This is a genomic window from Paractinoplanes polyasparticus, from assembly GCF_019710575.1.
In the GTDB taxonomy this organism is placed as follows: Bacteria; Actinomycetota; Actinomycetes; order Mycobacteriales; family Micromonosporaceae; genus Actinoplanes; species Actinoplanes polyasparticus.
The window spans coordinates 57,672-168,694 of record NZ_JAHWFK010000025.1 but is presented as its reverse complement, the minus strand read 5'-3'; the positions used below and the strand labels follow the sequence as shown (position 1 = coordinate 168,694).

Annotated in this window: 120 protein-coding genes and 2 pseudogenes (2 of these 122 cut by a window edge); 45 read left to right on the top strand and 77 right to left on the bottom strand. The window is 70.0% G+C overall.

Annotated elements, in window-relative coordinates; translation table 11 throughout:
• From KXC43_RS24745 to KXC43_RS24735, 3 genes and pseudogenes are all read left to right on the top strand, one after another.
• Positions 1-522, top strand: partial view of a lytic transglycosylase domain-containing protein gene (locus KXC43_RS24745; RefSeq protein WP_221378516.1) — the 3' portion only. Its footprint begins 432 nt before the window's first position; only the last 522 of its 954 coding nucleotides appear in the window; its start codon lies beyond the left edge, outside the window; it ends in the stop codon at positions 520-522.
• Between the two features lie 88 nt (positions 523-610).
• On the top strand, positions 611-1,630 hold the full coding sequence (locus KXC43_RS24740; RefSeq protein WP_221378515.1) for a GNAT family N-acetyltransferase: 1,020 nt from the start codon (positions 611-613) through the stop codon (positions 1,628-1,630).
• 206 nt (positions 1,631-1,836) lie between these two features.
• Positions 1,837-4,128 (top strand): annotated as a pseudogene (locus KXC43_RS24735) (DUF8508 domain-containing protein); the annotation flags it as partial.
• Positions 4,129-4,146: 18 nt separating this feature from the next.
• On the opposite strand, the gene hemB reads toward KXC43_RS24735, so the two are convergent.
• The 8 genes from hemB to KXC43_RS24695 all read right to left on the bottom strand — a co-directional run bounded on the left by hemB (position 4,147) and on the right by KXC43_RS24695 (position 12,338).
• Positions 4,147-5,133: a porphobilinogen synthase gene (gene hemB, locus KXC43_RS24730; RefSeq protein WP_221378513.1), complete on the bottom strand. Its 987-nt coding sequence runs from the start codon at positions 5,131-5,133 to the stop codon at positions 4,147-4,149.
• 24 nt (positions 5,134-5,157) lie between these two features.
• A complete protein-coding gene (locus tag KXC43_RS24725) occupies positions 5,158-6,744 on the bottom strand; it encodes a bifunctional uroporphyrinogen-III C-methyltransferase/uroporphyrinogen-III synthase (protein WP_221378512.1) in 1,587 nt (528 codons plus the stop codon).
• The gene (gene hemC / locus KXC43_RS24720) at positions 6,741-7,670 is read right to left on the bottom strand and encodes a hydroxymethylbilane synthase (protein WP_221378511.1); all 930 of its coding nucleotides are present in this window, start codon (positions 7,668-7,670) and stop codon (positions 6,741-6,743) included. Before hemC ends, KXC43_RS24725 begins: the two co-directional genes overlap by 4 nt.
• Entirely contained in the window at positions 7,667-8,956 is a 1,290-nt protein-coding gene (locus KXC43_RS24715; protein WP_221378510.1) for a glutamyl-tRNA reductase, read from the bottom strand. Before KXC43_RS24715 ends, hemC begins: the two co-directional genes overlap by 4 nt.
• Positions 8,953-9,711, bottom strand: a complete 759-nt coding sequence (locus tag KXC43_RS24710) for a redox-sensing transcriptional repressor Rex (RefSeq protein WP_221378509.1) — start codon at positions 9,709-9,711, stop codon at positions 8,953-8,955. The genes KXC43_RS24715 and KXC43_RS24710 overlap by 4 nt, the downstream gene beginning before the upstream one ends.
• Positions 9,712-9,925: 214 nt before the next feature.
• On the bottom strand, positions 9,926-10,567 hold the full coding sequence (locus tag KXC43_RS24705) for an HAD family hydrolase (protein ID WP_221378508.1): 642 nt from the start codon (positions 10,565-10,567) through the stop codon (positions 9,926-9,928).
• A gap of 11 nt (positions 10,568-10,578) precedes the next feature.
• Positions 10,579-10,827, bottom strand: a complete 249-nt coding sequence (locus tag KXC43_RS24700) for a glutaredoxin family protein (RefSeq protein ID WP_221378507.1) — start codon at positions 10,825-10,827, stop codon at positions 10,579-10,581.
• Positions 10,824-12,338, bottom strand: coding sequence for an AMP-binding protein (locus KXC43_RS24695; RefSeq protein WP_221378506.1), 1,515 nt, complete (start codon positions 12,336-12,338; stop codon positions 10,824-10,826). The genes KXC43_RS24700 and KXC43_RS24695 overlap by 4 nt, the downstream gene beginning before the upstream one ends.
• A gap of 435 nt (positions 12,339-12,773) precedes the next feature.
• Between KXC43_RS24695 and KXC43_RS24690 the strand changes: the two genes are divergently transcribed.
• Both KXC43_RS24690 and KXC43_RS24685 read left to right on the top strand, forming a co-directional pair.
• Positions 12,774-13,640: an ECF subfamily RNA polymerase sigma factor, BldN family gene (locus tag KXC43_RS24690; RefSeq protein WP_221378567.1), complete on the top strand. Its 867-nt coding sequence runs from the start codon at positions 12,774-12,776 to the stop codon at positions 13,638-13,640.
• A 169-nt stretch (positions 13,641-13,809) separates the two neighbouring features.
• Positions 13,810-15,015 (top strand): DUF5667 domain-containing protein, encoded by a 1,206-nt coding sequence (locus tag KXC43_RS24685; RefSeq protein ID WP_221378505.1) that lies wholly within the window; start codon positions 13,810-13,812, stop codon positions 15,013-15,015.
• 110 nt (positions 15,016-15,125) lie between these two features.
• On the opposite strand, the gene KXC43_RS24680 is transcribed toward KXC43_RS24685, so the two are convergent.
• From KXC43_RS24680 to KXC43_RS24660, 5 genes are all read right to left on the bottom strand, one after another.
• Positions 15,126-16,130 carry a lysophospholipid acyltransferase family protein gene (locus KXC43_RS24680; RefSeq protein ID WP_221378504.1) on the bottom strand — a complete coding sequence of 335 codons (1,005 nt, stop codon included), beginning with the start codon at positions 16,128-16,130 and terminating at the stop codon, positions 15,126-15,128.
• Positions 16,127-17,191, bottom strand: a complete 1,065-nt coding sequence (locus KXC43_RS24675; protein WP_221378503.1) for an NAD-dependent epimerase/dehydratase family protein — start codon at positions 17,189-17,191, stop codon at positions 16,127-16,129. Before KXC43_RS24675 ends, KXC43_RS24680 begins: the two co-directional genes overlap by 4 nt.
• A 90-nt stretch (positions 17,192-17,281) precedes the next feature.
• Positions 17,282-17,383 carry a 30S ribosomal protein bS22 gene (locus KXC43_RS24670; protein WP_020520584.1) on the bottom strand — a complete coding sequence of 34 codons (102 nt, stop codon included), beginning with the start codon at positions 17,381-17,383 and terminating at the stop codon, positions 17,282-17,284.
• Between the two features lie 185 nt (positions 17,384-17,568).
• Positions 17,569-17,781 carry a helix-turn-helix domain-containing protein gene (locus KXC43_RS24665; protein WP_203784881.1) on the bottom strand — a complete coding sequence of 71 codons (213 nt, stop codon included), beginning with the start codon at positions 17,779-17,781 and terminating at the stop codon, positions 17,569-17,571.
• 201 nt (positions 17,782-17,982) lie between these two features.
• A complete protein-coding gene (locus KXC43_RS24660; RefSeq protein ID WP_221378502.1) occupies positions 17,983-18,900 on the bottom strand; it encodes a proline dehydrogenase family protein in 918 nt (305 codons plus the stop codon).
• A 105-nt stretch (positions 18,901-19,005) separates the two neighbouring features.
• Here KXC43_RS24660 and KXC43_RS24655 point away from each other — a divergent pair, with 105 nt between their 5' ends.
• On the top strand, positions 19,006-19,542 hold the full coding sequence (locus tag KXC43_RS24655; protein WP_221378501.1) for a CGNR zinc finger domain-containing protein: 537 nt from the start codon (positions 19,006-19,008) through the stop codon (positions 19,540-19,542).
• On the opposite strand, the gene KXC43_RS24650 is transcribed toward KXC43_RS24655, so the two are convergent.
• Complete coding sequence (locus KXC43_RS24650) at positions 19,529-20,350, bottom strand: sugar phosphate isomerase/epimerase family protein (RefSeq protein ID WP_221378500.1); 822 nt, start codon at positions 20,348-20,350, stop codon at positions 19,529-19,531. The two genes, KXC43_RS24655 and KXC43_RS24650, sit on opposite strands and share 14 nt — an antisense overlap.
• Positions 20,351-20,461: 111 nt before the next feature.
• On the opposite strand from KXC43_RS24650, the gene KXC43_RS24645 reads away from it, so the two are divergent.
• A complete protein-coding gene (locus KXC43_RS24645; RefSeq protein WP_308129236.1) occupies positions 20,462-21,334 on the top strand; it encodes a DUF3109 family protein in 873 nt (290 codons plus the stop codon).
• 18 nt (positions 21,335-21,352) lie between these two features.
• Here the strand turns inward: KXC43_RS24645 and KXC43_RS24640 are convergent, their stop codons facing one another.
• Positions 21,353-22,036 carry a response regulator gene (locus tag KXC43_RS24640; RefSeq protein WP_020512993.1) on the bottom strand — a complete coding sequence of 228 codons (684 nt, stop codon included), beginning with the start codon at positions 22,034-22,036 and terminating at the stop codon, positions 21,353-21,355.
• 31 nt (positions 22,037-22,067) lie between these two features.
• Positions 22,068-23,276, bottom strand: coding sequence for a sensor histidine kinase (locus tag KXC43_RS24635; protein ID WP_221378565.1), 1,209 nt, complete (start codon positions 23,274-23,276; stop codon positions 22,068-22,070).
• A gap of 273 nt (positions 23,277-23,549) precedes the next feature.
• Here KXC43_RS24635 and phoU point away from each other — a divergent pair, with 273 nt between their 5' ends.
• Positions 23,550-24,203, top strand: a complete 654-nt coding sequence (phoU, locus tag KXC43_RS24630) for a phosphate signaling complex protein PhoU (protein WP_221378499.1) — start codon at positions 23,550-23,552, stop codon at positions 24,201-24,203.
• A 77-nt stretch (positions 24,204-24,280) separates the two neighbouring features.
• Here phoU and KXC43_RS24625 read toward each other — a convergent pair whose 3' ends face one another.
• Complete coding sequence (locus tag KXC43_RS24625; protein WP_221378498.1) at positions 24,281-25,027, bottom strand: phosphoglyceromutase; 747 nt, start codon at positions 25,025-25,027, stop codon at positions 24,281-24,283.
• Between the two features lie 116 nt (positions 25,028-25,143).
• Between KXC43_RS24625 and KXC43_RS24620 the strand changes: the two genes are divergently transcribed.
• Positions 25,144-26,439 carry an MDR family MFS transporter gene (locus KXC43_RS24620; protein WP_221378497.1) on the top strand — a complete coding sequence of 432 codons (1,296 nt, stop codon included), beginning with the start codon at positions 25,144-25,146 and terminating at the stop codon, positions 26,437-26,439.
• Positions 26,440-26,480: 41 nt separating this feature from the next.
• On the top strand, positions 26,481-27,767 hold the full coding sequence (locus KXC43_RS24615) for an MFS transporter (RefSeq protein WP_438870912.1): 1,287 nt from the start codon (positions 26,481-26,483) through the stop codon (positions 27,765-27,767).
• 773 nt (positions 27,768-28,540) lie between these two features.
• On the opposite strand, the gene KXC43_RS24610 is transcribed toward KXC43_RS24615, so the two are convergent.
• From KXC43_RS24610 to mshA, 3 genes are all read right to left on the bottom strand, one after another.
• On the bottom strand, positions 28,541-29,497 hold the full coding sequence (locus tag KXC43_RS24610; RefSeq protein ID WP_308129234.1) for a hypothetical protein: 957 nt from the start codon (positions 29,495-29,497) through the stop codon (positions 28,541-28,543).
• Positions 29,498-29,571: 74 nt separating this feature from the next.
• Positions 29,572-30,063, bottom strand: coding sequence for a type III secretion system chaperone family protein (locus KXC43_RS24605; protein WP_221378495.1), 492 nt, complete (start codon positions 30,061-30,063; stop codon positions 29,572-29,574).
• A complete protein-coding gene (mshA, locus tag KXC43_RS24600; RefSeq protein WP_221378494.1) occupies positions 30,057-31,337 on the bottom strand; it encodes a D-inositol-3-phosphate glycosyltransferase in 1,281 nt (426 codons plus the stop codon). The genes KXC43_RS24605 and mshA overlap by 7 nt, the downstream gene beginning before the upstream one ends.
• 124 nt (positions 31,338-31,461) lie before the next feature.
• Here mshA and KXC43_RS24595 point away from each other — a divergent pair, with 124 nt between their 5' ends.
• The gene (locus tag KXC43_RS24595; RefSeq protein WP_221378493.1) at positions 31,462-32,217 is read left to right on the top strand and encodes an SDR family oxidoreductase; all 756 of its coding nucleotides are present in this window, start codon (positions 31,462-31,464) and stop codon (positions 32,215-32,217) included.
• Positions 32,218-32,219: 2 nt separating this feature from the next.
• Entirely contained in the window at positions 32,220-33,053 is an 834-nt protein-coding gene (locus tag KXC43_RS24590; RefSeq protein WP_308129233.1) for a class I SAM-dependent methyltransferase, read from the top strand.
• Between the two features lie 59 nt (positions 33,054-33,112).
• On the opposite strand, the gene KXC43_RS24585 is transcribed toward KXC43_RS24590, so the two are convergent.
• A complete protein-coding gene (locus KXC43_RS24585; protein ID WP_221378492.1) occupies positions 33,113-33,505 on the bottom strand; it encodes a response regulator in 393 nt (130 codons plus the stop codon).
• A 315-nt stretch (positions 33,506-33,820) separates the two neighbouring features.
• Between KXC43_RS24585 and KXC43_RS24580 the strand changes: the two genes are divergently transcribed.
• The gene (locus tag KXC43_RS24580) at positions 33,821-34,033 is read left to right on the top strand and encodes a DUF7455 domain-containing protein (RefSeq protein WP_221378491.1); all 213 of its coding nucleotides are present in this window, start codon (positions 33,821-33,823) and stop codon (positions 34,031-34,033) included.
• A gap of 57 nt (positions 34,034-34,090) precedes the next feature.
• Entirely contained in the window at positions 34,091-35,113 is a 1,023-nt protein-coding gene (locus tag KXC43_RS24575) for a sensor histidine kinase (protein WP_221378490.1), read from the top strand.
• Positions 35,114-35,116: 3 nt separating this feature from the next.
• Here KXC43_RS24575 and KXC43_RS24570 read toward each other — a convergent pair whose 3' ends face one another.
• From KXC43_RS24570 to KXC43_RS24535, 8 genes are all read right to left on the bottom strand, one after another.
• Complete coding sequence (locus KXC43_RS24570) at positions 35,117-35,887, bottom strand: SRPBCC family protein (RefSeq protein ID WP_255644716.1); 771 nt, start codon at positions 35,885-35,887, stop codon at positions 35,117-35,119.
• 81 nt (positions 35,888-35,968) lie between these two features.
• On the bottom strand, positions 35,969-36,712 hold the full coding sequence (locus KXC43_RS24565; protein ID WP_221378489.1) for a hydrolase: 744 nt from the start codon (positions 36,710-36,712) through the stop codon (positions 35,969-35,971).
• 109 nt (positions 36,713-36,821) lie between these two features.
• Entirely contained in the window at positions 36,822-38,381 is a 1,560-nt protein-coding gene (locus KXC43_RS24560; protein WP_221378488.1) for a methyl-accepting chemotaxis protein, read from the bottom strand.
• Between the two features lie 142 nt (positions 38,382-38,523).
• Positions 38,524-38,766 carry a carbon storage regulator CsrA gene (gene csrA, locus KXC43_RS24555; protein ID WP_221378487.1) on the bottom strand — a complete coding sequence of 81 codons (243 nt, stop codon included), beginning with the start codon at positions 38,764-38,766 and terminating at the stop codon, positions 38,524-38,526.
• A gap of 82 nt (positions 38,767-38,848) precedes the next feature.
• Positions 38,849-39,286 carry a flagellar assembly protein FliW gene (fliW, locus tag KXC43_RS24550; RefSeq protein WP_221378486.1) on the bottom strand — a complete coding sequence of 146 codons (438 nt, stop codon included), beginning with the start codon at positions 39,284-39,286 and terminating at the stop codon, positions 38,849-38,851.
• 2 nt (positions 39,287-39,288) lie between these two features.
• Positions 39,289-40,185, bottom strand: a complete 897-nt coding sequence (gene flgL / locus KXC43_RS24545) for a flagellar hook-associated protein FlgL (RefSeq protein WP_221378485.1) — start codon at positions 40,183-40,185, stop codon at positions 39,289-39,291.
• A gap of 25 nt (positions 40,186-40,210) precedes the next feature.
• Entirely contained in the window at positions 40,211-41,632 is a 1,422-nt protein-coding gene (gene flgK, locus KXC43_RS24540) for a flagellar hook-associated protein FlgK (protein ID WP_221378484.1), read from the bottom strand.
• Between the two features lies 1 nt (position 41,633).
• Positions 41,634-42,119 (bottom strand): flagellar protein FlgN, encoded by a 486-nt coding sequence (locus KXC43_RS24535; RefSeq protein ID WP_221378483.1) that lies wholly within the window; start codon positions 42,117-42,119, stop codon positions 41,634-41,636.
• A gap of 280 nt (positions 42,120-42,399) precedes the next feature.
• Between KXC43_RS24535 and KXC43_RS52400 the strand changes: the two genes are divergently transcribed.
• The 14 genes from KXC43_RS52400 to KXC43_RS52395 all read left to right on the top strand — a co-directional run bounded on the left by KXC43_RS52400 (position 42,400) and on the right by KXC43_RS52395 (position 55,422).
• Positions 42,400-43,662, top strand: a complete 1,263-nt coding sequence (locus tag KXC43_RS52400; protein ID WP_221378482.1) for a flagellin N-terminal helical domain-containing protein — start codon at positions 42,400-42,402, stop codon at positions 43,660-43,662.
• A gap of 105 nt (positions 43,663-43,767) precedes the next feature.
• Positions 43,768-45,159, top strand: coding sequence for a flagellar filament capping protein FliD (gene fliD / locus KXC43_RS24525; RefSeq protein WP_221378481.1), 1,392 nt, complete (start codon positions 43,768-43,770; stop codon positions 45,157-45,159).
• Between the two features lie 46 nt (positions 45,160-45,205).
• Positions 45,206-45,592, top strand: a complete 387-nt coding sequence (fliS, locus tag KXC43_RS24520; RefSeq protein WP_255644715.1) for a flagellar export chaperone FliS — start codon at positions 45,206-45,208, stop codon at positions 45,590-45,592.
• Between the two features lie 16 nt (positions 45,593-45,608).
• A complete protein-coding gene (locus tag KXC43_RS24515; protein WP_221378480.1) occupies positions 45,609-45,932 on the top strand; it encodes a hypothetical protein in 324 nt (107 codons plus the stop codon).
• A 179-nt stretch (positions 45,933-46,111) separates the two neighbouring features.
• A complete protein-coding gene (gene flgB, locus KXC43_RS24510; RefSeq protein WP_221378479.1) occupies positions 46,112-46,459 on the top strand; it encodes a flagellar basal body rod protein FlgB in 348 nt (115 codons plus the stop codon).
• 2 nt (positions 46,460-46,461) lie between these two features.
• The gene (locus KXC43_RS24505) at positions 46,462-46,854 is read left to right on the top strand and encodes a flagellar basal body rod protein FlgC (RefSeq protein ID WP_221378478.1); all 393 of its coding nucleotides are present in this window, start codon (positions 46,462-46,464) and stop codon (positions 46,852-46,854) included.
• Between the two features lie 8 nt (positions 46,855-46,862).
• Entirely contained in the window at positions 46,863-47,207 is a 345-nt protein-coding gene (gene fliE / locus KXC43_RS24500; RefSeq protein ID WP_221378477.1) for a flagellar hook-basal body complex protein FliE, read from the top strand.
• Between the two features lies 1 nt (position 47,208).
• Positions 47,209-48,819 (top strand): flagellar basal-body MS-ring/collar protein FliF, encoded by a 1,611-nt coding sequence (gene fliF / locus KXC43_RS24495; RefSeq protein ID WP_221378476.1) that lies wholly within the window; start codon positions 47,209-47,211, stop codon positions 48,817-48,819.
• A gap of 73 nt (positions 48,820-48,892) precedes the next feature.
• Positions 48,893-49,918: a flagellar motor switch protein FliG gene (gene fliG, locus KXC43_RS24490; RefSeq protein WP_221378475.1), complete on the top strand. Its 1,026-nt coding sequence runs from the start codon at positions 48,893-48,895 to the stop codon at positions 49,916-49,918.
• Positions 49,902-50,582, top strand: coding sequence for a FliH/SctL family protein (locus KXC43_RS24485; RefSeq protein WP_255644714.1), 681 nt, complete (start codon positions 49,902-49,904; stop codon positions 50,580-50,582). The genes fliG and KXC43_RS24485 overlap by 17 nt, the downstream gene beginning before the upstream one ends.
• Positions 50,583-50,607: 25 nt before the next feature.
• Positions 50,608-51,915, top strand: a complete 1,308-nt coding sequence (locus KXC43_RS24480) for a FliI/YscN family ATPase (protein WP_221378474.1) — start codon at positions 50,608-50,610, stop codon at positions 51,913-51,915.
• Positions 51,916-52,186: 271 nt separating this feature from the next.
• On the top strand, positions 52,187-52,600 hold the full coding sequence (locus tag KXC43_RS24475) for a cell envelope biogenesis protein TolA (protein WP_251797116.1): 414 nt from the start codon (positions 52,187-52,189) through the stop codon (positions 52,598-52,600).
• The gene (locus tag KXC43_RS24470; protein ID WP_221378472.1) at positions 52,597-53,604 is read left to right on the top strand and encodes a transglycosylase SLT domain-containing protein; all 1,008 of its coding nucleotides are present in this window, start codon (positions 52,597-52,599) and stop codon (positions 53,602-53,604) included. Before KXC43_RS24475 ends, KXC43_RS24470 begins: the two co-directional genes overlap by 4 nt.
• A 36-nt stretch (positions 53,605-53,640) precedes the next feature.
• Positions 53,641-55,422 (top strand): flagellar hook-length control protein FliK, encoded by a 1,782-nt coding sequence (locus KXC43_RS52395; protein ID WP_221378471.1) that lies wholly within the window; start codon positions 53,641-53,643, stop codon positions 55,420-55,422.
• Positions 55,423-55,497: 75 nt separating this feature from the next.
• Here the strand turns inward: KXC43_RS52395 and KXC43_RS24460 are convergent, their stop codons facing one another.
• The 25 genes from KXC43_RS24460 to KXC43_RS24340 all read right to left on the bottom strand — a co-directional run bounded on the left by KXC43_RS24460 (position 55,498) and on the right by KXC43_RS24340 (position 77,498).
• Positions 55,498-55,740 (bottom strand): hypothetical protein, encoded by a 243-nt coding sequence (locus tag KXC43_RS24460; protein ID WP_221378470.1) that lies wholly within the window; start codon positions 55,738-55,740, stop codon positions 55,498-55,500.
• A complete protein-coding gene (locus tag KXC43_RS24455) occupies positions 55,737-57,449 on the bottom strand; it encodes a hypothetical protein (protein ID WP_308129232.1) in 1,713 nt (570 codons plus the stop codon). Before KXC43_RS24455 ends, KXC43_RS24460 begins: the two co-directional genes overlap by 4 nt.
• Positions 57,427-59,481 (bottom strand): flagellar biosynthesis protein FlhA, encoded by a 2,055-nt coding sequence (gene flhA, locus KXC43_RS24450; RefSeq protein ID WP_221378469.1) that lies wholly within the window; start codon positions 59,479-59,481, stop codon positions 57,427-57,429. The genes KXC43_RS24455 and flhA overlap by 23 nt, the downstream gene beginning before the upstream one ends.
• 166 nt (positions 59,482-59,647) lie before the next feature.
• A complete protein-coding gene (locus KXC43_RS24445; RefSeq protein WP_221378468.1) occupies positions 59,648-60,739 on the bottom strand; it encodes an EscU/YscU/HrcU family type III secretion system export apparatus switch protein in 1,092 nt (363 codons plus the stop codon).
• 6 nt (positions 60,740-60,745) lie between these two features.
• Positions 60,746-61,510 (bottom strand): flagellar biosynthetic protein FliR, encoded by a 765-nt coding sequence (gene fliR, locus KXC43_RS24440; RefSeq protein WP_221378467.1) that lies wholly within the window; start codon positions 61,508-61,510, stop codon positions 60,746-60,748.
• Entirely contained in the window at positions 61,507-62,364 is an 858-nt protein-coding gene (fliP, locus tag KXC43_RS24435; RefSeq protein WP_221378466.1) for a flagellar type III secretion system pore protein FliP, read from the bottom strand. The genes fliR and fliP overlap by 4 nt, the downstream gene beginning before the upstream one ends.
• Positions 62,361-62,804 (bottom strand): FliO/MopB family protein, encoded by a 444-nt coding sequence (locus KXC43_RS24430; protein WP_221378465.1) that lies wholly within the window; start codon positions 62,802-62,804, stop codon positions 62,361-62,363. The genes fliP and KXC43_RS24430 overlap by 4 nt, the downstream gene beginning before the upstream one ends.
• Before the next feature lie 5 nt (positions 62,805-62,809).
• Positions 62,810-63,571: a flagellar motor switch protein FliN gene (fliN, locus tag KXC43_RS24425; RefSeq protein WP_221378464.1), complete on the bottom strand. Its 762-nt coding sequence runs from the start codon at positions 63,569-63,571 to the stop codon at positions 62,810-62,812.
• Entirely contained in the window at positions 63,568-64,518 is a 951-nt protein-coding gene (locus tag KXC43_RS52805; protein WP_221378463.1) for a flagellar motor switch protein FliM, read from the bottom strand. Before KXC43_RS52805 ends, fliN begins: the two co-directional genes overlap by 4 nt.
• A 121-nt stretch (positions 64,519-64,639) precedes the next feature.
• A complete protein-coding gene (locus KXC43_RS24415) occupies positions 64,640-65,098 on the bottom strand; it encodes a flagellar basal body-associated FliL family protein (RefSeq protein ID WP_221378462.1) in 459 nt (152 codons plus the stop codon).
• 13 nt (positions 65,099-65,111) lie between these two features.
• Positions 65,112-66,137 carry a flagellar motor protein MotB gene (locus tag KXC43_RS24410; RefSeq protein ID WP_221378461.1) on the bottom strand — a complete coding sequence of 342 codons (1,026 nt, stop codon included), beginning with the start codon at positions 66,135-66,137 and terminating at the stop codon, positions 65,112-65,114.
• Positions 66,138-66,140: 3 nt separating this feature from the next.
• Entirely contained in the window at positions 66,141-66,932 is a 792-nt protein-coding gene (locus KXC43_RS24405) for a flagellar motor protein (RefSeq protein ID WP_221378460.1), read from the bottom strand.
• Positions 66,932-67,225 (bottom strand): flagellar FlbD family protein, encoded by a 294-nt coding sequence (locus KXC43_RS24400; protein WP_221378459.1) that lies wholly within the window; start codon positions 67,223-67,225, stop codon positions 66,932-66,934. Before KXC43_RS24400 ends, KXC43_RS24405 begins: the two co-directional genes overlap by 1 nt.
• 196 nt (positions 67,226-67,421) lie before the next feature.
• Positions 67,422-68,705 carry a flagellar hook protein FlgE gene (locus KXC43_RS24395; RefSeq protein WP_221378458.1) on the bottom strand — a complete coding sequence of 428 codons (1,284 nt, stop codon included), beginning with the start codon at positions 68,703-68,705 and terminating at the stop codon, positions 67,422-67,424.
• 40 nt (positions 68,706-68,745) lie between these two features.
• Positions 68,746-69,201 (bottom strand): flagellar hook assembly protein FlgD, encoded by a 456-nt coding sequence (locus tag KXC43_RS24390; protein ID WP_221378457.1) that lies wholly within the window; start codon positions 69,199-69,201, stop codon positions 68,746-68,748.
• Positions 69,202-69,318: 117 nt separating this feature from the next.
• The gene (locus KXC43_RS24385) at positions 69,319-69,807 is read right to left on the bottom strand and encodes a hypothetical protein (protein WP_221378456.1); all 489 of its coding nucleotides are present in this window, start codon (positions 69,805-69,807) and stop codon (positions 69,319-69,321) included.
• A 7-nt stretch (positions 69,808-69,814) separates the two neighbouring features.
• Positions 69,815-70,177 (bottom strand): response regulator, encoded by a 363-nt coding sequence (locus tag KXC43_RS24380; protein ID WP_221378455.1) that lies wholly within the window; start codon positions 70,175-70,177, stop codon positions 69,815-69,817.
• Positions 70,174-70,659 carry a chemotaxis protein CheX gene (locus KXC43_RS24375; protein WP_221378454.1) on the bottom strand — a complete coding sequence of 162 codons (486 nt, stop codon included), beginning with the start codon at positions 70,657-70,659 and terminating at the stop codon, positions 70,174-70,176. The genes KXC43_RS24380 and KXC43_RS24375 overlap by 4 nt, the downstream gene beginning before the upstream one ends.
• A complete protein-coding gene (locus KXC43_RS24370; RefSeq protein WP_251797137.1) occupies positions 70,656-71,042 on the bottom strand; it encodes a response regulator in 387 nt (128 codons plus the stop codon). The genes KXC43_RS24375 and KXC43_RS24370 overlap by 4 nt, the downstream gene beginning before the upstream one ends.
• A 5-nt stretch (positions 71,043-71,047) precedes the next feature.
• Positions 71,048-71,893 (bottom strand): CheR family methyltransferase, encoded by an 846-nt coding sequence (locus KXC43_RS24365; RefSeq protein ID WP_221378452.1) that lies wholly within the window; start codon positions 71,891-71,893, stop codon positions 71,048-71,050.
• On the bottom strand, positions 71,890-73,041 hold the full coding sequence (locus KXC43_RS24360) for a protein-glutamate methylesterase/protein-glutamine glutaminase (protein ID WP_221378451.1): 1,152 nt from the start codon (positions 73,039-73,041) through the stop codon (positions 71,890-71,892). Before KXC43_RS24360 ends, KXC43_RS24365 begins: the two co-directional genes overlap by 4 nt.
• Positions 73,042-73,054: 13 nt before the next feature.
• Entirely contained in the window at positions 73,055-73,927 is an 873-nt protein-coding gene (locus tag KXC43_RS24355; RefSeq protein ID WP_221378450.1) for a hypothetical protein, read from the bottom strand.
• A complete protein-coding gene (locus KXC43_RS24350; RefSeq protein WP_221378449.1) occupies positions 73,927-74,364 on the bottom strand; it encodes a chemotaxis protein CheW in 438 nt (145 codons plus the stop codon). The genes KXC43_RS24355 and KXC43_RS24350 overlap by 1 nt, the downstream gene beginning before the upstream one ends.
• 1 nt (position 74,365) lies before the next feature.
• Complete coding sequence (locus KXC43_RS24345; RefSeq protein WP_221378448.1) at positions 74,366-76,711, bottom strand: chemotaxis protein CheA; 2,346 nt, start codon at positions 76,709-76,711, stop codon at positions 74,366-74,368.
• 88 nt (positions 76,712-76,799) lie between these two features.
• The gene (locus tag KXC43_RS24340; protein ID WP_221378447.1) at positions 76,800-77,498 is read right to left on the bottom strand and encodes a response regulator transcription factor; all 699 of its coding nucleotides are present in this window, start codon (positions 77,496-77,498) and stop codon (positions 76,800-76,802) included.
• Between the two features lie 364 nt (positions 77,499-77,862).
• Between KXC43_RS24340 and KXC43_RS24335 the strand changes: the two genes are divergently transcribed.
• Positions 77,863-78,360 carry a CAP domain-containing protein gene (locus tag KXC43_RS24335; protein ID WP_221378446.1) on the top strand — a complete coding sequence of 166 codons (498 nt, stop codon included), beginning with the start codon at positions 77,863-77,865 and terminating at the stop codon, positions 78,358-78,360.
• Here KXC43_RS24335 and KXC43_RS24330 read toward each other — a convergent pair.
• Positions 78,357-79,391, bottom strand: coding sequence for a UDP-N-acetylmuramate dehydrogenase (locus KXC43_RS24330; protein ID WP_308129231.1), 1,035 nt, complete (start codon positions 79,389-79,391; stop codon positions 78,357-78,359). The genes KXC43_RS24335 and KXC43_RS24330 overlap by 4 nt on opposite strands.
• Positions 79,392-79,459: 68 nt before the next feature.
• On the opposite strand from KXC43_RS24330, the gene KXC43_RS24325 reads away from it, so the two are divergent.
• From KXC43_RS24325 to KXC43_RS24315, 3 genes are all read left to right on the top strand, one after another.
• Positions 79,460-80,218 carry a maleylpyruvate isomerase family mycothiol-dependent enzyme gene (locus KXC43_RS24325; RefSeq protein ID WP_221378445.1) on the top strand — a complete coding sequence of 253 codons (759 nt, stop codon included), beginning with the start codon at positions 79,460-79,462 and terminating at the stop codon, positions 80,216-80,218.
• A gap of 99 nt (positions 80,219-80,317) precedes the next feature.
• Positions 80,318-81,742, top strand: a complete 1,425-nt coding sequence (locus KXC43_RS24320) for a GH1 family beta-glucosidase (protein WP_221378444.1) — start codon at positions 80,318-80,320, stop codon at positions 81,740-81,742.
• A 5-nt stretch (positions 81,743-81,747) separates the two neighbouring features.
• Positions 81,748-82,758 (top strand): LacI family DNA-binding transcriptional regulator, encoded by a 1,011-nt coding sequence (locus KXC43_RS24315; protein WP_221378443.1) that lies wholly within the window; start codon positions 81,748-81,750, stop codon positions 82,756-82,758.
• Here KXC43_RS24315 and KXC43_RS24310 read toward each other — a convergent pair.
• Positions 82,723-83,550 carry an EI24 domain-containing protein gene (locus KXC43_RS24310; RefSeq protein WP_255644742.1) on the bottom strand — a complete coding sequence of 276 codons (828 nt, stop codon included), beginning with the start codon at positions 83,548-83,550 and terminating at the stop codon, positions 82,723-82,725. The genes KXC43_RS24315 and KXC43_RS24310 overlap by 36 nt on opposite strands.
• A gap of 46 nt (positions 83,551-83,596) precedes the next feature.
• On the opposite strand from KXC43_RS24310, the gene KXC43_RS24305 reads away from it, so the two are divergent.
• On the top strand, positions 83,597-83,866 hold the full coding sequence (locus KXC43_RS24305; RefSeq protein ID WP_221378441.1) for a hypothetical protein: 270 nt from the start codon (positions 83,597-83,599) through the stop codon (positions 83,864-83,866).
• Positions 83,867-84,181: 315 nt separating this feature from the next.
• On the opposite strand, the gene KXC43_RS24300 is transcribed toward KXC43_RS24305, so the two are convergent.
• The 10 genes and pseudogenes from KXC43_RS24300 to mtfM form a co-directional block, all read right to left on the bottom strand.
• Positions 84,182-85,066: an alpha/beta fold hydrolase gene (locus KXC43_RS24300; RefSeq protein ID WP_221378440.1), complete on the bottom strand. Its 885-nt coding sequence runs from the start codon at positions 85,064-85,066 to the stop codon at positions 84,182-84,184.
• A complete protein-coding gene (locus tag KXC43_RS24295; protein ID WP_221378439.1) occupies positions 85,063-85,377 on the bottom strand; it encodes a DUF2516 family protein in 315 nt (104 codons plus the stop codon). Before KXC43_RS24295 ends, KXC43_RS24300 begins: the two co-directional genes overlap by 4 nt.
• 66 nt (positions 85,378-85,443) lie before the next feature.
• A complete protein-coding gene (locus tag KXC43_RS24290) occupies positions 85,444-85,902 on the bottom strand; it encodes a hypothetical protein (RefSeq protein ID WP_221378438.1) in 459 nt (152 codons plus the stop codon).
• A gap of 17 nt (positions 85,903-85,919) precedes the next feature.
• Positions 85,920-86,300, bottom strand: a pseudogene (locus tag KXC43_RS24285) (helix-turn-helix domain-containing protein); the annotation flags it as partial.
• A gap of 215 nt (positions 86,301-86,515) precedes the next feature.
• A complete protein-coding gene (locus KXC43_RS24280) occupies positions 86,516-87,421 on the bottom strand; it encodes an asparaginase (protein ID WP_221378436.1) in 906 nt (301 codons plus the stop codon).
• A 6-nt stretch (positions 87,422-87,427) separates the two neighbouring features.
• The gene (locus tag KXC43_RS24275) at positions 87,428-88,297 is read right to left on the bottom strand and encodes a beta-keto acid cleavage family enzyme (protein ID WP_221378435.1); all 870 of its coding nucleotides are present in this window, start codon (positions 88,295-88,297) and stop codon (positions 87,428-87,430) included.
• A 10-nt stretch (positions 88,298-88,307) separates the two neighbouring features.
• Positions 88,308-89,342, bottom strand: a complete 1,035-nt coding sequence (ygfZ, locus tag KXC43_RS24270) for a CAF17-like 4Fe-4S cluster assembly/insertion protein YgfZ (RefSeq protein WP_221378434.1) — start codon at positions 89,340-89,342, stop codon at positions 88,308-88,310.
• Position 89,343: 1 nt separating this feature from the next.
• A complete protein-coding gene (locus KXC43_RS24265; RefSeq protein ID WP_221378558.1) occupies positions 89,344-89,739 on the bottom strand; it encodes a Fur family transcriptional regulator in 396 nt (131 codons plus the stop codon).
• Between the two features lie 50 nt (positions 89,740-89,789).
• On the bottom strand, positions 89,790-90,395 hold the full coding sequence (locus tag KXC43_RS24260; protein WP_255644710.1) for a heme-binding beta-barrel domain-containing protein: 606 nt from the start codon (positions 90,393-90,395) through the stop codon (positions 89,790-89,792).
• On the bottom strand, positions 90,389-90,493 hold the full coding sequence (gene mtfM, locus KXC43_RS52390; RefSeq protein WP_285904601.1) for a small membrane protein MtfM: 105 nt from the start codon (positions 90,491-90,493) through the stop codon (positions 90,389-90,391). The genes KXC43_RS24260 and mtfM overlap by 7 nt, the downstream gene beginning before the upstream one ends.
• Before the next feature lie 14 nt (positions 90,494-90,507).
• On the opposite strand from mtfM, the gene KXC43_RS24255 reads away from it, so the two are divergent.
• The gene (locus tag KXC43_RS24255; protein ID WP_221378432.1) at positions 90,508-90,882 is read left to right on the top strand and encodes a DsrE family protein; all 375 of its coding nucleotides are present in this window, start codon (positions 90,508-90,510) and stop codon (positions 90,880-90,882) included.
• Here the strand turns inward: KXC43_RS24255 and KXC43_RS24250 are convergent.
• Together KXC43_RS24250 and KXC43_RS24245 are read right to left on the bottom strand one after the other, a co-directional pair.
• Positions 90,879-91,676, bottom strand: a complete 798-nt coding sequence (locus KXC43_RS24250) for a hypothetical protein (RefSeq protein WP_221378431.1) — start codon at positions 91,674-91,676, stop codon at positions 90,879-90,881. The genes KXC43_RS24255 and KXC43_RS24250 overlap by 4 nt on opposite strands.
• A 5-nt stretch (positions 91,677-91,681) precedes the next feature.
• A complete protein-coding gene (locus tag KXC43_RS24245; RefSeq protein WP_221378430.1) occupies positions 91,682-93,679 on the bottom strand; it encodes an ATP-dependent DNA helicase in 1,998 nt (665 codons plus the stop codon).
• A 55-nt stretch (positions 93,680-93,734) separates the two neighbouring features.
• Between KXC43_RS24245 and KXC43_RS24240 the strand changes: the two genes are divergently transcribed.
• Positions 93,735-94,241 (top strand): DUF402 domain-containing protein, encoded by a 507-nt coding sequence (locus KXC43_RS24240; protein WP_221378429.1) that lies wholly within the window; start codon positions 93,735-93,737, stop codon positions 94,239-94,241.
• On the opposite strand, the gene sigJ is transcribed toward KXC43_RS24240, so the two are convergent.
• Positions 94,221-95,087 (bottom strand): RNA polymerase sigma factor SigJ, encoded by an 867-nt coding sequence (sigJ, locus tag KXC43_RS24235; RefSeq protein WP_221378428.1) that lies wholly within the window; start codon positions 95,085-95,087, stop codon positions 94,221-94,223. The genes KXC43_RS24240 and sigJ overlap by 21 nt on opposite strands.
• A gap of 88 nt (positions 95,088-95,175) precedes the next feature.
• Here sigJ and KXC43_RS24230 point away from each other — a divergent pair, with 88 nt between their 5' ends.
• The 3 genes from KXC43_RS24230 (at position 95,176) to KXC43_RS24220 (ending at position 97,861) form a co-directional block, all read left to right on the top strand.
• Positions 95,176-96,138, top strand: a complete 963-nt coding sequence (locus tag KXC43_RS24230) for a PI-PLC domain-containing protein (RefSeq protein WP_221378427.1) — start codon at positions 95,176-95,178, stop codon at positions 96,136-96,138.
• A 79-nt stretch (positions 96,139-96,217) separates the two neighbouring features.
• Positions 96,218-96,844, top strand: coding sequence for a DUF47 domain-containing protein (locus KXC43_RS24225; RefSeq protein ID WP_221378426.1), 627 nt, complete (start codon positions 96,218-96,220; stop codon positions 96,842-96,844).
• Positions 96,845-96,847: 3 nt separating this feature from the next.
• Positions 96,848-97,861, top strand: coding sequence for an inorganic phosphate transporter (locus KXC43_RS24220; protein WP_221378425.1), 1,014 nt, complete (start codon positions 96,848-96,850; stop codon positions 97,859-97,861).
• A 35-nt stretch (positions 97,862-97,896) separates the two neighbouring features.
• Here the strand turns inward: KXC43_RS24220 and KXC43_RS24215 are convergent, their stop codons facing one another.
• Positions 97,897-98,874, bottom strand: coding sequence for a Gfo/Idh/MocA family protein (locus KXC43_RS24215; RefSeq protein WP_221378424.1), 978 nt, complete (start codon positions 98,872-98,874; stop codon positions 97,897-97,899).
• A 67-nt stretch (positions 98,875-98,941) separates the two neighbouring features.
• Between KXC43_RS24215 and KXC43_RS24210 the strand changes: the two genes are divergently transcribed.
• Positions 98,942-99,733, top strand: a complete 792-nt coding sequence (locus KXC43_RS24210; RefSeq protein ID WP_308129230.1) for an NUDIX hydrolase — start codon at positions 98,942-98,944, stop codon at positions 99,731-99,733.
• Between the two features lie 113 nt (positions 99,734-99,846).
• On the opposite strand, the gene pstB is transcribed toward KXC43_RS24210, so the two are convergent.
• From pstB to KXC43_RS24180, 6 genes are all read right to left on the bottom strand, one after another.
• Positions 99,847-100,623 (bottom strand): phosphate ABC transporter ATP-binding protein PstB, encoded by a 777-nt coding sequence (gene pstB / locus KXC43_RS24205; protein ID WP_221378422.1) that lies wholly within the window; start codon positions 100,621-100,623, stop codon positions 99,847-99,849.
• A gap of 11 nt (positions 100,624-100,634) precedes the next feature.
• Positions 100,635-101,720: a phosphate ABC transporter permease PstA gene (gene pstA, locus KXC43_RS24200; protein WP_221378421.1), complete on the bottom strand. Its 1,086-nt coding sequence runs from the start codon at positions 101,718-101,720 to the stop codon at positions 100,635-100,637.
• 84 nt (positions 101,721-101,804) lie between these two features.
• Positions 101,805-102,875 carry a phosphate ABC transporter permease subunit PstC gene (pstC, locus tag KXC43_RS24195; RefSeq protein ID WP_221378420.1) on the bottom strand — a complete coding sequence of 357 codons (1,071 nt, stop codon included), beginning with the start codon at positions 102,873-102,875 and terminating at the stop codon, positions 101,805-101,807.
• 38 nt (positions 102,876-102,913) lie between these two features.
• Positions 102,914-104,011, bottom strand: a complete 1,098-nt coding sequence (gene pstS, locus KXC43_RS24190) for a phosphate ABC transporter substrate-binding protein PstS (RefSeq protein WP_221378419.1) — start codon at positions 104,009-104,011, stop codon at positions 102,914-102,916.
• 280 nt (positions 104,012-104,291) lie between these two features.
• Positions 104,292-105,173: a mycothiol synthase gene (gene mshD, locus KXC43_RS24185; protein ID WP_221378418.1), complete on the bottom strand. Its 882-nt coding sequence runs from the start codon at positions 105,171-105,173 to the stop codon at positions 104,292-104,294.
• Positions 105,174-105,183: 10 nt separating this feature from the next.
• Complete coding sequence (locus KXC43_RS24180; protein ID WP_221378417.1) at positions 105,184-105,906, bottom strand: winged helix-turn-helix transcriptional regulator; 723 nt, start codon at positions 105,904-105,906, stop codon at positions 105,184-105,186.
• Between the two features lie 255 nt (positions 105,907-106,161).
• Here KXC43_RS24180 and KXC43_RS24175 point away from each other — a divergent pair, with 255 nt between their 5' ends.
• The 5 genes from KXC43_RS24175 (at position 106,162) to KXC43_RS24160 (ending at position 109,601) form a co-directional block, all read left to right on the top strand.
• Positions 106,162-107,163 (top strand): hypothetical protein, encoded by a 1,002-nt coding sequence (locus tag KXC43_RS24175; RefSeq protein ID WP_308129229.1) that lies wholly within the window; start codon positions 106,162-106,164, stop codon positions 107,161-107,163.
• An 88-nt stretch (positions 107,164-107,251) separates the two neighbouring features.
• Entirely contained in the window at positions 107,252-108,046 is a 795-nt protein-coding gene (locus KXC43_RS24170; RefSeq protein WP_308129228.1) for an LmeA family phospholipid-binding protein, read from the top strand.
• A 40-nt stretch (positions 108,047-108,086) separates the two neighbouring features.
• The gene (locus KXC43_RS53240; protein WP_369076957.1) at positions 108,087-108,239 is read left to right on the top strand and encodes an Ms5788A family Cys-rich leader peptide; all 153 of its coding nucleotides are present in this window, start codon (positions 108,087-108,089) and stop codon (positions 108,237-108,239) included.
• Between the two features lie 181 nt (positions 108,240-108,420).
• The gene (locus KXC43_RS24165) at positions 108,421-109,269 is read left to right on the top strand and encodes a sulfurtransferase (RefSeq protein WP_221378416.1); all 849 of its coding nucleotides are present in this window, start codon (positions 108,421-108,423) and stop codon (positions 109,267-109,269) included.
• A 2-nt stretch (positions 109,270-109,271) separates the two neighbouring features.
• Positions 109,272-109,601, top strand: coding sequence for a DUF1416 domain-containing protein (locus KXC43_RS24160; RefSeq protein WP_221378415.1), 330 nt, complete (start codon positions 109,272-109,274; stop codon positions 109,599-109,601).
• A gap of 9 nt (positions 109,602-109,610) precedes the next feature.
• Here the strand turns inward: KXC43_RS24160 and KXC43_RS24155 are convergent, their stop codons facing one another.
• A complete protein-coding gene (locus tag KXC43_RS24155) occupies positions 109,611-110,864 on the bottom strand; it encodes an AI-2E family transporter (protein WP_255644708.1) in 1,254 nt (417 codons plus the stop codon).
• 142 nt (positions 110,865-111,006) lie between these two features.
• On the opposite strand from KXC43_RS24155, the gene KXC43_RS24150 reads away from it, so the two are divergent.
• Positions 111,007-111,023, top strand: the start of a protein-coding gene (locus tag KXC43_RS24150) for a GroES family chaperonin (protein WP_249999670.1). Its footprint extends 280 nt past the window's final position; 17 of the gene's 297 nt are visible here — the first part of the coding sequence; the start codon lies at positions 111,007-111,009; its stop codon lies off the right edge, out of view.

The window sequence follows — 111,023 nt, the reverse complement described above, 5'->3', positions numbered from 1 at the left end:
GGGATCCCGGTTGTGGCGGTGCAGGCTTACGGCTACGCCGAGCTGGTGCTTCAGCGCACCACACCTGCCTGCCGGTTGAGCTGGACCACGCTGGCCGCACTGGGCAAGATCGAGTCTTCGCACGGGGCGGCCAACGGGGCTGTGCTCTCCACCGATGGCACCGCGATGCCGCCGATCTTCGGGCTTCCGCTCGACGGCAAGGGTGGGCGGCAGCTGATCCCGGACACCGACCGGGGCGCGCTCGACCAGGACACCACCTACGACCGGGCCGTCGGGCCCCTGCAGTTCATCCCGGCCACCTGGAACTCCTACAAGGTGGACGCCGACAACAACGGCGTGGCCGACCCCAACGACATCGACGATGCGTCATTGACCGCCGCCACCTACCTCTGCCAGGGCGGACGTGACCTCACCAAGCCCGAGGCGTGGTGGGACTCGATTCTCTCGTACAACGCCGTCCGCCCGTACGCGCAGAAGGTCTTCGACGCGGCGAACGACTACGGACGCCGGTCGCGCGGCTGATGCGGAATCATGCACGCAGAGTGACAGTACCTACACATTTACGGTCGGAGCACTTCCCAGACGGTGCGCTTACCGGCAAGCTGTACGGGTGAGGGTGCGTGAGTGGGATCCCCGGGCCGCTTCGGCGGAGGAGATCCGGTCGCTCGTGGAGACGGTGAACACGGTGCTCGCCACCGATCTCCCCGACGACCCGCCGTGGATCGACGGACAGGTCCGTGACTATCTGGCCGAGACCATGCCCGGCGAGCGGCGGATCAGCTGGGTGGCCGAGGACGACCGGCTGCCCGAGGGCGAGAGTGAGATCTTCGCCCACATCAGCATGCTGTTGCTCGGCGACATCGGCGTGCTCGAGGTGATCGTGCAGCCCCGCCTGCGCCGGCGCGGCCTGGGCCGCCAGCTGGTGGCGGTCGCCGTGCGCCGGGCCTACCTCGAGGGTTTCTCCAGCATCGGGGTCGAAGCCATCGGCGGCACTCCGGCCATCGCGTTCTACGAGGCGCTGGGCTTCGAGAAGGAGTACGTCGAGACGCGCAGCGTGCTTTCGCTGTCCAGCGTGGACTGGCCCGCTTTGACCGTCATGTCCAACAGCATCGGCGCCGGCTACCGGGTCGAGTTCCACCCCGGCGGTCCGCCCGACCATCTGCTCGAGGCGTACGCGCAGGCCAAGCTCGAGGCGCCCGACGACGATGACGACCTCGACCTGGCGCCCCGCTCCTCCGACCCGCAGCGGCTGCGCGACTCGCTCGACACGCTGCACAAGCGCGGCCTGAAGCCGTACATCGTGCTCGCCCTGCACGACGAGAGCCAGGTCGTCGCCGGGCTGACCGAGGTCGTGGTCCCGGCCCACCACCCCGAGCGGGCCGACCAGTACGACACGATTGTCGTGCGCGACCACCGCGGCTACGGCATCGACCGGGCGATCAAGGCGCGCATGCTGTTCGAACTGCGGTCGGCCGAGCCCGAGCTGCGCGAGGTGCAGACCTGGAACGCGCAGCACAACGAGTCGATGCTCAAGGTCAACGCTGAGCTGGGCTACCAGGCCGACCGCGACTGGTACGAGTACGGCGCCGACGTCGCGCAACTGGTTCAAAGCCTGGAGTCCATCGACTAAGCTCAACTTCTGCGACCGGACGCCGAAACGCCGGTCCACGAGTTCGGGGTGTGGTCTCTCTCCGCGGAGAGCGCGGACCGGGCCGCCTCGTTCCTTATGCGCGACTTCGTCGCGGTGGAGGCGCCGTGCTGGGTCACCGATTGTTGCCACTGGTTGCGTTGGTCGGCCTGCTGATCCCGGGCACAGCCCACGCCGCCGAGAGAACCGCCGACGAGCCCCTGACCGTCGGCGCCGTCCAGGGCACCGCGGCCCGGTCCACGCTGGCCCCGGCTTCGGGCAACGGCTCGAGTGCGGCCAAGGTGCCCGTACGCGGCGTGGTCACCCAGCTCACCCTGTCGCACACCAGCGCCGGCGTCGCGCAGCACGGCTTCTTCCTGCAGAGCCGCAAGAGCAACACCGACGGCGATCCGGCCAGCTCCGACGGCGTCTTCGTCTTCCTCGGCGCCTTCACCACGCTGATCGGCGACTACGCCCCCAGGGCCGGGGACGAGATCATCGTCAACGCGCGGGTCGCCGAGTTCTTCAACCTCACCCAGCTCACCAGCGCCGAGTGGGTCACCACCCTGGCCACCGGGCTCGACGTCGCGACGGAGGCGCAGGTCGACGACGCCGTCCCACCCGCGCAGAAACCGGCCGCCGACCTGTTCTGGGAACAGCACGAGGGCATGCAACTGCGGGTGCGCGCCGGCGCCGGCGCCGTGTCGAACACCAAGACGTTCGCGTCCACCCAGGACGCCGAGGTTTGGCTCGTCGATCGCGACGACCCCCTGCTCAGGCGGGCCGACCCGTACGCGCGCAGGGTCTTTCGCGACGCCCATCCGCTGGACGACACCAAGGGCGACGGCAACGGCAACCGGATCATGATCGGGCCGATGGGTGTCAAGGCCACCGGTAGGACGCTGCCGCCGGCCCGCACCTTCGACACGACCACCGGCGACGCGGTCGGCGGTGTCTACTACGCCTTCAACAAGTACGGCATCCAGGTCGCGGGGGTCGGCTTCCGGGCCGGCGCCGACCCGGCCGCCAACCACCCGCCGCAGCCCGCCGACCGGCAGCGCGAACTGGCCGTCTCGACGTTCAACGTCGAGAACCTGTACGACTTCCGCGACGACCCGAACGACGGCTGCGACTTCACCGGCAACGCCGGCTGCCCGGGCGTCAACCCGCCGTTCGACTACGTGCCCGGCAGCCAGGCCGCCTACGACACGCGGCTGACGCGGCTGGCCCGCCAGGTGACCGCCGACCTGCACAGCCCCGACCTGATCCTGGTGCAGGAGGCCGAGGACCAGGACGTCTGCCGCGTCGCCGGCAGGGCGCTGAGCTGCGGCCCGGCCGACAACGCCGACGGCAAGCCGGACACGCTGCAGGAGCTGGCGCTGACGATCACCCGCAACGGCGGACCGGCGTACGACGCGGCGTCCGACCGCAGCGGCGCCGACGCCCGCGGCATCGTGTCAGGGTTCCTCTACCGCACCGACCGGGTGTCCCTCGGCACGGCCACCGGCGCCGACCCGGTGCTCGGCTCTGCGCCGCAGATCGTCTATCGCGGCGCTGCGCTGCCGGCCAACGCCGAGGTGTCCAACCCGAAGACGGTCAACGCGGTGCTGCCGGCCGACGTCGACCGGACGACCGGGGTGGACGGCAGCAACGTCTTCACCCGAGCCCCGCAGGTCGGTCTGTTCGAGGTGCGCGCGGCGCCGGGCTCGGCCGACCGCTACCAACTCTGGGCGATCAGCAACCACTTCTCGTCGGGCCCGGAGACCCGGGTCGGACAGCGGCGCGAGCAGGCGGCGTACGGGGCGGCGATCACCGACGCCATCGAGGTGGCCCACCCGAACGCGCGGGTAGTGCTGGGCGGCGATCTGAACGTCTTCCCCCGGCCCGACGACCCGACGCCGGCCGCACCCGGCGACCAACTGGGCCCGCTCTACGCCACCGGCCTGCACAACCTCTGGGACGATCTGGTCGCCGACGCGCCGTCGTCCGCCTACTCGTACGTCTTCGACGGGCAGGCCCAGACGCTCGACCAGCTCTTCGTCAACGACGGCCTGTACGGCGACCTGATCGACATGCGGGCGGCCCACGTCAACGCCGACCATCCGGAAAGCGCCACGCGCGGGCTGAGCGACCACGACCCGCAGGTGGCGCGGTTCGAGGCACGAGCCGGGCTGTCGGTGGGTGACGCCAGTGTGATCGAGGGCCACGCCGGCCGTACGCCCATGATTTTCCCGGTGACGCTGAGCCGGCCGCTGACCCGGGATCTCACGGTCTGCGCGGCGACGGTTCCGGGCACGACGACCCTGCCGTACGCCGACTTCGACCCCTACCTGGGCTGCCGCACGATCCCGGCCGGCGCGACCGGCGTCGACTTCCCGATCCAGGTACGCGGCGACCGCCTGCGCGAGCACGACGAGCAACTCACGCTCGAGGCGGCCGCGCTTTATCCCGTACGCACTCTGGACGGCACCGGCACGGGCACCATCCGCAACGACGACTAGAAGCTGACGACGACTGAGTCAGTAGCGGTTGCGCAGCATCTGGGCGACCTCGGTGGCCCAGTAGGTCAGCGTGATCTGGGCGCCGGCCCGCTTGATCGAGGTGAGCGACTCGAGCATGACCCGCTCACGGTCGATCCAGCCGTTGCGGGCGGCCGCCTCGACCATCGCGTACTCGCCGCTGACCTGGTAGGCCGCGACCGGCACGGTGACCCGTCCGCGGATCGCCGCGATCACGTCCAGATAGGGCAGCGCCGGCTTCACCATGACGATGTCGGCGCCCTCGGCCACGTCCAGGTCGACCTCGCGCAGCGCCTCCCGCAGGTTGGGCGGGTCCTGCTGGTATTGCCGGCGGTCGCCCTGCAGCGTCGACTCGACGGCCTCGCGGAACGGGCCGTAGAAAGCGCCCGCGTACTTCGCCGAGTAGGCCAGCACCGAAACGTCCTGGTAGCCCGCTTTGTCCAGAGCGCGCCGGACAACGCCGATCTGGCCGTCCATCATCCCCGACGGCCCGACCATGTGGACGCCCGCCTGGGCCTGGGCGACGGCCATCTCGGCGTAGATCTCCAGAGTGGCGTCGTTGTCCACCGAGCCGTCGGCGGCGAGCACCCCACAGTGTCCGTGCGACGTGAATTCGTCCAGGCACAGATCGCCCATGACGACCGTGGAGTCGCCGACCTCGGAGATCAGGTCCCGGATGCCGACGTTCAGGATCCCATCCGGGTCGAGCCCGGCCGAGCCCGACGCGTCCTTGTGCTCGCTGGTCGGCACGCCGAACAGCATCAGCCCGCCGACACCCGCCGTGACCGCCTCGTGGGCGGCCTTACGCAGCGACTCGCGCGAGTGCTGCAGCACGCCGGGAAGCGAACTGATCTCGCGCGGTTCGGTCAGCCCCTCCTTCAGGAAGAGGGGCAGGATCAGCTCGGCCGGCGCCAGCCTGGTCTCTTCGACCAGGCGGCGCATGGCCGGGCTGCGGCGGAGGCGGCGCGGACGGACATCCGGAAACATGACGCTCCTTGGCGGAAGCTCGATCTAGCGGAAACGCAGCGCGGTGGGTCCCTGGACCTTGGAGCCCCGGCGCTGCTTGGCCGGCATGGCCGCCAGCTTCTCGCGCAGTTCCACCGCGTACGAAGCCAGCGCCTCGACCAGATCCGGCACGGACGCGTGCTGGGGCTGGACGTCGACGCGCAGGCCGAACTCGGTGGCCGTCTCGGCGGTCTTCGGGCCGATCACCGCGACCACCGTGCGGGCGTGCGGCTTGCCGGCGATGCCGACCAGGTTGCGTACGGTGCTGGACGAGGTGAAGAGCACCGCGTCGAAGCCACCCGACTTGATCGCGTCGCGGATCTCGGCCGGCGGCGGCGCCGCGCGGACGGTCCGGTAGGCGGTCACGTCGTCGACCTCCCAGCCGCGCTCGATGAGCCCGGCGGCGAGCGTCTCGGTGGCGATGTCGGCCCGGGGCAGCAGCACCCGGCCGACCGGGTCGAGGATCTCGTCGTGCGGCGAGAACTCGGCCAGCAGGCCCTCGCTCGACTGCTCGCCCTTGGGGAGCAGCTCGGGCTGGATGCCGAAGGCGCGTACGGCCTCGGCCGTGGCCTCGCCGATACAGGCGATCTTCACGCCGCCGAAGTGGCGGGCGTCGAGACCGTGCTCGTCGAACTTCTCCCAGACCGCGCGGACGGCGTTGACCGAGGTGAAGACGACCCAGGCGTACCGGCCGTCGACCAGCCCCTTGACCGCCCGCTCCATCTGGGCCGGGGTGCGCGGGGGCTCGACCGCGATGGTCGGCACCTCGCACGGGATCGCGCCGTAGGCCCGCAGCCGCGCGCTCATCGCGCCCGCCTGCTCCTTGGTGCGCGGCACCAGCACCTTCCAGCCGTACAGGGGCCGGTTCTCCCACCAGCTCATGGTGTCGCGCTCGGAGACCTCGGAGCCGACCGTCAGCACGACGCGGCCGGTGAAACCGAGCGCGGCGGCGACGAAGCTGTCGACCGTGGACGTCGTCGTGTACTGCGTCTCGCCGGTGCCGTCGCCGGTCACCGCGACCGCGGTGCCAGGCTCGACGCCCGAGGCGAGCAGACCGTCGCGGACGGCGGCCAGGTCACCCGCGTCGACGGCGACCGCGAACGAGCCCTTGAGGGCCGCGGCGGCGAGCGCGTCGAAGTCGAGAGCGGCCACGTCGCCGACGTCGGCCGTCACCCGGACGCCGGGCAGCGGCACACCGGCGTAGGTGGCGACACCCTCGGCCTGGCCGAGGCCGGGCACGACCTCGAAGTGCACCGCGGTGCGGGCGATCGCCTGCACCTCCTTGACCACGGACTCGTGGCCGAAGGGGTCACCGGCCACGAGGTGCACGGCCGAGAGACCGGACTTGGCCGCGGAGAGCAGCACCTTGGCGACGTCGCCGGGCGCGCCCTCGGCCGGGCTGAACTGAGCGTCCTGCTTGGCCTCGGACCGGATGGCGGCCAGGAGGGAATCGGGCACACCGCGGTCGTAGACCACCTGGTCGGCGTCGGTGAGCGCGGCGTGCGCGCGGCGGGTCAGCAGCTCGGGGTCGCCGGGGCCGGCGCCGACGAACGCAATGCGTCCTGCTGGCTTACGGGCGGTGCGGGTGGTCATTCTGTGCTCCCGATCAGGGTGTCGGCGCCGGCGTCGAGGAGATCGGCGGCGAGCGCCTTGCCGATCTCCGCCGCGTCGGCGGGCGTTCCGGTACGCGACAGCCGGATGGCTCGAACCCCATCCGGGCTGATCACCGCACCGCGCAGGTAAATCTCGTCACCGTCCTCGCCTTCGGCGAGCTCGGCGTGTGCCGCAACCGGGGCGGAGCACCCGGCCTCGAGCGTGGCAAGCATCGCCCGTTCCGCCAGGACGGCGGCCCGGGACGGTGCGTGGTCGAGCGCGGCCAGCAGTTCGACCAGGTCGGAGTCGTCGGCCCGGCACTCCACGGCCAGCGCACCCTGAGCCGGGGCGGGCAGCATGAGCATCGGGTCGAGCGTTTCAGCGATGTCGGCGGCCCTGCCGATTCGCACCACACCGGCCCGGGCGAGAACAACTGCGTCCAGATCGGCCTCGGGTCCGCGAACCCGGGCGATCCGGCTGTCGATGTTCCCGCGGATCGGCGTGACCTGCAACTCTAGGCCCAAAGCATGCAGTTGCGCGATTCGGCGCACCGCTCCGGTTCCGATCACGGAGCCGGGCGGGAGCTCGGCCAGGGTCTGGCCGCCCTTGGCGATCAGCGCGTCACGCGGGTCCTCACGCGGCGGGACGGCCGCGATGTGCAGTCCCGGGTGCGCGGCTGTGGGCAGGTCTTTGTAGGAGTGGACGGCGAAGTCGATCTCACGGGCGAGCAGCGCGTCGCGCAGCGCCGAGACGAAGACACCCACGCCGAGCTGGGCGACCGGGGCCGAGGAGCGGTCGCCCGGAGTGACGATGCGCACCAGCTCGACCGGACGGCCGGTGGCCGCGGTCAGCGCGTCGGCCGTCAGCTGCGACTGGGCCAGCGCCAACGTGCTGCCGCGCGTGCCAAGGCGCAAGGGGCTGGTCACGCCGGTCCTCCGATCTCAGGAACCGCATCGGCCGGGGTGGCATGCGGCACGTCCAGGTCGAATAGCTCGCGCAGCAGGGTGGCGTACTGATCACCACCGGGCTCGGCGGCGAGCTGGCGCACCCGCACGGTCGGTGAGTGCAGCAGTTGCTGAACGACGCGATGCAGCGTACGGGAAACGTCGGCCCGTTGCTCCTCGCTGAATTCCGACCGGCGCGAGTAGAGCTTGCGCAGCTCGGCGGCGACCACGTCCTCGGCCCGGGTGCGCAGCGCGGCCACGGTCGGCGCGATGTCGGCGCCCCGCAGCCAGGCCAGGAAGTGGTCGACCTCGCTGGTGACGATCTGCTCGACGGCGGCGGTCTCGGCCGCGGCCGGCAGCGAGCGGCGGGTGGCGGCCAGGCTGTCGATGTCGATCACCGTCACGCCCGGGATGCCGGTCGCGTCGGGGGCCACGTCGCGCGGGACGGCCAGGTCGAGCACGACCAGCGGGGCCGCCGCCTCGAGGCGCTCGCGGGTGAGCACCGGCTGGGTCGACGCGGTGGCCGAGACGACGAGGTCGGCCTCGCGCAGGGCAGCGTCCAGATCGTCGTACGGCACCGCGACCGCGCCGTACGCCTCGGCGAGCCGATCGGCCCGGGCGGCGCTGCGGTTGGTGATGCGGAGCGGACCGACGCCGGCCCGGGTCAGGGTGGCCACCGACAGCGCGCCCATCGCGCCCGCGCCGATCACCAGAGGGCGCTTGCCGTCCAGGTCGCCCAGCGTGGCCTCGGCGACGTCGAGGGCCGCGGTCACCACGCTCTGCCCGGCCCGGTCGATGCCGGTCTCGGCGTGCGCCCGCTTGCCGACCCGCAGCGCCTGCTGCATCAGCTCGTGGAGCAGGCGGCCGGCGGTGTCGGCCTCGCTCGCCACGTGATAGGCGTCGCGCAGCTGGCCCAGGATCTGGGACTCACCCACGACCATCGAGTCGAGGCCGCTGGAGACCTTGAACGAGTGCAGCACCGCCGCCTCGTCGTAGTGCACGTAGAGGTGACCGGCCAGCTCGGTGGCGGGGATGCCGGAGAACTCCGCGAGCACGTTGCAGATGTCGCCGAGGCCGCCGTGGAATGTGTTGACCGCCGCGTAGATCTCCATCCGGTTGCAGGTGGAGAGGACGACGGCCTCGCCGACGAACGGCTGGGCGACGAGTTTGTCCAGCAGTCCGGGCAGCGCGTGATCGGCGATCACCAGCCGTTCGAGCGTGGCGACATCGGCGGTGCGGTAGGACGCACCGACGCTGAGGAGATTCACGACCCGACCGCCTCCTGGTTGCCCGCCGCCGTGGCGGACCGGCCGCCCGGCAACGCGGTCAGCGATGCCTTGCGGTGTTCATGGAAAGAAAGAATCTGCAGCTCGATGGCCAGGTCGACCTTGCGCACGTCGACGTTGGCCGGCACCGAGAGCACGCACGGAGCGAAGTTCAGGATGCTGGTGACGCCCGCGTCGACCAGCACGTCGGCGACCGCCTGGGCGGCGCCGGCCGGGGTGGCGATCACGCCGATCGCGATGTTCTCTTCCACCGCGACGCGGCCCAGCTCTTCGATGTGACGCACGGTCAGGCCCTGGATCTCTTCGCCGACCTTGGACGCGTCGGCGTCGAAGAGCGCGACGATCTTGAAGCCGCGGCTGGCGAAGCCGTCGTAGCCGGCCAGCGCGTGACCGAGGTTACCGAGGCCGACCAGGCAGACCGCCCGGCGCTGGTCGAGGCCGAGCACGTACTCGATCTGCTCGATCAGCAGGGTGACGTCGTAGCCGACACCCCGCGTGCCGTACGACCCCAGGTGCGAGAGATCCTTGCGAAGCTTGGCCGAGTTGACCCCGGCCGCGGCGGACAGACCCTCGCTGGAGACGGTGTCCGCACCGGCCTCGCCCAAATTGTGCAGGGCGCGAAGATATTCGGGCAGTCGTGCGATCGTCGCCTCCGGCAGATCCGGGAAGGCTGTGACGGCACCGGTGCGCTCGCCGGGGGCATTGCCGGGCGTGCTTCCGTGACGCTGCTGGCTCATCTGACTCCGTGCCGACGAGGTGGCGAACCTGCGAGCCCTCGGGCGCCTGGTTGAACCGGCTGTGCTACCGGGGCTCTCCGGAATCAAAGAGTAGGCGCTTGTGAAGGTGTGCACAAATCGCGATCTTGGTGGTGCAGGTGGACAAAGATCATCCGGCGTGTTAAAGACCGCAAGATTCGAGTATGCCCGGCTCGGCCCGGCACCGACCACCCTGCTACAGCGTACGGGCGATCGCGACCGCTTCGACCAGAGTGTCCGCGACCGGACGACCCGAGGCACGCAGCCGCGAGGGGTCGGTGAATCCGCCCGTGTAGAGGACGATCTTTCCCCCCACCGCGTCGGCCGCGGCCGCGTCGTCGAGAGAGTCCCCGATCAGCACGACCTGTTCGCCGTCGAGTTCCAGCCCGGCCAGGTGCTCGGCCAGGTGGCCCGCCTTGAGGTGCCCGCCCAGCTCGGCCCGTAGCCCGTCGACCCGGGCGAAGATCCCGGCCAGGCCGTACGTCTCGACCGCCGGCACCAGCTCGCTGTGGAACCACATGGAGAGCAGGGACTGCGTACCCGGCCACTCCTTCAGCGCGGCCGAGGCGTCCGCCGCCAGCGTCATGTTCGTCAGCCCGAGCCGGTACGCGTCATGAAAGATCCGGTCGAGCCGGCCGAATTCCTCGTCGTCGACCGCCCGCTCGAGCACCTCGGCGTAGAACTCGGCCACCGGGCGGCGGAACCGGCGGCGATGCTCGTCGGCGTCGACCGCCCGCCCGCCGAACGCCGCGAAGGCCTCGTTGGTCGACGAGACCACCAGACTGAGGTCGTCGAGAAGGGTGCCGTTCCAGTCCCAAACCAGGTGAGTACGCGCCACGGCGTAAGAACCTACAGCCGGGGCTCCCCCGGCTGTCGAGCCAAATCGCGCAACAAGCGGGACTCTTCCACCCGCCAGTAGCCGTGCTCGGCCCCGTCGAGCAGCACCACCGGCACCCGGTCGCCGTAGTCGCGCTCGAGCTCGATCGACGTCGCGATGTCGACCCGTACCCACTGGCCAGGAATGATCCGGTCGAGGACGGCCTCGGCTTCCTCACACAGATGGCAGCCGTCCCGGCTGATCAAAGTCACTCGGCTCATGCCAACAACTCTCTCTTGCGGACCTTGCCGGTAGCCGAGTGGGGAAGCTCACGCACCAGCTCGACCGTGGGCAGCTTGAACCGGGCCAGCTGGGCGGCGCAGTAGACCTGCAGCTCGGCCGGGGTCGGCGGCGGGTCGATGGCGGCCACCACGAACGCGTGCGGCCGCTGCCCGGACTCGTCGTCGGGCACCCCGAGCACGGCCGACTCCGCCACGCCGGGGTGCGAGGCCAGCACCCGCTCGATCTCGGCCGGATACACATTGAAGCCGTGCACCAGGATCAGGTCGTCGACCCGGTCGACCAGATGCAGGTCGCCGTCGGCGTCGGCGTAGGCGACGTCCCCGGTGGCCCACCAGCCATCGGGTCCGGGGCCGCCGCGCCCGTCGGGCCAGTAGCCGGAGAAGAGGTTGGCCCCGCGCACCACGATCTCCCCCGGGTCGGTGCCGGCCACGTCCTCGACCGAGAGGTCGAGCTCGGCCAGGTCCTCCTCGGGCGACGCGGTGCCGTCCTCCCAGAGCACCTGACCGGCCGGGGAGCGCAGCCGCAGCGAGACGCCGGGCAGCGGCCGCCCGATCGAGCCGGGCTTGCCGCGGTCGCTGACCGCGGTGGTGGTCAGCACGGGCGCCGTCTCGGTCAGCCCATAGCCGACCACGATGGTCTTGCCGGTCGCGACGCCGAAGCGGGCCATCTCGTCGGGCACCAGCGGGGCCGCGCCGCACACGGCCGACCGCACGCTGCGTAGTGCCACCTGAACGCCGGGTTGCCGGGACCACGCGGAGTACATGCCCGGGACGCCCACCACCACGGTCACTCCGCGCTCGGCGATCATCGCCAGCGAGGCCGCCGGGTCGAAGTGGCCGATCAGCACGCCGGTCGCCGCGTGGTGCGCGACGGAGCCGAGACCGGTGTTGAGCCCGTACGCGTGGAAGAGCGGCACCGCGAGCAGCACCACGTCGTCGGCGCCGACCACCGGCGGATCGATCGCGTCGAGCTGGTCGTGGTTGGCGTCCAGGGCGGCGTGGGTCAGCATCGCGCCCTTCGGCCGTCCGCTGGTTCCCGAGGTGTAGAGCAGCACGGCCAGGTCACGCGCCTTCACCTGGGGCAAGCCACCGGCCGGCGCGGCCGAATCAAGATCAAATCGCGGGCGTACGCGACCCGGCCCGTCCTCCTCGGCCACGATCAGCTCCGCGGCGGAGTCGGTGATCGCGAACTCGAGCTCATCCGCCGAGTAGGCGGGATTGAGCGGCACGGCGACGCGCCCGGACCGCAACACACCGAAGTAGGTCACCACGAACTCGATCGAGGTGCCGAGGACGATCGCGACGCGGCCGCCCGGTGACACCAGCCCGGCGATCCGATGCGCCGCCGCGGTCACCCGCCGATCGACATCGGACCAGGTCAGAGTGGTTTCGCCGGTGATGAGCGCGGGGCCGGCGGGCCGGCGCGCCGCGGCCTCGGCGACCGCGTCGCGGGCTGCTTCGTCCACGAGGCACGAGTCTGGCACAAACATCCACGGAAGTGGACGGCGGACAACTTGTCCGTCGTCCGGGTGCCCGTGCCGGTCATCGTGTCAGACGTTCCTTGTGTCTTGTCTGCGCCACTTCGTACTATTTTCGCGCAGCGCACACGGTGTGCGACTCCGTGTGTTCGGAGTCCGTGATACTTCGCGTCTGAGTAACGGACTCCAAAACCCTGGGTGAGGTCGGTCGGCAGTATCGCGGGCCACTTCACCCCTTTTGCTATGAGTTTCCACCCCTCATCCCGAGGAGGCCGCTGTGCCACAAAAAGCACGGAAACACTGCCAATCCCTGTCTGGCGGGACGGATCAGCAGTCGGAGCAGAGCCGCCGGGTTGAGGAGGCGCAGTGAGTCATGTTTACGCCGGGGATCCGTACCACCGACCCCTCGCCGACGGGCTGACGGGCCTGCGCCGCTCGGTCGACGACATGATCGTCAACACCATCCGCGGCGACGGACCCAAGCGGACCCGCAACCGCCCCCACATCAACGAGTCGCCGGGCCAGCGGCTGCCACCCACCGGCAACGCCAAGCCGATGGCCGGCGGCGGCCGGGTGGCCGTGCCCGGTCGTCCACCGATGCCCGCGCAGCCCACCGCCGGCCAGCGCAGCAACCTGCCCGAGGCGCCGGCCGTGGGCGAGCAGACTGTGGTTGTTCCGTCGCAGAGCACCACCGGTCCTCAGCGCGACTCCGAGCCGCCCAAGTATCCGGCTCGTCCCGACCCCGGTGACGCCGCGGCCGAGGTGTGGGCGCTGGTCGAACGGGCCCAGGCCGGCGAGGCCGAGGCGTTCGGCCTGATCTACGACCGGTACGTCGACACCGTCTTCCGGTTCGTCTACTTCCGCGTCGGCAACCGCCAGCTGGCCGAGGACCTCACCTCGGACACGTTCCTGCGCGCGCTCAAGCGCATCGGCAGCTTCACCTGGCAGGGCCGCGACCTCGGCGCCTGGCTCGTGACCATCGCCCGCAACCTGGTCGCCGACCACTTCAAGTCGGGCCGCTACCGCCTCGAGGTCACCACCGGCGACGTGCTCGACGCCGACCGCGAGGCCCGCGGCCCCGAGGGCAGCCCGGAATCCTCGGTGGTCGACCACATCACCAACGTCGCCCTGCTCACCGCGGTCAAGCAGCTCAACCCGGAACAGCAGGAGTGCATCGTGCTGCGCTTCCTCCAGGGCTTCTCGGTGGCCGAGACCGCACAGACCATGGGCAAGAACGAAGGAGCGATCAAAGCACTGCAGTACCGGGCAGTGCGAGCGCTGGCACGACTCCTCCCGGATGGATTCCAAGCGTGACGGGGCTCTCGCCTAATACCCGATGCGCGGTGCTGGTCCCCGTAACCGGGGACGCGTGTCGCGCGTTTGTCCGAGTGCGACCCCGGGCGGCCCAGCCGGCCACCGGCATCGTCGCGACCGCCGGCGATGCAGCCGGCGAGACATTCACGAGCGAGGGGAGGTGCCCGCGGTGAACTTCGACTTCTTCGACCGGCGGAGCGCCGAGCGCTTCGCGGAGCTTCTCGACGAGAGCACCGGCGGCCGGCGGCACCACAGCCGCGGTCCGGCCGATGAGCAGCTCGCCGAGCTGGTCGCCATCGGTAGCAGCCTGTCCGCGGCACGTCCGGGGGCCCGGGTCGAACCCGAGTTCCGCACCGGGCTACGGGCCATGCTGGTCGCCACGGCCGAGCGGGACGGCATCGGCCACACCGCGCGGGCCGCCGACACCGAACCCGAGCCGGCCGCTGCGGCCCGCACCGGACGGCTGCGGCACGGACTTCTCGGCCACGGTGGCCGCATCCGGGCCAGGGGCGCCATCGTCATCGGGGTAGCCGCCGGCGCGCTGGCGGTCTCCGGTATCTCCGCGGCTAGCGAGAACGCATCACCGGGCGACGCCCTCTACGGGGTCAAGCGCTCGACCGAACGCGCCCAGCTGGCGATGGCCGGCTCGGACGTCACGCGGGGCCAGCTGTCGCTGGACTTCGCCCGCACCAGACTGGCCGAGGCCGTCGCCATGCCGGGCAACGACGCCGGCTTCGGCGGCGTGCTCGACGACATGGACGCCGACACCCGCAAGGGCGTCAAGCTGCTCACCACGTCGGCGGTGGCCCGCAAGGACAGCAAGCCGCTGTCCACCGTCGACAACTTCGCCGAGCAGCAGCGCCGGACGCTGACGCCGGCACTGTCCCGGCTGTCCGCCACCAACCAGGAGCGGGCGCTGACGTCGATCGGGCTGCTCGACTCGGTGAACAAGCGCGCGGAAAGCCTGCGGACCGGACTGGACTGCGACAACGCGGTCTCGGCAGGCGTCGACAAGCTCGGGCCCAAGCTGAAGGGCTGCGCGGACGGCGACGAGACGGACGCTCAGGCTCCGCCGTCGCGCTCGTCCGGGCAGAACGACAAGCAGAAACCGCGCACGGCCGGACAGGACGACGTGAAGGCGCCGCGCGCGAGCGACCCTGCCGTTGCACCGACGACCTCGGCCGGCGCTCGGCGGCCGGCCCAGCAGCGGACGCCGTCGCAGGCGCCGGACCTGCCGCTCGGCGGCACCCCGCTGCAGGCGAGCCCGTCGGCCGACGACACCTTCCAGCAACAACAGCGGCAACAACAGCCGGCCGGCGAAGAGGACGACGGCGGGCTGGGTGGCCTGCTCGGCGGCATCTTCGGGAGCAACTGACAGCTCAGCCGACAGCCAGACATGGCGAGGGGCGGTGCCGGGATTTCCCCGGGGCCGCCCCTCACTTGTCACTATAGGCCCACAGGTCGCTACTCAAAAGCACCAAGCCGTCACAGACCGAACGGATCGGGCCTCTTCTCGAGCAGTTCCAGCAACGAGGCCTGGATGGTCTCGCGCACCTGGTCGGCCAGGTTGTAGACGACCATCGGGTCGTCGGCCAGGTCGGTCAGGTGCTCGGTCGGGATCGGCGGGCAGAACTGGATCAGCCACTTGCTCGGCAGCGGCACCAGGCCCAGCGGGCCCAGCCACGGGAAGGTCGGCGTGATCGGGAAGTAGGGCATGCCGAGCAGCCGGGCCAGCGGCTTGAGGTCGGCCAGGATCGGATAGATCTCTTCGGCGCCGACGATCGCCACCGGGACGATCGGTGTGCCCGTGCGCAACGCGGCCGAGACAAAGCCGCCCCGGCCGAAGCGCTGCAGCTTGTAGCGGTCGGCGAAGCGCTTGCCGATGCCCTTGAAGCCCTCGGGGAAGACGCCGACCAACTCGCCCGTGCTCATCAGGCGCTCGGCGTCGGGGTTGCAGGCCACCGTCGCGCCCGACTTGCGGGCCAGCTCGCTCACCACCGGCATGCGGAACACCAGGTCGGCCCCGAGCAGGCGCAGGTGGCGCTCCTGCGGGTGCTGATCGCGGATGGCGACCCCGAGCATCAGGGCGTCGAGCGCGACAGTGCCCGAGTGGTTGGCGACCACCAGGGCGCCGCCGTCCTTGGGCACGTTCTCGATGCCGTACACCTCGGTGCGGAACCAGTCGTGATAGAGCACTCGCAGCAGGGGCTGGAAGACGGCGTCGTTGAGCTCGCGGTCGAAGCCGAAGTCATCGACCTCGTAGTTGCCGGCGAAACGGCGGCGCAGGAAGGCCAGCCCGGCAGCCACACGCTGATCCCAGACATCGATCGGGTCGGGTGGCGTCTCGAGGCCGGGGTGGTGGCCGTTCCCGTTCATGGACGGCACCTCCGGGATCGGACGTCGGCCGTTGACCCGCACCGGCTCGGCCGGCCGGGGCAGAGTGAAGTCGGCCTGCCCCGGCAGCATGCTCCGGAATTCATCCTGACTCAATGCCGGTCACCCCCGGACGCGGCCCCGGCGCGCACCCGGCGGATGCCGTCGAGGATCGCCTTCTCGGCCGCGGCGAGCCGGTCGGCGGTGATCGACGAGCCGTTGGCGTGGCCCTTGATGAAATCGTCGAACGCCTCGGCCGTGGTGCGCGGCGTGAAGCCGAACTCGGCGACCAGGCGGGTCGTGTCGACCACGCGGCCGTGCACGAACAGGTCGATCTGGTCGAAGCCGATCTGGCCGATGCCCACGTTGCGGGCCACGCCGGCCAGGGTCGAGAGAGTGCCCTCGGGCAGCGGCACCGAGATGCGCCCGGCCCGGCGGATGGCCTGGGAGAGCGCGAGGATGCCGGTCCCGGCCACGTTGAAGGTGCCCGGGTGCTCCTCGACGATCGAGCGGTGCAGGATCTCGAGCGCGTCGTCGACGTGGACGAACTGGAGCCGGGCGTCGCGGCCGAGCACGGTCGGCACGACCGGCTGGGCGAAGTAGCGCGTCAGCGTCGTGTCGGCCGTCGAGCTGATGAACGGGGCGAACCGCAGCACGGTGGCCGCCACCTCGGGCCGGCGGCGGCGGAAGCCGCGGACATAACCCTCGATGTCGAGGATGTCGCGCGCGAACGAGCCCCGGGGCACCGCCCGCGGTTCCGTGTCCTCGGTGAAGACGCCGGGGTCGCGGAAGGACGCGCCGTAGGCGGCCGTGGAGGAACGCACCACGAGCTTGCGCAGCCGCGGTGCCGCCTGGGCGGCCGCGAGCAGCTGCATCGTCCCGATAACGTTCTGCTCTTTCATCGCCGCCCGGCCGTGTTGCGGGTCGGGCGCGCTGGTCACCGCGAGGTGCACGATGGCCTCGGCGCCCAAGCCGGCCAGGGCGCCGGAGGCCGCACGAGCGTCGGCCCGGATCAGCTCGACGTCGGCCAGCAGCTCGCGCAGAGCTGTGGGCGGTTCGTGCGGATCCAGGCCGACCACGCGGTCGACCCGGGAATCGGCGGCGAGACGAGCGGCCACCCGGGCGCCGAGGTATCGGCTGACTCCGGTGACCACGACGACGCGGGGCGGAGAGGTCACGTCGGGCGCACCTTCCGATGCTTGCGGGTGCGGTGCGTACGGCAGGAACCTGCCCAGCCGGGGCGGGCCTCAACCCGACCCGGCTGCAGGCTACTTACCGAGTTTGCGACGCTGGACGCGGGTCTTGCGCAGCAGCTTGCGGTGCTTCTTCTTCGCCATACGCTTGCGGCGCTTCTTGACCACGGAGCCCATACGAAAAGCCTCTCGAAACCTGGTGGCTCGGAGCGGGCACGCCGGGTGCGGCGGCCCGATTCCGATCTGAATCGACAGCCCCCGGCGCTACCACAACCGGGAACCAACCGCACCAGCGTACCGGCCCGCCCGGGACCGAGCCAAAACGGCCCCGGCCCCGACTGTGCCGTCCGGGAGAACCGGGCCTATGCCGTCTGCGAGAAGGCGCCGCGCAGATACTCGTGGACGGCGTGCTCGGGCACGCGGAAGGACCGCCCGACCCGTACGGCTGTGAGGTCACCCCCGTGCACCAGCCGGTAGACCGTCATCTTGGAAACCCTCATCAGCGCGGCCACTTCGGCCACGGTCAGGAACCGCACCTCCGAGAGCCGTTCCTCGGTCTGGGCTGGACCTGTCATGTCGTCGCACCGATCCTTTCTCCGGGCACAAGCCGCGGCGACCGGGAAGGCCTAGCGACGCGGCGGAGAACTGCGTGTCACCAGAACGGTATCGATACCTCTGTGACCAACGCGATGCGTTCCGTGAAAATGGCCGGAAAAAGTCAAGGCCGACACGCCGGTTGTGGCGGGTTATAGACCGAATTGTTGCGGATGAGGCGGCTACCTACCGACCAGGCCACGCCCGACGGCGGTCACGTTGCCCGGCCGCTCGGCCAGCCGGCGCACGAGATAGCCGTACCACTGCTCGCCGTACGGCACGTAGACGCGCACGACGTTGCCGCCGGCGGCCAGGCGAGCCTGCTCCTCCGTGCGTACGCCGTGCAGCATCTGGAACTCGTACTCGTCGGACGCGCGGTCGAACCAGCGCGCCCGGTCCTCCGCGATGGCGATCAGCCGGGGGTCGTGGGTGGCGACCATCGGATAGCCCTCGCCCGACATCAGGATGTTGAGGCAGCGCACGAACGACTTGTCGATGTCGAGCGACGACTGGAAGGCCACCGACTCCGGTTCCGCGTACGCGCCCTTGCAGAGGCGCACCCGGGATCCGGCCGTGGCAAGCTCGCGGCAGTCGCCCTCGGTACGCCGCAGGTGGGCCTGCAGCACCGCGCCCGTGCCGGGGTGGTCCTTGCGGAGCTCGGTGAGGATCTCGAGGGTCGAGTCGGTGAGGGTGTGGTCCTCGGCGTCGAGCGTCACCGTGGTGCCGGCCTCGGTGGCGGCCGCACAGACAGCCAGGGCATGCTCGTAGGCCAGCTTCTCGTCGAGCCGCTGACCCAGGGCCGAGAGCTTCACGCTGACCTCGGCCGCGGGCACCAGCCCGGCGCCCTTGAGCCGGCCGAGCAGGGCGCGGTATTCGTCGCGGACCGCCACCGCCTGCTCCGCGCTGCGGGTCTCGGCCGAGAGGTGCTCGAAAGTGACGGCCAGACCGTCGTCGGCCATGATCCGGCCGGTGCGCAGCGCCGCCTCGACGTCGTCGCCGGCGACGAACCGGCGGGCGGCGTTCTTGCTGAGGGGCGCGGAGGCGACGAGCCGCCCCAGACGGTCCGAACCGGCGGCGGCCAGGAGCAGGTGACGGAGCATGACCCGAGCGTATCGTCCGGAACACCCGGTATCGCGGGAGTGTCACCGGCGTAGTCAGCCACAACGCTTATGTCCGCGGCGCTTCCCGGCGGCTACCTTTGTCGGGTGAACTTCGATGCGTACGCCCGCACCGCGGTCGACCTCGTCAACGCGCAGTTGGGCGACCTCGCCGGGTTGCAGGCCCTCTTCGGCGACGAGCAGGCCTGGATGCGCGACGAGGTCGTCGACAAGGACGTCGCCGTGTTCCGCCGCGCCCAGCGCCGCCTGCGCGACGTCTTCGAATACGGCACGTCCGGCCGCGACGCCGACGCCGTCAAGGAACTCAACGCCCTGCTCGAGGTGTTCCCGGTGCAGCCGCGCATCTCCGGGCACGACGCCGCCGACTGGCACATGCACGTGACCAGCCGCGGCTCGTCGGTCAGCTCGGAATACCTGGCCGGCGCGGCCTGGGGCCTCTCGGTGTGGCTGTGCGAATACGGCAGCGCCCGCTTCGGCATCTGCGCCGACGAGCGCTGCGGCAACGTCTATCTCGACACGTCCTCGAACAACTGCCGGCGCTTCTGTTCCGAGCGCTGCGCGACCCGCTCCCACGTGGCCGCGCACCGCGCCCGCAAGCGCGCCCAGAGCCTTACGCCCGCGTAATAGCCGGGGTCGCCGATTCGGCCGGAGCGAGGTGGCGGCGGGCGAAATCGAGGGACTCGCGCAGGTCGGCTTCGCGGACCGCGCGGCTGGCCGCCTTGCGCGTCGAGACCTCGAGCGCCACCGAGCCCTTGAAACCGCGCGCCGAGAGCGACCGCAGCAGCTCGGCGCAGGGCTGGTTGCCGCGGCCGGGCACCAGGTGTTCGTCGCGGCCCTCGCCGGTGCCGTCGCCCAGGTGCACGTGCTTCAGGCCGGCGCCCATCTTGTCGGCCATGCCGAGCGCGTTGACGCGCGAGGCCGCGCAGTGCGAAAGGTCGAGCGTGTAGGCGTCGAAGCCGGTCTCGGTCGGGTCCCACCCGGGGGTGTAGGGCACGAACCAGCGGCCGGCCATCTTCACCGGGAACATGTTCTCGATCGCGAACGCCAGGTCGGGGTGGCGGGCCTGCACCTTGGCCAGGCCGGCCGCGAAGTTCTTGGCGTAGTCACGCTGCCAGCTGAACGGCGGGTGCACCACGACCGTGGGGGCGCCGAGCGTCTCGGCGAGCTGGGCCGCACGGTTCAGCCGCTCCCACGGGTCGGGGCTCCAGACCCGCTGGGTCACGAGCAGGCACGGGGCGTGCACCGAGAGCACCGGCATGTCGTAATGGTCGGACAGACCCTGCAGCGCACCTGCATCCTGGCTGACGCGGTCGGTCCACACCATGACTTCGAGGCCGTCGTAGCCGGTCGTGGCGGCCAATTCGAACGCGGCGGCCGTCGGCTCGGGGAACACCGACGAGCTGGACAGAAGCACGGGGACGCGGGAACTCACGAGGTCAAGCGTAGACCCGTTTGTCGCGTACGCCTTCTCCTCGACCGGGTATATGCGACGATACCGGGCGTCGACTCGGGAACAGGCCCCCGCGCGCGTACGCTGTCGCAGGTGAGCCGCCGTGACCAGATCCGCATCACCCTGGACCCCGCGGCAGCCGCCCGCGCGGCCGAGGTCGACCTCGACTTTCCTCGTGAGTGGATCGAGTTCCTCGACCCCGACGACGAGAAGCACCTCGTACGAGCCGACCTGACCTGGCTGCTGTCCCGGTGGACCTGTGTCTTCGGCTCGGCCTGCCACGGCATCGTGGCCGGTCGAGCGCAGGACGGCTGCTGTTCGCACGGGGCGTTCTTCACCGACGCCGACGACGAGAACAGGGTGAAGTCGGCCGCCGCCAAGCTGACCCCCGAGACCTGGCAGCACTACCGCAAGGGTTTCAAGAACTACACCGAGATGGACACCATCGACGGGGCGAAGCCGGCCCGTCGCACGGCGATCCAGTCCGAGGACGGGCCCTGTGTCTTCCTCAACGACGCGAGCTTCGCGGGCGGCGGCGGGTGCGCCCTGCACGCCCAGGCCCTGCGGGACGGCGTCCACCCGCTGCAGTACAAGCCGGACGTGTGCTGGCAGTTGCCGGTGCGCCGCGAGCAGGACTGGATCAAGCGACCGGACGGCACGAAGCTGCTCCAGTCGACGCTGACCGAGTTCGACCGGCGGGGCTGGGGCCCGGGCGGGCACGACCTCGACTGGTGGTGCACCTCGTCGCCCGACGCGCACGTCGGCACCGATCCGATGTACGTCTCGTACGCGCCCGAGCTGACCGCCCTGATCGGTCAGGGCGCCTACGATCGGCTGGCCGAGCTGTGCGACGCGCGGATCAAATCCGGCCTGATCGCGGTGCACCCGGCGACCGTCGCGGCCGCCAAGGCCGCGGCGCCGAAGAAGCGCGGCGGACGTGAGCCCGCCGCGCCTCCCAACAGCTAGCCGTCAGTCCGTGGCGTCCTAGGGCTCGAACTTGTAGCCCAGGCCACGGACCGTGACGATGTAGCGCGGCGCCGACGGCTCGGGCTCCACCTTGGAGCGAAGGCGCTTCACGTGCACGTCGAGGGTCTTGGTGTCGCCCACGTAGTCGGCGCCCCAGACCCGGTCGATCAGCTGACCGCGGGTGAGCACCCGGCCGGCGTTGCGCAGCAGCAGTTCGAGCAGTTCGAACTCCTTGAGCGGGAGCTGCACGCCGGCGCCGTCAACGGTGACGACGTGGCGCTCGACGTCCATGCGGACCGGGCCGGCCGCCAGCGTGGGCGTCGAGACCTCGGCGGCCTCGGTGCCCTGGCGGCGCAGCACGGCGCGGATCCGGGCGACCAGCTCGCGCGGGGAGTACGGCTTGGTCACGTAGTCGTCGGCGCCGATCTCGAGCCCGACGACCTTGTCGATCTCGCTGTCGCGGGCGGTGACCATGATGATGGGAACGGCGGAGCGCTGCCGGAGCTGGCGGCAGACCTCGGTGCCGGACATCTCGGGCAGCATGAGGTCGAGCAGCACGATGTCCGCACCGGTCCGGTCGAACTGCGTCAGCGCCGAGGTTCCGGTCGGGGCGACCGACACCTCGAAGCCCTCCTTGCGCAGCATGTACGACAGGGCGTCGGAGAACGACTCCTCATCCTCGACCACGAGCACGCGGGCCAATGTGGTTCCTTCCATCTTCCGGGTGCCGGGACTAATGCCCGGCCGCACCGGACTCGATCTCAATTGCCGTCGGTGACGGCAAGGGGGCTTCGGGGGGACGCGCCGGTAGGCGCAGAGTGAACGTCGAACCGTCGCCCAGGGCGCTGGTCACGTCGACACGGCCCCCGTGGTTGGTCGCGATGTGTTTGACGATGGCCAGGCCCAGGCCTGTTCCGCCGGTGGACCGCGAGCGGGCCTGATCGGCGCGGTAGAAACGCTCGAAGATGCGGTCGACGTCGTGCGGGGCGATGCCGATGCCCTGGTCGGCGACGTCGATCTCGAGCCAGTCGTCACCCTGGCGCAGGGTGAGCTCGACCTTGGTGTCGTCACCCGAGTAGGCGATCGCGTTCTCGACCAGGTTGGTCACGGCGGTGGCGACCTGGCTGTCGCTGCCGTAGACGACGGCGCCCTTGGGCCCGCTGTACACGACCTCGATGCCCTTGGCCGACGCCGTGGTGCGGGTGCGGTCGATGACCTCGGCGATCACCCAGTCGACCGGGACCGGCTCGGGGGTGGGCAGCGGCTCGGCACCCTGGAGCCGGGTCAGCTCGAGCAGTTCGCTGACCAGCCGGCCCATCCGGGCCGATTCGTGGTGGATGCGCTCGGCGAACCGGCGCGCGGCCAGTAGGTCTTCCGACTGGTCGTCGCCCGCGTCGGCGGCCTGCAGTTCGGTCGCGTCGAGCAGTGCCTCGGCCAGCAGCTGCAGCGCGCCGATCGGGGTCTTGAGCTCGTGGCTGACATTGGCCACGAAGTCGCGGCGCACCCGGGCCAGCCGGTGCGACTCGGTGACGTCGGCCGCCTCGATGGCCACGTGCGTCGCGTTGAGCGCGACGGCCCGCAGGTGCAGGCCGAGCGGCGCGGCGGCGGCACCGGCGCGGCCCCGGGGCAGGTCGAGCTCGACCTCGCGGCGCACGCCGGTGCGCCGGACCTGGCCGGCCAGCGTACGCAGGATGGGGTGGGCGGCGATCGTGCCGGGCGCTCCGCCCGAACGCAGCAGGCCCATCGCCCGGGCGGCCGGGTTGACCAGCACCGGATGATCCTCGGCGTCGAGGACCACCACGCCGACGCGCAGCGAATCGAGGCTCTTGCGACCGAGCCCTTTCATGCCGTGCTTGCCGTGCGGTTCCTCCGTGTCGATGGCGCGTCCCCCCTTGTGCGGCTGGTCACCGGTCGGCTCCCCCGATGACTGGCGACCTCGCATGATCAGCGCCCCGGCAACTGCGCCGGCGACGAGCGCGAGCACTATCAGAGGGATGCCGTAGGCCAGGTCCACGCTGCGATCGTAGGGTCATTGTTTACCTGGCTACTAGCATCAGCCGGACAAATCGGGCACGCGTCGAATAATGTTCACCACTGCGTCCGGCGTCGTTCATCGCCGTTCACGCGACCGCCGCCGGACCCGCATAGTTTGAGGACCAACCCCGGTCGTGCCCAGCTCCACGGGACGGCCCCACCGAAACCCCGGGACGAGGACATGCGCGAGGAGTTCCAGTCGGACCTCAACGAGGTCAGCCGCCTGCTGGTGACGATGGCGGAGGCCGTGCGCGAGGCGATGCGCAAGTCGACCACCGCCCTGCTCACCGCCGACCTGAAGGCCGCCCAGTCGGTGATCGACCGCGACAACGAGGTCGACGAGATCTACAGCCAGGTCGAGGCCAAGGTGGCCGACACCATTGCCCGTCAGGCGCCGGTCGCCTCCGACCTGCGCATGGTCATCACGGCCCTGCACATCTCAGCCGACCTCGAGCGCATGGGCGACCTGGCCGAGCACGTGGCCAAGACGGCCAAGCGGCGTCACCCGTCGCCGGCCGTGCCGGCCGAGCTGCGCCCGGTCTTCAAGGGCATGGCCGAGGTGGCCGACCACATGGCCGAGAGCATCGCGGGCCTGCTGGCGAAGCCCGACGCCGAGCTCGCGGCCAAGCTCGAGCACGAGGACGACGCGATCGACGATCTGGAGCGTCAGCTCTTCAAGATCATGCTGGACGACGACTGGCCGTACGGCGCGGAGACCGCGATCGACGGCGCGCTGCTGGGCCGCTTCTACGAGCGGTACGCCGACCACGCCGTCAACGTGGGCGAGCAGCTGGTGTACCTGATCACCGGAGAGCCGGTGGGCGACCAGAGCTGAGCCTTTGTGCGCGTGGTCGAAAGCAGGAGGCCGGGACGCCACGGGGGCGTCCCGGCCTCTTGCCGTTTCAGCGTTTCTCAGCGGCCCTGGTTGGCGACCGCGGCCGCGGCCTCCTTGGCCGCCTCGGGGTCGAGGTATTCGCCGCCCGGCTTGAGCGGGCGCAGGTCGTCGTCGAGGTCGTAGCGCAGCGGGATGCCGGTCGGGATGTTCAGCTTCGAGATCGCCTCGTCGGAGATGCTGTCGAGGTGCTTCACGAAGGCGCGCAGCGAATTGCCGTGCGCGGCGACCAGCACGGTCTTGCCGGCCCGCAGGTCGGGCACGATCTCGTCGTACCAGTAGGGCAGGGCCCGCACCAGCACGTCCTTCAGGCACTCGGCCTTGGGCTTGGCCTCGGACGGCAGCAGGGCGTAGCGCGGGTCGTCGAACTGCGCGAACTCCGAGCCGGGCTCGATCGGCGGCGGCGGGACGTCGTACGACCGGCGCCAGAGCATGAACTGCTCCTCGCCGTACGTCTCGAGGGTCTGCTTCTTGTCCTTGCCCTGCAGGGCGCCGTAGTGGCGCTCGTTGAGCCGCCACGACCGCTTCACCGGGATCCAGTGCCGGTCGGCGATGTGCAGGGCGATCTCGCTCGTCCTGATGGCGCGGCGCAGGACGCTGGTGTGCACCACGTCCGGCAGCACGCCGCTCTCCTTCAGCAGTTCGCCACCGCGCCGGGCCTCGCCCTCACCCTTGGCGTCGAGGTCGACGTCGACCCAGCCGGTGAAGAGGTTCTTGGCGTTCCACTCGCTGTTGCCGTGCCGCAGCAGCACCAAAGTCCCTGTCATGACCTCCATCCTGCCGCAGCCACCTGAACAGCGAGCGCCGACCCCGTTGAAACCCGGTTGCGCCACCTCCTAAGTTGTAAGGGAAGCAAGCGTTATCACTCATTACGGGGGCGAGCGTGCGAGGTTGGTTCGACCAGGCTGTGGGCGGTTTGCCACGGCAGTTCTGGCTGCTCTGGACCGGGACGTTGGTCAACCGCGTCGGCTCGTTCGTGGTGATTTTCCTGGCCATCTACCTGACCGGCGAGCGGCACTTCTCGCAGAGCCAGGCCGGCCTGGTCATCGGCCTCTACGGCGTGGGCGGCGCGCTCGGCACCACGGTCGGCGGGGTGCTGGCCGACCGCTGGGGGCGCAAACCCACGATGCTGACCGCCCAGTTCGGCGCGGCGGCGCTGATGCTCGCGCTCGGCTTCGCGCACCACTACGGCCAGATCCTCGCCGTCACGTTCCTGCTCGGCTTCTTCAGCGAGGCCATGCGGCCGGCCTTCTCGGCCATGATGGTCGACGTCGTGCCCGACCGCGACCGGGTCCGGGCGTTCTCGCTGAACTACTGGGCCATCAACCTCGGCTTCGCCCTGGCCGCGGTCGGCGCCGGCCTGGCCGCCAAGGTCGACTACCTGTTGCTCTTCGTGGTCGACGCGGGCACCACCCTGGCCACGGCCCTGATCTGCCTGATCTTCATCAAGGAGACCCGCCCGTCCCGTACGGCGGTCCGGCCGCCCCGCGGTGAGGCCGGCGGCCTGATCACCGTGCTGCGCGACCGCGTCTTCGTCACCTACCTGCTGGTCTCGGTGGGCGGCATCGTCGTCATGATGCAGCACCTGTCGACGCTGCCGATCGCCATGACCTCGGAGGGACTGTCGGCGGCGACGTACGGCTGGGTGATCGCGGTCAACGGCGTGCTCATCGTCGTCGGGCAACTGTTCGTCCCCAAGCTGATCGAGAAGCGTGACCCGGCCCGCGTGCTGGCGCTCGGCTCACTGATCATCGGAGTCGGCTTCGGGCTCAACGCTCTGGCCCACGCGTCCTGGTTCTTCGCGCTGAGCGTGATCATCTGGACGTTGGGCGAGATGATCCAGTCACCCAGCAACGCGACCACCGTGGCCGCGCTCTCCCCCGCCGCGCTGCGCGGCCGCTATCAGGGGCTGAACTCGCTCTCGTGGTCGGCCGGGACGGCCCTGGCCCCCATCGCCGGCGGCTTCACCCAGCAGCACCTCGGCAACGCGGCCCTGTGGATCGGGTGCTTCCTGGTGTGCGCTCTGGTCGCTCTCGGGCACATCCTCTCCGGGCCGAGCCGCCGCCGGCGCATCGCATCCCTCGGCGTCACCGCTCCGGCCCTCCCCGAGCCGATCGCCGACGTGCCCGCGGTCGCCGAGCCGGTGGCCGACCCGCCGGCCAAGCTGCCCACGCGGTAACGTTCTTCTGTCAAGAAGGTTGCCAATAGGGAGTGCGGCCCGTGCGGGCATGGCTTCGCGACACGGCCGGCGGCCTGTCCGCCACGTACTGGTATCTCTGGACCGGCCTGCTGATCAACAAGGTCGGCGGCTTCGCCGTGCTGTTCCTGTCGCTCTACCTGACGTCGCAGCGCGACGCGGGAACCGCCCAGGCCGGCCTGATCGTCGGCACGTACGGCATCGGCGGCCTGCTCGGCACGCTGGCCGGCGGCGTCCTCACCGACCGCTGGGGCCGGCGCCGCACGCTGCTGGTGTCCCATTTCGCCGCCGTGGCCGCGCTGTGCCTGCTCGCCTTCAGCACCCAGCTCGCGGTGATCGCCGCCCTCTGCGCCCTGCTCGGGGTCGCACAGTCGATGGCGGCCCCCGCGTTCGTCGCCGCGATCATCGACGTGACGCCCGCCGACAAGCGGTCCCGAGCCTTCAATCTGCAGTTCTGGGCGCTGAACCTGGGCCTGGCCGGAGCCTCGCTGCTGGCCGGTCTGCTCGCCCAGTGGAGCTACCAGGCCCTGTTCCTGATCGACGCCGCCTGCACCCTGGCCACCGGCGTACTGATCGCCTGGAAGGTGCCGGAGACACTGCGCACCTTGCCTCCGCCTTCGCTCTCGCCGTCGCTCTCCCTCTTGCCCTCGCCCTCGCCCGTGTCATCGTCGGCCCCGAAGCTCCGCGGGCGCGGTGGGCTCGGAACCGTGCTGACCGACCGCATCTTCCTCGTCTTCGTGGGGCTGACGCTGCTGCAGGCCCTGATCTACACACAGGCCAGCACGATCGTGCCGCTGGCGATGCACGCGGACGGCTTGAGCCCGTCGGCCTACGGCTCGGTGGTCGCCCTCGGCGGCGCCCTGATCGTGCTCGGCCAGCTCTTCGTGCCGCGCCTGATCGACGGCCGCCGCAAGGCCCGGGTGCTGGCCCTGGCCCTGCTGCTCAACGGCGCCGGCTTCTCGGTGCTGGCCCTGGCCGACCACGTGACCCTCTATCTGGCCGCGGCGGTGATCTGGACGGTCGGCAGCATGCTGGCCGCACCCCCGAACGCCGAGATCAACTCTGAGTTGGCGCCCCTGGCCCTGCGTGGCCGCTACCAGGCGGTGTTCTTCCTGACCTTCCCGGCCGCATCGTTCCTGGCGCCGTCGCTGGGCGGGGCCGGCCTGCAATACCTCGGCGACGCGCACTGGCTCGTCGTCGGCGCCCTGGGGGCCGTGGCCGCCGCCCTGCACCTGATGGCCGGCCCCTCGCGGGAGCGCCGGGTAGCGGCAATCCGCTCCGACACCGCCACCACCGCGAACGTGAGCTGAATCCGGCGCGGCCGCGTCGATCTTCCGCAGTGCCACCGCCTCCCCGCCCACAGAGAGGATGTCGGGAGCACCTCCCGCCGGGGCGTGACCCACCCTCCCACTGACTTCGGGTCCTGCATGGGATTCGTCAACTCCGGCCGGGAGGTGCTCGTGCACCCACCGGTCGTGGCGTGTGACTCGACAGGAGCCTGGCCAGAGGCCCCATCTGTGTTCTGTCCGCGTTGCCCGGCTGGTGCGTTCGGCCCTGCCACGGTGACACCCACACCGCTGCCGTGATCGACGTGACCGTCACCGCCGGCGAGAACAGCGACCCGTTACTTGCCGTCGAGGCGACGCCGGGCGGTTGTCCACAGTCGGGCTCGATGACCCGGATGGTCGCAGGCAGTTGCCCACAGCGGCTCAGCCTCTCAGGGCTTCCGTCTCGCGGCACAAAAAAGGACGACCCTCAGGTCGTCCGTTGGCACCGGCGGCGGCGGACGACGCCCATCCCCATAGGCGTCGCCCGCACTAACCGCCGGTCTCGGGTCGCGCCGTCCCCCAACGGCATATGCCACCCGTCCCCAAACGCCGGCCGCGGCGATCGTCTCCGATCAACCAGTTCCCCGAACTAACGGTCCGACGTCCATTGATTACGCTAGTTGGGGCAGTCAAGGCAGACAAGCCAACTGGCTGTCCGCCATCTGTCTGCACCATCACAGTCACCCACTATTGGCCGATCGGCGGATGACCTGTCCCACATTTGGAGTGGACAAAAGCGACAGTCCGGACTTCCGCTATTCGTCGGGGTTGTCGAGCTGGAAGAAGTTGCTGCGCTCCCCGCCCGATCGCCGCTCCTGGTAGATGAAGTTCAGCCGGCGCTTGTCGAACGCCTCGAACCACTCGGCCCAGCTGACCTCGACGAGCCCGTCACCCGAGTAACCGGGGAAGTCGAACCGCAGCACACCGAGATGGCCGTCGTGCTGGGTGCCGGCCACCGTCGACGGGACCGCGCGCCGGGCCTTCGCCCATTGGCGGATGACCTCATGGTCGGTCGTGATGAGGCTGCGGCCGTTGCGCTCCGGCTTGTCGCTGGTCGACGTGATCTCCTGCGAATAGTCGAGCGACTTCGACGCCTTCTTCCCGGTGCGCTTACCACCGGCCTTCGGAGCCGTGCCGGATTTCGACGCGGCGCCGGCCTTCGAAGCCGGGCCGGATTTCGACGCGGAACTCTTGGCGGAGGAAGCGGAACTCTTGGGGGAAGCGGAACTCTTGGCGGAGGCTGCGCTCCCCTTGGAACCACCGCTCCGCTTCGACGCGGCGCCGGCCTTCGAGCCGGTTCCGGCCTTGGCCAGCTTGAGCCGGGCCTTGATGTACCGCTCGACCAGCTCGGCCTTCTTCATGTCACCGGTGCCCTTGACGCCCAGCTTGGTCAGCTGGGTGCGCAGAGAGGACGCCTTCATCGCGGCGATCCTGCTCTCGCTCACCTCGGGGGTGTCCGGGGTGTCGTTGCGGCTGGTCGGATTCTTGGCCTTCGAGGACGACGACTTCGTCTCGGCTTTGATCAGCTTCTTGACCAGGTCGGGCTTCTTGAGGTCGGCCGTTCCCCGGACGCCGCGATTGTCGAGTTCCCGGCGCAGCTCACCGACCTTCATCCGGGCGATTCTGCTTTCGCTCACGTCCGGGGTGTTGGGGGTTTCGTTCCGGCTGGTCCGCTTCTTGGAACCGGCGGCAGCGGTCTTGGTGGCGGCCACGCCAATTCACCTCTCATTCATCGGCGGTTTCCTATTACCGGTTCACTACCCCGGTTCTCCAGCGCCGACACTGCCTAGGAGGACGAATCCTCCGACGGGGCAAGATGTTTGAACGCCTGGAGATTGGCCACCGACTCGCCCCGCTTTACCCGCCATTCCCACTCGCGCTTGATCGACGAGCCGAAGCCGATCTCGAGCATGGTGTCGAACGACTCGTCGGCGTACGTCAGCACGACCCCGAGCAGCCGGTCCAACTCGTCCTCGTCGAGGCCGGTCAGCGCCACCCGCCCGGTCAGGTAGACGTCGCCGGCCGCATCGATCGAGAACGACACCCCGTACATGCGGGCGTTGCGCCGCAGCAGCCAGGCCCACAGTTCCTCGTGCCGCTCGTCGGGACGGCGCATCACGAACGCCTCGATGCGCAGCGCGTGCTCGCCGACGATCAGGTTGCACGCCGTCTTGAGCTTGTGGGTGCCGGGCAGCGTCACGACATACGCGCCGGGGCCGGTGGATTCCCACTCGAGTTCCCGGTCGGTGAGCGCCTTCTCGATCAGGTCGGTCACCATGCGTACGCCTCCAGGCGCTTCGCGATCAACGCGCGGTGCTCGGTCACGGCCTCACGGTAGACCCGCACCAGGTTTTCGGCAGTGCGGTCCCACGAGAAGTCGGCGGCGTGCGCGACCGCCCCCGCCGACAGCTTCTCGCGCAGCCCGGGCGAAGCGAGCAGGCGGTCGAGCACCCGCGCCCATTCCCCGGCGTCGTGCCCGTCGACCAGAACACCGCTCAATCCGTCCCGTACGGCGGTCACGAGCCCGCCGACCGCGGCCGCCACAACCGGCGTGCCGCAGGCCTGCGCCTCCAGCGCGACCAGTCCGAACGACTCGTTGTAGGACGGCACCGCCACCAGATCGGCGGTGCGGTAGAGCGCGGCCAGCCCGGCGCCGTCCTGGGGCGGCAGGAAGACCACCGAGTCGCTGACCCCCAGCGACTCGGCCAGTTCGATGAGCGCCGTCGGCCGGTCGAGCCCGGTGCCGCTCGGCCCGCCACAGATGACCAGCGTGGTGTCCGGCTCCCGCATCCGGGCCAGGGCCGAGATCAGCACGTCGGGGGCCTTCAGCGGCTGGATGCGGCCGACGAAGGCGACGACCTTGCCCCGCTCGGGCAGCCCGAACCGCGACCGGTCGGCCGCCGAGGGAAGCGGGCCCGGGTGGAACCGGTCGAGGTCGACGCCCGGCTGCACGACGGTGACCCGGGCCGGGTCGGCGTCGTAGTAGGCGACCAGGTCCTGCGCCTCGAAGCGGGTGTTGGCGACCAGCCGGTCGGACTCGGCGATCACCTGTTCCTCGCCGATCACCCGGGCCTTGGGTTCGGGCCGGTCGCCCGCCGCAATCAGCCTGTTCTTCACCTTGGCCAGCGTGTGCGCGGTGTGCACGTGCGGCACGCCCCAGCGCTCGCGGGCCAGCCAGCCGACCTGACCGGAGAGCCAGTAATGCGAGTGGATCAGGTCGTAGTGGCCCGGCGGGCGCGCCGCCTCGGCCCGCAGCACGCCGTGGGTGAAGGCGCAGAGCTGAGCCGGCAGCTCTTCCTTGGACAGGCCCTCGAACGGGCCCGAGGTCACGTGCCGGACGGTGACGCCGGGAGCCATCTCGACCACCGGGGGCAGATCGCCGCGGGTGGCGCGGGTGAAGATCTCGACCTCGACGCCGAGGCGGGCGAGTCGCTTGCTGACCTCGACGATGTACACGTTCATGCCGCCGGCGTCGCCGGTGCCCGGCTGCTCGAGCGGGGACGTGTGAACCGAGAGGGTGGCAATGCGCCGGGGGGTCGGCCATTCTGCCACGATCGTTCCTCCTGCACGGATGACACGGGGATTGTTGCGTCGTCGTTAATCTTCCCCGGCTCGGTGCTCCGAACCACAATCCCGCGACCCCGGGGTGACTGATGTCATCGGGAAGGATGGAGGCATGCAGAACATCGCTGTGGTCACGGGTGCGTCGAGCGGAATCGGGGCGGCAACCGCCCGCCGGCTCGCCGCCGAGGGTTTTCACGTCGTCGCGGCCGCCCGGCGGGCCGACCGGCTGGCGGAACTGATCGACGAGATCGGCCCGGCCGCGACCGCCGTCACGTGCGACGTCACGTCCGAGGAATCGGTCGCTGCCCTGGCGGCGGCGGTGACAGCGCTCGGCGGGCCGGTGACGTTGCTGGTCAACAACGCGGGCGGGGCGGTCGGCCTCGATCCGGTCGAGTCCGGCTCGGCCGCCGACTGGCAGTCGATGTACGACGTGAACGTGCTCGGCACCCTGCGGGTCACCCAGGCGCTGCTGCCGGCGCTGATCACGAGCGGCAACGGGACGATCGTGACGGTCGGCTCGACCGCGGCGTTCACGGTCTATGAGGGCGGCGGCGGTTACACGGCGGCCAAGCACGCCCAGAACGCCCTGGTCGGCACCCTGCGGCTGGAACTGTCGGGTAAGCCCGTACGAATTGTCGAGGTCGACCCGGGCATGGTGCGCACCGACGAGTTCTCGCTCAAGCGTTTCGGCGGCGACCGGGCGAAGGCCGACGCCATCTACGACGGTGTGAAGGAACCCCTGGTGGCCGACGACATCGCCGACATCATCGCGTTCGCGGCGACCCGTCCGCACCACGTCAACCTCGACCGGATCGTGGTGCGCCCGATCGCGCAGGCCGCGCAGCACAAGGTCTACCGGGAGAAGTAGGCGTGCGGCCGGTCGGCGCCATCACCCGGGGGACGACCAATCCCAACCGGCTGCGCCGCGTCGACAACTACATCGCATACCGGTGCGGTGATCTGCTGCGTGCCACCGCGGCGCCGGTGGTGGTCGACCTCGGGTACGGCGCCACCCCGGTCACGGCCGTCGAGTTGCGGGCCCGGCTGGCCGCGGCCGTCCGGGCGGACGTCACCGTGGTCGGCCTCGAGATCGATCCGGTACGGGTGGCGGCCGCGCAGCCGCACGCCGACCTCCCCCACCTCGAGTTCCGGCGCGGCGGCTTCGAACTGGCAGGCCTGCGGCCGGCGGTCGTGCGCGCGTTCAACGTGCTGCGCCAGTACGCCGAGCACGAGGTCGCCGCGGCCTGGGCGGCGATGACCGCGACCGGCGCCGTGCTGGTCGAGGGCACCTGCGACGAGCTGGGCCGGATCGCCACCTGGGCGGTGATCGAAGGCGGGGCCCCGAGCACGCTCACCCTTTCCGCCCGGCTGTCCGATCTGGACCATCCCGCGACGTTCGCCGAGCGACTGCCCAAGGCTCTGATCCACCACAACGTGCCGGGCGAGCCGGTGCACGAGCTGCTGTGGGCGCTGGGTCGCGCCTGGGAGGCCGAGGCCACGCCGTTCGGGCCCCGCCAACGGTGGCTGGCCACCTGCCGGCGGATGCGCGAGCAGGGCCGGCCGGTGCTCGACGGCCCGGCGCGCTGGAAACTCGGCGAACTGACGCTGCCGTGGCCCGGAATCGGGACGGGGCCGGATCCCGGGCAAGTCGAAGCCGGGCCGGTCCTCCGCAGCGGACCGACCCGGCCTCAGGGGGGCGAGTAACGTCTGTCACCCAGATTCGTGGGTGACAGGTGCCGTGAGGGTGGTCGGTCGGGTGCGGTTCAGGAGTCGAGCACGGACCGCAACGTCTGGACGAGCAGCTCGCTGCTGAACGGCTTCTTCACCAGCAGGGCGTCCTCGCCGATGAGGCCGTCGGCCACCGCGATCTCCTTGGGCAGTCCCGAGATGTAGACGACGCTCATCTCGGGCCGCAGCTCGGTCGCCGACCGGGACAGCTCGCCGCCCGAGACGCCGGGCAGCCCCAGGTCGGTGACCAGGATGTCGATGTCGCCCGGATGCTCCCGGCAGGCGGTGATGGCCTGCTGGGAGTCGCCGGCGATCAGGGTGGCGAAGCCGCGGCGCTCGAGCATCCGGCGCATGATGTCGCGCAGGTCCTCCTCGTCGTCCACGACCAGGACCGTGGGCCGTGGCTCGGGTGCGGGCGCCTGCGACATGGATCCTCCCGGTGGCTCTGACGTCACTTTCCGTGCCGGCTCGCGCTCTCACGCTAGTCGCACGAGGTTGCACGGTCCGGCCTTTGCGCATCACGGCCGGCCGAGCGTGCCCGGAGGGCCAGATCACTCGCCGGAATACGCATGCCCGCATCTGGTTGAGGGAAGTTGTGGAGTGGCCCGGTTGCACCTGGGTTGCAACGCCTCCGGGGTCGTAGAAGCACCCTGGAAGATCGAAGAGAACAGCTAAAGCGGTGTGGCGCGGAGCCGATCAACACGGAGTACCGCTACACACCGCCACTGAGCAAGGAGTGCGATATGTCCAGCCTGCTGTCGCCCGAGATCACCACCGTTGCCGCGATGACCGAGCGCTGCGACCGCTGCAGTGCCGCCGCCAAGCTGGTGGTCACGCTGACCAGCGGCGGCGAGCTGGCGTTCTGCGGCCACCACGCCAACCGCCACAGCGAGGACATCGCCCGGGTCGGTGAGCGCATCGTCCTCGAGGACGGCTTCGAGTGGGCCGGAAAGTAACCGCTTGACACGCTTGCGCCGCGTTATGCTCGCTTCCTCAGTAATTGAGGGGATTACGTGCAGGATGCGGCGCGTGATCTGGGTGGACGTCCCTGGCTGATCGCTGGGGGCGCCGGAGCCGCGATCGCCCTCGTCGGCGTCGCGGCGCTGCTCAGGTCACTCCGAGGTGATCCGCCGGACGGCTCTGCCGTACCGGCGGCCGCTCTCGTTCCGGCCGGGTTCGCGCTGACGCTGGGCGCGCTGCGGCAGCGACGGCTCGCCGGCGACCTGGACGCCGCCCGCACCGAAGCGGCCCGGCTGCGGGAGAGCAACGCCGCCGCGCTCGCGGAAACTGCCGCCGCCCGCGCGCAGACGGCCCGGCTGCGCGCGGAAAGCGCCGGCTCGGTCGAGGAGGCCGCCCGGCTGCGCACGGCGCACGCGAATCTCGAGGCGGCGCTGACCTTCAAGAACGACCTCACGTCGATGCTGACGCACGATGTCGCGCAGCCCATCAGCTCGATAGCGAGCCTGGCGGAACTGCTGCACTCGGACTGGGCCGACCTGCCCGAGGATCTGCGGCTCGAGCTGGCAACCAAGATCGACAAGAACACGCAGCGGCTGATCAAGATGATGAACGATCTGCAGCTGCTGTTCCGGCTGGACACCGGCTCGGTCACCGCGCGGCGGAATCCCGTACCGCTGAAGGAACTCGCCGAGGCGGTCGCGCCCGGGGAGATAAGCGTCGAGATCGCCGAGGAGCTGTCGGTGCTGGCCGATCGCGGGCACATGCGGGTGATCCTGCAGAACCTGGTCGGCAATGCCCTCGCGTACGGGAAATCGCCGGTCACAGTCAGCGCGACCCGGCACGGCGAGAATGTCGAGGTGGTTGTGCGGGACAACGGGCCCGGCATCCCCGACGAGCTGCTGCCGACGCTGTTCGGCCGTTTCACGCGCGGCGCCGGCCTGGGCCTGTTCATCGTCCGCCACCTGGTCGAGGCCAACGGCGGCACGGTCCGCTACGAGCCTGCCACCCCGACCGGCGCCCGCCTGATCGTGACGATGGAGGCGGCCGGCCTCATCCCGAGCCGGCCGCCCTGGTGAGCGCTAGAAATCGTGGGCGCTGCCCCGGTCCTCTTCGTTGATCATGCCGTCGCCCCAAGCGTCCCGGGCCGTGGTGCGCCCGCCCATCTCGGCGCTGGCTCCGGCGGCCGGGGCGACACGGCGGCCGGGAGCAAGCACGTCGTCGAGGTCGTGCGCGCTGCGGATGCCGGGGGCGCTGGTGATGTCGACGTTGGTGCCCATGGCCGACGCGGACATCCCGTGGTAGGGCAGGTCGGCCCGGCTGGCGTTGCTGTGCTCGCCCGCGCTGGTTCCCCAGCCGGCGCCGGGGTGCGCGCGGCTGCGGGCCCGTGCGGCGATCGCGGCCGGGCTCGGCACCGGCCGGGCGAACTTCTTGGTGCTGGCGCCGCTCTCGACCAGGCCCTTGAGGGCGGTCAGGTCGGCCTTCAGACGCTTGTTCAGGGAGGCCTGGCCATGCCGGTCGTTCGGCATGAGGAAGGCGATGTCGGCCTCGAGCTGCGCGATCACCTGGGTCTTGGTCTCGCCCATGGGCCGCAGCGTTATCGTCTCGGCGAGCAGCGGCCCGTCCGTGGTCGCCCACGAAACCCGCTCGTCCATCGAGCACTCGGTGATCTGGGCGTCGAACTCGCGGCGCTTGCCCTCGACGTCCATGATCCAGTGGGTGCGGTCGTCGCCGATCGTGGTGACCTGCTGAACGCCGCTCATGAACTGTGGGTAGTTCTCGAACGCGGCGAGTTGCTCGTACACCGTGTGGACCGGCGCACTCACCTCGATGGCCTGCTGAACCATACTCATCGCATCTCTCCCATGCCTACGCGTGGTGACTTCGGCATTACCGAGAGTACGGAGACGGCTACGGGAAGCGTTCCGTTTCGCTCAGACCCGGCGGACGTACTGCCACTGGCCCACCTCGGTCGCGTACCGGGCGTCACTCGCGGGCACCAGGACCACCTCCGCCGCACGCAGCAGCGCCACGACGCGGGGCGACGGTGACCGCCAGGCCTCGCTGATCTCGACCACGGTGCCGGTCTGGCGGCAGGCCGCGGCCAGGGCGCCGATCAGGTCCTGGGACAGCACGGCGTCATCCAGGCCGGCCTGGGCGAGCAGGCTGAGCGGGCGGGCGAGCTGAGTCGGCGCGTACCGGGAGGCTCGGCCGATGCCGTGCACCGACGCACTCACCAGAGCCTCGGCCACCTGGTCGGCGGTCAGCTCGCCGGCGACGAGCATCGCCCGCACCTCCCGCGGCCCGGCCGGACCAGCCGGCAGCGGCAGGCTGGAGACGGCGACCGAGACCACCTCGAGGTGGTTCAGGTCGGCCGGCAGGGCGAGCCAGCCGTCCGGGCGGACAACCTCGACCTCGGCCGCGAGGCGCAGGCGGATCTCCGTACGCCGCTGGGCCCGGCGCACCGAGTCGGCGTACGCGGGGAGCCAGGTGGAGTCCGGGCCGGCCTGGTCGGCGAACGTGATCGCGGTGAGCCCGGCCCGGTCGGCGGCCGACACGACGACCCCGACCGCGTCGCGTCCGGTCGCGAAGCCGGTGTGCACATGGGCATCGGTGGAAAGATCCAGTGCGTCGAGGGTGCTGACCACACCGATGACTGATTCCCGCTCCGCGCTCACAGTCTCTCCCAGCCTGATGCTCGACGGGCTCCTCCCGTCTGACCAGAAGAATGGGGTCCCCGTGTTGTCAACCCTGGTTACGGGCTGGTGCAGTCCGGGTGCGCGCGGCTCACAGCCGGAACGCGCCGACCAGGCTCCGCAGCTCGTCGGCAGTGCGGGCCACCCCGTCGGACGCCGTGCGGGTCTGCTCGACACCGCGCACAGCCTCGGCGCTGGCGGCGCTGACATCCGTGATGTTGGTGGCGATGCGGACCGAGCCGTTGGCCACCTCGGCGATGCTCCGGCTCATCTCGCCGGTGGTCGCCGTCTGCTCCTCGACCGCGGAGGCGATCGTCGTCTGGAAGTCGTTGATCTGAGCGATGACCTCGCTGATGCGGGAGATCACCTCGACCGCGCCGCCGGTGTCCTGCTGGATCGCGGCGACCCGCGTCCCGATGTCCTCGGTCGCACGTGCGGTTTCCTGGGCCAGGTCCTTGACCTCGCTGGCGACCACGGCGAACCCCTTGCCGGCCTCGCCGGCGCGGGCCGCCTCGATGGTGGCGTTCAGGGCGAGCAGGTTGGTCTGCTCGGCGATCGAGGTGATCAGCTTGATGACGTTGCCGATCTCGGCCGAGGAGTCGCCGAGCTGACGGACCGTCTCGGTCGCCCGGGCCGCCTCGGCAACGGCCACCGACGCGATCTGCGCCGACTCGCTGGTGTTGCGGGAGATCTCCCGGATGGCCAGGCCCATCTCCTCGGCGCCGGCCGCCACCGTCTGCACGTTGCGCGAGATCTCGTCCGCCTCCGTGGCCGCCGACGCGGACTGCCGGTCGGTGCGCTGGGCCGCCTCGGCGATCTGGGCCGCGACCGAGGACAACTCGCCGGCCGCCCCGGCCAGCGCGTCGGCATCGTGGCCGATCGTGGTGAGGGAGCCGCGGATCGACTCCAGTGCGCCGTCGAGCCCGGCCGCCATCCGGCCCAGCTCGTCGCGGCTCGTGATGCCGCTGCGGTTGGTCAGGTCGCCCCGGGCGAGAGCCTCGATGACCGCGCCGAGCTGGTGCACCGGCACCAGGATCGAGCGGGCCAGCGGGATCGCCAGGCCGATCAGCAGGACGAGGCCGGCCAGGGCGATGACGATCGACAGCGTACGGGTGCGGCTGACCGTGCCGGCCATGTCCCCGTGCTCGATGTCGACCGCGGCGCCGACCCGGTCGACCAGGGCGCCGAGCTTGTCGTCGGTGACGTTGTTGCGCTCGGCGATCTCGTCCAGCCGGCCCCGGACCGACGCCGGGTTCCGGCCCGCCGCGGCGACGAAGTCGGAGATGAACGCGCCGAAGGCGACGAAGTCCGAGCGGTCCTCGAGGAACGTGGCGTTCATGTCGTCCGGCAGCCCGGCGCCGACCACAGCGTCGGCGGCTTCGGTGGCCGACTGCACGTCGTCGATCACATCCTGACTGACGTCCATGCCGAGGGCCGCCCGGTAGGCGTCCACCTTGAGCTCGCTCTGCCGGGTGTCGAGGTGGTTGAGCGCGGCCTGGCCGGCCTGGAGCCGGGAGACGCGGTCGGCCTGCTCGCTCAGCTGGCGCTGACCGACCAACGTGACGGCAGCCAGGGCGCCCAGCATCAGGGCGCCGACGAGCACGATCAGGCCGAGCCGTTTGGCAATGCCGAGTTGCGCCAGTCGCGACATCGTTCCCCCTAGAAGGCCGGAGCTGGGCCGCCTGTGCGGTTAAGAACATCTTTCAGCTCTTCCGGCGCGAGGGGTGCGTTTTCCGCTAATTCGGATAAGACGAACGCCCCGTCGACCGGCGACGGGGCGTTCGGCACAGCTATCAGTCCGATGTGGTCGGTGATTGCAGCATCTTGCTGACCGCCCGCACCTCGTCCTGTGTGGGCGAAGCGGCCTCTCGGTTGGATGCCTGCAGCTCCCGGTACACCTCCTCGCGATGCACCTGAACGTCACGCGGAGCCTGGATGCCCAGCCGGATCACGTCGCCACGCGCCTCGAGCACGGTGATGACGACCGTGTCGCCGATCATCACACTCTCTCCGGAGCGCCGGGTCAGTACGAGCATCGTCGGTGCCCTCCTCCATCCGTGGACGGACAGCATCGCGAACCGGGCGCGGTCGCCGTCCGGCGGCCGCGCCCGCTGGACGTCAGTAGACCGGGTTCATGACCGCGCGGACGGGGAAGCCCGACCCGCTGAGTACGACCTGCATGGCGCGCATGCTGTCGCGGTCGACCACGATCGGCGCCATCAGGTTGGCCGTGGTCTCGTTGGTGCCGGCCGTGATGACGGTCAGCAGCAGGAGCCGGTCGGCGTCCTTGGTGTTCAGGGCGGCGAAGACGTCGGCCTCGATCTCGGGCGCGTAGTCCGGGAAGAACGGCTCCGGCGGCGCGACGAGGAAGCGCAGGTCGGGGTCCTCAGTGGACGTGAACGCGTAGAGCAGGCCGTCTTCGTTGAGCCGCACCAGAACGAATTCCCGGTGGGCCGGGAAACCGGGCATGGGCACCGCCATCGTGATGGTCGGCAGGCCCAGCGACGGGTCGATCATGGTGTCCTCAATCGTTCGGGACGCGGTGCGAGTAGTCATGGTCACCTCAGGAAATCGATGAGCGAGGGCTGGATCACCTTGGCCGAGGCGGCCAGGGCGGCCTGATAAGACGTCTGCTGGATCTGCAATTCCATGATCGCCTTGGGCAGGTCCACATCCTCGATGTCGGACAGCTGCGACGTCACGGAGAGCAAATGGTCATCAGCGGACTGCTTCATCTGCGTAATCCGATTATATCGGGCGCCAACGTCCGAAAGGGTGGACTTTAGTAAATCGTGGGCCGTATCGATGTTGCCCAGTGCGGTGTTCAGCGCCGCGTCGTCATTGCCGCGAAGCGCCGCCGAAATGTCGCTCAGCACCTTGAAGAGCTGAGTGTCGCTTCCTTCCTTGCCGTACGCCTCGGCACCGGTCATGTCGATCCGGACCTTGGCGTTCGGGCCGACGGTGCGGGTGGTCTGCCCGTCGTTCCCGACGTACTTACCGGTGTCGTCGAACGCCACAGCGCCCGGCGTCGTGCCGCCGAAGATGGGCCGGCCCAGGTACTTGGTGTTCGCCTCGCCGATCATCGACTGGCGGATGTTGTCGATCTCGACGGCGATGGCCTCCCGGGCCGACGCGTTGTTGGCCGAGCTGAGGCCCTGCACGGTCAGATCGCGTACGCGGATGATCTGACCCGACGCGTCGCCGAGCTTGTCCTGAATGGTGCCCAGCCAGCCGAGACCGTCGTCGGCGTTGCGGGCGAACTGCTGAGTGGAACGCAACTCGCCGCGCAGTTGCAGCGACGTGACCGTCCCGGTTGGAGAGTCGGAGGGCCGGCTCAGCTGCTTGCCGCTGGAGATCTGCTCCTGCAGTTTCTGGCCGCGGGCCATGCTGCGGTTGAGGTCGCCCAGCATGCGGTGCCGCATGCTGCTGTCGGTGACCCTGCTCGGAATGGTCATGCGATTCCCCTACGCCGTCGCCCGGTCACCGGCCGACGAGGCCGGTGCGGTTGATCAGCTGATCGAGCATCGAGTCGATCGTCGTCAGCACGCGCGAGGCGGCCTCGTAACCACGCTGATAGGTCAGCAGGTTGGTCATCTCCTCGTCGAGGTTGACGCCGGACTCGGCCTCGCGCGAGGTGTCGACCTGATCGCGGACGGCGTCCTGGATCTCGCTGCGCCGGGCCGAGGACTGCGAGGCCACCCCGAGCTGACCGATCATCTGCTGGTACGTCACGTCCGGGCCGCCCGGCGAGGTGCCGAGAGCAGCCAGCGCGTCGGCCTTGTCGTTGTCGATCGCGGCGACTTCCGGTGGTATGGCGTTCGGGTCGCCCTTCGGGTTGCCGGCCGAGAAGGCGACCTCGTCGGGATTCTCGATCGCCACCTTGATGTCCCGCGCGGTCGTGCCGGAGAAGAAGGCCTTGCCCGGATCACCGTTGACGTCGTACGCCGTGGTCGTCACGTTGTTGACGCTGTTCGCCAGCGCCTTGGCCACGTCGTCGAGCTGCTTGGCGATGCCCGGGATGATGGTGTTCATCGTGTCGAGCATCGAGCCCATCGTGCCGCCGGCCTTGGCCGTCGTGTCGGTGCCCTCCCACTTGAGCGCCACCTGGGTGTTCGCGTCCCAGGAATCAAGGTTGGGCGGTCCGGTGAGCTCCAGCTTGCGGGTGGAGAAGTCGCTGACGAGCGGCGACGTTCCCACGTAGACGTTGACGGAACCGTTGGTCTTGGCTTCCGTGGTGGCGCCGACCAGCTCGGAGAGCCGCATGACGGCCACGTCCCGCTGGTCCTGCAGCTCGTTGGTCTCGAGCCCGGCCGCCCGGGCCACGACGACCTGGTTGTTCATCTTCGCGATGTTGTCGGCCATCGTGTTGACCTGGTCGACGAAGGCGCTCATCTCGTTGCGGTTCGCGCCGAACTGATTCGCGAGCGAGGCGCGGGTGTCGTTCAGCGTGATCGCGACGGTCCGGCTCTTCTCGAGCAGGGACGAGCGGGTCGACGGGTCCTGCCAGTTGTTGGCGACGTCGTTCCAGCCGTCCCACATGTCGTGCAGACGGGCCTGCAACGCGGTGTCGCTCGGCTCGGCCAGGACGCTTTCGATCTGGTCGTACGTCGCCGCCTGAGAAGCCAGGTAGGCGGAGTTGGCGTGCTCGGTGCGACCCCGTTCCTCCAGGTACGCGTTGCGGCCGCGCTCGACGCCGGCGACAGTCACCCCGTTGCCGACCTGCGTGGTCGTCGCGTAGACACCGGGGTTCAGGCTGCCGGTCTGCGACGCCATGCGCACCCGCTGCTTGGTGTAGCCCTCGGTGTTCGCGTTGGCGATGTTCTGGCCCGTGACGTCCAGGCCGCGACGCTGCGCGTAGAGCGAGGTGAGCGCCGTGTTGATTCCACTGAAGCTGCTAGCCATCTCAGATCGCCTCATCCACCAGGCTGGAGCGGCGGATGCCGCCGGAAACGGTCTGCCCCTGTGGTCCGTAGGTTTCCACAGTTTCGGCGAACGCGAGCATGGTTTCGCGGGCTGCGCGTTGACCGGCTGTGAGCAGGTCTCGGTTGACGTCGGCGAGCGCGCTGATCTCGGAAGTCAGCAGCAGGAACGCCTTGCGGTGCTGATGCAGAAGGTCCTGCCAGGGCGCGGGAGCGGCGTCAGCCAGTTCCCCGAGCGACGCTTCCGGCGCGAGGCCGAGCTCGACCGCGACGTCCTGAGCGTAGGCCGCACGGATCACCTCGGTCTGCCGGATCTGCTCGAGCACCACCTCGACCTCGCGGGTGGCGTGGCTGAGCCAGCGTGAGCGGCCGGCCGCGAGGAGCAGCTGCTCCTCCTCCAGCTTGAACAACAGCATCTCGAGCAGCTCACGTGAACGCCACAGGACGCTGGCCAGGTCGGTCAGACTCACCCTGGTCCTCCGTCTCGCCTCTGGTCGGGCCCGCCCTCTCGACGAACCCGCTCATTCGGACACGTCGGCACGGGTGCGACTCCGCTGAGGGATTTCCCCCGATCCGGTGCATTCCGGGTCCATGTGAGTTGCGCTCGGGTTTCTTCGGGTTCGCCGGAAATGAGCGCGAAAATCTCGCAGACTGCTCAGTGAACCGTCGGCACCGCGCCGATCGGCTGGCGTAACGCCACGGCCCCATGGATGGGCCGGTTCCCGACCCCTCTCAAGGAGGAAGCACCCCATGGGTCTCCGCATCAACCAGAACATCGCCGCGCAGAACGCCTACCGGAACCTGTCGGTCACCGACAGCCAGATGTCGAAGTCGCTGGAGAAGTTGTCCAGCGGTTTCCGCATCAACCGGGCCGCCGACGACGCGGCCGGTCTGTCCATCTCCGAGGGCCTGCGTTCGCAGGTCGGCGGGCTCAAGGTCGCCGTTCGCAACACCCAGGACGGCGTCAGCGTCGCACAGACCGCTGAAGGCGCGCTCAACGAGACGACCGCGATCCTGCAGCGCATGCGTGACCTCTCGGTGCAGGCGGCCAACTCGGGCGCCACCGACACCGCGGCCTCCGAAGCCGCCAACAAGGAGATGGGTCAGCTGAACGCCGAGCTGGACCGGATCGGCAAGAGCACCTCGTTCGGCAAGCAGAACCTGCTCGACGGCTCCTTCGGCAACACCGTCAAGACCAAGTTCACCAACGCCGCGACCAACACCCTGGACGCCGTCGCCGGCGCGGCGGCTCCCGTGCCGGGCGGCGCCAACAGCCCGTTCACCTTCACCATCAGCCAGGTCGGCGGCGGCACCAAGACGCCGACCGGCCAGGACCTCGGCACGACGCCGATCACGGTGTCGGTCGACGCGCTGGCCACCGACGCCACCGCGCAGGACCTGGCCAAGGCCGTCAACAACGCCACCGAGAAGGCCCTCAAGGCGGCCGGCTACCAGGGCAACGAGATCACCATGTCGGCCAAGGTCGACGCGCAGAACAACACGACCTACTCGATGGCCGGCTCCGGCAACTTCGCCGTCGCCGACGGCACGGGCGCCGTCCTGGCCGGCGCGAAGATCGACCTCACGTCCACGGCGGCCACGCCCACGCTGGACAAGACCGGTGGCAACAGCGGCAAGTTCCAGGTCGGCGCGAACGCCAACCAGAAGATCGGCATCTCGATCGGTGGCGTGGACTCGCAGACGCTCGGCACCGCGGCCCTGGACCTCACCAAGGACCCCGACGCCGCGATCAAGATCATCGACAAGGCTCTGTCGTCGGTCACGGACAGCCGGGCCACGCTCGGTGCTGTGCAGAACCGCTTCGAGCACACGATCAACAACCTGAACGTGGCCGTCGAGAACCTGTCCGCGTCGGAGTCGCGTATCCGTGACACCGACATGGCCCAGGAGATGGTGTCGTTCACCCGGTCGCAGATCCTGACCCAGGCCGGCACCTCGATGCTGTCGCAGGCCAACCAGTCGGCGCAGAACGTTCTCTCGCTGCTGCGCTAACCGAACTGCCACCGTCAGCAACTGAATATCTTTCGCAAGCGACCGAATAGGTGGGGGTAGCCGTCAAAAGCGGCTGCCCCCGCTTCTTTTGAAAGGCAGGCTCCGGTGAGCACTTCGGTAGACGGACTCGTCAGCGGCCTCAGCACCTCCTCCATGATCACCTCCCTGATGCAGGTCGAGGCAGCGCCGCAGAACCGGCTCAAGTCGAAGGTGAGCACCGCCCAGACCGCGATCGCCTCCTACATGTCGGTCAACGCCGCACTGACCTCGCTCAAGAACTCCGCGGACAGCCTCGGCCAGCTCAGCACCTGGCGCGCGGTCAAAGCGACCACCAGCTCCAGCACTGTGACGGCCACCGCCTTGACCGGCACCAACGGCGCCTCCGGCACCACCGTCTTCGACGTCAAGAGCCTGGCCAAGAACCAGATCACCACGGCCAAGGTGCCCGCCACCGGCGACATCAGCTCCGGCACCATCCAGATCACCACCGGGCCGCTCGACGGCAGCGCCAGCGACAAGGCCCACACGATCACGCTGGGCGACGACAAGTCGGCCAAGGGCGTCGCCGCCGCCATCAACGCGGCCGGCATCGGGATCAAGGCGACCGTGGTGACCACCGGCGGCGCCAACGACATCCTGCAGATCAGCGGGGCCAAGACGGGCACCGGCGCGGCCTTCCGTATCGACAGCGGGCTCGACGGCGTCGCCTCGCCGCTGACGAACGTCGCGACAGCCGCCAACGCCCAGCTGGACATCGGCGGCGGCGACGCCAACGCCGCCAACGGCGGCTACTCCGTCACCAGCGACACGAACACGTTCGCCAAGCTCATGCCGGGCGTCTCGATCACCGTGTCGAAGCTCGAGAACGACGTCACGGTCACCTCCGACCAGGACGTCAGCGGCATCGCGAGCAAGATCCAGGCGCTGGTGGACGCGGCCAACGGCACGCTGAGCGAGGTCGCCAAGCAGACGGCCTACGACGCGGCCACCAAGAAGGGATCGCCGCTGACCGGCGACTTCTCGGTGCGCAACATCTCGCAGAGCATGCTCGGCAAGATCAGCCTCGGCCTGACCTACGCGAACCCGTCGTACGACAAGAACCAGCCGACCGACGCGGCCACGAAGACCAACCTCGAGAAGATCTCCATCTCGCTGTCCAAGCTGGGCGTGGAACTCGACCGCAGCGGCCGGCTGACGTTCGACTCGACCAAGTTCACGAACTCGTACAACGAGAACCCGCTCCAGATGCAGGCGGCCGGCATCGAGTTCGCCGACCAGATGGAGAAGTACGCCGGCGATCAGACGACCAACATCACCGCGGTGATCACCGGCCGCAAGAACGAGATCGACGGCCTCAACACGCAGATCAGCGGCTGGGACCTGCGGCTCGCGGCCAAGCGGACCGCGCTGCAGAAGCAGTACGCCGACCTGGAGACCTCTCTGGGCAAGCTGAAGAACCAGTCCACCTGGCTCGCCGGCCAGCTCTCCGGCCTCTGATCCACCGCCCCGACCAGCCATCGCAGGGCCCTGACCAAGGAGACCGATGACCGTGACCGCCCCGAACCTCCGCAACCGCTACCTGCAGGACTCGATCCAGACCGCCTCGCCGGCCAAGCTGCTGACCATGCTCTACGACCGTCTCGTCCTCGACCTCGTGCAGGGTGAGGAGGCGATCCGCGCCGGCGAGATCGAGAACGCGCACGAGAAGATCTCCCACGCTCAGGAGATTCTCATCGAGCTCCAGGTCAGCCTGGACGTCGAGGCCTGGTCGGGCGCGCCCGGTCTGGCCAACCTGTACGGCTACCTGATCACCGAGCTGATCGGGGCCAACGTCGCCAAGGACGCCGACCGCGTGGCGACCTGCCGCGGCTTCGTCGAGCCGCTGCGCGACGCCTGGCGAGAGGCCGCCGCCTCGGCGGTCGCCCACTGACGAGCAGGGGAGCGACATGAGCGGCGGCGAATGGCGCAACGCCTGGAGCGAGGCCCTCGACGAGCTGGAGCTCGACGTGGCCACGATCGAGGCGATGCTCGACGACGAGCACCGGAACGCCGAGACGCCGCCGGCCAGCCTGTGGAAAGCCCCGACCGAACTCGGCGCGCTGCCGCTGGAGCTCAAGCCGCGCGCCGACGAGATCCTCACCCGCCAGCTCAAGGCGGCCGAGGAAATCGCGCGGCGGATGACCGCAACCCGTCAGCAGATGACGATGACGAGAAAGATCGAGACCGGCGAAGCAGTCAAACGGCCCGTATACGTCGACCGGGCCATGTAATGGGCATCGAAAAGGTCCCGGAATCCCGTTGCGGGGGTTCCGGGGCCTTTTCGTGCAACCGGCTGGCAACCGTCTGACACTCAGCGGATTCCCGAACGCGCCGAACTGCATGGTACGAGCGACGGAACGCTCACTGGAAAGCCACGGATCGGCACCTTGGAACGACACAAGGAGCTGCTGTGTTCGACGACGTCTCATCGTCTTCCCTGCGCGTCGCGGTGGCCGGCCTGTCGGCTCGGCAGAGCGCCATCGCCAACAACATCGCCAACATCGAGACCCCCGGCTACCGGGCCCGTAAGGTCGAATTCGAGGAAGCGTTGCGCGGTGCCGTCGCCAAGGGCATGTCACCGCTCGGGGTCGCACCGCAGACCCGTTCGTCGCTGGAGCCCACGCGACTGAACGGCAACAACGTCAACCTCGACGAGGAGACGCTCTCCCACATCGACACCACGATGCGCTATCAGCTGACCCTGCGGGCGATGGATACCAAGTACTCGATGCTGCGCGACGCGATCAAGGGAGCCTGAGCATGAGCACTTTCAACGCGATCGGGGTCGCCGGCACCGGTGTGACGGTCTACCGCAAATGGCTCGACGCCGTCTCCGACAACATCGCCAACATGGACAACACCGTGCGTACGTCCGAGAAGGCCTTCCAGGCCCGGTACGTCCTCGCCCAGGAGGCCCAGGACGGCAACGGCGCCCAGGTCGGCGGAGTGGCGTTCGGCAGCGCCGAGGGTGTCCTCGTGCACGAGCCGGACAACCCGCTCGCCGACAGCCAGGGCTACGTGCGCAAGGCGGACATCGACCTGAGCTCGCAGATGTCCCAGATGATGATGGCCCAGCGCGCCTACCAGGCGAACCTGGCGGTCGTGGACCGGGCCAAGGACTCCTACACCGCCGCGATCAACCTCGGAAAGTGAGGTAGGCGATGACTTCCCCGATCAGCCCCATCAGCGGTTTCTCACCGGTCTCCGGACTCGAGGCGGTCAGCGGCATCGGCGGCGCCGCCCCCCTGCCCGGTTCCGAGAAGGTCACCGCGGCCCAGGGCGAGCACGAGAGCTTCGCCAGCATGCTCTCGCGCGGCCTCGAGAGCGTCTCGGCGTCGCAGGCCAAGGCCAGTGACCTGGCCGTCCAGGTCGCCCAAGGCACGCTTCAGGACCCGGCGCAGTACACGATGGCGGCCAACGAAGCTCAGCTCGGCCTGCAGCTCACCCTCGCCGTGCGCAACAAGGCCGTGGAAGCTTTCCAGGAAATCATGAGGATGCAGGCCTGAGATGACCGACCGCCTTCCCGCTCCGGTCCGCCGCGTCACGGACACGTTCCGGTCCTTCACACCGGGACAGAAGGCCGTCACGATCGCGGCGGTGGTAGCCCTCGTCATCGGCGCCTACTTCTTCGCCACCTGGGCCTCCAAGCCGTCCTACTCCATCCTGTTCAACAATCTGTCGTCCAAGGACGCCAGTGCGATCGTCGAGTCGCTGAAGAAGACCGGCACGAGCTACGAGCTGGCCAACGACGGCCAGACCGTGCTCGTGCCGCAGGACCAGGTGAACGACTTGCGCCTGTCGCTGAGCGGCGAGGGACTGCCCGGCGACGCCGGCACCGGCTACTCGCTGCTCGACCAGCAGGGCATCACCACCAGCGACTTCATGCAGCAGACGAACTACCAGCGAGCGCTCGAGGGCGAGCTCTCCAACACCATCAAGTCCATCGAGGGTGTCGAGGCGGCCACCGTGCACCTCGTGATCCCCAAGAAGGACGTCTTCGCCGACGAGCAGGACAAGCCGACCGCCTCGGTGCTGGTGGCCTCGAACTCCACCCAGCCCCTGAGCGGCGATCAGGTGCAGGCCATCGTGCACCTGGTGGCCTCCAGCGTCGAAGGCCTCGACCCCACCGAGATCACCGTGGCCGGCGCCGACGGCAAGATCCTGTCGACCGGTGGCGGCGCGGCCATCGGGACCGGTGGGGACAGCGGGACGGAAGCGCAGACGGTCGCCTTCCAGAACCGCATGAACTCGTCGCTGCAGAAGATCGTCGAGAGTCTGGTCGGGCCCGGCAACGCGGTGGTGCAGACCAGCGCCACGCTCGACTTCGACCAGGCCACCACGCAGAGCCGCACCTACAACGCGGACCCGTCGGTGCCCGCCCTCTCCGAGCAGAACAACCGTGAGGCCTACAACGCCTCGGGGAGCAACGCCGGTGGTGTGCTCGGCCCCGACAACATCGCCGGTCCCGCCGGCAGCAACGGGCCGGGCCAGTACGAGAACAGCTCGAGCGTCCGCAACAACGCGCTCAATGAGATCAACGAGACCCGGAAGAACGCTCCGGGCGGCATCAAGAAGCTCAACGTGGCCGTCCTGCTGAACAGCAACGTGGCCGGCACCATCGACCCGGCCCAGGTGCAGCAGCTCGTCTCGGCCGCAGCCGGCATCGACGCCACCCGCGGCGACACGATCGCGGTCTCGGCCATGCCGTTCGACCAGAGCGCCGCCAAGGCGGCTCAGGAGGCGCTGAGCGCGTCGTCCGCCGCCGCCACCCAGGCCAAGCAGATGTCGCTGATCAAGACGGGGGCGCTCGGTGCGCTCGTGCTGCTGCTGATGTTCGTGGCCTGGCGGTTCAGCCGGAAGAGCAAGAAGCGGCGGGGCCTGACCGCCGAGGAGCGCAAGCACCTCGAGGACATGCAGGCCGCTCTCGAGGCCCAGCGGCTGGCCGAGCTCAACCAGGCCATTCCCGCTCAGATGTTGGAGGCCGGGATGGCCATGGACAACACGAACGTGCAGGCTCGCGAGGAACGCCAGCGGGAGATCGAGCAGATGGTCAAGGATCAACCTGACGAGATGGCGGTGCTTCTGCGCGGCTGGCTGGCCGCCGACACGACGCGCTGACCCTTTTCGGCGGCGACCGGCTGGAGCCGGTCGCCGCTGGCTGATTTCCTGCTGACGGTCCGAGGAGTACGCGTTGACCACACCGGCGCTCACCACCATGTCGATGACGGGCGTGCGCAAGGCCGCCATCATGCTCGTCCAGTTCGGCAAGGAACAGTCCGCCCAGATCATGTCGCAGATGTCGGAGAAGGAAGTCGAGATGATCTCGGCTGAGATCGCCCGGCTCGGCAAGCTGGAGCCGACCCAGGTCGACGACGTGATGGACGAGTTCTACGCCATGGCCACGACCCGCTATGCGGGCTCAGGCGGCATGGACTACGCCCGCGAGCTGCTCGAGGCCTCGCTGGGCAAGGACCGGGCGGCGCTGATCCTGGACCGGCTCGAAGCCTCGATGAACGACATCCCGTTCAACTTCCTCAGCCACGCCGACCCTCGGCAGCTGCTCTCGTACGTGCAGTACGAGCACCCGCAGACGATTGCCCTGGTGCTGGCGCACATCCCCTCGGCGCTCGCCTCGTCGATCCTGGCCGGCCTCCCGATCGAGGTGCAGACCGACGTCGCGCACCGCATCGCGGTCATGGACCGGACCTCCCCCGACGTGATCCGCCAGGTCGAGCAGGCGCTCCAGCGCAAACTCTCGACCGTGCTCCAGCCGGACGAGCTCTCCACCGTCGGCGGCCTCCAGCCGCTGGTCGAGATCATCAACCGCGCCGACCGCACCACCGAGCGGCTCATCCTGGAGGCGCTGGACGCCCGCAGCCCCGAGCTGGCCGAGGAGATCCGGCGCCGGATGTTCATGTTCGAGGACATCATCAACCTCGAGGACCGCGCCATCCAGCTGGTGCTCCGACAGGTGGAGCCGGCCGATCTGGCCACCGCGCTCAAGGGCGTGCCCGACACCGTCCGCGACAAGGTCACCAAGAACCTCTCCGAGCGCGGCCGCGAGAACCTGCTCGAGGAGATCGACCTGCTCGGCCCGGTCAAGGTCAAGATGGTCGAGGAGGCCCAGGCCAAGATCGTCTCGGTGATCCGATCGCTCGAGGACTCCGGCCAGATCGAGGTCCAGCGCGGTGGCGAGGCCGATGAGCTCATCGCCTGAGAGCACCAGCCCCGTGTTGCGGGGCACGGTCGCCGAGTCGGCTGCGGCCGCCCGATTCGGGACCGACCTGCGTACCGGCCGGCCGACCGACGGCGACTCGCTCGACCGGGCCCGGCAGCAGGCCCGCACCGCCGGCTACGCCGAGGGCTGGGCCCAGGGCCAGCGCGAGGCGGCCGCCGCGGCACAGAACGCGCAGGCCCGGGCGGCCGCGGCCGAGCAGGCCCACGAACAGCGCCGGGCGACCGCGCTGGCGCAGGCCGTCAACGCGCTCGGCCGGGCCGTCACCGAGCACGAGAACCAGCTCATGCCGACCTTCGCCGAGCTGCAGGAGGTGCTGCTGGCCCACGCCTTCGAGCTGGCCGAAGCGATCGTCGGCCGCAGCCTGGACGACCCGCAGGGCCGTACGGTGGCCGCGCTGCGCCGGGCCATGGCGGCCACCCCCGAAGCGGGCTCGCTGGTCGTCAGCCTGCACCCGGACGACTACCACACGCTGGTCGGCGAGGCCGGCGAGACGGATTTCGAGTACGAGGGACGCCGGGTGCGCCTGCGCCCGGACGGTGCGCTGCGCCCCGGCGACGCAGTCGCGGAGACCGGCATGGCGACGGTGGACGCCACCATCGCCGCCGCCACGGCCCGCGCCCGCGAGGCGCTGCGGCTGCTGTAGCGGCCTGTATCGAAAGGGGCGCAATATGACGGACGTGTTCCGCCACCGCATGTCGGCGGCGCTCGAGGCAGCCCGCCCGCTCACCCGGGGCAAGGTGACCGGCGCGGTCGGCCTGCGGGTGACGGTCAGCGGGGTCGACGCACGGGTCGGCGACCTGGTGCAGATGGGCGACGGCCCGGACGCGATCTTCGCCGAGGTGGCCGCGATCGACGGCGACAAGCTGTCCTGCCTGCCGCTGGGACCGATCGCCGGACTGGGCGCGGGCACCCCGGTGGTCAGCACCGGCGGCCCGCTGCGGGTCGCGGTCGGCCCCGACCTGCAGGGACGCATCCTGGACGGGCTGGGCCGGCCGATGGACGGCGGCCCACCGCTGCAGGGGCACCTGGTCAGCATCGACGCCGCGCCCCCGTCGGCGATGGAACGCCAGCTGGTCGACAAGCCGATGCCGCTCGGCGTCCGGGTGCTGGACACGCTCGTGCCGTGCGGACGCGGGCAGCGCATCGGCATCTTCGCCGGCTCCGGCGTCGGCAAGTCGACCCTGATGTCCATGATCACCCGGGGCACCTCGGCCGAGCTGAACGTCGTCGCGCTGGTCGGTGAGCGCGGCCGCGAGGTGCGCGAGTTCATCGAGCACGACCTGGGCCCGGAGGGGCTGGCGCGCTCCGTGGTGGTGATCGCCACCTCGGACACGCCGCCGCTGGTGCGCCTGCGGGCGGGTGCGGTCGCCACCCGGATCGCCGAGTACTACCGCGACGAGGGCGCCGACGTGCTGCTGATGATGGACAGCGTCACACGTGCGGCGATGGCTCAGCGTGAGGTCGGGCTCTCGGTCGGCGAGCCGCCGGCCACCCGGGGTTATCCGCCGTCGGTCTTCGCGATGCTGGCCTCGCTGCTGGAACGGGCCGGGCCGGGCGCGCGGGGCAGCATCACCGGCCTCTACACCGTGCTGGTCGAGGGCGACGACCACAACGAGCCGATCGCCGACGCGGCCCGCTCGATCCTCGACGGCCACATCGTGCTCGACCGCAAGCTGGCCACGGCCGGCCACTTCCCGAGCATCCAGGCGCTCGACTCGATCTCCCGGGTCGCCAACAAGATCACCACCCCGCAGCAGCGATCCGACGCCACCGAACTGCGCCGCCTGATGGCCGCCCACCGCGAGGTGCGCGAGCTGGTCGAGATCGGCGCGTACGTCGCCGGCACCAACCCGGACGCCGACCGGGCCACCGCCGTCTGGCCCCACGTCAACGCTTTCCTGCGCCAGGGCCTCGACGAACGCGTAACCGCCGAAGAAGCCTGGGCCCAACTACACGCCCTGGTAGCCGCGGCCTAGCCACACGATCCCCGCCGGTGAGCTACCCGCGATCGCCGGCTGGTGAGCGGGCACTCGGTTTTTCGACGTCCGCGGGTTTTGCGGACGGCGGAAAATCGCGTGCCCGCTCACCAGCTGAAGAGGCGATCGCCCGCGGAGCGAAGCGGAGCCATTAGACACAGTTGCTGTTCGGGTGCAGCAACTCAGCGATCTGGTTGTCCGGCCGACCGGGTAGACGAGGCTCGCCGCGCTAGGAGGCAGAACGTTGAACCGGTTTTTTCGACTCTCGCCCGTGCTTCGCGCCCGCAAGGCCCAGGAGGATGCGGCCAAGGGCGCCGTGATCCAGTCCCGCGCGGACGTCCGGGAGGCCCAGGCCCTCGTCCGCCGCAAGCAGCTCGACCTGGTCGGCGCGGAGGCCCCGACCGAGGCCACGGCCCGGGCCATGGTGGCCTCGCTGGTCGCCCGCCAGTCGCTGGCCGGCGCGCTGATGAGCGCCCAGAAGATGGTCACCGAGGCCGAGGAGGTCGAGCGCGACCGGATGGCCGTGCTGGCCGACGCGGCCAAGCGCCGCCGCGCGGTCGAGATGATGGCCGAGCGGCACGCCGAGATGGTGCGCGCCAACGACCTGCGCAAGGACCAGGCCAACCTGGACGAGCTCGCGATGACCAGCAAGGCCCGCAACGAGGCGCGGGGAGCCGCCGAATGATGGGTGTTTCCGGGGTGCTCAACCGCATCCAGGAGCTTCAGGGGCACCTCGGACTCACACCGGTCAACCCGGCCCCGGGCACGACCGGCGCCACCGCCACCGGCACCACCGCGGCCGGCGGCTCGACCTTCGCGTCGGCGCTGGCCAGCGCCACCGGCCGGGCCGGTACGGCGATGCGGCTGAACAGTCAGGCTACCGGCCAGGACGTGGCCGACGCGGCCAAGAAGTACCTCGGCACCCCGTACGTCTTCGGCAGCACCGACCCCGACCGGGGCCTCGACTGCTCGTCGCTGGTCCAGCGCGCGTACTCGGACCTGGGTATCAAGCTGCCGCGGCTGTCCCACCAGCAGGCCAAGGCGGGCGAGCCGGTGGCCAACCTGGCCCAGGCCAAGCCGGGCGACATCCTGGCCTTCGACTCCCCCGTCGACCACGTCGCCATCTACCTCGGCAACAACAAGATGATCGCGGCGCCCAAGCCGGGCGACCAGGTCAAGATCCAAAGTGTGTACGAGAAGCCGACGCACATCCGCCGTGTCGTCTCCGACTACTCCGCCGTGGCCGGGTCGAACGCTGCCGCGGCAATGCGCCCGGCCAGCCTGCAGGGCACGGGCTCGCTGAGCGGTGTTCCCTACGGTGATCTGTTCGTCAAGGCCGGCAACCGCTACGGCGTCTCGCCCAAGCTGCTCGCCGCGGTGGCCAAGGTCGAGTCCGGATATGACCCCCAGGCGGTCAGCAAGGCCGGCGCGCAGGGCCTCATGCAGCTCATGCCGTCCACCGCCCGCGGCCTGGGCGTCAAGAACTCCTTCGACCCCGAGCAGGCGATCAACGGCGGCGCCAAGCTGCTGGCCCGCAACCTGCGCGAGTTCAAGTCCCTGCCGCTGGCGCTGGCCGCGTACAACGCGGGCGGCGGCGCGGTGCACAGGTACGGCGGCATCCCGCCGTTCCGGGAGACCCAGGCGTACGTCCCGAAGGTCCAGAAGGCCCTGGCCGCGCTCGGCGGCTGACCGGGATCCGATCCCCAACGCGAGCAGGAGATCCGCATGAAGATGCCGAATTCCGTCAGCGGGGCCGACCGCGCGCCGGTGACCGACGCCGGCCGCCGGCCCTCCAGGAAGGGCGAGGGTGCGGAGGAGTTCGGCTCCGCGCTCTCGGCCGAGCTCGACCGGCCGGGCCAGGCGAAGACCGACGACCGGCGCACGGCGGACCGCGCGGCCGACCAGCGTGCCGCCGACCGGGCCGACGACCAGGCCGCGAACCAGCGCGTCGCCGACCGGGCGGCGGACCGCCGGGCCGACGCCGCCGGGCGCAGCGCCCTGCAGCGGGAGGCGGCCGACCGCGCGGCCGCCAACCGGGCCGGGCAGCGCCGGACCGACACCGACCGGGCCGGCGACCGGGCCGGCAGCCGCCGCACCGACGACCGCGAGCCCACCGCCCGGGCGGACACCGCCCGGACCGACACCGCTCGAGCGGACACCGACCGAACCCGCACCGACCGGGCCGACAACCGCCGCACCGACCAGGCCGGCACCGAGACCCCCGGCCACGACGAGCACACCGGCCTGCGCGAGGTCCAGGCCGATGCCGACGCGGCCGCAGCCGGATCGACCGGCCCGGAATCGACGGACGCCGAGACGTCCGCCCCGGCCGGAACCGAAGCCACCACCACTCCGGCCACCGCCGCTGCGATGGCCCAGGCGGTCCCGCCGGCGGCCGCTCAGCCCACCGCCGCCGACACCACAACCACCGCCGGCGGACCACCTCCGCCCGGCGGACCGCCCGCGCCAGGCGCCCCCACGACCGGTGTGCCGACCGGCGTCGAGGCCGCGCCCACCGGAGGTTCGAACCCCGCCGGCGCGGCGCCGCCCGGCACGCCGGCCACGCCGCTCTCGCCGGCCCTGGCCGCTCAGCTCGCCCAGAGCGGAGCCGGCACGGCCGCACCGGCCGGGCACACCGTCGGCACCGACCCGACCGGCACTGCGACTCCCGCCGGACCGGCCGCGGCCGCCGCGGCCGCCACCGCACTCACGGCACCGGCGGGCGCCGGCGATCCGGTGGTGGCCGGTCTCCGGCCCGCGGTTCTCGCCCCACCGGCCGATGCCGCGACCGCTCCGGCGCCGACCGCGCCCGGCCCGGCCGACGCGAACGCCACCCCGGCGCCGGCGGACGACGCTGCCGCGGCCCCGCCGGTCCCGCTGCCCGACCAGCCGACGCCCGACGCCACGGCGGGCACCGTCACCGCGAATCCGGTCTACCCGTCGGCTGCGCCCGGCGTCGCCCCCGACGGCGCCGCAACCAGCGCGCTCGGCCAGGCCGGCCTGGCCGGTGTGACCGGACCGCAGGCAGCCGCGCCAACCGCACCCGCGGCCGGCGCTCAGGCTCCGGCTCCGGCCGCGCAGCCCTTCTCGCCGCCGGCCGCCCAGCTGGCCATGCGGATCGTGCCGCTCAAGCTGGACGCCGACGGTGTGCACCGCCTGACCGTGCATCTGCACCCGGTCGACCTCGGCCCGGTGCAGGTGGTGGCCGAGATCCGCAACGGCGACATCAACGTGCAGCTGACCGGCAGCACCGACGCCGGCCACGACGCGCTGCGCAACGCGCTCGACGACCTGCGGCGACAGCTCGACGAGGCCGGTTTCCGCAACACGTCGCTCGACCTGCGGCAGGGCAACGCCCAGCAGGATCAGGCGCGTCAGCAGTTCGCCGGCGGGGGCCTGCCGGGTGGTGGCCGCCGGGACGCCGATCCGGCCGCGCCCACCGAGCCGAACACGCCGACGATCCGTCCGGCCGCACCGGGCTCGAGCCGTCTCGACACACACGCCTGAACCTGAGTCGCCGGTAGACTCCGAACACAAGAGGGGTGATCGCTTTCGCGATCACCCCTCTTCGACTTGTGCCCGTCAGGCCGGCCTCTCGGCCTCGTCCATGGAAGTCGGCGTCACCGGGGTGCCTTCCGGCTTCCCCTCCGGCCGGCCGTAACCCGCCGTGACGAACCGCAACCCTGCCAGCAGCAGAGCGGCGATCGGCACCGCGATCACGAACCGGATCAGTACCTCGGTGATGTCGACCTGGTCGAGAACGTAGCGATACAACGCCGGCGCGCTCATCAGGAGCGCGAACAGCAGGACCGACGGACGGATCACGGCCGGACCGAGCGGGTGACCCGCCGCGGCGGCGCGGCCACCGGCATGACGTCGGTGGCGATCCGCGCGCAGAGCATTGCGGCCCAGGCGTGCGGGGTGGCCGGCTTGCCGTCCAGCGAGTGGATCGGCAGGTCGAGGCCGAGCACCGAGGCCGGGTCGGCGGTGAGCTCGACGCCGTGCACCACCAGCGACTCGACCTCGCCCAGCGACCGCAGGTGGCGGGCCGTGTCGGCGGTCTTGCGGGTGGCGTCGACGACCGCCCAGACCGCGGTGGCCCCGATCGCGTCACACATCTCGTTGATCCAGATCGGATCGGTGCCGCCGACCGGGGCCTCGAGCACCACGACCCACGGCTCCTCGGCGCTGTGAAGCTTCTCGGCCCGCTGCTCGGCCGCGTCCGGGGTCGAGATCAGCCGGGACGAGTGCAGCCCGGTGCCGGCCGTCGACTGGGCGGCCAGCAGAAGGTGGTTCTCCGGCACCCCGATCTCGTCGAGCAGTTGGCGACCGATCGTGACGCCCAGGTTGAGGTCGCCGGCGAGCACCAGGATCTCGCCCGGGCCGTCCGGGACGCCGGCCGCCGCGGGGCGGGCGGCCAGCACGCTCAGCACACCGGCGTACGTGTCGCTGCCGGTGATCTGGCGGGCCATCGACTCGGGCATGCCCACCGACATGAGGTTGCGGATGACCGGCTCGTTGTCGGCCACCGCAGGCTCGGGTGACGCGACGGGCTGTACGGCCGGGGCCGGCGACACGGACGCGGACGGCTGGAAGCCGTGCGGCTCGGCGACCGGCTCCGGCGCCGGGTCCACCTCGACCTCGCTGGCGGCCAGCCCACCGATCCGATCGGCCAGTCTGGGCGCGGGCGAGACCGGGGCGACCGGCTCGGAAACGGCCGGCGCCACCGGCGGCGGCGTGACAACCGGCGCCGCCGCAACCACTGGCGCTGTCGCGACCATCGGCGCCGGCGGAGCCATCGGCGGCTGCGCCATCGGCGTAGCGGCCATCGGCGCAGCGGCCATCGGCGCAGCGGCCATCGGCGGCGGAGCCATTGGCACGGCCGCGGTCATCGGCGGCGGCGCGGGCGACTGGGGCGCCACCGTCGGCGGGGTGGGGATCCGCGGAGCGGCGTTGACCGGCGTTTCCGCGGCGGCGGCCGGACGGAACGGCCGTACCGTCGGGGTGTCCTCCCGCGGCGCCGGCTTGGGACGCGAGGCGAACCGGTCGTTGCCCGCGTCCAGGCCGGCCATCAGCTCGGCGAACGCGGCCCCGGTGTCGCCGAGCGCCGCGCTGCGACCCTCGTCGGCCCCGAAGTTGTTCTCGGGCGCCGCGTGCGCCGGCGTCTCGGCCGACCGGGAGATGCCGAACGATGCCGGCGTCACCGAGCGTGGCGAGGACGTGCCGAAGGGACGGGCCGTCCCCCGGCCCGGATCGTCGATCCGGTCCTGCGACTCGGCCCGTTCCAGGAGCCGTTCCAGGCTGTGCTGACCACTGTCGGCCGTCTTCGTGCGCTGTGCCATGTCACTCCTGTCCTCGTTCGGGTCCGGAACCTCCACGGACAGCTCGTAATGCTGTTTCGCGAAGAAGCCACCGACCCCGCCACTGCGGACCTTGTCGGCAGAGATGATCCGGACACGGGAGCCGTACTCATCGCGTACCTGAGCCAGCAACGGCTCGATGGCCGGCCCCTCAAGCAGCACCCGCGTAGGCACCGTTCACCACCCCAATCGTCTCGATCTGTGCTGTTGAACCAGAGATTTCGCCGTACGACAGCACATGCACCCGGCGCGACCCAGCGCGCAGGAGTCGCATCAGTGGCAGCCGCAGCTGTGGCGAGCAGGCCAGCACCGGGGCCAGGCCCTGCTGTTCCGCGGTCTCGGCGAGCCGGGCGGCCTCACTGACGATGGACTCGGCACGGATGCCGTCGATCGCCATGAAGGCCCCGGTCTCGCTGGGCCGCAGAGATTCGAGCAGTTGCTGCTCGAGCATGGGGTCGAGCGTGATCACCGTAAGCCGGCCGGCGGTCGTGTACTGGGCGGCGATGGCCGGGCCCAGTGCCGCGCGGGCCGCCTCGACCAGGCTGTCCTGGTCGATGGTGACCTTCGCTCGCAGAGAGAGAGCTTCGAAGATGCGCACCAGGTCCCGCACCGGCACACCCTCGTCGAGCAGCGCCTGGAGGACCTTCTGGATCTGGCCGAGGCTGAGCACCGCGGGGGTGAGCTCCTCGACCACGACGGGATGGGTCCGCTTGACCATCTCGGTCAGCGCCCGCACGTCCTCGCGGCCGAGCAGGCGGCTGGCGTTGGAGCGCACCACCTCGGCCAGGTGCGTGATGATCACGCTGGCCCGGTCGACGACCGTCGCCCCGGAGAGCTCGGCCTGATAGTGCAGCTCGGACGGCACCCACTTGCCGGGCAGGCCGAAGACCGGCTCGACGCCCGCCTTGCCGGGCAGCCCCTGCAGGCCGTCGCCGATCGCCAGCACCGTGCCGGGCGGAGCCTCCCCGGTGCCGGCGTCGACCCCGGAGATGCGGATCGCGTACGACGAGAGGGGCAGATCGAGGTCGTCCCGGGTACGCACCGGCGGCATGATCACGCCGAGCTCCATGGCCATCTTGCGGCGCAGGGCCCGGACCCGGTCGAGCAGGTCACCGCTGCTGGCGTCGACCAGATCGACCAGGTCGGGCGAGAGAGCGAGTTCCAGTGGATCGACCCGCATCTCGCCCAGCAGCTGCTCGGGCGAGTCGGCCGGTGGCAAGTCGACCACTTCCGAGGCTGCGGCCGCAGCCGCCGCCTCTTCCTCCGGCACCGGGTCCTTGATCCGTTGGGCCGCCGCCAGCACGGCCACGCCGACGATCAGGAAGGGAACCTTGGGCAGGCCGGGGATCACACACAGGGCGAGCGAGGCCCCGCCGGCGATGCGCATCGCGAGCTTGTTCTGGCTGAGCTGGGCGGTCACCGTCGAACCCATGTCGCCCGAGGTGGCCGAGCGGGTCACGATCAGACCGGTGGCCACCGAGAGCAGCAGCGCGGGGATCTGCGAGACCAGGCCGTCGCCGATGCTCAGCAGGCTGTAGTGGTTCATCGCGTCGCCGGCGGCCATGCCCTGCTGGGCCACGCCGATCGCGAAGCCGCCGACGAGGTTGATCAGCGTGATGATGACGGCGGCGATGGCGTCGCCCTTGACGAACTTGGAACCACCGTCCATCGCGCCGTAGAACTCGGCCTCCGCGCCCACCTCGGCCCGGCGGGCCTTGGCCTGCTCCTCGTCGATCAGACCGGCGTTCAGGTCGGCGTCGATCGCCATCTGCTTGCCGGGCATGGCGTCGAGGGTGAACCGGGCGCCGACCTCGGCCACCCGCTCGGCGCCCTTGGTGACCACGACCATCTGGACGATGACCAGGATCAGGAAGATGACCAGACCGATGACCAGGTTCCCACCGACGACGAAGCTGCCGAACGCGTGGATGACCTTGCCGGCGTCACCGTCGCGCAGCACCAGCCGGGTCGCGCTGATGTTCAGGGCCAGGCGGAACAGGGTGGCCACCAGCAGCAGGGCGGGGAAGACGGCGAAGTCGAGCGGCTTCTGGACGAACATGCTGACCAGCAGGATCAGCAGGGCCCCGGTGATGTTGACCGCGATCAGCGTGTCCAGCAGGAAGGTCGGCATGGGCACGACCATCATGAGGATGATGCCGATGACCCCGACGGGCACGGCAAGTTTGCTGATGCTGCGGTTCTTCACGGCACCTTCCAGGAGTGGATGGTGGAGCCATCCCTGCGCGGTGGTCGCCATCCTGGCGTTTCTCTGTTCGGCGATCCGTCGCCTTCACTGAGCAGGGCATGCTGACCCACAGAGCGATCTTCCCCCGTTCGAGGTACCGATGTGAGGAAATCTCCTAACTTTTCAGTTATGCGGCTTCTGAGGCAGAATGAGGGTTGCGGTGCAGCCCGGCCGCCGATCCCTTCGCCTTCAGGCTCATGACGAACGCCAGCACCTTGGCCACCGTGCCGAAGAACTCGGCCGGGATCTCGTGGCCCACGTCGACGCTGCCGTACAGGGCCCGGGCCAGGGGCTTGTCCTCGACCATGGGAACCCGGTGCTCGGCCGCGAGTTCGCGGATCTTGGTGGCCAGCGGGCCCTGCCCCTTGGCCACCACCCGGGGCGCGCCCTTCTGCGGCTCGTAGCGCAGCGCCACCGCCACGTGGGTCGGGTTGACCATCACGACGTCCGCGGTCGGCACGTCGGCCATCTGCCGGTTGCGCGCCATCGCCATCTGCCGGGCCCGGATCTGCGCCTTGATGAGCGGGTCGCCCTCGGTGTTCTTGTACTCCTGCTTGACCTCTTCCTTGGTCATGCGCAGTTGCTTGTTGGTGCGGCGGCGCACCACGAAGTAGTCGGCGGCGGCCATCGCGATGCCGGCCACCGAGGCGGCCCGGATCAGGTTGAGGGACGCGTCCACGACGGTGCCGAACAGCGCGGGCAGTGGAAGCTGCCCGGCACTCATCAGCGCCGGGAAAACGTCCTTGGTCGTCGAATAGAGCACACCGGTCAGCACCGCCGTCTTGACCAGCGCCTTGGTGCCCTCCCAGAGGGCCTGCGGGCCGAGCATCCGCTTGAGGCCGGGCCACGGGTTGAGCCGGTTGAACTTGGGGACGAACAGCTTGGTGGCGACCCGGATGCCGCCCTGGGCCCCGGCCGCCGCGATGCCGACCACCATCATCGTCAGGGCCAGCGGCAGGACGGCCCAGATCGTGCCCATCATGGCCTGTTTGAGCAGCGCCATCGCCTGGGCCGGCTGCGGGTCGGCGATGACGTCGGGCAGCTGGACCATCAGCTTCTCGGCATGCTCCATCGCGGTCTCGAGGGTGCGCGGCAGTATCACGCTGGCGGCCAGCATGCCGAACCACGCGCCGATGTCCTGGCTGCGGCCGATCTGGCCCTCGCGCTTGGCCTTCTTGAGTTTCTGTTCTGTCGGTTGTTCGGTCTTCTCCCCCGACATGTCCGCTCACCCCCCGCTGAGCTGGATCACGGCGTTGACCGCACGCTCCACGATCGCGTCGAGGACACCGGGCAGGGCCGTAATCGCGATGCCGGAGATCAGCAGGACCATGAAAATTTTGGCCGGGAAGCCGAGCTGGAAGGCGTTCAGCGCGGGGGCGACCCGGTTGAGCAGACCGAAGGCCACGTCGGTGAGGAACAGGACGGCGACCAGCGGGCCGGCGATCTGCACGGCGGCCATGAACATCTCGCCGATGCCCTTGATCAGTAGCTCGCTGAACGTGTTGGGAGAGAACGTCCAGTTGAGCGGCACCGTCTTGAACGACTGCATGAAGCCGCGCAGCACCAGCTGATGCCCGTCGGTGGCGAAGAGCAGGGTGACGGCGACCAAATTGTAGAACCGACCGAAGATCGAGCTCTGGTTCTGCGACAACGGGTCGTACCCCATGGCCAGGGTGAAACCCCCGAACAGGTCGATCAGGTCACCGGCGGCCTGCAGGGCCGCGAAGAGGATGGCGGTGACGAAGCCCAGTCCCGCCCCGACGAAGACCTGCAGAGCGACGCTGAAGATGATGTCGGAGGTCTGCAGCGACGGCAGCGCGCCGCGCAGCTGCGGAAAGACCGGCAGGGTCAGACCGATCGAGAGCAGCGCCTTGACCGGGCCCGGGATGAGCCGGGAGTTGAACGGCGGGCAGACCATCATCCAAGCGCCGGTGCGGGCCGCGCCGAGCATCAGCGCGAGCAGCTCGGCGGTCGGCACGGATAGGTTCATCGGTACGACGCCACCAGCGCCGTGAGGATCAACCCCCACCCGTTGACCAGCACGAACAGCAAAAGCTTGAAGGGTAAAGCAACAGTCACCGGTGGAAGCATCATCATGCCCAGGGACATCAGGGACGCCGAGACCACCATGTCGATCAGAAGGAACGGGATGAAGATGACGAACCCGATGATCATGGCGGCGCGCAGCTCGGAAAGCACGAAGGCCGGGATCAGGGTGGTCAGCTCGACGTCGTTGCGGTTCTGCGGCCGCTCCTCACCGGAGAGCCGGATCATCAGCGCCACCTCGTCGTCGCGGGTGGTGCGCCACATGAAGTCCTGCAGCGGCTTGACGCCGTCCTTGAACGCCTGCGACTGGGTCTTGTCGCCCTTCAGATAGGGCTGGACCCCCTGCTCGTTCATGGCCGAGATGGTCGGACCCATGATGAACAGGCTGATGAACAGGGCCAGACCGGCCAGCACCTGGTTGGGCGGCATCGAGGTCAAGCCGAGCGCGTTGCGGGTGATCCCCAGGACCATGAAAATCTTGGTGAAGCAGGTGCAGAGCAGCAGCAGGGCCGGCGCGACCGAGAGCACGGTCAGGCCGAGCATGACGATCAGCGACGTGGCCGGGCGGCTGCCGTCCGGGTTGGTGCCCTGAATGTTGACGTTGAGGTTGGGCCCACGGGGCCGGGCCGGCGGGCTCGGGGGCGCGGGAGCCCGCTCGGGAAGGGCGACCACGACGGTCACCGGCGCGCGGTCCGGGGCCGCGGGCGTACGGGAAAGCTCGGCCGCTGCCGGTCCGGGCAACAGCACGAGTGCGAATCCGCAACTCGCCAGCAGGAGGAACAGCGCGCGCTTGATCATTTGTGGCTGGTCCGATCGCGGAGAAACTCCATGGCCGAGCGCCACGTGCGCGGCGACAGCAGCGACCCGTCCAACCGGCTGTGCTTCGGCGCCGCCGGATGCCGCCCGGGCAGATCGCCCGAGCCGTTCGCGAGCTCCGCGGCCAGATCGGCGTCCACCGGCAGATGGTCGCGGTGTTCGTTCGGGTGGTGCTCGAACAGCTCGACCTCGGCCTCGCCCAGCAGGCTCACCTGCTGATCGGTGACGCCCAGGATCATCGCCCGGTCGGCCACCTTGACCACGGCCAGCGCGGCGCCCCGGGAGAGCTGTTGACGGTTGAGCACGACCAGATCCCCGTGTCCGCGCCCGAGCAGCGGACGGCGTACCAGCCTGGCCAGCCCCCACATCATGCCGAGGATGACGAAGAGCGAGAAGCCGACCCGCAGCACGAGCTCGAACAAGGCCGTTACTCCCGCTCGGCGCCGGGCGAGACGATGTCGGTGACCCGGATGCCGAAGTTCTCGTCGACCACGACGACCTCGCCCCGGGCGATCAGCCGGCCGTTGACCAGCAGGTCGGCCGGGCTGCCGGCGGCCCGGTCGAGCTCGACGATCGCGCCCGGGGTGAGCGAGAGCAGTTCGCGCACGCTCATCCGGGTGCGGCCCAGCTCGGCCGAGACCTCCATCTCGACGTCCTGCAACATGTCCAGTCCGCCACGCAGCTGCACGGCCGCCGGTCCCGCCGGCTCACGCCGGGCCACCCCACCCCCACCCCCGTCGCCGGTGGGCCACGGGTTCAGGGCCAGCGCCAGCACGGCCCGGATCTGGTTGCCCTCGACCAGCGGCACAGCGACGGCATCGTCCTTGGCCGCCAGCGCGCTCAGCGCCACCTGCGGCTCCATCACGACACCGGGGTCGAGCACCACCGGGCCGAAGACGCGGGCCGCGGCCTCGAGCGCCGGGCGCACCGCGGCCGTCAGGTCGAGCTCGCCGAGCGGGCTCTCCCGGAGCGCGTCCGCCAGGTCCTGCCCGACCACCACGACCACCTCGCCGGAGGCCGCGCCGCTGAACCGGGCGGTGACCGCCTGCCCCTCGGTCAGGGCGTCGGCGGTCGCCGCGATCGGGTCGGCAGCGACCAGGGGCCGGCTGGTGGGAAGGACGCCGAGCGCGGCCTCGGCCGCGTTCCGGGCGAGCGCCAGCTGCGGCGCGGTGATGGTGGGCGCGGTCATGGGCGACCAGACTCCTTGGGCGAGGACTCCTTGGGAGCAGGCACGACGAGGCAGGCGAGCCGGGCCCCCTGATTACCGGGCACTGCATGGGCGAAAACGGTCTCGTTGACGGTCACCTCGAGAGGCTGACTCGTCGGATGGCCCAACGGGACGACGTCACCGGGCCGCAGGTCCACGATGTCATCGGTACGCATCCGAATGGGCTGGAATCGGACCGCCACATCGAGCGGGGCCGAGGAAAGTCCGGCCGTGAGGTTGCGCAGAGCCATGTCCTTGGCCGCCCGCTCGGCCTCGCTGAGCACCACCGCCTCGGTACGCGAGAGCACCGGCAGGATCGTGTTGAAGGGCAGGCAGATCGTGTGGCTGGTCTCCTCGGCCCCGATCTTGATGTCGAACGAGGCGACCACGCAGGCGTCCCCGGGCTGGTGGGCACGGAGGAACTGCGCGTTGTACTCGATCTCCTTGAGCTTCGGATGCATGTCGACGAGCGTCTCGAAGCCGTACCGCAGCTCGCCGAGCATCCGCTCCAGCAGACCTCGCAGCAGGGGCATCTCGACCTCGGTCAGCGGCCGCTCCGGCTGCGGCCCGCCGGGGCCGCCCAGCATGTGATCGATTGCGGTCATAGATGCCGAGGTGGACATCTCGAACAGGGCCGATCCGGGCAGCGGGTCGAGCACCACCACCGCGAGCACCGTCGGATTGTTCAGAGCGGCGACGTACTCGTCGTAGTTCAGCTGCTCGATCCCGGCCAGCGTGACGTTGCTGACCGCCCGCAGGCGGGTCGTGAGCAGTGTGCCGCAGCTGCGCGCGTACGTCTCGAACGCGATCTGCAAGGTGCGGACGTGCTCCCGGGAGAGCTTGATGGGCTTGCGGAAGTCGTACGGCGCCGGCCCGCCGCCATGGCCGCGGCGCGAGATCCGGCCCGAGGTACGTGCGGCGTTGGTCACGTTGTCCCCATCGGCTCGTTTCCGGAACGGCTGAGCGGGAGGGGCCTTTTTACCGGCTTACGACCAGAGAGGGCGGGTTCACCGTGGTGAACCCGCCCTCTGGCTGATCAGTGCTGTTCGATTACTGGGTGACGAAGGAGGTGTAGTAGACGCCCATCACCATCTTCTTGTCTTCCTCGGTGTACGCCTTCACGATCTTCGCGGTCAGCTCCTTCTTGAGCTCCTCGCGGCCCTTCTCGGTGGAGAGCTCCTCCAGCGACTTGCCGGTGTACTCGTCGATCGCCAGCTCGCGGGCCTCGCTGGTGTCGACCGACTCGGCGCCGGCGTCGGCGGTCTGCTGGAGCGAGAAGTTCAGCTTCAGGTAGTGGCCGTCGGCCAGGTTGATCGTCATCGCGTCCTCCAGGGCCACAACGCTGCCCTTGACCGGCGCGGCCTCGGCGGTGTCGCCCTTGAGCATGAAGAATGCTCCGGCACCGCCGCCGCCCAGCAGCACGACTGCGGCGATCACGATGATCATCAGCATCTTCTTGGACTTCTTCGGGGCGTCGGCGGCAGTGGTGGTCGTCTCGTCCTTGCTCATCTGAAAGCTCCTCTCAATCGTGCGTCGTGGTGGCCGGCTTGGTGCCGGACTCGCTTGGTGTATCGGTGTTCCCGGTGTCGCTCTGAGCCCGCTTACCGGCCTGCTCCGAAGTCTCACCGGTGTGCAACTTGCTGTCGGCGCCGGACGCGGCCGGCAGCAGTGCCGCCTGCTCGGCGGTCAGCGTGGTCAGGACTACGACGTCCACGCGGCGGTTCATGGTGATCGACCGGGGGTCGGACGGGTCGATCAGTGGCTTGGTGTCGGAGAAGCCGACAGCGCTCATCCGGTCCTTGGCCAGGCCACGCGCCACCAGGTATCGCACCGTGGTCGACGCGCGGGCCGCGGAGAGCTCCCAGCCGCTCGGGTAGAACGTGGTCCTGGCCTTGAGCTGGTTGGTGTTGCCGTCGACCTCGATCTTGTTGGGCAGCTTGGCCAGGGTCGGGGCGATGGCGTCGAGGATCTTCCGGCCGCCGGGCTGCAGATCGGCCCGGTTGCCGGCGAAGACGACCTCGTTGGTCAGGACGGTGACCACCAGGCCGCGCCGGTCGATCGTGAACTTGACCGAGTCGAGCAGCTTCTGCTTGGCCAACGCGTCCGAGATCTTGTTCTCGATCTTCTTGAGGTCTTCGGCTTCCTTGGCGGCGGCTTGAGCGTTTTTCGAAGCCTGCGCGCGGCTCTCGGCAGCCATGGCGGCCTTGACGGCTTCCTTCTGCTGGGCCGTGAGGTTGGCCGAGCCGGCCTTGCCGTCGCCGGGGTTGGCGCCCGGGTCGATCTGCACGATCTCGGCGGAGTTGCCCGAGCCGTCCATCGGCCCGGTCTGGCCCTGGAACGCGACGCTCTGGGCGCCGAAGCCGGAGGACAGACCGGAGGCGAGCTGGGCGAACTTCTTCATGTTGACGTCGCTCATCGAGTACAGGACCACGAACAGTACGAACAGCAGGGTCAGCATGTCGGCGTACGACACGAGCCAGCGCTCGTGATTGACGTGCTCCTCGTGCTCCTCATGGCGCTGCTTGCGCTTGCCGCCGCCGGAACTCATGCTTTATGCCGCCTTCTTGGTGTTCGCGGCCGCCTCGGCCTTCTTGGCCTCCTCCGGAGGGAGCAGACTGCGCAACTTCTGGGCGACCAGACGCGGGTTGGAGCCGGCCTGGATCGCCAGGACACCGTCGACCACCAGCTCCATCTCCTCGGCCTCGACGCCACTGAGGCGGGCGAGGCGGGCCGCGACGGGCAGCCAGATGACGTTGGCGCTGAGCACGCCCCAGAGGGTCGCGACGAACGCGGCTGCGATGGAGTGGCCGAGCGTGTCGGGCTTGTCGAGGTTCTCGAGCACGTGCACGAGGCCCATGACCGTGCCGATGATGCCGATCGTCGGGGCGTAGCCGCCCATGTTCTCGAACAGCTTGGCGCTGGCCTTGTCGGACTTCTTCTTGGCCGCGATCTCGGCGTGCAGGATGTCGTGCAGCTCGTCCGGGTCGGTGCCGTCGATCGCCAGCTGCAGACCGCGCTTGAGGAACGGGTGCTCGACCGTCTTGACGGCGTCCTCGAGGGCCAGCAGACCCTCGCGGCGGGCCCGCTCGGCCAGCTTGACGATCTCCTCGACCAGCTGCGTCGGCGGCGTCACCTTGGCCAGGAAGGCCTTCTGGAGCATCTTGCCGGCGCCGGTCGCGTCCTTCAGCACGCCGCCGGCCATACCGGCCGCGAAGGCGCCGCCGAACACCAGCAGCATCGAGGGGAGCAGGATGATCGAGGCCGGCGAACCGCCCTCGAGAATCTGAACAGTGAAGATGATGATGAGGCCGGCGACTACACCGACGATGGTTGAGATGTCCATCAGCGTCCATTCCGGTGCAGCGGGAGCACCTTGGCGTCGTCGTCGTCGTGGTCGTCGGACGACGGAGCGGAGGAGTGGGTGTTGGTGGGCTCGGCCTCGAGGCGACTTGCCTGGGCGATCAGTGAGGCGCGGTAGTGCCGCACTGAATCGATGAACTCGGGCACGGACTCGGCAATGACGTACTTGGTGCCGTCGACCAGCGTGATGACCGTGTCGGGCGTGCAGTCCGCGCGCTCGATCAGGTCCGGGTTCAGGGCGAACACGGCACCATTGATGCGGGTTACGAGGATCACTTACATCCGTCCTTGGTGGTGTAGTCCTGGGCTGGTGGGCCGTCCGTGGCCCTTCGATATGTGTTTCGGCCTGATCCCGGTTGCCGATGAGATCCAACCGGTGGCGGTACGGGTGCAGCCGACCTGCTCAAAGACAGACGGCCGGGACAAGCGTGAAAACGCCTGTCCCGACCGCCGACCGTTCTGATGCTTATGACTAGCGCTTCATGCTGACGAGCTCCTGGAGCATCTCGTCAGAGGTCGTGATGATGCGGGAGTTGGCTTGGAAGCCGCGCTGGGCGACGACCAGGTTGGTGAACTCCTGAGCCAGGTCGACGTTCGACATCTCCAGGGCGCCGCTGATCACCTGGCCGAGACCGGCGCTGGTGGGCTGCCCGACCTGGGCCAGGCCGGAGTTGACGGTGGCCCGCCACTGCGAGTCCCCCGTCTTCTCGAGGCCGTTGACGTTCTTGAAGGTGGCCAGGGCGACCTGGCCGAGGACCTTCTTCTGACCGTTGCTGAAGGCGCCGATGATCTGCCCGGTGTCCGAGACGGTGTAGGACAGCGAAGCCAGCGTGCCGGCCGCGTTGCCGTTCGAGTCGGAGACCCGGGCCTCGGTGAGGCCGTGGTACATCGTCAGATCCCCGGCGTCGAAATCGAACGTGTTACTGAGGTTGGGGTCGATCGTTGCGGCGTTCGTGAACGCGAGCATCGCCTTCGTCGCCGGCGGCGTGACGACAGGCTTACCGTCGGAGAATTGAATGGTCGCGGTGACCGGCGGAGTCGGCCCGGCATCACCCGACTTCGTGAGAGTCACCGTCCAGTCCTGGATAGCGGCCGTCGGATCCGCGGTGGCTCGCGTGAATTTCGCCGAGAGGCTGATCGGGTTGCCGGTCTTGTCGAACGCCTTGAACGGGATCTCGATGGCCGGAATGGTGGTCGGGTCGGTGACGCCCTCCGGCATGTCGTTGGTCAGGTTTCCCTTAATCTCGACCGTGCTGGTCGCCACGGGCGAGATGCTCTTGCCGAGCGGCATCTTGATGTCGCCCGGCTTGGCCGCCGGGTTCACCACACCGTCCTCGTCGGCGGTCCAGCCCTGCACGGGATCCCCGGTCGCCGTCGCGAGCGTGCCGTTGGCGTCGAAGAAGAAGGAACCGGCCCGGCTGTAGAGCTCCTCGTTGCCGCGGCGGGTCATGAAGAAGCCGTCGCCCTGGATCATCATGTCGCCGGCCTTGCCGGTGGTCTGGGCCGAGCCCTGGCTGAAGTTCGACGTGATGCCCGCGTTGCGCACACCGAGGCCGACCTGGCCCGGGTTGGTGCCGGCCCCGCCGTTCTGGGGAGCGCCGGCCGCCTGGGTCATCTGGCTCAGGGTGTCCTGGAACTGCACCGAGCTCGCCTTGTAACCGACGGTGTTGACGTTGGCGATGTTGTTACCGGTCACGTCCATCATCTGCTGATGCGCGTGCAGGCCACTGATGCCGGAATAGAGAGAACGCAGCATGAATGGATCCTTTGCGGTTGAGGACTACAGCGGTTGAGGATTACGGCTTGGGCGTCGCCTGGGTCGCGTCCGGCTTCACTTCCTGGACTTCCGTGACCTTGGACAGCGGCACTTCCGTGTTCCCGATCCGAAGCATCGGTTCGCTGTCGCCGTTGAGCTTGGCGGCCGAGATGACGCCGGTGGCCCTGGCCCCGCCGGCGTCCATGAACTCGACCGTCTTGCCGACCAGGGAGCTGGCAGTGATCAGCTGCTGGCCCTTGAGCATGTCGGCGATGCCCTCCAGCTTCTCGACCTGGGTGAACTGGGCCGTCTGGGCCAGGAACTGGGTCGAGTCGGCCGGCTTGCTGGGGTCCTGGTACTTCAGCTGGGCCACCAGGAGCTTGAGGAACGTGTCCCGGTCGCCGAGGGTCTTGCTCTTCTCCTTCTCGGTGCCGGTGGCGCCGGCGGCACCGGCCGCGGCCGCGGCGCCGGAGAATCCGGAGATCGGCGAGGTCATGACGTGCTCCCGTCGGTTAGCAGGCTCATAATCTGCTTCGACCGGATCGGCAACTTGCTTAGAACCAAAAACGAACGGGCCTGCCACCTGGGCAGACCCGTTCTTGCCGAGCTGATGTCACGGCGCCAGGGAGAGGCTGAACTTTCCCTTGCCGTACCGGTTGACCTCGACCAGCAGGTCGACCCGGCGGCCGAGCGCCATCAGGTGGGCCCGGGCGTCGGCGGGCAGCGGGTCGCCGGGGTAGACCACCTGGTGGAGCTTGATGTGCGGGCTGCCCTCGCGGTTGAGCAGGCTGGTCAGCACGTTGCAGAGCTCGCCGACGTTCTCGGCGAGATTCGGGAACAGCTGCTTCTCGTCGATGCTGTCCTCGGCAGCGCCGGCCGGAAGCAGGCCGAGCGCGGCGCCGGCGTTGGCCGCCAGCTTGAGATCCATGCCGAGGACGGCGAAGAGGTTCTGTGCGGGATCGGTGAAAAGGGCGACCGTCGAGGTGGCGACCTCATCTGCGCTGATGGGTTCGCCGGGGCTGACGGTCACTTCCCGGCCGAGCAGATCCTCGAAGAGGTTGCGAACGGCCAGGGTGCCAGGAAGGAGCGAGACGTCGGACATGTCGTAATCATCCCAGAATAGGAGCGAAGACCTCATCGAATCGTTCAGCCGAGAACGGCTTGACGATGAAAAAGAGAGCACCGGCCGCCTCAGCCTGTTCCTTCATCTCGTCCGTGCTCTCGGACGTCACAAAACCGAACTTGACGTCGTTACCGGCTGCGCGCAGTTGGCGCAGCGCCTCGATGCCCGACATCTCGGGCATGTTCCAGTCCGAGAGCACCAGATCCGGGCTCTCCGACTTGGTCAGCTCCACGGCCTCGCGACCGTTGGCCGCCTCGATCAGCTCGTGGTCGCCGAACCCGGCCTGACGCAGGGTGCGGATCACGATCTGCCGCATCACCCGGCTGTCGTCAGCGATGAGAATCTTCATTCCGCGCCCTCCTTGTTGTCTCCGCGGCTCTGCCACATGGAAATTGACACCGGCTCGCCGTCCCAGATCCCGTACACCCCGGTGATCCGGTGGGCATTGGGGTAGCGCGCCGTCGCTTCGGGAGCGAGCACCACCTGCGGTAGCGACAGGAGCGCGCCGGGCGGCAGCATCGCCTTGACGTTTCCGCCGATGATGTTCGCGAGTTCGCCGAGCACGTCGGAGAGGTCCTCCTCGCTCACCTCTTCCGGCCCCATGGCCAGAAAGGCGCCCGCGGCACGGCGGGCCGCCGGCAGCGAGGACGCGTAGACGACGTGCCCGGTCCAGGAACCGGTGATGGAGACGGAGGAATGCACCTCGGACGCCTGGTTCTCGTCGTAGGTCTGCATCAGGGGGCTCACGCCCTCCGGATCCAGGTACGACTCCCAGACCTGTTCCACCATCTCGGCGAGGTCGTTCTCGTTGACCTCGACTTCGACGCTCATGAGTTCGCTCCGGTCGGGACGAGGCCCAGCAGGGCCAGCTTCTCGATCATGGCTCCTTCGGTGAAGGGCTTGATCACGTATTCGTGGGCGCCCGCGGCGAGCGCCCGGACGATCTGGCTCTGTTCGCTCTCGGTGGTGACCATGACCAGCGTCATCTCGCGCAGGCGTGGGTCGGCCCGGACGTGCGTGACGAACTCGAGCCCGTTCATGTTGGGCATGTTCCAGTCGATGAGGGCCAGTTCCGGCACCTCGGGCATCGCGGTCAGCAGGTCGAGCGCCTCCTTGCCGTCGCCCGCCTCCACCGCCTCGAAATTCAGCTTGGTGACGATGCGCTTGAGGATCATGCGCATCGCCCGCGAGTCGTCGATCACCATGGCGCGCATCCGCGTCATCCCCTTCTCATGGCGCCCGCGGGCGCCCCGGTACGGACTCGGTAGGCGGAGGTGCGGCCGGCGGCCACCCGCTCGTAGTTGTCGTCGATCCCGATCGTGGTCTCGGCCGCGCCCAGGAAGAGCCAGCCGTCCGGCCGCAGCAGCTTGGCCACGTTCTGCAGCACCTGACGCTTGGTGGCGACGTCGAAATAGATCAGGACGTTGCGCAGGAAGATCACGTCGAACGGCTGCATGACCGGCAGCGGCGCGGTGAGGTTCATCAGGCGGAACGAGACGTTGCGGCGCAGCGCCGGAGCGATCCGCCAGTGCGCCCCGGCCCGTTCGAAGTACTGCACCAACTGGGCCGCGGGCAGACCGCGGTTCACCTCGACCTGGCTGTACTCGGCCGTCTCGGCCCGCTTGACCATCTCGGTCGAGATGTCGGTGCCCATGATGTCGTAGGACCAGCCGGGCGGCAGCGTCTCCTGCATCGTGATGGCCAGGCTGTACGCCTCCTGGCCGCTGGAGCTCGCGGCCGACCACACCCGCACCTTGCGGGCCGACGCCCGCGACTTGACCAGCTCCGGCAGCACGACATCGGTGAGCGCCGCGAACGGCTCCCGATCCCGGAACCAGGAGGTCTCGTTCGTGGTCAGGGCGTCGATGATCTTGCGCTGCTTGGCCGGGTCGGGCCGGCGCTGCAGGTCGGCCAGGAACTCGCTGACCCCGGCCGCCCCGACCGCGCGGGCCACCGGAATGAGCCGCGCCTCGACCAGATACTCCTTTCCGGGAGCCAGCACGATCGAGGCCTCACGCCGTACGAGCTGGGACACGAAGTTGAACTCGGCCTGCGACAGCGTCATCGGGCCACCGCCGCCGAGCGTCCGGCCTTGACCCGGCCCACCAGATGGGCGGCGATCCGGTCGAGCGGCAGGATCTCGTCCGCCAGCCCCGCGCCGACCACGGCGCCCGGCATGCCCCACACCACCGAGGTGGCCTCGTCCTGGGCCAGCACCTCGGCGCCCGCGTCCCTCAGCACCTTCGCGCCACCTCTTCCGTCGTGTCCCATTCCGGTCAGCACGGTCGCGTACGCGGAGCCGCCGTACAGTGCCGCGACCGACCGGAACATGACATCCACGGCGGGGCGGCAGGAGTTCTCGGGCGGCGCACCGCTCAGCTGGGTCAGCGTGGCCGTCCCCCGGCGGTGCAGCACCAGGTGCTGGTCGCCGGGTGCGACGTAGGCCCACCCGGCCGTCAGCTCCATGCCGTCGCCGGCCTCGACCACCCGCAGCGGCGTGCTGCGGTCCAGCCGTTCGGCGAACATCTTGGTGAAGACGGGCGGCATGTGCTGGGTGATGACGATCGGCACCGGGATGTCGGCCGGAATGCCGCTCAACACCTTGGTCAGCGCGTCCGGACCGCCGGTCGAAGAGCCGATGGCCAGGATGTCGATGCGGCCGCCGGGCGCGGAGCGGCGCGGAGCCGTCCGGACCGGGGCGGAGCTGGGCGGCCCGGCGGGCGGACGGCCCGGACCGGTGGGCGGCAGGCCGACCCGGTGCGGGGCCGCGCCGGGGCGGGTCGGAGCAGCCGGTGTCGCGCTCGGCCGGCGTTTGCCCGCCAGCGCGTAGATCTTGGGGACGAGCTCGTCCCGGACCGCCTTGATCGACTGCTCGACGCTGCCGGTGTTGCTCGGCTTGGTCACGTAGTCGGTCGCGCCGGCCGAGAGCGCCTCCAGCGTGGCCGAGGCGCCCGCGGCCGACAGCGTGCTGAACATGATCACCGGGATCTGCTTGTGCCGCTTGCGCAGCTCGCGGACCGCGGTGATGCCGTCCATCTGGGGCATCTCGATGTCCATCGTGATCACGTCGGGCTTGAGCTGGTCGATCTTGGCCTGGGCCAGCAACCCGTTGGACGCCGTGCCCACGACCTCGATGTTCTCGGCACCACCGAGAGCGTCGACGATCAAGCGACGGACGACCACCGAGTCGTCGACGACAAGGACCGATATCACCCGGTCACCTTCCTTACCCGAGCCACGCGGGGCCGAGGGCCGCAACCACCGGGGCGAGCAGCCGATGGGCGGTCGAGGTGTCCAGCAGGTCGCGTACGACCAGTGCCTGCACCGCACCGCTGAGCATGTTCCAGACACCGCCGGCCCGGTCGGCCAACGGAATGGCGGCCGTGTCGACGGCCTGCACCAACAGCATCTGTGCTGCGGCGGCCGTGCGGACCCGATCCGACAGATAAGCCGCCCAGGATGCCGAATGCACGGCCGGTGACCAGCCGCCGGCGTTGCGGCGGGAGTCCTCGGCCGAGGCGAGGAGCCGGCTCAGGTCGCTTGATCGCAGCGAGCGCAGCCGGTCGAGCAGGGCGGAGACCGTGTAGTGGTGCGGACCGAGGTCGATCGGGGCGCCGGTCGGCAGCTTGCGCATGGCCGCGACCCAGCCCGCGCCGAGGCCGCGACGCGTGTCGGCGTCGAGCACCTCGCGCAGGTAACTGGCGACGGCGGCATCGCACAGCAGCGCGGTCGCGGACGCTGCCACCTCGGTCTGCGTCGCGTCGCGCCCGGTGCCCGTCCAGGTCCACGCCATCACGTCGTACCGGAGACACGTGAGCAGCGAGTCGACGGTGCCGATGGGGGCGCGCTCGACCAGGGCCAGGCTGCCCGCCGCATCGTCCTTGTTGAGGCCCTTGAGCGACGGCATCCGGCGGGCGGCGCTCTCCACCTCGACCCAGAGCGGGCCACGGACCCCCTCGTCCGGCAGCCGGTCGGCGAGCACCGGCAGGTCGGCGGCCTGGAGGCGGAGTCCGCGCAGCATCACCTCGGCCGTGGCCGACCCGCCGGTGAGGCGGGTCAGGTCGAAGCCGAGCACCGGGGCGCTGACGAGGCTGTACATCAGGTGGTAGCGCGCTGCGTGTCGACGGCCTGGTTGACGTCGAGGGCCAGCATCAGCCGGCCGTCCAGCTTGAACGTCCCCACGACGAGCTCCCGGGTCGGTCCGCTGAGCGTGTCCGGCGGCGGCTCGAACGTGTCGTCGTCGAGGTCGACCACCTCGCCGATCCGGTCCACGACCAGGCTCACGGGCTCGCCGTCGCCGCGCAGGATCACGTTCATCACCGGACCCTCGAGCGCCTTTCGGGCCATGCCGAGCTGCACCCGCAGATCAACCGCGGCGATCACCTGACCGCGCAGGTTGAACAGCCCGCCGATGGCCTGCGGCGCCAGCGGCACGGGGGTGTACTCGTTGTACGAGAGCACCTCCTGCACCGTGTGCACCTCGACACCGAAGAGCTGGCCGGCCACCTCGAACGTGGCGAACTGTCGGCTCGGCATCTCAGGCCTCCACCAGCAACTCGTCGTTTTCCAGGTCGGTGTAGAAGTTCGGATCGGCCGCGAGGATCGCCCGGCGCACGTCCAGCAACTCGGTCACCCGCTGCTGGATGACCGCGGTGCCGACCAGGCCGTCCTCCTCGGCGTCCCGGCGGGCGGTCGTCGAGTTCTCGGCGATGTCCACGATCCGATCGACGACCAGGGCCACGCTGCGGGCGCCCTCGCTGTAGACGACCACCGACACGGTGTCGCCCTCAGGCTCCTCGCCGTACGCCCCGAGCAGGTGCGACAGCCGCACCAAGGGCAAGATCTGCCCGCGGTACTGCACCACCTCGCGGGAGCCGGCGTGCTCGATGCGTTTGCGCGGGAACTCCTCGAGCCGGGTGACGGTGTCGAGCGGAATCGCCACCCGACGCTCGCCGACCGCCGTGACCAGCAGCCGTTCGCCCGATCCGGCGCCCTTCCCGGCTCGCGCCGAGGCCTCCAGGTTCTGCCGCTCGGCGTCCGCGGTGAGGTGACTGCGCCGGGCCAGCGACGAGACGTCGAGGATCAGGCCCACCTTGCCGTCGCCGAGGATGGTGGCCCCGGCGTAGAGCCCGATGTCCTTGAACCGGCTGTTGAGCGCCTTGACCACGACCTCCTCGGTGTTCAGCACCCGGTCGACGACCAGGCCGAACCGGCGGCCGTCGGCCTGCAGCACCATGATGTACACGCCCTCGTCGGCCCCCACGTCGAGGCCGAGCGCGCGGTCGAGCCGCACCAGCGGGAGCAGCTTGCCGCGCAGGCGGTAGACGGGTGCGCCCGAGGCGTACTCGATCTTGGTGGATTGCCCGTCGATGAAGACCAGCTCGAGCACCGCGACCTGCGGCACCACGTACCGCTGGTCACCACAGTCGACGGTGAGGGCCTGGATGATGGCCAGCGTCAGCGGGATGGTCAGCCGCCAGACCGTGCCCTCGCCGGGCGTGGAGTCGACGCTGACCGCGCCGCCGATGTTCTCGATGTTGGTCTTCACGACGTCCATGCCCACACCGCGGCCGGACACGTTGGTCACCTTGGCGGCGGTGGAGAACCCGGGCTGGAAGACCATCGCCATGATGTCGCGACGGTCCATGTTGGGCACCTGGTCGGGACGCAGCAGCCCGTTCTCGACCGCCTTCTGCGCGATCCGGTCCACGTTCAGGCCGGCGCCGTCGTCGGCGACCTCGACCGCCACGTGCCCGCCCTCGTGATAGGCGCGCAGCGTCAGCGTTCCCTCGGGACCCTTGCCCGACGCGATCCGCTGGTCCGGTTCCTCGATGCCGTGGTCGACCGCGTTGCGCACCAGGTGGGTCAGCGGGTCCTTCACCGCCTCCAGCAGGCTTCGGTCGAGCTCGGTGTCCTTACCCTGCATGACCAGCTGGACCTGCTTGCCGAGGCCGTTGCTCAGGTCCCGGACGACCCGGGGCAGCTTCGACCAGATGTGCTCGATGGGCTGCATCCGGGTCTTCATGATGCCCTCTTGCAGCTCGCTGGTGATCATGCCGAGCCGCTGTGCGCTGCGCACCAGCGTCGTGTCGCCGATCTCCATCACGCCCCGCACCAGCTGGTTACGGGCCAGCACCAGCTCGCCCACCATGTTCAGCAGCGTGTCGAGCAGATCGACGTCGACCCGGATGGCGCTGTCGGCGATGCTGCGCTTGGGCGCCTGGGCCTGTAGCGCCTCGCTGACCGCGGCCGGCTGCGCCTTGCCCTCCTCGAGCAGGATCGTGCCGAGCTTGCGCTCGTCGCCCTCGATCTGCTGGGCCAGGGCCGAACCGACGTCCTGGGCCTGGGCGGCGCCCGTCTCGACCAGGATCTCGCCGATCGGCCGGCGCTGGTTCTCGACCGGCTCGGGGGTCGGGCGCGCGGGCGTCTCGTCGAGCGGCTGCGGCGCCTCGGCCGCCTCCGCAGCGGGCGCCTCGGCCGCCGGCGGCGCCGCCTCACCGGCCTTCATCTGGGCGTTGACCTGCGCGATGATGCTGTCGATGTCGACGTCGCCCTCGGCCTGGGTCTCCTCGATGTTGGCCAGGATCGAGCGCACACCGTCGATGGTGGCGAGCAGCGTGGTGATGGTCGTCGGGGTGACCGGCATGACCCCGTCGCGCAGCTTCGACAGCAGCGACTCACCCGCGTGAGCCAGCTTCTCGAGACGACCGAAGGCCAGGAAGCCGCTGGTGCCCTTGATGGTGTGGATCGCCCGGAAGATGCGTGAGATCAGATCGCGGGAATTCGGGTCCTGTTCGAGCTGCACCAGGTCACGGTCGATCTGGTCCAGGTTCTCGTGGCTTTCCATGAGGAATTCGCCAACGATCTCACCAAGGTCTTCCACGCTCGTTACCTCCAGCTCGGCGTTCCAAGGGACTCATCGACCTGCGTACGGGCCACCTGAGGGCACCTGAAACACAACCGAAGAGAAATCAGGCCTCTCCGCCGGGGCGGCGGTAGCGGTAGCCGAATCCGCGCACGGATTCGATGGGCGACTCGTCCGGATCGGACCAGCCGAGCTTGCGGCGCAACCGCAGTACGGCGAACTTGACGCGCTCCTGCCCGATGCCGGTCGGGTCGTCCCAGGCCTGAGTCAGCAGCTGGTTGGGGCTGAGCACCGCGCCGGCGTGCCGCACGAGGGCGTTGAGCAGGCGGAACTCGGTGGGCGTGAGACGCTTCTCGTCGCCCTTGACATAGACCCGCCGCTTGGTCGGGTCGAGGTGCACCAGACCGTCGTCGTAGACCTGGCTGGCCCAGTTGTTCTGGCCACTCGAGGAGCGTCGCAGCAGCGCCTCGACGCGAGCCAGCAACTCGTTGTTGGCGAACGGCTTGGTCAGGTAGTCGTCGGCGCCGCCGCGCAGCCCGCGCACCTTCTCGGCCTCCTGGCCGTGCGCGGTCAGCACCAGCACCGGCACGTCGGAGACGTCGCGCAGCCGCTCGAGCACCTGCCAGCCGTCCATCTCGGGCAGGCCGACGTCGAGCACCACCAGATCGGGGTGTTCGGCGTAGGCCTCCTTGAGACCGGTACGGCCGTCACCGGCATGGGCCACCTCGTAACCCGCCCGGCTGAACAGCATCCGCAGAGCCAGTGCGATGTCCGGATCGTCCTCGACGACGAGTAGGCGACTCATCCTGTGCTCACCCTGCCCCACCCCTCGCTCGTGCTCATGTCCGGACACGACCGCCCGCCGCGCGCCGGTGGCGCCCGGGGAGAGGGTCGGTGTCGTGTGCTCGGCGCCGTCGGCACGCTCGCCGGCGGCGGAATCAACCGCGCAAAGCTCACGATAGCGTGATGTCACGGTCTATTTACGGACAGTGACAGTTTAGCGGGCTGTTCACTCCCGGCCCGGCCAATCGGGAGATCACGCGAATCCCTTCAGCCTGACAAATATTTCGGCCCGGGATTCCGGTTTCCGGCAAAGATGGGACGTACAGCCAGAAAACGGATGCCATATCCCTGGTGGGCGACTCGGCCCACCGCGAAGAGGAGGCAACGTGGTGCGACGTCTCGTCCTGTGTACGGCCACGCTCGGCGCGCTGCTGGCCGCGTCGGCGCCGGCCGGCGCCGTGGTGCCCGTTCCGGCTGCGCCGCCGAGTGTCGTCGCGCCCCGCGTGCTGATGTCCCAGGTGGTCACGATGACCAATCAGCAACGGTGGGCCAACGGCTGCAGGCGGCTGCTCGCGGTCGACCGGGGACTGACTGTGGCCTCGGTGCGGCAGAGCTTCTACATGGCGCGCACCGGCCGCTTCAGTCACGTCTGGAGCGACGGCACCACCTTCGTCCGCCGGTCACACCTGGCTGGATACGAACAGCCGGCCGGCGAGAACATCGCGTGGGGCTACCGCACCGCGACCGAGGTCATCGAGGCCTGGATGGCCAGCCCGCGGCACCGCGCCAACATGCTCAACTGCGGCGCCCACTCGATAGGCACCGGCGTGGTGTACGCCGCCAACGGCGTTCCGTACTACACCCAGGTCTTCGGCTGGGATTAAAGGGCGCAGTTGATGAGCACAGGCTCGGGGTGCAGTTCGATGCCGAACTTGCCGCGGACGCCGTCGCGCACCGTACGGGCCAGGTCGAGCAGAGCCTCGGTGGTGCCCTCGCCACGATTGGTCAGCGCCAGCGTGTGCTTGCTCGAGATGGCCACCCCGTCACCGGCGAAGCCCTTGGCGAACCCGGCCCGCTCGATCAGCCAGGCCGCCGGGATCTTCACCGAGCCGTCCGCGCCCGGCCAGTGCGGAGCCTCGAGCCCGAGCGCCGCCCACTCGGCCGCGCCGAGGACCGGGTTGGTGAAGAAGGAGCCGACCGACCACGTGTCCCGGTCGGCCGGGTCGAGCACCATCCCCTTCTGCTCCCGCAGCTTCAGCACGGTGTCGCGGGCCTGCTGCAGGCCGACCCGGTCACCGGCTTCGACGCCGAGGTTGCGCGCCAGCTCGGCGTAGCGGATGGGCGCCGACCCGGGCGACCGGGCCAGCCGGAAGTCGACCTCGAGCACCACGAAGCGGTCGTTGTGCTTGAAGACGCTGGCCCGGTAGGCGAAGCCGCACTCGGCCGGGGGCATGACCCGGATCGTGTCGCTCCGCCGGTCGTACGCGTGCACGGCCACGATGGTGTGAGCGACCTCCTGCCCGTAGGCGCCCACGTTCTGGATCGGGGTGGCGCCGGCCGAGCCGGGGATCCCGCTGAGGCACTCGACCCCGGAGAAGCCCTGCTCCACCGCGTACGCCACGAAGTCGTCCCACGGCTCGCCCGCCGCGACCCGCAGCACCACGCTGTCACCGTGGTCCTCCACGACGCGGATGCCCCGGGTGCGCAGCAGCAGGACGGTGCCGTCGAACCCGTCATCGCCGATCACCACGTTGCTGCCGCCGGCCAGAATCAGCACTTTGCCGGGCGCTTTGCGGGCTGTTGCCAGGATCTGGTCGGTTTCGGTGGCGACCGTCAAGGTGCCGGCCGGACCGCCGAGGCGTAGCGTCGTGTACGCCGACAGGTCGGTTTGCGGGGCGGCGGTAGCGTCAGACACGACAACCACCCTAGGCTCAATGATTCGGGCATTCTCATCGGCGGTCCGGTGGAGCGGAGAGCAAGGCGATGAACAGGCTGCACGCGACGAAGGACTTCTGGCTGGCGGCTCTGCGTGCCGACAGCCCCGCGCTGCAGGACGCCGTCGCCCAGGCCGGCGCCGGCGCCGCCGTGCCCTCCTGCCCCGGCTGGACGGTGGCCGACCTCGTCGAGCACCTCACCTCCGAACTGCACTGGGTGCGCGAAACCGCAGCTCGCGGTGTCACCGAACGGCCCGCCCCGGCCGAGGTCCCGGCCCGGCCCGAGTGGGCGGCAGCGCTCGACGGGCTCCGCCGCGAGCTCACCGGCACGATCGAGACGCTCGAGGCCCTCGACGCCGACTTCCCCGCGTGGAACTGGGCGCCGCAGGCCAAGAAGGCGTCGTTCTGGCAGCGCCGCATGGCTCACGAGGTCTCGGTGCACCGCTGGGACGCGGAATCGGCGGCCCAGCGAGCCACGCCGATCGAGACCAAGCTGGCCGCCGACGGGGTCAACGAGGTGCTCGACACCTGGCTTCCGGCGGGCCGCCGCAAGGGCCCGACCGACCTGCACGGCGTCGTCCATCTGGTGGCGACCGACGCTTCGTACGAGTGGTTCGTGCGGCTGCGCGGTCCCGGGGTGGCCCTGCTCGACACGGGCACGATCCTCGACTCCGACGATCATCACGCCCGCGCCCAGGCCACCGGGTCGGCCAGCGACCTGCTGCTGATGCTGATGGGACGCATGGACGCGGAACGCCTGGCGGTGACCGGCGACCCCCGCCTGATCTCGGCCCTGCGCACCGGTTGACGCTTACATTCGACTTACCGGGCTACCCGGGAGCGGTTCCGCTCCTATCATTAACCGGTTAAGTTGAGGTTTCGCGTTCAACTAGGAAGCGGGGCACGAATGACGGCAACCGTCACGTCCACGTCGGCGCAGCCGGCCCTCGCCGCGATCACCTTCCCCGACGACTTCATCTGGGGCGCCGCCACGGCGTCGTACCAGATCGAGGGCGCGGCGCGGGAGGACGGTCGAGGCCCGTCGATCTGGGACACCTTCAGCCGTACGCCGGGACGGGTCTACAACGGGCACACCGGCGACGTGGCCTGCGATCACTACCACCGCTACGTCGACGACGTGGCGCTGATGTCGGACCTGGGCCTGGCCTCCTACCGGTTCTCGGTCGCGTGGCCGCGGATCCAGCCCGACGGCACCGGCCCGGTCAACGTCAAGGGGCTGGACTTCTACGACCGGCTCACCGACGAACTGCTCGGCCAGGGCATCGACCCGGTCGTCACGCTCTACCACTGGGATCTGCCGCAGACCCTCGAAGACCTCGGTGGCTGGGCCAACCGGCTGACGGCGGAGGCTTTCGGCGAGTACGCCCAGATCGTGCACGCCCGGCTCGGCGACCGCGTCAAGACCTGGACGACGTTGAACGAGCCCTGGTGCTCGGCCTACCTCGGCTACGGCAGCGGCGTCCACGCGCCCGGCAAGCAGGACCCGGCCGCCGTCTTCGCGGCGGTGCACCACCTGCTGCTCGGTCACGGCCTGGCCGCCCGCGCGCTGCGTTCGGCCGGCGCCCAGAGCGTCAGCATCACGCTCAACCCGAACGTCGCGCTGCCGGTCGACCCGACCAGCGCCGCCGACCAGGAAGCCGTGCGGATCATCGACGGCCTCTCCAACCGGATGTTCCTCGACCCGCTGTTCAAGGGTCAGTATCCGGCCGACATGCTCGAGCACATGTCCCGCTTCACCGATCTGTCGTACATCGCCGACGGTGACCTGGCCACGATCAACGCCCCGATCGACGTGCTCGGGATCAACTTCTACCAACCGGCGTACGTGTCGGCCAAGCCCGGTGCCCCGGCCGCGCTCGACCAGCCCGGCAGCGAGGGCATCGCCTGGCGCGCGCCGGACGGCCCCGTCACCGACATGAACTGGCTGATCGAGCCGTCCGCGCTCACCGGCCTGCTCAAGCGCATCAACGACGACTACCCCGGCGTGCCCCTGCTGATCACCGAGAACGGCGCGGCGTACCCCGAGGTGCCGTCGGCCGACGGCGAGGTTCACGACAGCCGGCGGGTCGAATATCTCGACGGCCACCTGCGGGCCTGCCATGATGCCCTGACGGCCGGTGTCGATCTGCGTGGCTACTTCGTCTGGTCGCTCATGGACAATTTCGAGTGGGCCGAGGGTTACCGCAAGCGGTTCGGGGTCGTGCACGTCGACTACGCGACCCAGCAGCGGACGCTGAAGGACAGCGCGAAGTGGTACCGGGAGGTGATCCGGCGCAACGGCATCGCGGCGTCGGACTCTAGCGAGGGGTGACCTGAGTGGTGACGCGGGAGCGGCCGACGCTGGAAGCAGTGGCGCGCCGCGCCGGGGTGTCCCGGGCGACCGTCTCCCGCGTCGTCAACGGCTCGACCTCGGTGGCCGCCTCGATCCGCGAGGCGGTCACCCGGGCCGTCGACGAACTGGGCTACGTGCCCAACCAGGCCGCCCGTAGCCTGGTCACCCAGCGCACCGAGTCGATCGCGCTGATCCTGCCCGAGACCGCCAACCGCGTCTTCTCGGACGACCTGTTCTTCCCGGCCATCATCCGCGGCGTCGGTGTCGAGCTCGAAGCGGCCGACAAGCAGCTGGTGCTGATGATGGCCGGCTCCGCCCGCAGCCACGGCCGGGTGGAGCGCTACGCGGTGGCCGGCCATGTGGACGGTGTCATGTTCGCCTCCATGCACGGCGCCGACCCGCTCCCCGGCACGCTGGCGCGCCTGGGCATTCCGGTGATCTGCAGCGGACGACCCATCGGCCGCGCCGACGTGCCCTATGTGGACGTCGACCACTTCGGCGGGGTCTGTGCCGCCGTCCGCCACCTGGTCGCCGCGGGCCGCCGCCGGATAGCCACCATCGCCGGCCCGCAGGACATGGTGGCCGGCATCGACCGCCTCGCCGGTTACCGCGCCACCCTCGAGGAGGCCGGGCTGGTTCAGCACGTCGCGATCGGCGACTTCACCCGCGAATCGGGCATCCAGGCGATGCGGGCGCTGCTGGCCGGCGACCCGGCCCTGGACGCGGTCTTCGTGGCCTCCGACATGATGGCCCACGGCGCGCTCATCGCCCTCAAGGACGCCGGCCGTCGTGTGCCCTCGGACGTCGCGGTGATCGGCTTCGACGACTTCGAGATAAGCCGCTACAGCGATCCGCCGCTGACCACCGTGCGCCAGCCGATCGCCGACATGGGCCGCACGATGGCCCGCCAGCTGCTCGGGCTGGTCAACGGCGAGCAGGGCCTGCCCGACGCCGTGGTGCTACCGACGGAGCTGGTGGTCCGCGAGTCCGCCTGACCCGCTGCCCCGTCGCGCGCTGCCGGGGCCGGTGATGTCGTAGCCGAGGGACTGCCGGGCCAGCAGTGTGGCCCCGGCGATCGCGGCCGGCATCAGCAGGATGGCGCCCAGCGGGATCAGGAAGCAGCAGAAGACGGCGACACCGAAGCCGAGCGCGAGCGGCCGGTTCGCGCCCAGCACGGCCCGGCGCTGCCGCAGTCGCTGCCCGCGCCGCTGGAACGGCACCCCGGTCAGCTCGACGGCGAGCACCCAGCCCCCGAGGGCGCCACCGAGCACCGGCACGACCGTCTGGCCCACCACCGGCACGAACCCGAGCAGGAAGAGCGGGACACCGAGCAGGATGGACAGCCCGATCAACCGCAGCGAGTCGGCCAGGCTGCGCCGCAGCGACGGCCAGAAACCCACCTCGACCTCGTCCGGCACCCCGCCGAACCGGTCCTCGACCAGCTCCGAGATGCGCTCGTAGAACGGGTCGCCGATGAGCAGCGTGACCGCCGTGAAGGTCAGGATGCCGAGCAGCACGGACAGCCCGAGCAGTCCCAGCCCGGCGAACACCTGGACGACGTCGCGGCCCCACTCGGCCCAGCCGTCGGCGAACCAGGTGACCGTACGCGAGAGCTCGGGCAGATAGTTGATCAGAAAGAACAGCGCCGTGCTGTAGACCAGCCCGGCGATCAACGCCGGCACCAGCCCGAGTCCGAGCAGTTTGGGGCTGCGCAACACGAGGCCCAGCCCGCGCCCGAGCAGCCCGGCGCCGGTGAGGAACTGCTTCGCGACGGTCACGCCCGGCAGCTTAGAACAGCCGGCGTGAACCCGCCGCGTAGCACCAGCCGAGTCTTTGCGGATCTACTCCGACGGCTGGGCCGCCGGGGCCGACGAGGACGTGGACGGCTCCGTGGGCGGGGCCGGCCAGCTGCTTACCTCGGTGGGGGTGGGGACGGGCGGCTGGTCTAGTGGCGGCAGCGGGATCACCACACTCTCCGACGGGCCGGGGGACGGACTGGCCGGGGGCGGCACGACGGTGGCCGCCGGGGACCGCGACGGCGCCGATGGCACCGCGACCGACGTCGCCGAGGCCGTGGGGGTCACCGTCGGCACCGGACGGTAGGGACGGGCCGAGTAGCGCACGGCTACCGGCTCGGTTGCCGTCGCGGCCGGGGCGGCGCCGAGCACGCCCTCGCCGCCCGGGACGCCCACTGCAGCGGGGCGCTTGACCGGGACGGCGAGGTTCCAGCCGACCGCGACGGCGACCGGGAGCCCGAAGGCCACGAGTCCGAAAAAGACTGATTTGGGGGATAGCCGCACGTTCTAGACAACGTGCCAGGAGCCGAGGAAGGTTACGGCCCAACCGGCAGCAGACCGATCAGACGGGCGCACGTAAGACGGCGCCACTGAGGACCCGTCCGGGAAATAGGGCGGTTCCTCAGCCGTTCAGGAAGGCGGAAATGCGGTCGCGCAGCTCGCGCCGGTTGTTCCACAACACGGCCGGGCGGTCGTAGACATGCAGCTCGGCCCCCGGCAGCAGGGACGCCAGCCGCTCGGCCCAGGCCACCGGGTGCACCTCGTCGCCGACGCAGCCCAGCACGAGTGCGCGCCCCTGGAAAGCTCGGAGCGACGACTCGTCGGCCACGGCGGGCTCGTGCCACAGGGTGGTCAGCTCGGGCGCCAGGCCATCGCGTTGCAGTTGCTCGACCCGCTGCCGCAGGAAGCTCCAGCCGGCCGGGGTGTTGCGCACCGAGGGCGGCAGCTCGGGCTCGACCGCGGCCGCGATCGGCGCCGCCTCGCCCGACTCGACCGCGGCCAGCAACCGCTCGAGCCGCGCCTCGGCCGCCGCGGGCCGGTGGCCGTCGAGCGGCGCCGGCAGATAGAAGACCACCCGCTCGAACCGGCCCGGTGTGTCGCTGAGCAGCCGCCCGAGCGCAGCCGAGCCCAGGCTGACGCCCAGTGCCCGGGTGGCGCCGGTCAGGTCGGCGACGGCGCGCAGGTCGGCGGCCAGGTCACCGAAGCTCCACGGGCCGACCGGCGCGTCGGAACGGCCGTGACCACGGAAGTGGAAGAAGACCCGGCGGCCGGTGACCGCGCTGCCCAGCGGGCGGGTGCCGGAGATGTCGCCGGCCAGCCCGTGCGCGAAGACCGTGACGGGATCGCCGACGCCGGTGATCAACCCCTCCAGGCGTACGCCGGAAGGGGTTGTCAGCATCTCGGTCGGCGGCTCGGGAAGGGTAGGCCGGCCGGATCGCGGCCCGGTCGGCTCCCGGCGCTGAAAGCGGGGCCCACCGTCGGGCGGCGGCGGGCCGAACCGCCTCACCAGAAGCCTTTGCCGTCCGAGAGATCCTTGAGCCCGGGTCGGACGTCGAGCAGGTAGATCAGCGCCGCCGCGATACCGATCAGGCTGAAGATGCCGACCGCGCTGCTGACCAGAAGCGTCAGCACGATGCAGATCGCGAGGATCGCCGCCCACGCACCCTTGGGCAGGGTGCCGATGGCCTGGAATCCGTCGCCCCGCTGGGTCAGGCAGTGGATCAGCGCGACCGCCTGGACGACCAGCGAGAAGATGAGAATGAGCAGGTTCAGGTAGCCGACGGCGATGTCGTAGAAGATCGGCGCGGAGGAGGCCATGACGGAAAGTCTATGCCGCGGGGCCCAGCGCATGCCGGGCCCCGCTGATCATCTTTTATCGCGTCGTCACTTCGAGGCGGCGCGCTTGCGCGGCTTCGGGGTGGCCGCGGCCTTCGCGGTGGCCGCCTCGGCGGCCTCGATGGCGGCCGGCTCCTCGGTGGTCTCGATGTCGGCGTTCACGACCTCGGCCGCCTCGACGACGCCGGTGCCGACCACGCGCTCGCCGCGGGCGACGAGGGCGGTGTACGCCGCGACCGCGCGGTCCTGCGCGATCTGGGCGAACGAGGTGGCGACGCTGGCGGCGTTGCCCCGCAGCGCCTCGAAGTCGGTGGTGGAGGCCTTGTCGCGCAGCTCGGCGGCCTTGGTGCCGGCCTGCTCGTTGTAGACACGCAGGGAGGCGGTGGCGCGCTCGCTCAGCTCGTTGAGCACGGCGGGCAGCTTGCGCAGCTGCTCGACGGCGATGTCACCGGCGCCGGCGGCGGCGTAGAGCGGGGCGGGGAAGCGGGTCTTGGTCTGCTCGGTCATTTCTGCTCCTCTTGGGCGGGAGTGGTCTCGGGTGCGGCCTCTTCGGGCCGGTTGCGCGCGTTCTCGTTGCGGAACGTCTCGTAGATCTGCGTCAGCGTCTGTTTCTGCGCGATCGTCAGCTCGGGATCGGCCGCGATCGCCGCCAGCACACCCTGCTGACCCTCGCTGTCGAGCAGACCCGCACGCAGGTACATCGCGGGCGTCGACACCCGCAGCGCGCTGGCGATCTGCTGGAGCACCTCGGCGCTGGGCTTGCGCAGGCCACGCTCGATCTGGCTGAGGTACGGGTTGCTCACGCCCGCCTTGTCGGCGAGCTGGCGCAGCGAGATCTTGGCGGTCTGCCGCAGGTCACGGATGAAACCACCGATGTCCTCGGGCAGATCCTTGGGTGCGGCCACGCATCCGACGGTAGCCGGAAGTGCTAGCTGTTGCAAGCAAAACGCTAACTACAGCTAGCGTGAAACTGACCACTGGGCTTATGGCCTCGCCTTCGCTCGGCGGGCGCTTCGCCCTGGGAGGTCGATGTCGAGGGCACCGAAAAGCACCTCGGCTTCGCCTAGCACTTTTCGGCGCCCTCGACATCGACGGGCGAAGCGCGGAGGGTGCGCACTGTTCAAGAAACTGCGCGGATCTCTCCTACCGGCTCGCCGCCGCCCAGTACGAGCTCTGCGATCTGGGGCGCGTCTACGCCTAGGCGTCGTAGTTCCTTCAGCAGTACGGGGGTGCGGGCGCGCATGCCGCCGTCGTCGATCTTGATGGCGATCGCGCCCCGGCCGGGCACCGCCGCCGCGACCACGCCCTCGGCGCCGCCCTTGGCGAGCAGGCCGGGCACCGCGGCCATCAGCACCGTGTCGTCGGCCCCGGTGCCGGCCACCAGCTCGGGGTGGGCCCGCATCTCGTCGGCCACCCGCCGCTCGGGGGTGCCCGGCTCGGCCGCGACCAGCCGCTCGAACGCGCGGGCCAGCCCGGTCAGTGAGAGGGCCAGCACCGGCGCGCCGCAGCCGTCCACGCCGGTCGCGGTGATCGGCTCGCCGGCCAGATCGGCCAACGCCTCGGTGATCGCCACCTGGAGCGGATGCTTCGGGTCGAGGTACGACTCCACCGGCCAGCCGTTGGCCACGCAGGTGGCCAGCATGCCGGCGTGCTTGCCCGAGCAGTTCATCAGCACCCGCTCGGCGCCACCGCCGGCACGCAGCCAGGCGTCGCGGGACTCTTCGTTCAGCGGGAGCGACACCGGGCAGCGCAGCGCGTCCTCGGTCAGCCCGGCCGCGTCGAGGATCTCGCGGACCCGGCGTACGTGTAAAGCCTCGCCGAAGTGGCTGCCGCTGATCAGGGCCAGGTCGGCTTCGTCGCGCGGCACGAGGCCGGCCCGCAGCATGCCGACGGTCTGAAGCGGCTTGTTGGACGAGCGCGGGAAGATCGGCGTGGTCACGTCTCCGCGGCTTCCGGCTGTGGTGAAGACCGAGCCGTGGTGCACGCTCTCGACGAAGCCCGAGCGCACTACTTCAGCGATAATCATGCGCCTTTAGTCCGATTTCGGGGTGGTGGCCGGGGTGGTTGGATGGGGCGTCGGGATCCCCAGCAGCGCGCGGGTCTCGCGGGCGGTCAGCGGTGGGCGCTGAGCCAGCTGGGCGAAGCCGACGGCCCGGGCCACGAGCTGCATGTTCGACTCGACGGGCCGGCCCTTGGCGTACGTGACCGTGTCCTCCATGCCGACGCGCAGATGCCCGCCCGTGCTCAGCGAGGCCAGCATGACCGGGATGGTGCCGCGCCCGATGCCGGTGGCCGAGAACGTGCTGCCCGCCGGCAGGTCGCGGATCGCCTGCTCGCACGCGACCAGCGCGGCCGCCGTGGCCGGCATCCCGCCCGGCACGCCCATCACCAGGTCGACGTGCACGTGCCCGCCGAACGGCAGACCGTACTTCCCGAGCAGTCGCTGCAGCGTGGTGAGCTGACCCAGATCGAAGATCTCGTACTCCGGCACGATGCCCCGCTCCTGCATGCGGGTGTGCAGGTCGACGATGAACTCCCAGCGGTTCAGGAACACGCCGTCGCCGAAGTTGACGGTGCCCATCGTGCAGGAAGCCATCTCGGGGCCGGCGTCGAGCACGGCGAGCCGATCACCCTCGGGGTCGGTGACCGCACCGCCCGACGAGAGCTGCACCACCAGGCCGGTCGACTCGCGCAGGGCGCTCACCGTGGCGCGCAGCCGCCCCTGGTCGAGGGTCGGTTGAGCGTCGGCGTCCCGGATGTGGACGTGGATGATGGCAGCGCCCAGCGCTTCGCACTCCTTGGCGGTGGCCACGAGTTCGTCGAGCGTGACGGGCAGCGCGGGCACGTCGGCCTTGCTGCTTTCGGCGCCGGTCGGAGCAACGGTGATCACGGTCCCGGTCATGGACCTGACCTTAGTGTTCGTCGACCGCCACTACGGACTCGCCCACCGTGAGGCCATCGGTCGCGTTGCGCTTGAGCACGGCGAGGGCGATGAGGCCCAGCTCGTGGTGGCGGACAGCGGTGCCGATGAAACCGACCTCGCGGCCCTCGCGGACCACGGGGGTGCCCTTGGCGGGCGGCTGGTCGGTGGCGATGCCGTCGAAGTGCAGCAGGGCGAGGCGTCGCGGCGGGCGGCCGAGGTGGTGCACCCGGGCCACGGTCTCTTGCCCGCGGTAGCAACCCTTGTCGAGGTGGACGGCGGCCGCGATGAACTCGGCCTCGGCCGGGATCGTGCGGTGGTCGGTCTCCCAGCCGAGCCGGGGCGTGCGGTGCTCGACGCGGATCGCCTCGTAGGCCCACAGGCCGGCCAGGGGAACGCCGAGCTTCTCGATCACTGCGGTCTTCTCCGTACGCGGGACCAGCAGATCGATGCCGAGGGGCACCCGGCGAGCCAAGCCGAATTCGGTTTTCCGTACGTCGTAGAGGCTCGTCGCCTCGGGCCGCACATCACCGGCGGCGAACTTGGCGCCCGGCACCGGCTGCACACGAGGCTCGGCCAGGCCGGGGATCACGTCGACCGCGCCGGGGCCGACCAGCGACAGCACGGCCAGCTCGCCGGTGGCGTCGCGCGGCTCGACCTTGGTGAAGAAGCGCATCATCTCGAGATACTTGAGCAGACCGGGCCCGGCGCCGGGCTCGGTGTCGAGCCAGGTCGTCTCGCCGTCCTCGGTGACCAGGGCGTGCTGCTCGACGTGGCCGTGCGGCGACAGCACGAGCAGCTCGGTGCCCTGGTTCTCCGACAGATCCGACAGATGCTGGGTCGTCAGGGTGTGCAGCCAGCTCGCGCGTTCCTCACCGGGCACGGCGAGGACATCGCGGTTGGAGCGGTCCACCAGGCCCACCGCGGTCGCGAGCGTGCGTTGCTCGCGCATCGGGTCGCCGTAATGGGCCGGCACCCCGGAGTCGGCGGCGGAGGGATCGAGGTCCTCGACCATTACCACGGTCATCTCACAGCTCCTTGCAGTCCCCGCACACTCCGAAGAGGGACACGTGGCCCACGTCGACGCGGAAGTCGCGCTCGCTCAACAACCGGTCGGTCACCGGCTGCATCACACTCGGGTCTACCTCACTGATCGACCCACATCCACGGCACACGAGGTGAACGTGCTGATCCTCACCCGCCGCGTGATAGGTGGGCGAGCCGTGCGAGAGGTGGGTGTGGGTGACCAGCCCGAGCTCTTCGAGCAGCTCGAGCGTGCGGTAGACGGTGGTGATGTTGACCCCGGCGGCCCGCTCGCGCACATGGTTGTGCACCTGCTCGGGTGTGGCGTGGCCGAGCTCGTGCACCGCCTCGAGAATGAGCTGGCGCTGCGGAGTCAGCCGCAGCCCCCGTTCCCGGAGCATGGCGGCAAGCGAAGTGGCGGACACGCTACGAGATTACGCTCCCGGAGCGGTCAGCCGCCGACCCTGAGCAGCCGGGCCGACATGTGCGGCTGCAGCTCGCTCTTGTCGATCGACACCTCGTGGGCGTACAGCAGGGCGCCCTCGACGATGCCGTAGAGCCGCCGCGCGCCGGTCAGATGCTGGCCGGTCGGCGTGTACGCCACCGCGTCGGTGTCGATCTCGAGCCGGGTGGTGCCGATGGTGTTGCCGACGTAGATCTCGACGACACCGTCGGGGTTGACGATGACGGCTTCCATGTCGTCGGTCGCGCGGCCCTGGGCGTCGGGCACCGGACGCCAGAACCCGGACTCGACGATCCACTCGCCGGCCGGCTTCGACTCGTCGTCGAGCAGCCAGGATCGCGACTCGTAGCGCAGGAACGGGCGGCCGTCGTGGCTGATCCGCACCTCCTGGGCGAAGTCGTAGTCGGTCTCGGCCGGGAAGCCGCCCTTGCCGCGGCCGCGCCACAGCCCCACGAACGGCAGCAGACCGAGCAGCGCCGGGTTCAGGTCGGCGCCCCGACGCAGGTCGTGCGTCTCTTCGTAGGGATAGGCGTCGACGGGCGGCGCGTTCAGCCAGGGCGGTGGGCCCAGTGGATTTTCCTGATCGCTCACCAACGCCCCCTCGACACCCGCATCGCCAGATAGCCGACACCGCCCGCCAGCGCGCCGAGACCGGCGACCAGCAGGCTCACGAACCCGATTTCCGTAACCATGACCGAGCCATCCTATGCTGGCGCTCATGGCACGCTTGCTGGTCGTCAAGGCAACCGCCGGAGCCGACGCCCCGGAACGCTGCTCGCAGGCCTTCACGGTCGCGAGCACCGCGGTCGCGTCGGGGGTGGACGTGTCGTTCTGGCTCACCGGGGAATCGGCCTGGTTCGCCCTGCCCGGCCGGGCCGCCGAGTTCGAGTTGCCGCATGCGGCTCCCCTGCCCGACCTGCTCGACCTGCTGCTCTCGGCGGGCCGGGTGACCGCCTGCACCCAGTGCGTGGCGCGCCGCGACATCACCGCCGCCGACGTGCTGCCGGGCATCCGCATCGCCGGCGCAGCCGTCTTCGTCGAGGAGATCATGTCGGACGGCGCGCAGGCGCTCGTCTATTAGCAGGGCGTGCTCACGGTCACGCTCAGCTGGGCGCCCTCGGGCCGCACGACCACCGAGTCGTCACGGTTGCGGTAGGCCCGCACCGTCTCGTCGGCGTGCACGACCTCGCCGGCCTGGCGCAGGTGGCGGGGCAGGTCGTCCGGCGTGGACACGCCGGCCACCGTCCACGAGCCCGCGACGCCGCCCGACGGGCACGTGACGGCGTGGACGACCGGCTCGCCGACATTGCCGCCGAGTGCGCCCACCACTGTGCTCAGCAGGGCCGGCGCCGGCGAGGCGGACGCGTCGCCGGCACCGCGCGGGGCTTCGCCGTCGAGCGGCCGGCAGCCGGTGGTGAGCCGCAGCGTGAACGCCGTCGCCACGGCCGGGCTGCTCAGGTCGATGCCGACGAAGTTGCCCGCGTCGGCGTGCAGCGAGACTCGGGTGCCGGCGCTGCTGCGGCCCCAGTCGGTGGCCCAGTCCGCCGGCAGTCCGGCCGCGATCTGCTCGACCGCCTCGGCCGTCTTCGTGTCGGCGACGTAGACCGTCACGGCCCGGGCGGCGGCCAGCCCGGAGCGGACGGGCGTGATGCGACAGTCGCGGGTGAGCTGCAACTCGCCCAGCACCACGGCCCGGTCGTCGCCGTCGGCCGCGGCGTAGACGACCCCGGCCGCGCGCTCGAGGTCGGCCAGCGCGAGGTCGATGTCGCGCTGCTCGGGCACGGTGGCCCGGTCGTGGTCGACCGACCACACGACGAGCCCGCCGAGCGCGACGATCCAGACCCCGACGAGGCCGGTGAGCCACCAGCGACGCATCGGGCTCACTGGCCGGCGAGGCGCTGGAGGGCGCCCATGGCGACCTCGGACCGGGTCGTGTACCAGAACGGCGGCAGCGACTTGCGCAGGAAGGCGCCGTAGCCGCGGGCCGTCTCGAGGCGAGAGTCGAGCACGGCGACCACGCCCTTGTCGCCGGTGGAGCGGATCAACCGGCCGACGCCCTGGGCCAGGCGGATGGCCGCGATCGGCACGCTGACCGACGCGAAGCCGGAACCGCCGCCGGCGTCGACCGCCGCGGCCCGGGCCGCCGCCAGAGGCTCGTCGGGGCGTGGGAACGGTAGCCTGTCGATCACCACCAGCTGGCAGGCGTCGCCCGGGACGTCCACGCCCTGCCAGAGCGACATCACCCCGAACAGGCAACTCGCCTTGTCTTCCCGGAATTTGCGGACCAGCACCGGCAGCGACTCCTCGCCCTGCACCAGGATCGGCAGGTCGGTGCGGGCGCGCAACAGCTCGGCGGCCTGAGTGGCCGCCCGCCGCGACGAGAACAGGCCCAGAGTGCGGCCGCCCAGCGCCTCGACCAGCTTGACGAGCTCTTCGCCGGCGGCGGCGGGCAGGCCGGACATCTGGGGGCGGGGCAGGTGGGCGGCGACGTAGAGGATGCCCTGGCGCGGGTAGTCGAACGGGGAGCCGACGTCGAGCGACGTCCAGCCGTCGCCGGAGCTCTCCGGGCCGGCCGCGGCCGCGACGGGCAGGCCGAGCGAGCGGGCCACGGTGTCGAACCGCCCGCCGAGCGTGAGCGTGGCCGACGTGGCCACCACCGTGCGGTCGGCGTAGAGGCCTTGGGCGAGCGTGCCGGCGACCGAGAGCGGGGCCACCACGAGCGCGCGGCGGCCGCTGCCGACATCCGACTTCTCGACCCAGGCCACGTCGAAGTCGGACTCTTCGAGCAGGCGCTGGGCCGTGCCGTTGAGATCGTCGAACGCGGCCTTGGCCTGCTGCTTGCGGACCGGGTCGGGGTCGTCGGACTTGACCTCGCCGATCGCCGTGAGGCCGGCCCGGGTGGCCGATTCGACGCGCGCGACGGCCAGGGCCAGCGGCTCGGGCAGACCGCCGGTGATGCGGCCCGCGGGCGCCTCGGCCAGCCCGACGGTGAGCGCGTCGGCCGCCTCGGCCAGCGACTCGACCGCAGCCGGGGAGAGCAGGGTGCGGGCCCGGCGGGAGGAACGCTCGACCGCCTCGGGGGTCAGCTCGGCCTGGGACGCGGAGGAGACCCGGTCGGCCAGCTCGTGGGCCTCGTCGATGACCAGCAGCTTGTGGGGCGGGACGATGTGACGGTCGGCCAGCATGTCGACCGCGAGCAGGCTGTGGTTGGTGACCACGATGTCGGCCTCGCGGGCCCGGGCCCGTGAGGCCTCGGCGAAGCACTCGGCGCCGTACGGGCAGCGGGCGGCGCCGACGCAGTCGCGCGCCGGCATGGAGACCTGGCGCCAGGCCGTGTCGTCGACGCCGGGGTCGAGCTCGTCGCGATCGCCGGTGGCCGTCTTCTCGGCCCAGGCCTGCAGCCGCTGGATCTGCTTGCCGAGCCGGCCCGCCTCGCCCAGCCACTGGGTGGTCCTGGGCGGCGCGTCGTCGAACAGCGTGTCCGTCGGAGCCTCTTCGTCGGCGTGTTCCATCTTGGCGACGCAGAGGTAGTGGTGGCGGCCCTTGAGCACGGCGTAGGTGGGCTTGCGGCCGAGCACCGGCTCGACCGCGGCGGCGAGGCGGGGAAGGTCGTGCTCGACCAGCTGGTTCTGCAGGGCCAGGGTGGCCGTCGAGATGACCACCGGACCGTCGACCAGCAGCGACGGGGTGAGGTAGGCCAGGCTCTTGCCGGTGCCCGTGCCGGCCTGGACGAGCAGGTGCTCACGCTCGCGGACGGCCTTGTCGATGGCGGCCACCATGGCCTGCTGACCGGGGCGGGAGGCGCCCCCGGGCACGGCGCCGACGGCGGCCTCGAGGAGCTGCTCTGCGGACACCGACTTCTTCGTTGCTGCGGGCACGGGCAGACGGTACCCGCCACCACCGACAGAAGCCGACCACCGTTAGGGTTCTTGCATGCCGAGTGACACGGTCCGGGTCGTCTACACGAAGTACGACGGGTCGGCCCACCGGGACTATCCCGCCCGCCGTTTCGACTCCGACGAGCTCGGGGTCTGGGTCGGCGTCACCAAGGGCACGGAATCGGTCTATCACGGCCGCCCGTCGGTCGAGCAGATCCCGTTCGTGCTGCTCATCCCCCATCACGCGTGGTGGACAGGCATGTTCAACCCGCAGCCGCGCACCAGCGAGGTCTACTGCGACATCACCACCCCGGCCCGGTGGGAGGGCGACACCGTCCACATCATCGACCTCGATCTCGACGTGGTGCGCCGGCGCTCGACGGGCGTGGTCGAACTGCGCGACGAGGACGAGTTCGACGAGCACCGCACCCAGTTCGGCTACCCCGACGATCTCGTACGCGAGGCCCGCGCGGCGGCCGACAAGTTGCTCGTGGCGCTGGGCGACGGCAGCGAGCCGTTCGCCACCCACTTCCACCAATATCTACAGAAGGTCGCTGACTAGCAGCTTGTTCGGGTTGAGCTGCTGAAACAGGCCGGTGATGCGGCCGTCGGCCACGGTGATGGCGAGCGCGCCGCGGACCGACTCCCCGCGTACGAAGATCCCGGCGGTGCCGTTGATCAAGGCTGGCTCGAGGACGGCGCCCGCCATCCGGCTGCCGTGCGCGATGCCGACGAAGAAGCGGGACACCTTGTCGGCGCCGACGATCGGCCGTAGCGCGGTGCTGGTGAAGCCGCCGCCGTCGCTGATCGACACGACGTCGGGCGCGAGCACGGCGGCCAGCGCCTGCATGTCCCCGCTGTTCACCGCCTCGATGAAGGCAGCCAGCACCCGGCGCTGCTCGGCCCGGCCGGCGTTGTGCCGCACGCTGCCGTCGGCGGCCGCCCGGCGTCCGCGCGAGGCGTGCTGCCGGGCCGCGGCCTCGGTCGTGCCGAGCACCTCGGCCACCTCGCCGTAGGGCACCGCGAACGCGTCGTGCAGCACGAGCGCGACCCGCTGTTCCGGGCTCAGCCGTTCCAGCACCACGAGCAGCGCCAGGCCGACCTGGTCGCGCTGCTCGGCCTGCCCGGCCGGACCGACGTCGGGGTCCACGAAGTAGTCCGGCAGCCACTGGCCGGTGTACGCCTCGCGCGACACGCGGGCCGACTTGAGCACGTCCAGGCAGAGGCGGCCGGTGACCGTGGTGAGCCAGGCGCGCACGTCGCGGATCTCGCCGTCGGCCGCGCGCGTGTAGCGCAGCCAGGCCTCCTGCACGACATCCTGGGCCTCGGCGATGCTGCCGAGCATCCGGTAGGCGACGGCGACGAGATGTGGGCGCTCGGCTTCGAAGGCCTCGGCGGAGTGCGGCATGAGGGAATTCTGCGCGACATTCCCGGAGCGGGGTAGCAGGTGTGTCAGAGTGTAAAACGCCCATTTTGTACAAAGCGGATGGTGTGACGTGAACGAGGGGCTTGCGATCGCGGGTGGCCTGGCCGGACTCGCCGGCGTGGCCGGATCAGCCGTGGCCGGACTCACGGTGCTGCGCCGCCGCGGCTCCTACCTGGCGTCCGGCCACGCGCTGGCGCGTCCGGACGACATCGACCCGCTGCCCGGGGTGCTCCGGCGCGGGCTCGGCGGCCTCACCGTGCCGGTCACCCCCGGTCCACGGGGCGAACTGTTCCTCGGGCCGGGCGCGCCGCAGCCCGGCCGCACCCTGCGCCGGCTGGTGCTCACCCCGCTCTTCGCCCGCGCCCGCGGCAACGGCGGCCGGCTCGCCCGCGACCAGCCGGTGCCGTTCCGGCTCGTCGTCGAGGTCACCGGCGCCGTCCGCGACGCCGAGACGCTCCTGCGGGCGTACCGCATCCTCGACCAGCAGCTTCGGGACCACGCCGCGCTGCTCAGCCACTGCGACGGCGACGACCTGGTGCCGGGCGCGGTCACCGTGTCGGTGACGGGCATCGTGGACGTCCGCGAGCTGCTCGCGGCCCAGCCCGTGCGCTACGCGTTCGCCGACGGGTCGTTCGACGACCTCGGCTCGCGGTCGGCGCCGGCCACTCTCGTACCGATGATCAGCGAGCCCTGGAGCCGGCGGTTCGGCTGGGACGGGCTCGAACCGATCCCGGCCGAGGAACGTCACCTGCTGCACGCCATGGTCCGCTCGGCCCACGACGACGGGCGTACCGTGCGCATCTCGGGCCTGCCGGAAGGGCCCCGCAAGGCCCGGGCCGCGATCTGGGCCGAGCTGGGCGCCGCCGGCGTCGACGTGATCGCCGACCGTGACCAGCGTGGACTCGCCCGGCATCTGCGCAAGAACCCGGTGAGCCGCTGGGTTGCCCGCGAACCGCTGCCGACCCGGGCCGTCCGGCGCAACTCGCCGCGCCCCCAGGCGCCCCGCACAGAACGACACCGGGAAGCCGTTTAGCGGGCGAGCAGAAGGTGAACCAGGGGAGGCCGTAGCATCTCCGGAGATCAACCATCGCCTGTCGATCGAGGTTCGCGCCGTGAAGTTCTCCTTCCGCCCCGTCGAGGGCGCCTTCTACGACCTGTTCACCCAGGCCGCGAACAATCTCGTCAAGGGCACGGAACTGCTCAACGAGCTGGCCCTGCCGGGCGTCGACGTGCAGTCGGTCAGCGACCGGCTCACCGACGTCGAGCACGACAGCGACCAGATCACGCACGACCTCTACAAGAAGATCAACTCGACCTTCATCACGCCGTTCGACCGTGAGGACATCTATTCGCTGGGCTCACAGCTCGACGACGTGATGGACCACCTCGAGGCGGTCGGCAACCTGCTCTACCTGTACGGGCTGACCGAGCTCCCGTCGCTGCCGCGCGAGATGCACGAGCTGGTCGACGTGCTCGACCAACAAGCCAAGATCACCGCCGACGCCATGCCGCGGCTGCGCGCGATGAAGGGTCTCGAGGAGTACTGGATCGAGATCAACCGGCTCGAGAACGAGGGCGACCGGTCGTACCGGATGTTGCTGGTCCGGCTCTTCTCGGGCGAGTACGACGCCCTCACGGTGCTCAAGATGAAGGAAGTGGCCGACGAGCTCGAGGCCGCCTGCGACGCGTTCGAGCACGTGGCGAACACCGTCGAGACCATCGCGGTCAAGGAGTCCTAGGCCTTGTCGCCCGAGTTCTTCGCCGTCTCCGCGGTGATCATCGCTGCGATGGCCTTCGACTACACCAACGGCTTTCACGACGCCGCCAACGCCATCGCGACCAGCATCAGCACGCGGGCCCTGACCCCGCGGATCGCGCTGGCCATGGCCGCCGTCGGCAACTTCATCGGCGCCCACCTGGGCGGCGACGTGGCCAAGACGGTCGGCGACGGGCTGGTCAAGCTCGAACTCGGCATCCCCAGCCTCGCCGTGGTCTTCGCCGGCGTCGTCGGCGCCGTCACCTGGAACCTGATCACGTGGTGGTTCGGGCTGCCGTCGAGCTCGTCCCACGCGCTGTTCGGCGGCCTGGTCGGCGCCACGCTGGTCGCCGGCCCGGCGCTGGGCGAGGTGCAGTGGCGCACGATCGTCGACAAGGTCCTGATCCCGATGGTCGCCTCGCCGTTCGTCGGCTTCCTGCTCGGCTTCATCGTGATGGTCGCGATCATGTGGATCTTCCGCCGCGGCAACCCGGGCAAGCTCAACCGCGGCTTCCGCATCGCCCAGACCATCTCGGCCGCGCTCATGTCGCTGGGCCACGGCATCCAGGACGCCGCCAAGACCATGGGCATCGTGGTGCTGGCGCTCTACACGGGCGGCTTCCAGGACAACGCCACCCACATCCCGTGGTGGGTCTACATCACCACCGCGACGATGCTGGCCGCCGGCACCTACTCGGGCGGCTGGCGCATCATCCGCACGCTCGGCCGCAAGATCATCGACCTCGGCCCGGCCGAGGGCTTCGCCGCCGAGACGGTGGCCAGCTCGGTGCTCTTCTTCAACGCGTACGTGCTGCACGCCCCCATCTCGACCACCCACACGATCACGTCGGCCATCATGGGCGTCGGCGCCACCAAGCGCCTCAACGCCGTCCGCTGGAACGTGGCCGGCAACATCGTGATCGCCTGGGTGACGACCTTCCCCGCTGCCGGCCTGATCGCCTGCGCCTACTACTTCCTCGTCCGCCCGCTCTTCACCTGAGCTGACGGACGACCTGCGCCGGCCCGGCCCGCTCCTCAGTAGACGACGCCGACTTCCTCGCGGATCGTGTCGAGCAGGGTCATCACCTCGAGGGTGGTCGCGTGCGACATGAGAGGGCTCTCGAGTTCGCCGGCCTGGAGGCAGCGCTGGACCTCGGCCGCCTCGAACTGGTAGCCGTTGCCGGGGAATTCGTGGTCGAAGGTCTCGGGGGCGCGGCCGGGGCGGTGCAGAGTGAAGGTGCGCGGCACGAAGAAGCCCTCGGGCAGTTCGATCCGGCCGTCGGTGCCGGTGATCGTCGCGTTGTTGCGGCTCTGGCCGTTGATGCTGCACGTCAGCGCGGCCACCGCGCCGGGCTCGTAGCCGAGCAGGATGCCGGTGTTCTCGTCGACCCGCTCGGGCGTCAGGTGGGCCCACGCCTGCACCGAGGCCGGAGCGCCCAGGATCAGGTGGACCAGGTTGAGCGGGTAGACGCCGAGGTCGAGCAGCGCGCCGCCGCCCAGCTTCGGGTTGCGCAAGCGGTGGTCGGCCTCGAACGGGCCCTGCAGGCCGAAGTCGGCGTGGATCGCGCTGACCCAGCCGATCGTGCCGTTCTCGACCAATTCGGCGATCTTGCGGATGGCCGGGTTGGTGCGCATCCACATCGCTTCCATCAGGAAGACGCCCTTGTCGCGGGCGTGCGCCACGAGCTGGGCGGCGGACGGCAGGTCGAGGGTGATCGGCTTCTCGACCAGGACGGACTTACCGGCCTCGATGCACAGGTGCGCCGCCTCGGCGTGGAAGGCGTGCGGCGTGGCGATGTAGACGACGTCGACACCGGGGTCGGCGGCCAGATCGGCGTACGAGCCATGGGCCCGGGCGAACCCGAAACGCTCGGCGAATTCGGTGGCGGTCTGCTGACGGCGGGAGCCGACCGCGGCGAGCTCAGCCCCGGGTACGAGCGGCAGGTCGCCGGCGAACTGGGCGGCGATCCCGCCGGGGCCGAGGATCCCCCAGCGAACCTTCTGTTCGGTCATGATCCTTACGGTATCGTCCGTGCCCCGTCAGATCGTCTTCAGTCCGCTTTTGGGAGAGGATCGGTGGGTGACCGATCCGACGCCCGTGCGGCTTCCCCCGGCAATGGTCAAGAGGGCACGCGAGTTCGCGGGGACGCCGGCGCCGGTGCGCGACGCGGCCACTGTCGTGCTTCTGCGCCCTGCGGGCGTTTCCTTCGAGCTGTACGTGGTGAAGCGCGCGACGACGATGGCCTTCGGCGGTCTGTACGCCTTCCCCGGCGGCGGCGTCGACCCGACCGACCGCCCCGCGACTCTGCGCACCGACTGGCCCACCCGTCTCGGTGTTCCCGCCGAACGCGCCCACGCGGTGGTCGGCGCCGCCGTGCGCGAGCTCTTCGAGGAGACCGGCGTGCTGCTGGCCGGTCCGGTCCAGCAACCCGACCGCACCCTGAGCGACGTGGACACGGCCGACTGGGAGGCCGACCGGGCCGCCGTCGCCGCCCGCGAGCTGACCCTGACCGACCTGCTGCGCCGCCGCGGGCTGCAGCTGCGCGACGACCTGCTGTTCCCGTGGGCCCGCTGGATCACCCCGGAGTTCGAACCGAAGCGGTACGACACGTGGTTCTTCGTCTCGCTGCTGCCCGAGGGGCAGGCCGCCCGCGACGTCTCCGGCGAGGCCACGGAGGCGATCTGGATCGGCCCGAGCGCGACGACCGGCCTGCGCATGCTGCCGCCGACCCGGCACACGGTTGACTCGCTCTCGGCGTACGGCGAAATGACGCAGATCGTCGCGGCCGCGAGCCGCCGCGACGCCGCAACCCCGGTCATGCCTCGCGTCGAACTCACGAACGACGGCGGCGCCCTGCTGCACCTGCAGTAGAGCGCCGCCAACCAGCCCTACCCCGCCCACCCAAGGGGCTGGCCTGAAATACGCCGATCGAAAGGGGCAAATCGACTTATCCACAGGGCCCGACGGGTGATGTGCGGGACTTTTCAGCCGAAGCGACCGGTGATGTAGTCCTCGGTCTTCTTCTCGGTCGGGTTGCTGAAGATCTTCTGGGTGTCGTCGTACTCGATCAGGCGGCCCGGGTCGCCGGTCTTGTCGATCGAGAAGAAGCCGGTCTTGTCGCTGACCCGAGCGGCCTGCTGCATGTTGTGCGTGACGATGATGATCGTGAAGCGGTCCTTCAGCTTGAACATCAGGTCCTCGATCGCCAGCGTCGAGATCGGGTCGAGGGCCGAGCAGGGCTCGTCCATCAGCACGACCTGCGGCTCGACCGCGATGGTGCGGGCGATGCAGAGACGCTGCTGCTGACCACCGGAGAGGCCGGCGCCGGGACGGCTCAGCCTGTCCTTGACCTCGTTCCACAGGTTCGCCGACTTCAGCGACTGCTCGGCGGCGTCGTCGAGCAGCGACTTCTTCTTGACGCCGTTGAGCTTCAGACCGGCGACCACGTTCTCGTAGATCGACATGGTCGGGAACGGGTTGGGACGCTGGAACACCATGCCGATCAGGCGGCGGACGGCGGTGACGTCGACATCCGGGTCGTAGATGTTCTGCTCGTCGATCGTGAGCGAGCCCTCGATGCGGGCGTTGGGCAGCACCTCGTGCATGCGGTTGATCGACCGCAGGAACGTGGACTTGCCGCAACCCGACGGCCCGATCAGGGCGGTGATGGTCTTGGGCTCGACGACCATCGACACGCTGTCGATGGCCTTGAAGTTCCCGTAGTAGGACGAGACGTTGCTCGCTTCGATGCGCTTGGCCATGGGGGCTACCTCTACTTCGACAGACTGTTGCGACGGGCGAGCAGCTTGGCGGCGACCGTCAGGACGAGCACGATCGCGACCAGGGTCAGCGCGGCGGTCCAGGCCCGCGCCGGGGCGTACCGCGAGGCGTCACCGGCCTGCTGGTACACGAAGAGCGACAGGGACTGCTGACCGCCGGCGAACGGGTCGAAGTTGATCGCCGCGGCGCCACCGGCCACGAGCAGCACCGGAGCCGTCTCGCCGGCCGCGCGGGCGACCGCCAGCATGATGCCGGTGACGATGCCGGGCAGCGCCGTGGGGACGACAACCTTCACGATCGTCTTCCACTGCGGCACACCGAGCGCGTACGCGCCTTCCCGCAGCGGCCCCGGAACCAGGCGCAACATCTCCTCGGTGGAGCGGACGATCGTCGGCAGCATCAGCACGGTCAGCGCCAGCGAAGCGGCGAAACCGGAGAACTCCGGCCGGCCGTCGTTGAACCACGGGCTGACGATCAACACCCAGAAGGAGAGGACGAACAGACCGGCGACGATCGACGGGATGCCCGTCATGACGTCGACGAAGAAGCGGACGGTGGTGGCGAACTTGCCCCGGCCGTACTCGACCAGGTAGATCGCGCCGAGCACGCCGAGCGGCACGGCCATCAGGGTGGCGATGCCGACCTGCTCCAGGGTGCCGATGATGGCGTGGTAGGCGCCGCCCTCGGGGTCCCGGGCGCCGATGTTGTTCATCGACGAGCCGAAGAAGTCGCCGTCGAGGCGGCCGGCGCCCTTGGAGATCAGCGTCCATACGACCGAGGCGAGCGGCAGAATCGCCAGCACGCAGGCGGCGTAGATGAGCGTCTTCCACATGCGGTCGCGCGCGGCCCGGCGACCCTCGATGCGGCCGGCCACGACCTGCAGGCCGACCAGATAGAAGACAACGCCGAGGACCACACCGAGCACGTAGTTGCCGATGCTGAAGCCGTAGGCCAGGGCCATGCCGATGACGAGCGCGCCCACGGCGAGGCCGAGGTTCAGGCCCACGTGGAGCTTCTGGGACCGGATGTTGTCCGGCGTCATGACGACATCGGCAGACTCACGTTCAAGAAGGCTCATGCTGTGCTCCCTGGGGCATGCGCTCCCGGCCCTCGCCTGCGAGGCCGTTCATCGGTGCGGCTGAGTGCCGCTCGGTGCAGTCGCTCATGCCGCACTGTCCCGGAACTCGCGCCGTCGGTAGATGATCGCCCGCGCCGCCATGTTGACCACGAGGGTGATCGCGAAGAGCACGAGGCCGGAGGCGATCAGGGCGCCGCGGCCCGTCTCGTTGGCCTCGCCGAAGGAGTTGGCGATGTTGGCGGCGATCGAGTTACCGCCGTTCTCGATGATGTTGAACGAGATGTTGAAGACGACACCGAGGGTCAGGGCCAGGGCGATCGTCTCGCCGAGGGCGCGGCCGAGGCCGAGCATCACGGCGGCGATCACACCGGGCTTGCCGTAGGGCAGCACCGCGGTGCGGACCATCTCCCACTTGGTGGCGCCGAGGGCGAGCGCGGCTTCCTCGTTCATGCCCGGGGTCTGCATGAAGACCTCGCGCGACAGCGAGGTCACGATCGGCAGCACCATGATCGCGAGGACCAGGCTGCCCAGCAGCACCGAGCGGCCGAACGGGCCGTCACCGCCGAAGATCGGGATCCAGCTGAAGTATTCGTTGAGCCACGCCGAGAAGTTGCGGACCGGCTCCATGAAGACGTCCCGGCCCCAGAGGCCGAAGACGACACTGGGCACGGCGGCCAGCAGGTCGATCACGAAGCCGAGCGGGGTGGCCAGGCGCTTGGGCGCGTAGTGCGAGAGGAACAGCGCGATGCCGAGAGCGATCGGCACCGCCACGAGCAGCGCGATGATCGACGTCAGCACGGTGCCGAAGGCGAGGACGGCGATGCCGAACTTCGGCTCGGTCTCGTTCGGGAACCACGACTTGTAGGTCAGGAAGTTCTCGGTGTCGGCGTTGATCGCCGGCACGGCCTTGGAGATCAGGAAGACCGCGATGGCGACGATGATGACCAGCACCATCGCGCCCGCTGCCACGGAGAGGCCTCGGAAGCCGGCCTCCATGCCGAAGCGGGTCTTCTTGGGCAGGGCGCCCCCGCCGCCGAATGGGGGTTCTTCGTAGCTCCTCGGGGAAACACCGGTGCCGGCGCCCTGGGGGTGACGTCCAGTCATACCCAGGTCGCCGGCGGTGGCGTTCTCCGAGCGGGAGGGGTTGTCACCCATCTGCTCGCTCGCTGTCGTCTCGGAGGGATTCAGTCAGTTCAGGAGATCGAGGCGACCGCGGTCTCGACCTTGCTGCGGATGCTCTCCGGCAGCGGGGCGTAGCCCAGGTCGTTCAGCGCCGACTGACCACCGGTGCTGGAGGTGTAGGTGAAGAACGCCTTGAGCTCCTTGGCCTTCGGGCTGCCCTTGCTGCAGACGATCTCGTAGGTGGCCAGGACGATCGGGTACGCGCCCGCGGTCTTGGCGGTGTAGTCGATGCTCAGCTTCAGGTCGTTGCCGGTGCCCTCGATCTTGGCGCCCTCGATGCCCTTGCCGGCGCTCTCGCCGGTCAGCTCGGTGTACTCGCCGGCACCGTTCTTGATCTTGGCCTTCTGCAGGTCGCTGTTCTCGGCGTACGAGAGCTCGACGTAGGAGATGGCGCCCGGGGTGCTCTTGACCGCGGTGGCCACGCCGTCCGACTTGGCCGCGCCGGTGCCGCCCTTGGCCTTCCACGCCTTGGCGTTGCCGTAGGTCCAGTCGGCCTCGGCGGTCTTGCTCAGGTACTTGGTGAAGTTGTCGGTCGTGCCCGACTCGTCCGAGCGGTGGACGGCGGTGATGGCGGTGTCCGGGAGCTTGGCGCCGGAGTTCTGCGCGGCGATCGCCGGGTCGTTCCACTTGGTGATCTTGCTGTCGAAGATCTTGGCGAGCGTCGGCGCGTCGAGCTGGAGGTTGTCGACACCCTCAGCGTTGTAGACGACCGCGATCGGGCCGACGACCATCGGCAGGTTCAGCGCGGCGCCACCGGGGCACTTCGCGTCAGCCTGCGGCTGCTCCTCCTCCTTGAGGGCGGAGTCGGAACCGGCGAAGTCGGCGGTGCCCGCGATGAAGGCCTGAATACCGGCGCCCGAAGCGGTGCCCTGGTAGTCGATCTTCGCGTCGGCACACTGACCCTGGTAGGTCTTGATCCACTCGTCCATGGCGTTCTTCTGCGCCGACGAACCCTGAGCAGTCAGGCTGCCGGCGACACAGTTACCGGACGCAGCGGAAGCGTCACTTCCGCCCTCCGGCGATTCGTTGTCCGAGCCGCACGCGGCCAGCGCGAGCGTCGCAGTCAAAGCAATGCCGGCTGCCAGAAAACCGGACCGCTGGAGCTTCACAATGTTCCCTTCGGTGGTGTGCGCGCCGGCTTCGCACCGGCACCACCGAAGCTAAGAGCGCGAGGTAGCCGGTTAGCCGGGCCTAAATGAACGCGCAGTGAACACGTCGACGCCTGAAGTTGGCCTTCCCCTGAGGGCGAGTTGTCCGTTGCGTGAACTGAGTGACCAGAGACGGAAATGTCGGATATTTACAGGCGGTGTTTACCGCCCTGAAACACGACCTTGTCCGGCTCGTGACTCGTGAGGCCCGGCGGGTGTGTCGACCGACACCCACCTCGGATTATGGACGGAAGTAGTTGATATCCGTCTTGTGAATGGCGAAGCCGAGGCGCTGGTAGAGGGCCACGGCCGCGGTGTTGGACTCGTCGACGTACAGGTTCGAGACCGTGAGGCCCTGCTTGGCCAGATGGCTGAGGCCGGCGACGCTCAGCGCCGCCCCCAGGCCCCGGCGGTGACCAGCCGGGTCGACGCCCAGCACGTAGATCTCACCGATCGCGGGTTCGGCTCCGGTCGCGGGATGCACCTTGGTCCAGTGGAAGCCGGCCAGCGTGTCGTTGCCGTCGACGGCCAGCAGGAAGCCGGCCGGGTCGAACCAGGGCTCGCCCTCGCGCAGCAACAGGTCGTCGAGGGTCCAGCGGCCCTGCTCGGGATGGTGCGCGAAGGCCCGGGCGTTGACGCCCAGCCAGGCCTGCTCGTCGTGGCCGGGGCGGAAGCTGCGCAGCGTGATTCCGGGCGGCAGCGGGATCTCGGGCAGGGGCTCGGTGAGCGAGCGGCGCATCTGCCACAGGACCCGTACGCGCTCGAAGCCGTTCTTTTCCGCGAACGCCCGGGCGCCGGGCTCGTCGCCGTGCGCCCAGAAGCGCAGCGGTCCCTGGCCGACGGCAGTCAGCAGCGCGGTGCCGTGACCGTGCCGGCGGGCCGACGGGTGCACGAAAAGCTCACCGGAGCCGTCACGCTCGAGATAGGCGTAGCCCGCGAGGCGCTCGCCCGCATAGGCCAGAAAGTGCGTGTGCGCGGTGGGGGCTCCCCCACCGCGCACACGCAGCACTACATCTTCGGACAGCGGGTAGACGCCGTCGGCCTGTTCGGCGGCGCTCGCCAGCGCGAGCACCTCGGCTGCCTCGGCAGCACTCAACCGGTCAACCGGGCGGACGGTCGTCATGCCCCTGACACTAGACCGGCAGCGAGACCGGCTCGTGATCGGGCAGCTGGCGGCCGGACGGCGGGACCACGAACTTGTAGCCGACCTGGCGCACCGTGCCGATCATCGACTCGTATTCCGAGCCGAGCTTGGCCCGCAGGCGACGGACGTGCACGTCGACCGTGCGCGTGCCGCCGAAGTAGTCGTAGCCCCAGACCTCGCGCAGCAGCTGGTCGCGGGTGAAGACCCGGCCCGGGTGCTGGGCGAGGAACTTCAGCAGCTCGAACTCCTTGTACGTGAGGTCGAGCGGGCGGCCCTTGAGCTTGGCCGCGTACGTGTCGGGGTCGATGTTGAGCTCGCCGGCCCGCACCGAACCGTTGGCGCCGGCGGTCGCGTTGCTCAGACGGCCGACCGACATGCGCAGCCGGGCCTCGACCTCGGCCGGGCCGGCGCTGGCCAGGATGACGTCGTCGACACCCCAGTCGGCGTTGAGCGCGATCAGGCCCGCCTCGGTGACGACCGCCATGAGCGGGACCCCGATGCCGGTCGCGTGCAGCATGCGGCACGTGGCCCGGGCCTCGGAGAGCTCCGAACGGGCGTCCACCATCACGGCGTCGGGGCTGGGCCCGGAAACCAGGGTGCGGACATCGCGGGGGGCAGTGCGTACGGAGTGGGGAAGCAGATCCAGCGCGGGCAGCACGGCGGAAGGTTCACCGGCACGCGCCGTCACCAACAGAAGGATTTCCACACTCACCTCCGTCCTTGCGGCACAGGCCGCTCGGGTGACTCGATGGCGTTACTCATGGTTCCGACATCGGCGGACATTTCCCGGCGTCACCGACGGGTGGGCTGGGCTTACCTTAACCGATGCATCACCAGGATCGCCTCGATCGTTTGTCTGAGTGATGTAGTGAACGCCCTTCCGGCGTACAAATGGCAGTTTCGTAACAGGGGTTTAACAGAGCCCGGAGAATTGGGCGAGCGCGTTCGTTCTGGCACGATCGCTTGCGTGTTCCCCACCATGCCGCAGGACGAGTCCTGGGACGCCGACGCCTCACGCGAGATCGCGAGAGGCGGCGGCAAGCGCCCGTCCGCCGGCTTCCGGGACGAACCCGGCCCCGACGATCCCGCCGTCGCCGAGCCCGAGGACGGCGAGGACGACGAACTCGAGGAGATCGAGGTCGTCCCCGTCCGCCGCGAGCTGTCGCTGGCCATCGCCGGGTTCGCCGGCCTGCTCGCGCTCGGTCTCGTGCTGGGCGCCGTGACCTCGGCGCCCGACTCGCGACTGCCGTACGCCATCGTGCTGTTCGGTGTGCAGCTGCTCGCCCTGCTGGCCTGGGTGATGGCGCTCGGCCCGCCCGCGGCCCTGACCACGGCCGGGGTCTGTGTGCCGACCGCGCTGGTCGCCGACTACCTCGCCGTGACCGGCGCCCGGGCCGAGCTCCTGCCGCTGGTCTGGGTCGCCCTCGGCGGCTTCGTCGCCGCGGTGCTGGGTCAGCTGGTCCGCGCCGAGGACCGTAAGCGCGTCACCGACTCGTGGCGGACGACGCTGGTGATCGTGGCCGGCGTCGTGGCGTACGCGATCCCGATCGTCCTGACCCGGCAAGAGGTCGGCACCCAGACGCTGACCGTGGGCGCCGTCGCCGCGGGCGTGGCACTGCTGGTCGCCCGGGCCACCGACGCGATCTTCCCCAAGCCCCGGCTCGCCGCCCAGGTGCCCCGCGGCGCCACCGGGATCGTGCTCGGCGCGATGCTCGGCACCCTGGCCGCGGCCGCGCTGGGCAGCGTCCTGGTGCTGCCCTTCACCCCGGCCAAGGGCGCCGTCGTCGGCCTGATCGCCGTGCTCATCGCCCACCTGGTCGACCTGGCGGTCAACTTCGGGCAGGCCGACCGGCGTCTCGCCGGGGACGCGCCGACCTTCTGGGTGGCCCGGCACATGCAGGGCCCGCTGGGCGCCTTCGCGTTGCTCTCGCCGGTCGCGTACGCCCTGAGCCACTGGTTCCTCGCCTGACCGCCGGCGGCCTCGGACGGTTTCGCGGGCGCCGGGGACGGGGCATGTACGGTTCTGGGCAGTTTCGGCTCTGGTGGGAGGACGGTCGGTGAGCGGCGAGGTCTACGGCACTGAACGCCCGCGCAGGAAGCGGCGGGGACGACGCCTGCTCATCACCCTGATCATCTTTCTGGTCCTGGTGGCCGGCGTGCTCGTCGGGCTCGACCGGTTCGCGGCCGGCTACGCCGAACGCATGATCGGCGACCGGGTCTCCGAGCAGATCGCCGACCAGAACGCGACCAGCGAGAAGCCGGACGTCACGATCGAGGGCATGCCGTTCCTGACCCAGGTGCTCGACGGGAACTACAAGCGCATCCGGATCCAGCTGGCGAACCTCTCCGGCCCGGCCGGCAACAACCGGACCGTCCGCGTGGCCGACCTGGACGTGAACGCCGACAACGTCAGCGCGCCGCTCGACACCATCCGCAGCGGCAACGGCGACATCGTCGCGAAGACCGTCACCGGCACCGGCATCATCGACTATCCGCAGCTGGCCGAGCTGATCGGTCAGCCCGGGCTCAAGCTCGCCGAACGCGACGGCAAGCTCGTGGGCAGCGCGCCCGTGCAAGCCCTGGGCCAGACGTTCGACGTCTCCGGCACCGCCGCTGTCACGGTGAAAGAAGGCGTGGTGCAGGTGCGCTTCTCCAACGTCACCGCCGAAGGCTTGCCCAACGTGCCGCTGATCCGCAATCTCATCGACAGCTACGTGCAGAAGCTCTCGGTCGACCTGCGCGTCCCGGAACTGCCGCTCAAGCTGGCCGTGCAGAAGGTCGAGCCCACGCCCGAGGGCCTGCGCTTCACCGCCGGCGCCGACGATGTGTCACTGAACGCGGGCGGCCTGTGACGCCCGCCCCCGTCCGACCGCCCCACCACCGCCCTATGACATGACTAAAGACTCATTCCCGGATCGTGGTCGGACCCTGTTACCGGTACCGGAAGCGCTGGTAGGGTCCGTTCTCATGAGCCTGTTGCTCACCAAGAGGCGTGCGGTCGACCTGTGCCGCATGGCCGCCTGCCTGTGTCGCCCCGTCATCTGACGGGGCCACCTGTGCTGAGCACCTTTTAGCTCTCCCCGCCGGCAATGCAGCCGGGTCCGTGGCGCCCGTCGCACGACAGCTCGAGATCCGTCCATCTCCACTGGGTCCCGCGCGCGGTGCGACACAACAATCTCCGTGCGCTGACTCACCCCCATCTCTCACCTGACAAGGGAGTGAACTGATGAGTCGCGACACCGCACTCGTTACGGCCGACTGGGCCGAGCAGAACCTCGACACCCCGGGCCTGGTCTTCGTCGAGGTCGACGAGGACACCACGGCCTACGACGGCGGGCACATCCCCGGCGCCATCAAGATCGACTGGAAGAAGGACCTGCAGGACCCGGTCCGGCGCGACTTCGTCAACCAGGAGCAGTTCTCGGCGCTGCTGTCCGAGCGCGGCATCTCCAACGACGACACCGTGATCCTCTACGGCGGCAACAACAACTGGTTCGCCGCGTACGCCTACTGGTACTTCAAGCTCTACGGCCACGACCAGGTCCGGCTGCTCGACGGTGGCCGCAAGAAGTGGGAGCTCGACGCCCGTCCGTACACCAAGGACGTGCCGGTCCGCGCCAAGACCAGCTACCAGGCGGCCGCGCCCGACCTGTCGATCCGCGCGTTCCGCGACGAGGTCGTCCAGGCCATCGGCGTCAAGAACCTGGTCGACGTGCGCAGCCCCGACGAGTTCGCCGGCCGCCTGCTCGCCCCGGCCCACCTGCCCCAGGAGCAGTCGCAGCGCGGCGGCCACATCCCGACCGCCATCAGCGTTCCGTGGAGCAAGGCGGCCAACGAGGACGGCACCTTCAAGTCCGACGACGAACTCTCCAAGATCTACGGTGAGGCCGGCCTCGACGGCAGCAAGGACACCATCGCCTACTGCCGCATCGGCGAGCGCTCCTCGCACACCTGGTTCGTGCTCAAGGAGCTGCTCGGCCAGCAGAACGTGAAGAACTACGACGGCTCGTGGACCGAGTACGGCTCGCTCATCGGCGTTCCGATCGCGCTCGGCGACGAACCCGGGAAGGCGTGACCATGACTTCTCCCAACATCGCGGCCGGCTGCGCGGCGCCCGACCAGTCGGCGCCGGTGCCCGCCCACGTGGATCTCAACCGCGAGACCGTGCTGACCGGCATCGTGCAGAACACCGACGGTGAGGCCGTCGGCGGCGCGTACGTGCGGCTGCTCGACGCGACCGGCGAGTTCACCGCCGAGGTGGTCTCGTCCCCCGAGGGCGTGTTCCGCTTCTTCGCGGCGCCCGGCTCGTGGACGCTGCGCGCCCTCAGCCGCAGCGGCAACGGCGAGGTCGTCGTCGACGCGACGGTCGGCGTCAACGAGGTCGGCCTCAGCGTCTCGCCGGCCTGATCGCACACCTCAGGTGCCGCCGCCCGTCACCACCACGGCGGTCGGCGGCACCTCCGGGCGGCGGCGCGTGAGGCGCCGGACGCCCGTGTTGAGCACGGCGATCAGCGGAACCGCGATCAGCGCGCCGATGATGCCGGCCAGCACCACGCCCGAGGCGATGCCGATGATCACGGCGAGCGGGTGGATGGCGACCGCCCGGCCCATGATCAACGGTTGGAGCACGTGCCCCTCGACCTGCTGGACCAGGATCACCGCGCCCAGCACGATCAGCGCGATCACCCAGCCCTGGTCGACCAGCGCCACCAGCACGGCGACCGTGCCCGAGATGCTCGCCCCGATGATCGGGATGAACGCGCCCAGGAACACCAGGGCGGCCAGCGGGAACGGGAACGGAATGTCCAGCACCACTAGGGCGATCCCGATGCCGACGGCGTCGATGAACGCGACCAGCACGGTGGCCCGCACGTAAGCGCCCAGCGTGACCCACGAGGCGTCCCCGGCATCGGCGAGCGACCAGCGGGCGTTCACCGGGAACAGCCGCACGATGAAGCGCCAGATCTTGCGGCCGTCGCGCAGGAAGAAGAACGTCGAGAACAGCACCAGGATCGCGCCGGTCAGCACCTCGAAGACGGTGGCCGCGGTGGCGATGCCGGTCGAGGTCAGCGACGCGGTGTTCGAGTTGATCCAGTCCTGCGCGTTGTCGATGGCCTGGTTGACCTGGTCGTCCGAGAGGTGCAGGGGCCCGGTCTTGGCCCATTCCTGGATCGTCCGGATGCCCGCCGTGGCGCCCTCGGTCAGCTGGGGCAGACCGTTCACGAACTGGGTGATCACCAGCGTGAGGGTGCCCGCGACCCCGGCCAGACCGCAGATCAGCACGAGGAACGTGGCCAGCGACGGCGGCAGGCGCAATCGGCGGAACCAGCCCACCGCGGGCGCCAGCAGCGCCGACAGCAACAACGAGACCGCCAGCGGGATGACGACCACGCTGATGATGCCGACGAAACGCAGCAGCGCCCAGCCGACCAGACCGACCACGATCAGCCGCCAGCCCCAGGCCGCGGCTATGCGCAGCGAGTGCGGCACCTCGGCGTCGTCCCGGCTGCTCGTCGAATGGTGCACGTCGTCCGGCTCGGGCGGCGGCGGGGCGAAATCGACCTCGGGATCCGGCTCGGGGCGCGACTCCTCGCGAGCCAGGCGCACGGTGTCCCGGCCCGAGTCGTAGGCCCGCCTCAGGTGTTCCCGGACTCGCTGCAAGCGGCTCAACCCGGCCACCCCCTCACCGTCGCGGTACGCACCTTGACAACCTAGTGGGCAGCGCTCCCGGCCGGTGCCCGCCACGTCGAGCGGCGTACCGTCAGCAATCGTGAGCACCGACACCCACACCGAGAGCGGACTGCCGATCCGCATGCTGCACGACCGTGT

What these genes read in the sequence shown, in the direction of transcription:
- KXC43_RS24665 (WP_203784881.1), bottom strand. Translation starts at nt 17,781, where the DNA reads ATGACAGGTCCAGCCCAGACCGAGGAACGGCTCTCGGAGGTGCGGTTC.
- KXC43_RS24595 (WP_221378493.1), top strand. Translation starts at nt 31,462, where the DNA reads ATGCAGAACATCGCTGTGGTCACGGGTGCGTCGAGCGGAATCGGGGCG.
- KXC43_RS24585 (WP_221378492.1), bottom strand. Translation starts at nt 33,505, where the DNA reads ATGTCGCAGGCGCCCGCACCCGAGCCACGGCCCACGGTCCTGGTCGTG.
- KXC43_RS24445 (WP_221378468.1), bottom strand. Translation starts at nt 60,739, where the DNA reads ATGTCGGGGGAGAAGACCGAACAACCGACAGAACAGAAACTCAAGAAG.
- mtfM (WP_285904601.1), bottom strand. Translation starts at nt 90,493, where the DNA reads ATGGTTACGGAAATCGGGTTCGTGAGCCTGCTGGTCGCCGGTCTCGGC.
- csrA (WP_221378487.1), bottom strand. Translation starts at nt 38,766, where the DNA reads ATGCTCGTACTGACCCGGCGCTCCGGAGAGAGTGTGATGATCGGCGAC.
- KXC43_RS24165 (WP_221378416.1), top strand. Translation starts at nt 108,421, where the DNA reads ATGAGTCGCGACACCGCACTCGTTACGGCCGACTGGGCCGAGCAGAAC.
- KXC43_RS24370 (WP_251797137.1), bottom strand. Translation starts at nt 71,042, where the DNA reads ATGCGCGCCATGGTGATCGACGACTCGCGGGCGATGCGCATGATCCTC.
- pstB (WP_221378422.1), bottom strand. Translation starts at nt 100,623, where the DNA reads ATGGCCAAGCGCATCGAAGCGAGCAACGTCTCGTCCTACTACGGGAAC.
- KXC43_RS53240 (WP_369076957.1), top strand. Translation starts at nt 108,087, where the DNA reads ATGACTAAAGACTCATTCCCGGATCGTGGTCGGACCCTGTTACCGGTA.
- KXC43_RS24355 (WP_221378450.1), bottom strand. Translation starts at nt 73,927, where the DNA reads ATGTACAGCCTCGTCAGCGCCCCGGTGCTCGGCTTCGACCTGACCCGC.
- fliN (WP_221378464.1), bottom strand. Translation starts at nt 63,571, where the DNA reads ATGACCGCGCCCACCATCACCGCGCCGCAGCTGGCGCTCGCCCGGAAC.
- KXC43_RS24710 (WP_221378509.1), bottom strand. Translation starts at nt 9,711, where the DNA reads ATGAGCCAGCAGCGTCACGGAAGCACGCCCGGCAATGCCCCCGGCGAG.
- KXC43_RS24280 (WP_221378436.1), bottom strand. Translation starts at nt 87,421, where the DNA reads ATGATTATCGCTGAAGTAGTGCGCTCGGGCTTCGTCGAGAGCGTGCAC.
- KXC43_RS24695 (WP_221378506.1), bottom strand. Translation starts at nt 12,338, where the DNA reads ATGTTTGTGCCAGACTCGTGCCTCGTGGACGAAGCAGCCCGCGACGCG.
- KXC43_RS24670 (WP_020520584.1), bottom strand. Translation starts at nt 17,383, where the DNA reads ATGGGCTCCGTGGTCAAGAAGCGCCGCAAGCGTATGGCGAAGAAGAAG.
- KXC43_RS24295 (WP_221378439.1), bottom strand. Translation starts at nt 85,377, where the DNA reads ATGGCCTCCTCCGCGCCGATCTTCTACGACATCGCCGTCGGCTACCTG.
- KXC43_RS24390 (WP_221378457.1), bottom strand. Translation starts at nt 69,201, where the DNA reads ATGACCTCGCCGATCTCCGGATTCTCCGGCGCCGCGGCCGCGGCCGGT.
- sigJ (WP_221378428.1), bottom strand. Translation starts at nt 95,087, where the DNA reads ATGCCGCACTCCGCCGAGGCCTTCGAAGCCGAGCGCCCACATCTCGTC.
- KXC43_RS24215 (WP_221378424.1), bottom strand. Translation starts at nt 98,874, where the DNA reads ATGACCGAACAGAAGGTTCGCTGGGGGATCCTCGGCCCCGGCGGGATC.
- KXC43_RS24290 (WP_221378438.1), bottom strand. Translation starts at nt 85,902, where the DNA reads ATGACCGAGCAGACCAAGACCCGCTTCCCCGCCCCGCTCTACGCCGCC.
- KXC43_RS24275 (WP_221378435.1), bottom strand. Translation starts at nt 88,297, where the DNA reads ATGACCGGGACCGTGATCACCGTTGCTCCGACCGGCGCCGAAAGCAGC.
- fliP (WP_221378466.1), bottom strand. Translation starts at nt 62,364, where the DNA reads ATGATCAAGCGCGCGCTGTTCCTCCTGCTGGCGAGTTGCGGATTCGCA.
- KXC43_RS24160 (WP_221378415.1), top strand. Translation starts at nt 109,272, where the DNA reads ATGACTTCTCCCAACATCGCGGCCGGCTGCGCGGCGCCCGACCAGTCG.
- KXC43_RS24725 (WP_221378512.1), bottom strand. Translation starts at nt 6,744, where the DNA reads ATGACCACCCGCACCGCCCGTAAGCCAGCAGGACGCATTGCGTTCGTC.
- KXC43_RS24340 (WP_221378447.1), bottom strand. Translation starts at nt 77,498, where the DNA reads ATGAGTCGCCTACTCGTCGTCGAGGACGATCCGGACATCGCACTGGCT.
- KXC43_RS52400 (WP_221378482.1), top strand. Translation starts at nt 42,400, where the DNA reads ATGGGTCTCCGCATCAACCAGAACATCGCCGCGCAGAACGCCTACCGG.
- KXC43_RS24690 (WP_221378567.1), top strand. Translation starts at nt 12,774, where the DNA reads ATGATCGTCAACACCATCCGCGGCGACGGACCCAAGCGGACCCGCAAC.
- pstC (WP_221378420.1), bottom strand. Translation starts at nt 102,875, where the DNA reads ATGGGTGACAACCCCTCCCGCTCGGAGAACGCCACCGCCGGCGACCTG.
- hemB (WP_221378513.1), bottom strand. Translation starts at nt 5,133, where the DNA reads ATGTTTCCGGATGTCCGTCCGCGCCGCCTCCGCCGCAGCCCGGCCATG.
- mshD (WP_221378418.1), bottom strand. Translation starts at nt 105,173, where the DNA reads ATGACGACCGTCCGCCCGGTTGACCGGTTGAGTGCTGCCGAGGCAGCC.
- KXC43_RS24385 (WP_221378456.1), bottom strand. Translation starts at nt 69,807, where the DNA reads ATGTCCGACGTCTCGCTCCTTCCTGGCACCCTGGCCGTTCGCAACCTC.
- KXC43_RS24365 (WP_221378452.1), bottom strand. Translation starts at nt 71,893, where the DNA reads ATGACGCTGTCGCAGGCCGAGTTCAACTTCGTGTCCCAGCTCGTACGG.
- KXC43_RS24570 (WP_255644716.1), bottom strand. Translation starts at nt 35,887, where the DNA reads ATGAGTATGGTTCAGCAGGCCATCGAGGTGAGTGCGCCGGTCCACACG.
- phoU (WP_221378499.1), top strand. Translation starts at nt 23,550, where the DNA reads ATGCGCGAGGAGTTCCAGTCGGACCTCAACGAGGTCAGCCGCCTGCTG.
- fliR (WP_221378467.1), bottom strand. Translation starts at nt 61,510, where the DNA reads ATGAACCTATCCGTGCCGACCGCCGAGCTGCTCGCGCTGATGCTCGGC.
- KXC43_RS24515 (WP_221378480.1), top strand. Translation starts at nt 45,609, where the DNA reads ATGAGCGGCGGCGAATGGCGCAACGCCTGGAGCGAGGCCCTCGACGAG.
- KXC43_RS24350 (WP_221378449.1), bottom strand. Translation starts at nt 74,364, where the DNA reads ATGCCGAGCCGACAGTTCGCCACGTTCGAGGTGGCCGGCCAGCTCTTC.
- KXC43_RS24605 (WP_221378495.1), bottom strand. Translation starts at nt 30,063, where the DNA reads ATGGTGACCGACCTGATCGAGAAGGCGCTCACCGACCGGGAACTCGAG.
- KXC43_RS24635 (WP_221378565.1), bottom strand. Translation starts at nt 23,276, where the DNA reads ATGCGAGGTCGCCAGTCATCGGGGGAGCCGACCGGTGACCAGCCGCAC.
- fliF (WP_221378476.1), top strand. Translation starts at nt 47,209, where the DNA reads ATGACCGACCGCCTTCCCGCTCCGGTCCGCCGCGTCACGGACACGTTC.
- KXC43_RS24255 (WP_221378432.1), top strand. Translation starts at nt 90,508, where the DNA reads ATGCTGGCGCTCATGGCACGCTTGCTGGTCGTCAAGGCAACCGCCGGA.
- KXC43_RS24580 (WP_221378491.1), top strand. Translation starts at nt 33,821, where the DNA reads ATGTCCAGCCTGCTGTCGCCCGAGATCACCACCGTTGCCGCGATGACC.
- flgK (WP_221378484.1), bottom strand. Translation starts at nt 41,632, where the DNA reads ATGGCTAGCAGCTTCAGTGGAATCAACACGGCGCTCACCTCGCTCTAC.
- KXC43_RS24470 (WP_221378472.1), top strand. Translation starts at nt 52,597, where the DNA reads ATGATGGGTGTTTCCGGGGTGCTCAACCGCATCCAGGAGCTTCAGGGG.
- flgL (WP_221378485.1), bottom strand. Translation starts at nt 40,185, where the DNA reads ATGACCATTCCGAGCAGGGTCACCGACAGCAGCATGCGGCACCGCATG.
- ygfZ (WP_221378434.1), bottom strand. Translation starts at nt 89,342, where the DNA reads ATGACCGTGGTAATGGTCGAGGACCTCGATCCCTCCGCCGCCGACTCC.
- KXC43_RS24320 (WP_221378444.1), top strand. Translation starts at nt 80,318, where the DNA reads ATGACGGCAACCGTCACGTCCACGTCGGCGCAGCCGGCCCTCGCCGCG.
- KXC43_RS24240 (WP_221378429.1), top strand. Translation starts at nt 93,735, where the DNA reads ATGCCGAGTGACACGGTCCGGGTCGTCTACACGAAGTACGACGGGTCG.
- pstA (WP_221378421.1), bottom strand. Translation starts at nt 101,720, where the DNA reads ATGAGCCTTCTTGAACGTGAGTCTGCCGATGTCGTCATGACGCCGGAC.
- fliE (WP_221378477.1), top strand. Translation starts at nt 46,863, where the DNA reads ATGACTTCCCCGATCAGCCCCATCAGCGGTTTCTCACCGGTCTCCGGA.
- KXC43_RS24480 (WP_221378474.1), top strand. Translation starts at nt 50,608, where the DNA reads ATGACGGACGTGTTCCGCCACCGCATGTCGGCGGCGCTCGAGGCAGCC.
- KXC43_RS24410 (WP_221378461.1), bottom strand. Translation starts at nt 66,137, where the DNA reads ATGAGTTCCGGCGGCGGCAAGCGCAAGCAGCGCCATGAGGAGCACGAG.
- KXC43_RS24700 (WP_221378507.1), bottom strand. Translation starts at nt 10,827, where the DNA reads ATGAGCCGAGTGACTTTGATCAGCCGGGACGGCTGCCATCTGTGTGAG.
- fliW (WP_221378486.1), bottom strand. Translation starts at nt 39,286, where the DNA reads ATGACTACTCGCACCGCGTCCCGAACGATTGAGGACACCATGATCGAC.
- KXC43_RS24625 (WP_221378498.1), bottom strand. Translation starts at nt 25,027, where the DNA reads ATGACAGGGACTTTGGTGCTGCTGCGGCACGGCAACAGCGAGTGGAAC.
- KXC43_RS24560 (WP_221378488.1), bottom strand. Translation starts at nt 38,381, where the DNA reads ATGTCGCGACTGGCGCAACTCGGCATTGCCAAACGGCTCGGCCTGATC.
- KXC43_RS24380 (WP_221378455.1), bottom strand. Translation starts at nt 70,177, where the DNA reads ATGAAGATTCTCATCGCTGACGACAGCCGGGTGATGCGGCAGATCGTG.
- fliS (WP_255644715.1), top strand. Translation starts at nt 45,206, where the DNA reads ATGACCGTGACCGCCCCGAACCTCCGCAACCGCTACCTGCAGGACTCG.
- KXC43_RS24415 (WP_221378462.1), bottom strand. Translation starts at nt 65,098, where the DNA reads ATGAGCAAGGACGAGACGACCACCACTGCCGCCGACGCCCCGAAGAAG.
- KXC43_RS24485 (WP_255644714.1), top strand. Translation starts at nt 49,902, where the DNA reads ATGAGCTCATCGCCTGAGAGCACCAGCCCCGTGTTGCGGGGCACGGTC.
- KXC43_RS24405 (WP_221378460.1), bottom strand. Translation starts at nt 66,932, where the DNA reads ATGGACATCTCAACCATCGTCGGTGTAGTCGCCGGCCTCATCATCATC.
- KXC43_RS24265 (WP_221378558.1), bottom strand. Translation starts at nt 89,739, where the DNA reads ATGCTCCGGGAACGGGGGCTGCGGCTGACTCCGCAGCGCCAGCTCATT.
- KXC43_RS24660 (WP_221378502.1), bottom strand. Translation starts at nt 18,900, where the DNA reads ATGCTCCGTCACCTGCTCCTGGCCGCCGCCGGTTCGGACCGTCTGGGG.
- KXC43_RS24325 (WP_221378445.1), top strand. Translation starts at nt 79,460, where the DNA reads ATGAACAGGCTGCACGCGACGAAGGACTTCTGGCTGGCGGCTCTGCGT.
- KXC43_RS52395 (WP_221378471.1), top strand. Translation starts at nt 53,641, where the DNA reads ATGAAGATGCCGAATTCCGTCAGCGGGGCCGACCGCGCGCCGGTGACC.
- KXC43_RS24505 (WP_221378478.1), top strand. Translation starts at nt 46,462, where the DNA reads ATGAGCACTTTCAACGCGATCGGGGTCGCCGGCACCGGTGTGACGGTC.
- KXC43_RS24250 (WP_221378431.1), bottom strand. Translation starts at nt 91,676, where the DNA reads ATGCGTCGCTGGTGGCTCACCGGCCTCGTCGGGGTCTGGATCGTCGCG.
- KXC43_RS24395 (WP_221378458.1), bottom strand. Translation starts at nt 68,705, where the DNA reads ATGCTGCGTTCTCTCTATTCCGGCATCAGTGGCCTGCACGCGCATCAG.
- KXC43_RS24375 (WP_221378454.1), bottom strand. Translation starts at nt 70,659, where the DNA reads ATGAGCGTCGAAGTCGAGGTCAACGAGAACGACCTCGCCGAGATGGTG.